Below are 115,343 nucleotides of genomic sequence, written 5' to 3'. Positions count from 1 at the left end.
TATAGATTTTTATTTTGTTCATTGGCCAGATGTAAATACGCCTATAGATGAAACTATGGCTGCGTTGGGGGAAATGAAGCGTAAAGGCTATATACGTTATGTTGGTGTATCTAATTTTACGGCAGAGCAGATAAAAGAAGCAGAACAATATATTCAGATTGATGTACAGCAGCCATTATATTCTATGGTCGATAGAGGGTTTGAAGATTTGATGTCTTGGGGATATGATAGAGGAATTGATTCTATGACATATGGTTCTATGGGAGCGGGCATTCTTTCTGGAAAAATAAGAAGTATGCCTTCTTTTGAAAAAAATGATTTACGTTTAAACTTTTATGATGTTTATAAAGAACCCAAATTTTCAAAAATTATGGAATTGCTAAAAGTAATGGATAGTATTGCAGATGGTCATAATGTACCAGTGGGACAGGTTGCATTAAATTGGAGTACCCAGAAAGAATATGTAGGTACAGCTTTAGTAGGCGTTAGAAGTATTGAGCATGCTGATGAAAACTGTAAGACATTCGACTGGAAATTAACAGAAGAGGAAATGAAAATTTTAGATAGTAAAATTGAAGAGTGTGCATTGTAGGAGGGAAGAATATGCCTAAAGCAAAAGTAAAAGATATTTTAACATATGCAACAGAAAATAGGTTTGGTGTTGCTGCAATTAATACTTTAAATATTGAAACCGTTAAATATGTTATAGAAGCAGCAGAAAGAGAAAGAGTTCCCATAATTGTTCAGTTTTATCCCGGATTTTCAGACTACACAGATTTAAAGCATTTGGCTTTTGCAGCCTGCGATATGGCAGAAAAAGCATCTGTTCCTGTTGGAGTACATCTGGATCATTCTGTAACATATGAAATTGCAGTAGGAGGGATTCGGGATGGATTTCCTTCAGTTATGATAGATGGTTCAACGAAACCTTTCCAAGAAAATGTAGAACTAACTAAAAATGTGGTGCGTGTGGCTAAGGTGTTTGGAATTGACGTTGAAGCAGAGCTAGGACATGTTGGAAATGGAGATAGCATTGACGCAATTGATAATACGAACTATTATACTAAAGTAGAAGATGCAGTAAGATTTGTGGAACAGACGGGTTGTGATTCACTTGCTATTGCTGTTGGAAATGCTCATGGTCCGTATGTGAAAACACCGAATTTAGATTTAGAAAGAATTTATGCTATACGAAAAAAGGTAAATATTCCTTTGGTACTACATGGATGTTCTGATATTCCAGAAGAACAGTTAAAAGAAGCTGTAAATTTAGGAATGAGCAAATTTAATATTGCGACAGAGTATTTTCGTACCATGTATCAAAGTATAGAAAAGCGGATTAATAACCAGGAATTTGAGGGGAATGGAGTCAAATTAATGTATGACATTAAAGAAGAGATGATTGATTTTGTGATTCAGAAAATAAGGTTATTAAATCCAAATAAGTATTCTATGTAAACATAGAACCTAACTTAGTATTTGGAAAAGGGATGGAAATAGAGATGACAAAACAATTTAATTATGATGATTTGCCAGTTATTCAAACTAAACAAGGCAAGATTCGAGGATATCAGAGTGGGGGAACCTATATTTTTAAAGGGATTGTATATGCTCGAGCTAAGAGATTTCAAAAACCGGAAGAACCTGAATGTTGGGATGGTATTAAGGAAGCCGCTTCTTATGGTTATGTAAGTCCTATGTTGCAAGAAGATGTTCCAAATGGTGAGTTGATGGTTCCACACAGATATTGGATTCAAAATGAAAATTGTCAGAATTTAAATATATGGACGCAATCCCTTGATAAAATGGCAATGAGGCCAGTGCTTGTATGGTTCCATGGAGGTGGATTTTCCATGGGAAGTTCTATTGAGCAAAAAGCATACAATGGAGAGAATATGAGTAAGTATGGAGATGTAGTTGTCGTTACGGTGAATCATAGGCTTAATATTCTTGGGTATTTAGATTTGTCTCAATATGGTGAAAAATACGCAGATTCTGCAAATGCAGGGCAGGAAGATCTAATTGCTGCTTTAAAGTGGATAAAAGAAAATATAAAGGAATTTGGTGGAAATCCTCAGAATGTAACAATTTTTGGACAATCTGGTGGAGGTATGAAAGTGAGCGGTCTAATGCAGATGAAAGAAGCAGATGGACTGTTTCAAAAAGGAATTATTATGAGTGGTGTTCCAGATAAATCATATAAATATAGTGATAAAGATTCTACACCTTTGATTACAGCATTACTGGAAGAATTAAATTTTACAGAAGATGAGGTGGAGAAACTAGAAGACATTCCTTATGCTCAGTTGGCTCAAGCTTATAATAAAGTGAGTCCTAAATTAGAAGCAGAAGGTGAATATGTTGGATGTACACCGAAGCCTAATGATTTTTATAAAGGAGAAGGACCAGATGTAGGGTTTCGTAAAGAGGCTACAAAGATACCACTTATGATAGGAAGCGTCTTTGGAGAGTTTTATATGAAACCACAGACTTTTTTTAAGGATGAGATATCAAAAGAAGAACTAATGAAAAGAATTGGTGATAGATTTGGAGACTGGGGAGAAGAATTATCCGATGTTTTTCAGGAGGTTTATCCAGAGAAAAATTTAGCTGATTTACTTACATTGGATACAGTATTTCGTTGTCCTACTAAAAAGTTTATAAAAGAGTTTGCAAAATCAGGAGGTAAAATCTATTCGTATCTTTTTACGTTGGAATTTCCTTATCAGCATGGAAAGACAGCATGGCATTGTTCGGATATACCATTTGTATTTCATAATACAGAGCTAGTTCCTGTAACGAATATACCAGAGATTTCAGACAAACTGGAAAAGCAGATGTTTGATGCGGTTATTCATTTTGCAGAGACAGGAGATCCTAATCATCTAGGAATTCCGCAATGGCCCGTTTCTACAGAAGATAGAGAGGCAACTATGATTTTTGATAGAGTTTGTACAGTGCGTTTTAATTTTGATGATTCTTTACTAGAATTATATAAGAAAGCTCTTCCAAATTTAACACTGGCGAATATAACTCAAGAAGATAATCAAATACAGCATTGATTGTGAACTTCCATAATAAAGTGCAACTCAAGTGAATCATACGGATTGAGAATGCCCTGAAAATACTGAAAAAATAAGAAAAGGGGCTGTCGGTTAATAGCAAATTCCGGCATCCCCAGTAGTAATTGAAAGGATCCCAGCAAGGACAAGGCTTGTTAGTCTTCTACCTTGCGAGGGATCCTTTTTTCTATGGAAGATAAAAGTAAACGTCAAACCATGCGCCTGACATTAAATGAAACGCCGCTTTTTTATGAGCGGCGTGGTTTCCTGCATTCGTCTGGAAGTTCTGATGACCAAGGCATCAGATCATCTAATTCCGCAGGATCTATATTTCCTTGTTTATCGCAGCGTTTCGGCAGCTCTGTGAGGATATACTTAAAGTAGTAATACGGCCGCAGGTTGTTCAGCTTCGCAGTTTCTGAAATGCTGTACACCAGTGCACTGGCATTCGCCCCGTTTGCGGTGTTGTGGAACATCCAGTTTTTCTTTCCGATGCAGAAGGTCCGGATCGCCCGTTCCGAAGCCGAGTTGTCAATGGGAACATCGCCGTCTTCCAGGAAAACTTTAAGATATTTTTCCTGGTTGATCAGGAAGTTCAGTCCCTGGGCCGTTTTTGATTTCGGCGGTACAGCACATTCCGCAGCCTGTTGTTTTACCCACGCAAAGAATTCCTCAACCATCGGCCGGATCACCTCCTGCCGCTTTTGAAGACGTTCTTCCGACGAGAGCCCTTTTAGCTCCGTATCGATATTATAGAATCCTGCGATCTTTTGCAGTGCCTGATATGCAACCGACTGTTTGACCGCCTGTGGGTCTTTTTTATCGGCTGCTTTTACTGCATCTGCAAAATCGCGCCTTGCATGTGCCCAGCAGTTCGCGTTTGTTACCTCTGGGAGTTTCCTTTCAAGTACGTGGTACTGCTGGAGGCTGTCCGTTACAAGGATCCCTTTATAGTCCCGGTAAAAATCCAGAGGTTTGTGGTGGTCGCGCCCTTTCTGGTATTCATAGATCACGATGGGGCGCTCCTTATACAGTTCACCGGAACGGTGCACCCACATGTAACACTTGCTGTTGGGATGATCGCTGTCTGCGATCACCTGCGTCGGCGTTTCATCAGACTGTGTGACATGCAGCGACAGCAGTTCTGATTTCATCCGCTCAACAAAAGGTGCAAAGTATCTGTCAGCACATTTGATGATCCAGTTGGACATGGTCTGCCGGGATATCTTTACACCATTGCGCTCGAATTCCTGCTCGATCCGGTGAAGTGCGGATGAGTTTACATACTTTACGTTCAGGATAGCTGCCAGCAGGGACGGGGTCACAATGCTGTTCCGGAGCAGATCCTTTGGCCTTTCTCCGCGGATGAATTCGTCCTGATGGTCACCGTCAGTCCCAACATATACTTCGACCGTATGAACCTCAACGGTCCATGATGCCGGCTCGTAGCGAAGCCTCTTATAGATCTCACTTGGAATCTGACGCCAGTTGCCATCGCCATAGAAGGCATCCAGTTCTTCTTTGGAAACATGATACGGCGGAAGGATCTCTACAGGGAAATCTTTCAGATCCAGATCCCGTTTTCCTTTTTTCTTCTGACTCCGCTTGGTGGGCAGGATCTCATCTGCAGAAGGTTCTGGAACTGATGCATCATATGCAGCTTCTGCTTCATCAAAAAAGGAGAGCTGTCCGTCGATCGATTTTAAAGTTTCCGTATGTTTGCCAAAACGATAGCTGTTGGCGAGGCGTACCTGTTCGATCAGTTTTTCTATGTTCTGGTTCAGCATATCCAGCTGTCCCTGCATGGAAAGAACCATGGTAATCAGTTCCTCGCGGCTGCAGTTATTCAGTTCAGTAAGTGTATGTTTATGATCCATTGTCCCGCTCCTTTTCACTGTATCCATTATAACAGAAACAACGGAAAATGGCGAATTTCCAAGAATGACGTCTTCGTCATTATGCCTATGTGCCAAAAAGCCGTATAACGTCCATAAACATAAGAAAATATAGTATTTTCAAGGTTCAAAAAATTTATTTTCAATCATTCTCAGATGCACTGAGTGCGTCTGGAAAGAGTGAAAACCTATGTTACAACGACTGATTTTTGACCTGATGAAAACGCTGAAAAAATCTCTGTTTTGCACAAAAGTCAGAGTGCTCTTTTCGGATGGACCTCTTTGATCTTTGGATCCAGTGGGTTCAGTCCGAGCATCAGATACTGGAACTGTTCCTCTGTAAGTTCTGCAGCTTCCTGTTCTGTCCTGGGCCAGGTCAGGGATCCGTCTTCTAAGCGTTTGTACAGAAGCAGGAATCCATCTCCCATCCAAAGCAGACCTTTGATCCGGTCGGATCTTCTTCCGCAGAAAAGAAAAAGAGTTCCTTTTTCAAAAGGATTCTGATGGTATCTGTCACCGATGATCATGGACAGTCCGTCAATGCCTTTCCGCAGATCAACATATCCGCAGGCGAGTACAACCCTGCGGATTCCTGCTGCATCGTTAAGCATGACGGATCACCTGGAAGATCCTGTCAAGCAGGGCTTCCGAAATATCGTTAGATATCGCAATGGATAAAGCACCATTTTTGATGATGGCAGCCGGAGGTTGTTCCTGAAAGGAGTGTATCGGTTCTTCCTGCCTGCTTAACGGAACAGAGATCTCAGCAAACGTGATTTCCGGAGATGAAGTGGCTGGTGGCATCTGCATTTGCTCATACGCTTCTTTGCGGAATTTTCGGAGCCAGTAATAATAAGATTTTTCTTTGATACCATTATCGGCAAGCCATTGCTTCACGGTCATATTTTCCGGCCTTTGCTGACATTGTTCTATAATGTTCAGCCAGTTGGTGCGTCTTACATCATGAGTTGATTGGTCCATACTTTAGTCCTCCTCTAAAAAACTAGTTAGTTTTTTCGTACTTTTTAGAGTATCTCATAAATGCGCTGATCCGGCTAGGCGAGTGGTTTGACGTTTACCAAAAATCGGAGAACGATTGATTTAGTTGTAAAATTTCTGGAAGTTCACATTATTATAAAACAAGCGGGTATCCATTTGATACCCGCTAAGGTTTCATTTTGTTGTACCCAAAGTTCAGAAAGAACCGATAAATCGTTACTGCAACACATCCTTATTTTGCACATTAGTCTACATTATAATTCAAACCCTTCCAAATCCTCCGGAACAAACAGATTCCCATCGAAATAAGGCTTCCCTTCCGCCATATATAACTCTTTCCGATGCTCAATCGTCTTATCTTCCGTATGATAAAGAATCAGGTTCTCAACACCGAGTGTCTGTGCCAGTTTGCAGGCGTCTTTGACGGTAGAATGGTGTTTCTCATACGGCTTAAAATGGTCGGCGTCGCGATACAGGCAGAAGGCTTCGTGGAGCATCCATTTGCTGCCTTTGGCGTATGGTTCTTCGCATGGGTTGTATGGCTCATCGCCGCAGCAGGTGAGTTTTTTGCCGTTGCCGAGATCCATGGAGAAGCCGAACTGTTTGGCTTTGGTGGAGCCGATATCGAAAAAGGTCACGTCGTGCCCGATGATTTCTCTGGTTTCACCGTTTTCTACTGTGATAAGGTGCAGGCGGTCACCCATGTAGGCGGCTTCTTTTGGCTGCAGGACCATACAGGCGATATCGTGTGCCATCTGGAGGACTTCGGCGTGACCGTAGAGGTTGGCTTCGCCCTCGTAGGTTCCGCGTTTCATGTTCTGGCAGATCATGCGGATCATCCAGATGATACCGGTCAGATGGTCGAGGTGTTTGTGTGTGATGAAGATGTCGCGGATCTCTTTCCAAGGGATGTTGGCATCTTCTAACTGGCGCAGAATGCCGTTACCGCCGCCTCCATCGACTAGGAAGTATTTTCCGTTATCGTCAAAGATAAAGCAGGTATTGTAACAGCGGGTGACAACAGCGTTTCCGGTTCCGAGAATCGTAAGTTTCATAGCAGGTTCCTTTCTTTCTAAAATATATCGTGGCTTGTATGTCTCGGGAGTCTGGCATACTATTTGTTGAGTAATTACCGATATTCAATGTTCCGATAAATAAACATTGTTTAGATTTGTCTTGCGATATTCAGCGACCCAGGAATTACTTCGTGGGGAATTCCTGGGTCGTGTTTTAAACATATAATGGTATCCCTGTGTGTTAGGATAGTTGTCAGTGAAAGATAATTACTTTTGTGGTAGTATAGAGCCATCACAGGAAGGAGCTTTCACTATGAACTATAGTCCAGAATTAAAGGATGCACTCCTTAGAAGGATGCTTCCACCAAACAATGAATCCATTACCAAGATTTCCAGGGAAGAAGGTATCTCTGAACAGACACTTCGTAACTGGCGGGATAAAGCCAGAAAGGAAGGTTATGCCGCTCCTGGTACAGATGCTGTCCCTGACGACTGGAGCACACAGGACAAATTTTTAGTTGTCGTTGAAACAGCAAGCATGAATGAGACGGAACTTGCTGAGTATGCCCGTAAAAAAGGACTTTATATTGAACAGATCAAAGCCTGGAAAGATGCCTGCATGAATGCAAATGGCGGTATCGCGAAGGAAGCTTCCCGGCTTAACCGTGAACTCAAGGATTCTGAAAAAGAACGCAGAAAACTTGAAAAAGAATTACAGCGCAAGGAAAAAGCTCTTGCGGAAGCGGCAGCTTTACTTGTACTGTCAAAAAAAGCAAATGCGATCTGGGGGGATCCAGAGGACGAATGATCAGCGCCCCAGACCGCGAAACTGCTGTACTGCTGATCGATGAGGCCATTGCATCGGGGGCTACCTGCAAAAAGGCATGTGACCGTCTCGGGATCACGGAACGGACTTTCTACCGTTGGAAAAAACGAAAGACAGATACGGATTCCTATGGGGATGGACGTCCTTCAGCAGATCACTCGGATCCTGCAAATAAGATATCGGCAGAGATACGCCGGGAGATCATAAGTATCTGTAACAGGCCAGAATACGCAAGCATGGCACCATGTGAGATCGTTCCTGCATTAGCCGATGAGGGGATTTATGTTGCCTCTGAATCAACCTTTTACCGTGTATTGCGGGAAGAAAAAATGTTAAATCATCGTGGACGCAGCGAAGCACCAAAACACAACCGTCCATCTACATACAGCGCAACAGCTCCGAATCAGGTGTATATGTGGGATATCACTTATCTGAATGGACCACATAAAGGGATGTTTTATTACCTGTACCTTTTTTCAGACCTTTATGACCGTAGTATCGTTGGCTGGGAAGTCTACGAAGAAGAAAGTGCAGACTGTGCCAGCAGCTTGATCAAAAGGATCTGTCTGAAACAAGGCCGGCTCACTACAGAACCGTTAGTGTTACATTCTGATAACGGCTCACCCATGAAAGGGGCAACAATGCTGGCGACACTGTATCAGCTTGGAATCACCCCTTCAAACAGCAGACCGCGTGTGAGCAATGATAATCCATACGCCGAAAGCCTATTCAAAACGCTGAAGTATCGTCCGAATTATCAGCCCAAAGGATTTGGAACACTGGAAGAGGCACGGGAATGGGTCAGCCTGTTTGTAAAGTGGTATAACCACGATCACCATCACAGTGGGTTGAAGTTTCTTACTCCATACCAGCGCCGCAGCGGCTTGTCTGATAAGATACTGGCCAAACGCAAAGAGGTCTACGAAGCTGCCAAAGCAGAGCATCCAGAACGTTGGAATGGACGTGCAACCCGTGACTGGAGTCTTCCAGATACAGTGTATCTGAATCCGGATAAGATGCCGGAGCAGCTTGAAACAGAAGCTGAAAAGACTGCTGTATCATAAAAATCAATTCATTCAAAATGCTAGCGCTCAAGCAGGGTTCTGTGCCTGACGTGATTGCCAATAAATTAGATCATTTATTGATACTCACGTCAGGTACAGAACAATATCTGATAACCTGCACGAACAAAAAATATAAATTTTTACTGACAACTACCTTGACAATCAGCGGTATAAACAGAATCGATACCTGTAAGACAAATTTTTACTGCAGATCCAGAGCCTTCATGCTCATCTCTTCGAGCAGCTGAGATTTTACTTTATACAGCTTGTCGGACAGATCCACATACACTTTCTGCGGATTTACCAGACGGCGTGTCTCCGGCCACAGGGTTTCCTGTTCTTTTTTGCAGATTGCCTGCATTTCCATAACGGAAGGAGAGGTGTAAACACACAGGCCTTTCTGGAAGACAGGAACCAGAAGTTCCCGGAGTGTGTAGGAGCCGCCTTTGATCTTGGTTTTTTTCCAGGTTTCGATCGGATCGAAGATGATCATGTCTTTGGATTCATCAAAGGTTTCGTCCACCATACAGATCAGATCGGCACGGATCTTGCCGGTTGCTTTGTCGTAGATACGGTAAATGGTTTTATTTCCCGGGTTTGTGATTTTCTCTGTATTTTCAGAAAGTTTGATCTTCGGTACGAAATCCTCATCGTCTTTGTCTTTGATGGCTGCCAGTTTGTAGACGCCGCCGAATGCCGGGCAGTCTTTGGAGGTGATCAGGTTCGTGCCGACACCCCAGGAGTTGATCGTGGCGCCCTGTGCTTTCAGGCTGTCGATCAGGTATTCGTCCAGATCGCTGGAAGCGGAGATGATCGCATCGCCGAATCCGGCAGCTTCGAGCATTTCAGAAGCTTTCTTTGACAGATAAGCCAGGTCACCGCTGTCGATACGGATGCCGTAGCCGTGGAAGTTCGGATCTTTTTCTTTCATTTCTTTAAAGACGCGGATCGCGTTCGGTACACCGGAGTCGAGTACATCATACGTATCTACCAGCAGCAGGCAGGCGTTCGGATACAGGTTTGCATAGGTTTTAAATGCGGTATATTCATCCGGGAAGCTCATGATCCAGCTGTGTGCATGTGTACCTTTGACCGGAACATTGAACATCTTGCCGGTCAGCACGTTGGAAGTTCCGACGCAGCCGCCGATCACAGCGGCTCTTGCACCGTAGATACCGGCATCCGGTCCCTGTGCACGGCGAAGACCGAATTCCATGATACCGTCACCTTTTGCCGCATAAACCACGCGGGAGGCTTTGGTGGCGATCAGACTCTGATGGTTGATGATGTTTAAGATTGCGGTTTCCACCAGCTGCGCCTCCATGACAGGAGCAACTACTTTTAAGAGAGGTTCTCTCGGGAACACAACGGTTCCTTCCGGAATCGCATAAATATCACCGGTAAAGTGGAAGCCTCTCAGATATTCCAGAAAATCATCGTCGAACAGGTTCAGTCCCCGCAGATATTCCACATCGTCCGGAGAAAAATGCAGGTCACGGATGTATTCGATGACCTGTTCCAGTCCGGCTGCGATCGCATAACCGCCGTCACACGGGTTCTGTCTGTAGAAGGCATCAAATACAACAACCTGATCAGTAGGGTTTTTAAAATAACCCTGCATCATGGTTAATTCGTATAAATCAGTTAATAAGGTTAAATCCAGCGCTCTCATGGCGTACCTCCATATATTTATTGTTGTCCTTATAAATTCAGTGATCAATTTTTGTATAGTATACCATTTTGAAAAAACAAAGTAAACCGATGCGGAATAAATGGACAGGAAATTGTCAGTTAAGAAAGGAAGAATCTGGAAAAAACGAGGGAGAGAAAACGGCGAAAAAACAGCAAAAAAACGGGCTAAAAAAATTTTTGAAAAAATTTCAAAAAAACACTTGCATTTTTCTGAAGGGTGCTATATAATACATCTTGTCGCTGAGCGGTACAGAAATAAAAAGCACAGCACAATAAGTTAATGGGCTATCGCCAAATGGTAAGGCAACGGACTCTGACTCCGTCATTTCAAGGTTCGAATCCTTGTAGCCCAGCTTCAAGCCTTGGATATAGATCCAAGGCTTTTTTCTTACGCTGTATATCAATAATTGGTCCAGTGGACCAATTTTGATTGCATTGCATATTGATAACAACAGGAGGAAAACGGCATGTATTCGTTTGAAAGTAAAGTACGTTACAGTGAAGTCGGTGAAGATACGAGGATGACTCTTTACAGTGTGCTGAATTATTTTCAGGATTGCAGTGTATTTCATTCGGAATCTGTAGGGCGCGGCACGGCGGTTCAGGGAGAACTGGGCAGAGCGTGGGTGCTGACCGGATGGCAGATCGAATTCAGGAGAGCAGCTGACCTTGGGGAGAGCATACGGATTTCCACCTGGCCGCACGGGTTCCGGGGATTTATCGGGGAGCGTAATTTTCTGATGGAGACACTGGATGGGGAAATACTGGCATGTGCGGATTCAAGCTGGGCGTATATCGATACAAAAACCGGACATCCGGTAAAGGCATCGGAGGAAGAACGGGCAGTATATCCGATAGAGGAGAAACTGGATATGAAACCGCTCGGAAGAAAGATTCGGATTCCGGAGGAACGGCAGGAGATGGGATGCTTTACCGTCCGTCAGTATCATCTGGACTCCAATCATCATGTAAACAATGCACAGTATATCCGCCTGTCGCAGGAATACATTCCGGCTGATTTTCAAGTGCAGAGACTGCGGGCGGAATACAAGAGACAGGCAGTGCTTGGAGATAAGATTTTCCCGCTGGTTTCGAAAACGGAAGACAGCTATGTAGTTGCTTTGTGTAATGAAGAGAAAGAACCGTATGCGGTGGTAGAATTCGCCTGAGAAACTTTTTAAATGAAAGAAATTATAATAGAAAGAAAAACAAGAAAATGCTGGGAACGGTGTGTGAAATATATTATAATGAAAAAACAAAAAATACACACGCAGGAGGCTGCGTGAACACAGTTACGGAGGAACGATCATGATTGAATTAGGAAGAAGACAGAAGTTACAGGTAGTAAAAAAAGTGGAATTCGGTGTCTATCTTGGAGAGAAGGCAGACGCGAAGGAGCAGGAGAGAGTGCTTCTGCCGGCAAAACAGGTACCGGCTGATACAAAAGTAGGCGATGAACTGGAAGTATTTATCTACCGGGATTCCGCAGACCGCCTGATTGCAACAACCAGAGTACCGGCGCTGGAGCTTCACCAGACCGCAGTGGTAAAAGTTGCGGAAGTTGGAAAAATCGGAGCATTTCTGGACTGGGGACTGGAAAAAGATCTGTTGCTTCCATATAAAGAGCAGACTGTGAAGGTGAAAAAGGATCAGGAAGTTCTGGTAGCCCTGTATATCGACAAGAGCGACCGTCTGTGTGCGACCATGAAAGTATATCCGTACCTGAAAACGCAGTCTCCGTATGTGGTAGAAGATCAGGTAGAGGGAAGAATCTATGAGATCAGCGACAATTTCGGCGTATTTGTGGCAGTTGACGATCAGTATTCCGGTCTGATCCCGAAGACGGAAGCGCAGGGCCAGTATCGTCCGGGCGAGAAGGTAAGCTGCCGTGTGACAAATGTAAGAGAGGATGGAAAACTGAACCTTTCTCCGAGAAAAAAAGCCTACCAGCAGATGGATGAGGATTCCGAACTGGTATTAAAGGTGATCGGTGAGTATGCGGGTGTGCTGCCGTTTGATGATAAAGTGTCACCGGAAGTGATCAAACGGGAATTCGGACTGAGCAAAGCGGCATTTAAACGTGCGGTCGGTCATTTATTAAAAGAGAAGAAAATCAAGATCCAGGATAAACGTATTTACTTGATTTTTTAGGCAGCAGTTGCTATACTATACAGTATATTTTGGTAACACTTTGCAGACTGAGTCCCGTGAAGAAAACGGAAGAACGTGAAGGATGGTTGCCGATAGAAAAAAGATAGTATGCAGTTGGAAAAGAAAACGACTGTCTGAGTAATAAAAGGAGGATTATCGTTGGACTCGATAGACTATTATAACCGGTATGCGGTGCCCTATTATGAAGAAACAGTAGATGCGAGCATGGAAGAGGTTATGAAGCCGTTTGTGGAACTTCTGTCCGAGGAGTCGGAGAATGCAGAAGTGCTGGACCTGGGATGTGGTTCCGGAAGGGACACCCTGTTATTGGAAGAATATGGATTTTATGTAACACCGATGGATGGCTCGGAGGAGATGTGTAAGCTCGCAGTGGTAAACACGGACAAAGAAGTACTGCAGATGACCTATGATGAGATGGAATTTGATGATGTCTTTGATGGGATCTGGGCGTGTGCTTCCCTGATTCATCTGACCGAAGATGAGATGCGTAAGGTTATGAAAAAACTGGTGAAGGCGCTGAAGGAAAATGGTGTGCTTTATTTTTCCGTACATAAGGGAGACCGGGATGGAATTTATCATGGGCGTTATTTCCATGATTACACCAGAAGGGAATTGCAGAGTCTGATGGAAGAATATCCGGAACTGGAAGTGGTTGATATCTGGACCACACAGGATGTACGGTCAGAAAAGTCAGATAAACTCTGGCTGAATGTACTGGCACGAAAAACAGGAAAAGAGTAGAGGCAGGAAAGTCTGGACGGGGATAGTACCGACCAGACTTTTTTACCTTACAGGAAATTGCTTTCCTGTAAAGTAAAGAACGCTCCGCGAGGATGCGCACTGCGGCGTATAAGGTAGATGTCGCAAGTGACCGCCGCAGGCGCGAGAATGTGCCGAGGCACATTCTTTATTACGCAGGCAACGAGCCAAAGTCCGTATTTGCACGGAACCTTGGCGACTGCCGCGATAGCAAAATAGGAGGAAAACCGATGGGATTTACACATTTGCATGTGCATACGGAATACAGCTTGCTGGATGGTTCCAATAAAATCAAAGAGTATGTAGCCCGGGTGAAAGAGCTGGGCATGGACAGTGCGGCGATCACAGATCACGGTGTGATGTATGGCTGTATCGATTTTTACCGCGCGGCAAAGGAAGCCGGAATCAACCCGATCCTCGGGTGCGAGGTCTACGTGGCGCCCGGTTCCCGATTTGACAAAGAGATGCAGCACGGGGAAGACCGGTATTATCATCTGGTACTGCTGGCGGAGAATAATCAGGGCTACAGCAACCTGATGAAGATCGTCTCGGCAGGATTTGTGGAAGGATATTACTACAAACCGCGTGTGGATCTGGAAGTTCTGGAAAAATACCACGAGGGTATTATCGCGCTGAGCGCCTGCCTTGCCGGTGAGATCCCGAGATTTCTGACCAGAGGACTGTATGAGGAAGGAAAAAAGGCGGCACTGCGTTATCAGGAGATTTTCGGAAAAAATAATTTCTTCCTGGAATTACAGAATCATGGAATCCCGGAGCAGGAGATGGTCAATCAGCAGCTGGTGCGTATGAGCAGTGAGACGGGGATTGAACTGGTATGTACCAACGATGTACATTATACCTATGCGGAAGATGCAGGCTCCCACGATATCCTGTTGTGTATCCAGACCGGAAAAAAAGTGCAGGACGAAGACCGTATGCGCTATGAGGGCGGGCAGTATTATGTCAAATCCGAAGCAGAGATGGCGGCACTGTTCCCGTATGCACCGCAGGCTCTGGAAAATACAAAGAAAATCGGTGACCGGTGTCACGTAGAGATCGAATTTGGCGTGACCAAACTGCCGAAATACGACGTTCCGGACGGATATACCTCCTGGGAGTACCTGAATAAACTCTGCTGGGAAGGCCTGGAAGAAAAATACCATCCGGTAACGGAAGAACTGAAAGAGCGTCTGACCTATGAGTTAAATACAATCAAGACCATGGGGTATGTGGATTATTTCCTGATTGTATGGGATTTTATCAAATATGCGAGAGACAACGATATTATGGTAGGTCCGGGACGAGGTTCCGCGGCGGGAAGTATCGTTTCGTATTCGCTGGGGATCACACAGCTGGATCCGATCCGGTATCAGCTGCTGTTCGAGCGTTTCCTGAACCCGGAACGAGTATCCATGCCAGATATCGATATTGACTTCTGTTTCGAACGGAGACAGGAAGTCATTGATTATGTCGTGAGAAAATACGGAAAAGACCGGGTGGTGCAGATCGTTACGTTCGGTACGATGGCGGCGCGCGGTGTTATCCGGGATGTCGGAAGGGTACTGGATTTTCCGTATGCACAGGTGGATACGATCGCGAAGATGATCCCGAATGAGTTAAATATCACGATCGATAAAGCCCTGAAAATGAACCCGGAGCTGAGAAATCAGTACGAGGGTGACGAGCAGATCCGCTATCTGATCGATATGTCGAAACGTCTGGAAGGTCTGCCGCGGCATACTTCGATGCATGCCGCCGGTGTCGTGATCAGCCAGAAAGCGGTGGATGAGTATGTGCCGCTCTCCCGGGCTTCGGACGGTTCGATCACGACGCAGTTTACGATGACGACGCTGGAAGAACTGGGACTTCTGAAGATGGATTTCCTGGGACTGCGTACGCTGACCGTGATCCAGAACGCGGTAAAACTGGCGCAGAAGAGCGAAGGAATCGAGCTGGATCTGTCAAAAATCGATTACAACGATCAGGCGGTACTCGGCATGATCGGAAGCGGAAAATGCGAGGGTGTGTTCCAGCTGGAAAGTAGCGGTATGAAAAACTTCATGAAGGAGCTGAAACCGAAGAGTCTGGAAGATATCATCGCTGGAATCTCCCTGTACCGTCCGGGTCCGATGGATTTTATCCCGCAGTATATCAAAGGAAAAAATGCACCGGATCAGATCACCTATGACTGCCCGCAGCTGGAGCCGATTCTGGAACCGACCTACGGCTGTATCGTTTATCAGGAACAGGTTATGCAGATCGTGCGTGATCTGGCAGGCTATACACTGGGACGAAGCGACCTGGTACGCCGTGCCATGGCGAAGAAGAAAGCGGCGGTTATGGCAAAAGAGAGGGAAAACTTCGTTTATGGAAATAAGGAAGAAGGGGTTCCCGGCTGTATCGCAAACGGAATCAGCGAGCAGGTGGCAAATAAGATCTACGATGAGATGACGGATTTTGCCAAGTATGCATTTAACAAGTCACACGCTGCAGCTTATGCGGTGGTATCGTATCAGACTGCGTGGTTAAAATACTATTATCCGGTGGAATTTATGGCGGCATTGATGACTTCGTGTATTGATAATCCGTCGAAGGTATCCGAATATATCCTGAACTGCCGGCAGATGGGCATTCAGATCCTGCCACCGGACATCAACCGCAGTACCGGAAGTTTCTCCGTAGAAGATGGCAGTATCCGGTATGGCATGGCTGCAGTAAAGGGGATCGGAAAACCGGTGATGGAAGCGATCGTGGAAGAAAGAGAACGCGGCGGCGCATTTTCCTCGCTCAAAGACTTTTGCCAGCGGTTAAGCGGAAAAGAAGTCAATAAGCGAACAATCGAAAACTTTATCAAAGCGGGAGCCTTTGACAGCCTCGGCGGAACGAGAAAGCAGTTTATGATGATCTATGTGCAGGTGATGGATACGGTCAACCAGGAGAAAAAATCTTCGATGACCGGTCAGATGAGTCTGTTTGATATCATGGGCGAGGAGGATAAAAAGAGTTTCGAGATCCGGATGCCGGACGTAGGAGAATATGAGAAAGAAAACAAGCTGGCATTTGAAAAAGAAGTGCTTGGCGTGTATATCAGCGGTCATCCGCTGGAGGAATACGCAGATGTCTGGAAAAAGAATATCACGGCGACGACCTCGGATTTTCAACCGATGGAAGAGAGCGAAATGCCGAAGGTCAAAGATGAATCGAAAGTGGTCATTGGCGGTATGATCACGGAAAAGACGATCAAATACACCAAAAACAATAAAGTGATGGCATTTATCACATTGGAAGATCTTGTCGGAACGGTGGAAGTGGTTGTATTTCCAAGGGATTATGAGAGAAATGCTGCGCTGATCGAGACGGATTCCAAAGTATTTATCATGGGAAAAGTATCAGCGGAGGATGATAAGGCGAGCAAACTGATCTGTGAAAAGATTGTCTCGTTCGATCAGGTGCCGCGGGAGCTGTGGATCCAGTTTGCCGACCGCAGACAGTACGAGCAGGAGGTGGCAGGACTCTATGATACGCTGCGCCAGTCCGACGGCAGCGATCATGTGGTCGTGTATCTGCGGGCAGAAAAGCAGATGAAACATCTTCCGGCATCGAGAAGCATCGAAATCGAGGACAATCTGCTTGGTATTTTACGCGGAAAATACGGCGCGGAAAATGTCAAAGTTGTGGAAAAGAGTATTGAAAAACAGCTTCATATGCATTAAAATATAAAACGATAAGGCGATAGAGCCGGATAATCCAGTTATCCGGTATTAGATTAGATATATTAGTGGAGGGAACATTATGGCAAAAGAACTCAAGACCATTGGCGTATTGACAAGTGGAGGAGATGCTCCGGGAATGAATGCTGCGATCCGTGCGGTTGTTCGTCGTGGACTGAGCAAAGGACTGAACATGAAAGGTATCCTGAAAGGGTATGACGGACTGCTGAACGAAGAGATCATCGATATGTCTGCAAAAGATGTATCTGATATCATCGGTCGCGGTGGTACGATCCTGTATACAGCACGTTGTGCAGAGATGAGAACAGAAGAAGGACAGAAAAAAGCAGCAGATATCTGCAGAAAACACGGCATTGACGGTCTGGTAGTTATCGGTGGTGACGGTTCTTTTGCAGGTGCTCAGAAGCTGGCAAATCTGGGAATCAACGCAGTTGGTATTCCGGGAACCATCGACCTGGACATCGCATGTACAGAATATACCATCGGTTTTGATACCGCTGTGAATACTGCTATGGAAGCAATCGACAAAGTACGTGATACTTCTACTTCTCATGAGCGTTGCAGCGTTATCGAAGTTATGGGAAGAAATGCAGGTTACCTGGCTCTGTGGTGTGGTATCGCCAACGGTGCAGAAGATATCCTGCTTCCAGAAAAATACGATTATGATGAGCAGAAACTGATCAACAACATCATCGAAGGAAGAAAACGTGGTAAAAAACACCACATCATCATCAACGCAGAGGGTATCGGACATTCCAGCAGCATGGCAAAACGTATCGAGGCAGCTACCGGTATTGAAACCCGTGCAACCATTCTGGGTCATATGCAGCGTGGTGGAAGCCCGACATGTATCGACCGTGTACATGCTTCCATGATGGGATCTTATGCAGTAGATCTGCTGGCAGCAGGAAAAACAAAACGTGTCGTTGGATACAAAAACGGCGAATATGTGGACTTTGATATCAACGAAGCACTGGCTATGGAGAAAGGTATTTCCGAATATCAGTACGAAGTTGCAAAATCTCTGTCTGCAAACTATTCCAAATAAAAAAGACGAGAGTGACGGCGGCATACCTTCTGAGTCGGTATGCCGCCGTTTTTGACTCGCGGGCAACAAGCCAAAGTCCATGTTTATATGGAACTTCTATAGAAAATAAAGGAATGGGTATACTATGATAACAAGCAGCAGCAATGCGCAGGTAAAACAGATGATCCAGCTGAATAAGAAAGCCCGGGAGCGCAGAAAGCAGGATGTTTTTCTGGTGGAAGGGTTACGGATGTTCCGGGAGGTTCCGAGGGAACGGCTGGTAAAGACATATGTGTCGGAAAGTTTTCTGGAAGATCCGGAGCATCAGGTACTTTTGCAGGGGATTCCTTATGAAATGGTAAAAGATTCAGTGTTTGCCCAGATGAGTGATACGCTGACGCCGCAGGGAGTGCTTACCGTTGTGCGTCAGTATCATTATACAATGGAAGAACTGATGGGGGAGAAAGAGCACCCGCTGTTTCTCGTCCTCGAAGATCTGCAGGATCCGGGAAATATGGGAACGATTTTCCGAACGGCGGAGGGCGCCGGAGTGGATGGGATCTTTATGAGCGCAAACTGCGTGGATATTTACAATCCAAAGACGATCCGTTCTACGATGGGATCTATTTACCGGGTTCCTTTTGTGATCGCACCGGATCTTCAGGAGGTGTTCGCATGGTTCAAAAAGCAGAGGGTTCGTTCTTATGCGGCACATCTGAAGGGAAAGGGCTGGTATGATGAGGAATCGTATACCGGTGGAACTGCATTTTTGATTGGAAATGAGGGAAATGGTCTGACAGACGCAACCGCCGGTCAGGCAGACTGTCTGATCAAGATTCCAATGAAGGGACAGCTGGAGTCTCTGAATGCCGGGGTGGCAGCAGCTATTCTGATGTATGAGGCATCCAGACAAAGAAGAAAGGAGTATAAATGAAAATGAGTGAGAAGATGGATAAGAAAGCTTTGAAGAAAAAGAAGAAGAAAAAATCTGTGGTGATGAAATCAGTGGTTTTGATCCTTTTACTGGTTGTTCTGGCAGTATGTATTTTCTTTCTGGTGAAGACTCTGAAAAAGGATCAGGCGCAGGGAAGTACACAGAAACCGGATACGGAGCAGAGTCAGGATGGCGCAGATGCTGCGGATGATACGGAAACAGGAGAGGATGCTTCTTCTGACGCACAGGATACGGCAGCACCTGCAGCAGATGCAAAAACGACGGCGATGGAGCAGGCCGAGTATCTGGCAGCTACGTATGATTATGATGGTGCGATCGAGACGTTAAATGGCGTGGAGGGTGCAGCTGATGATCCGGAGATCACGGCAAAGATCGCTGAGTATCAGGCAACGAAGGACAGCTGTGTGCCGGTGAATATGGATGAGGTGACTCATATTTTCTATCATTCTCTGATCGTGGATCCGGATCGTGGTTTTGCGGGAGATGACAGTATCGCAGCCGGTTTCAAGCAGTGGATGACTACGGTGGATGAGTTTAATAAGATCACGCAGGCAATGTATGATAACGGATATGTGCTGGTCCGCCTGAGAGATCTGGTGGTCGAGACAACGGACGAGGATGGCACAGTTCATTTCACTCCGAACACGGAACTGAAGCTTCCGGCAGGGAAGAAGGCGTTTGTATTGTCTCTGGATGATTTGAGTTATTATCACAGTTATGATGGAAGAGGCATTGCTTCGAAGATCGTGCTGGATGAAAATGGAAAACCTACCTGTGAGTATGTACAGGCAGACGGAACGATGGTAACGGGTGCGTATGACTGTGTACCACTTCTGGATCAGTTTATTGAAGAGCATCCGGATGCTTCTTATCACGGTGCAAAGGGTATGATCGCGCTGACGGGTTATGATGGAATCCTGGGTTATCGTACGGACATTGCATACAAGACGCATGAGAATCTGACAGATGACCAGCAGGCATGGCTGGATGCGCATCCGGATTTTAACTGGGATGACGAGCGTGCGGAGGCAACGAAGGTAGCAGATGCGATCAAGGCTGACGGCTGGGAGTTCGCAAGTCATACCTGGGGTCACATCCGGATCGGAGATGCCAGCATGGAGCGGATCCAGACGGATACGCAGAAATGGCTGGAGTATGTAGCACCGCTGGTTGGCGGAACGGATACGATTATTTTCGCACACGGACAGGATCTGGCGGACTGGCATGATTATACGACGGATAATGAGAAGTTTAATTATCTGAGCAGCCAGGGATTCCACTTCTATTGTAATGTGGATTCGAGTCAGTATTTCTTACAGATCCGGGATAATTATGTGCGCCAGGGCAGACGTAATCTGGATGGGTATCGTCTGTGGAATGATGTTCACGGGGATGTGAACCGGACGAGCGATCTGTTCGACGCGAGTCAGATTCTGGACCCGCGGAGGACGGATGTGCCGGCACTGTAAAATATAGAAGTGTTAAATGGCCCTGTCGGGGGGAGAAATCCTTCCGGCGGGGTGTTTTTTATTGGGGAGTGTCGGCAAAACGGACGAAAGTCCGCGCTTGCTCAATAAGACCAGACAACCGCTGGCAACGCTGATCTGAGCTAAGTCCTAAGAAGAACTAAAGTGCCAGTTCGCGGAGAGCCGCTCACTGTCAAGTTCTTCTAAGGACTGGATCTCATCTCGGCTAAAAGCGCCAGCAAAAGGCTGTCTGTTCTTATTGAGCAAGCGCGAACTTTCCGAGTGTTGGCGACGGTAGCGGAAAGGGTTGTGTGGGGAATGTATTCGTAGTGGAGATGTCAATACACAGCAGAAGGAGGCGGGCACCAGGGGTGGGCAACACTGTGTGGGCGGCTAGTTCAAAGTTGCCCTGCCCACGTTGCCCACCCCTGGTGCCCGTCTCCTTCTGCGTCCGTCTTGAACAACCTCCATATATATTGCACACACATGTACACTTTAATCACATTTCGTCATTTACACAATTTTACATCCTGTCCCAAATATCGCCCTCAAAACCTACAATCCACCAAAAATTTTCGGAAAATTCCGCGAAATCCCCCGAAATGTTCCTGTTGACAAGAAAAGTTAAATTTGTTACAATCACACCGTAACAAATCGTAACAAATTTGTAACAAATCGTAAAAAGAACGAAATCAGTAGGAGGTAATTCAAGTGAATAAATTATGGAAAGCAGCAGGGATCCTGGGAGGTGTGCTGGTTGTTACAGCGGGGTCAGGAACACTGGTACTTGCCGATGAGACATCCACAGAAGTTACAGAAGACAATTCCGGGAGTTCGGTTCTCGATACGGATGAATGGGCGCAGAAAGCAGCTGCGAATGTAAACGACTATGCCAATATTCGCCAGGAAGGTTCACAGGAGAGTGAACGCGTAGGCGTACTGCCGAAGGGGGCAACGGCACAGGTAGTAGAACAGGAGGGAGACTGGACAAAGATCACGTCGGGATCTGTAGAAGGGTATGTAAGATCCGATCTCCTCGTATTTGGTGAAGAAGCGAAAAATCTTTACGAAGAATCATATGGCAGTCAGGGAACGGTTACAGCAAGTTCTCTTCGGGTACGGAAAGAGCCGTCCATGGATGCCGGTCAGATAGGAAACATGAAACAGGGAAGCCGGGTAGAGATCCTGGGCCAGGAGGGAGACTGGTATCAGGTAAGTTATGGGGAAGATTCGGCTTACATGTTTGCGGAGTATATTCAGATAGAAGAAACCACAGCACTCAGTGTTGCGGAGTATGAAGCACAGCAGAAAGAAAAAGAGCAGGTCAGCCAGACAGGAACAGCCATGTCTGCATCTGACAGCGAACTGGCACTTCTGGCAGCGATCATTCAGTGTGAGGCAGGGGGAGAAAGCAACACAGGAAAAGTTGCCGTAGGGGCGGTTATTATGAATCGGGTAAGAAGCAGTCAGTTCCCGAACAGTATCACAGAAGTTGTCTACCAGAGCGGACAGTTCTCTCCGGTAGCCAGCGGAATCCTTTCATCTGTATTGAGCCAGGGAGCAAGAAGCGACTGTTATCAGGCAGCGCAGGAAGCACTGGCGGGATCCAATCCGATCGGAAGTGCCCTGTATTTTAACAGCGGAAGCGGCCGTGGACAACAGATTGGAAACCAGCATTTTTATTAAAATATGATACCAGGGTAAAAAGAGTACGAAGTACAGAACAATCCGGTATCGAAAATAACAGGAAAATACCCTGTGAATCTGAAAAAGTAAGAGCTAATTTTAAAAGAATTCTTACAATTTCAGAAGACACGGGGTATTTTGTTGCGTTTTCAGAAAAAATATTGTATGATGGAAGAACCATAGAGAAAAGCAGGCAGCGGAAAGAAAGCGGAAGGCATATTTTCCGAGTGCAGGGAATACACAAAGGTATGGAGCGTGTTCAGAAACAGAACATACATGGCGGGAACAGGCGGAACATACCGGAGGAAGGAAAGGGGGAGGAAACATGGATGCGATTCTATGGCTGGCAGCAGTGGTTGTATTGCTGGTGATTGAGATTGCCACGCTGGGACTTACAACGATCTGGTTTGCCGGAGGTGCACTGATCGCCGGGATAGCGGCGGTGGCAGGTGCAGGAAGTATCGTGCAGTTTGTGATATTTCTGATTGTTTCACTGATATTACTGATTTTTACAAGACCGGTGGCGGTGAAGTATCTGAATGTCAATCGAACCCGTACCAATGCGGAAAGCCTGATTGGGAAAGAGGCTGTGGTGACACAGACGATTGAAAATCTGAAAAATCAGGGTCAGGTGATCGTCGGCGGCATCGAATGGACGGCGCGGACCGACGACAATGAAACGGTGATTGAAAAAGATACGGTCGTGGAGATTGAGCGTATTGAAGGTGTAAAACTGATTGTGAAAAAGAAAGGGTAAAAGGTAAGAAAAATGGGTGGACTTATATTTCTGATATTGGTTTTAGTGCTGATTGTTATTATTGTAACATCCTGTATCAAAGTAGTTCCGCAGGCAAGAGCTTATGTCATTGAACGTCTGGGACTGTATCAGGGAACCTGGGAACCGGGACTGCATTTTAAGATTCCGGTGATTGACCGTGTGGCAAAGAGGGTAAACTTAAAAGAACAGGTAGTGGATTTCCCGCCGCAGCCGGTAATCACAAAAGATAATGTAACGATGCGAATCGATACGGTCGTATTTTACCAGATCACAGATTCCAAATCTTATACTTATAATGTAGAAAATCCGATCATGGCGATTGAAAATCTGACAGCTACCACACTGAGAAATATCATTGGTGATATGGAACTGGATGAGACACTGACTTCCCGTGAAGTGATCAACACCAAGATGCGTGCGGCTCTGGATATTGCGACAGACCCGTGGGGAATCAAAGTAAACCGTGTAGAACTGAAAAACATCATGCCTCCGGCAGCCATCCAGGAAGCTATGGAGAAACAGATGAAGGCAGAGCGTGAACGAAGAGAAGCGATCCTGATCGCAGAAGGTGAGAAAAAATCTACCGTCCTGGTAGCAGAAGGTAAGAAAGAATCTGCGATCCTGGAAGCAGAGGCAGAAAAACAGGCAGCGATTCTTCGCGCAGAAGCGGAAAAAGAAAAGATGATCCGTGAGGCAGAAGGTGAGGCGGAAGCGATCCTGAAAGTACAGCAGGCAAATGCAGATGGTATCCGTTTTCTGAAAGAAGCCGGAGCAGACGAATCGGTTCTGACACTGAAGAGTCTGGAAGCACTGAAAGATATGGCAGACGGAAAAGCAACCAAGATTATTGTACCGTCTGATCTGCAGGGACTGGCAGGACTGGCAACTTCACTGAAAGAGATTATGACAGATAAAAATATTGAGAAAAAATAAGAGGTTTATAAAAAGAGGGGTAATGTTTCCGGGAAAGTCCTGGGGCATTGCCCCTGCTTTCTATTATGCGGGAATAGGCAGAAAATGTTGTTATGCGATATAAAACGGAGACAGTGGCAGATTGCAAAAGGAGAACAGGAGGTGCGGTTAGATGTTGACACCGGTAATTGACACCAGCAAAGAGTACGGGCTGGTTCTGGAAGGCGGAGGCGCGAAGGGCGCGTATCAGATCGGTGCCTGGAAAGCGTTAAAAGAAGCGGGAGTAAAAATCAACGCCGTGGCAGGAACGAGTGTGGGTGCCTTAAACGGTGCGCTGATCTGCATGGATGAACTTGAGCTGGCGCAGCAGATGTGGAGCAATCTGACGTATTCACAGGTAATGGATGTGGACGATACCAAGATGGAGCTGATGCTCGAACGGGAGATGCCGTTTCGGGAAGCTGTCAAAGAAGCCTTTCGCCATATGAGTGAGGGCGGCGTGGATGTGACACCGTTAAAAGATATGCTTGATAAAGTAGTGGATGAAGAGAAAATCAGGAATTCCCCGGTGGATATTTTTATCAAAACGTTCAGCGTGGATGAGATGAAAGAACTCGATATTGATCTCAAAGAAGTGGAACCCGGGCAGATGAAGGATTTTCTGCTGGCGAGCGCCTACATTTTCCCGCTGTTTAAGAATGAAAAACTGCATGGCAAAATGTATATAGACGGGGGTGCGATCAATAATGTACCGCTGGATTCTCTGGTGGATCGCGGTTATGAGAATATCATTATGATCCGGATCTTCGGTATCGGCAGGGAAAAACGGGTAAAAATCCCGGAAGAGACAGATCTTCTGACGGTTGAGCCGAGAGTGAATCTGGGAAATATTATCGACTTTAATCCGAAAAAAAGCGTCCGAAACATGAAAATCGGGTATTACGATGCAAAAAGAATGGTCTACGGACTGAAAGGGAAGATTTATTATATTGAAGAAAATCAGGAAGAATGTTATTATTTAAAGCAGTTGGTGCAGATTCCGGAGAGCAGTCTGGAGAGGCTGTGCCAGTGGCATCATATCAAAGGAAGTGCCGAGTCCCGCTACAGAAGCCTGACCGAACTGATCCTGCCGGGAACGGCTCTGGAATTAAAACTTTCCAGAGAGTGGAATTATAAGGAACTGTATCTGGCGGCACTGGAAGCCACGGCGAAACTGTGCCGGGTACCGAAGTACCAGATCTATACCGTAGAAGAACTTGTGGGAAAAATACAGGAAAAACTGAACCGTATGTTGCAGGAAGAACGGGAGGACCTTCCGGCATTTACCGTATTTTTCGATTCACAACCAGAGGAGGAATTATCATGAATTTGAAAGGACGTCATTTTCTGACATTAAAAGATTATACACCGGAAGAGATCGCTTATCTGCTGGAACTGTCCGCAGATCTGAAAAAGAAAAAGAAAGAGGGAGTTCTGGTAGATACCCTGCGTGGAAAAAATGTAGCACTGATCTTTGAAAAAACCAGCACCAGAACCCGCTGTTCCTTTGAAGTGGCAGCTCATGATCTTGGCATGGGAACCACCTATCTGGATCCGAAGGGATCTCAGATCGGCAAAAAAGAGAGCATCGCAGATACCGCAAAAGTTCTGGGAAGCATGTACGAAGGTATCGAGTACCGTGGATTTGGTCAGGAGATCGTGGAAGAACTGGCAAAATACGCAGGTGTTCCGGTATGGAACGGTCTGACAAACGAATATCATCCGACACAGATGCTGGCAGATATGCTGACCATCCAGGAAAACTTCGGAAGACTCAAAGGCATCAAACTGGTTTATATGGGTGATGCAAGATATAATATGGGAAATTCTTACATGATTGCCTGTGCGAAGATGGGTATGGATTTTGTTGCTTGCGCACCGAAAAAATATTTTCCGAATGAAGAACTGGTAGCACAGTGCCAGGAATATGCAAAAGCATCCGGTGCAACCATCACACTGACCGAAGATGTAATGGAGGGAACCAAAGACGCAGATGTTATCTGCACCGATGTATGGGTATCCATGGGCGAACCGGATGAAGTATGGGCAGAGAGAATCAAGGATCTGTCTCCGTATAAAGTAACGAAGGAAGTTATGACAAATGGCAAGAAAGAAACAATCTTCCTGCACTGTCTGCCGTCTTTCCATGATCTGAATACCGGTATCGGCAAAGAGATGGGCGAGCGTTTTGGTCTGAAAGATATGGAAGTTACCGATGAAGTTTTCCAATCTGAACAGTCCAAAGTATTCCAGGAGGCTGAAAACCGTATGCACACCATCAAAGCTGTGATGGCTGCAACTCTGGGGGCATAATGCATGGAGTCAACAAAGACCAGAATTTTAAAAAAACTGCTGGAGACAGACGGCTATCTGTCCGGGCAGGATTTATGTGAACAGCTGGGGGTGTCCAGAACCGCGGTATGGAAATACATGAAACAGCTGAAAGAAGAAGGCTATGAGATCGAGGCAGTACAAAACAAAGGATATTGCCTGAAAGATGTTCCGGATGTGCTGGGAGAGAGCGAGATCAAGAGCCGTCTGCATACCCGCTGGGCGGGACAGACACTGTATTATTATGATGAGATCGATTCTACCAACACCCAGATCAAGCGGCTGGCGGAAGAAGACGCGCCGCACGGAACGCTGGCAGTGGCGGATTATCAGAGCAAGGGAAAAGGGCGCCGCGGGCATGCATGGGATTCCCCACATGGAAGCGCGATCTATATGTCGATCCTGTTTCGACCGGATATCCGGCCGGATCGGGCTTCGATGCTTACGCTGGTGATCGGACTTTCCGTGGCGCAGGCGATCCGAAGCAATCTGGGGGTGCAGGCACAGATCAAATGGCCGAATGATATCGTGTTAAACGGGAAAAAATTAGTAGGAATTCTGACCGAGATGAGCGCGCAGATGAATTATATCGAATATCTGGTGACGGGAATCGGAATCAATGCCAACCTGCGGGAATTTCCGGAAGAACTGGCGGACAAAGCCACTTCTCTGCAAAAAGAGATCGGGCATAAAGTCAACCGTTCTGCGCTGATCGCAGAATGTATGAAAAAAATAGAAGAAAATTATGAGACATTTGTAAAGACACAGGATCTCAGCGGCATGATGGAAGCGTATCAGGAAGTGCTGGTTAACCAGGATCAGCAGGTGCGCGTGCTGGAACCGGGACATGAATATACCGGTATTGCGAGAGGAATCAATGCGATGGGTGAACTTCTGGTGGAACGGGAAGACGGAACCATCACCGAGGTCTATGCGGGAGAGGTATCTGTCCGCGGTCTTTACGGGTATGTATAGGAGGAAAGATGTACGCAGATCGAATCGTTTTATGTGGCGCCAGTGCCTACGAACAGAAATATTATTTTAATCCGGACTTTGACGCCCTGCCACAGCAGGTAAAGGAAGAGCTGCAGATTCTCTGTGTGATGTATACAGAGGAGATTGGCGGAATCCTGACGCTTGAATTTGACGAAGACGGCAACCTGGAGTTCAAGACGGAAGCCCTTGATGCGGATGCGATGTATGATGAGATCGGCAGTGTGCTGCGTATCAAACAGATCCGGAAAGAAAAACAGGATCTTCTGGCGTCCCTGGAGATGTATTACCGCGTATTCTTCCTCGGTGAAGAGATCGAAGACGGGGAGGAAGGATGAAACTTCAGATAGGAAATGTAACATTGCCGAACCCTGTGGTTCTGGCTCCGATGGCAGGTGTAACAGACCTGCCATTTCGTCTGCTGTGCAAAGAACAGGGCGTGGGACTTTTATGTATGGAGATGGTCAGTGCCAAGGCAATCTATTATAAGAATAAAAATACACAGGATCTGATGCGGATCCTGCCGGAGGAACGACCGGTATCGTTGCAGCTGTTTGGCTCAGATCCGAAGATCATGAGCGAGATGGCAAAACAGATCGAAGAAAAACCGTTTGATATCCTGGATGTCAATATGGGATGCCCGGTGCCGAAGGTGGTAAATAACGGCGAGGGATCCGCACTGATGAAGGATCCGAAACTGGTCCGCGAGATCGTGACGGCGATGGCAAAGGCGATCGACAAGCCAGTGACGGTAAAGATACGAAAAGGATTTGACGAGGATCATGTCAATGCGGTGGAGATTGCAAAGATCATCGAGGACAGTGGAGCGGCAGCGATCGCGGTTCATGGACGGACGCGGCAGCAGTTTTATTCCGGGAAGGCAGACTGGGAGATCATCCGGAAAGTGAAAGAGGCTGTGTCGATCCCGGTGATCGGAAACGGAGATGTGGATTCGCCGCAGAAAGCGAAAGCACTTCTTGAAGAGACCGGCTGTGACGGCGTGATGATCGGCCGCGCCGCACAGGGCAATCCCTGGATCTTCGGGCAGACCGTAGAATATCTGGAACACGGCACGATCCCGAAGAAACCGGAACTTTCTGAAGTGAAGGAGATGATCCGGCGCCATGCCGGTCTGCAGATGAAATATAAGAGTGAGCTTACCGCGATGCGTGAGATGCGAAAACATGTGGCGTGGTATACGGCAGGGTATCCGCATTCGGCACAGCTTCGGGCAGCAGTGAATGAAGTACAGAGCATGGAAGAACTGGAACAGTTGCTGGAAGGGTGGAACTGATCAGGATCATAAGTTTGTGTATTGCGAAACATGTTAGTGAGAACGGAGTGATCAGTAATACAAGGGGAGAATCAGCAGACGAAAACTTCCGGAATGGTTGACATTTTCACGCGTTTCCTTTATAATACTGTGATTGCACAAGGGAGAAAAACAAGTTCTTCAAGTACCGGAAAGCACAGAATCCATAGTGAAGTGAAGGTGAATGGAAGTTTCTGGTATGCAATGTAAAAACGTGTAATATCTATAAATAAGGGACATAATCTAACGCAGAAAATAAAATAGAAATAAAGAGTGATCATACCGTGTCAGATGATCACGGAAAGAAAGGAAACGTAGAAACATGGAAGCAAAGAAAAACTTACTCACATATGCCGGACTGAAAAAACTGGAAGATGAATTACATGACCTGAAGGTTGTAAAAAGAAAAGAAGTAGCAGAAAAGATCAAGGAAGCCAGAGAACAGGGAGACCTTTCCGAGAATGCAGAGTACGATGCAGCAAAAGATGAACAGAGAGATATCGAACTTCGTATTGAAGAGATTGAGAAGATCCTGAAAAATGCAGAAGTTGTTGTGGAAGATGAAGTTGACGAAGGCAAGATCAACGTTGGTTGCAAAGTAAAAGTTCTGGATATGGAATATGATGAAGAGATGGATTTTCAGCTGGTTGGTTCCACAGAAGCAAACAGCCTGCAGGGAAAAATCTCCAATGAATCTCCTGTTGGAAAAGCTCTGATCGGAGCAAAACAGGGTGATGTGGTAGATGTAGAACTGGCTGACGGCGAAGTTATGCAGTATAAAGTATTGAAAATCGAGAGAAATATCTAAGTAACAGGCAATATAAGTAACTATCAGCAAAAGACCAGAAGCGCTGTTTTCAGAATAGGAGACAGACGCATCGCAGCGAAAAAGAAGGAGTGAAAAAGGTGGCAGAGCAGAAGAAGCAGGAGCAGGATACGAATCAGTTATTAAAGGTGCGCCGTGAGAAACTGGCAGAACTGCAGGCAAACGGCAAAGACCCGTTCCAGATTACCAAATTTAACCAGACACATCATTCCCTTGAGGTAAAAGAGATTTATGAAGCGCATGAAGCGGAACTTCTCAAAGACCATAAGGAACCGGAAGTAGAAGGTCTGGATGAAGAACAGAAAAAAGAAGTTCTGAAGAAAGACTATGAAGAAAGAAGAAGCATCATGGATGCAAACCCGATTCATGTAGCCGTAGCAGGCCGTATGATGTTCAAGAGAGTGATGGGAAAAGCTTCTTTCTGTAATATCCAGGATCTGCAGGGAAATATTCAGGTATACGTGGCAAGAGATGCCATCGGCACCGATTCCTACGCAGACTTTAAAAAATCTGATATTGGCGATATTTTCGGTCTGGAAGGATTTGCTTTCAGAACAAGAACCGGTGAGATTTCTATCCATGCAGAGAAAATGACGCTGTTATCCAAGAGTTTACAGATTCTTCCGGAAAAATTCCATGGTCTGACCGATACGGATACCCGTTATCGTCAGAGATATGTAGATCTGATCATGAACCAGGAAAGCAAGAAAGTCTTTATCAAACGTTCTCAGATCCTCAAAGAGATCCGTAACTTCCTTTCCGGACGTGACTTTATGGAAGTAGAAACACCGATGCTGGTTGCAAATGCAGGTGGTGCTGCGGCAAGACCGTTCGAAACACATTACAATGCACTGAACGAAGATGTAAAACTGCGTATTTCTCTGGAACTGTACCTGAAGAGACTGATCGTTGGTGGTCTGGAGAGAGTCTTCGAGATTGGACGAGTATTCCGTAACGAAGGTGTGGACACCCGTCATAACCCGGAATTCACCCTGATGGAGCTGTACCAGGCATATACTGATTATGAAGGCATGATGGAACTGACCGAGTCCATGTTCCGTTATCTGGCAGAAAAAGTCTGCGGTTCCACAAAGATCTCCTACAATGGCATCGAGATCGATCTTGGAAAACCGTTTGAGCGTCTGACCATGAACGATGCCATCAAAAAATATGCAGGTATCGATTTCGACCAGGTTGCAGATGATGAAGCTGCAAAAAAACTGGCAGAAGAACATCATATCGCATACGAAGAGCGCCACAAAAAAGGCGATATCATCAACCTGTTCTTCGAAGAGTTCTGCGAGAAAGAACTGATCCAGCCGACCTTTATCATGGATCATCCGATCGAGATCTCACCGCTGACCAAGAAGAAACCTTCCGATCCTACCAAGGTAGAACGTTTCGAGCTGTTTATCAACACATGGGAAATGTGTAATGCATACTCCGAGCTGAACGATCCGATCGATCAGCGCGAACGTTTTGCAGCACAGGAAGAAGCATTTGCAGCAGGTGATGATGAAGCCAACCATACAGATGAAGACTTCCTGAACGCCCTGGAGATCGGTATGCCTCCGACAGGTGGTATCGGATACGGTATCGACCGTCTGGTAATGCTGCTGACAGACAGCCAGGCAATCAGGGATGTACTGCTCTTCCCGACAATGAAGTCCTTAGATGGTGTAAATAAGAAAAATGATGTAAATAATACAGCTTCTGAAGCACCTGAAAAAAATGTAAAAACTGAGTCTGAAAAGATTGATTTTTCTAAGGTAAAGGTAGAGCCTTTATTTGAGGAATTTGTTGATTTTGATACATTCAGCAAGTCAGATTTCCGTGCAGTAAAGGTTAAAGAGTGTGTTGCAGTACCGAAGTCAAAGAAACTGTTACAGTTTACTCTTGATGACGGAACAGGCACAGACAGAACCATTTTAAGCGGTATTCATAGCTTTTATGAGCCGGAAGAACTGGTTGGAAAGACTCTTATTGCTATCACAAATCTTCCACCGAGAGCTATGATGGGCATTGACTCTTGCGGTATGCTCCTCAGTGCTATCCACGAAGAAGAAGGCGAAGAAAAGCTCCATCTTCTGATGGTTGATGACCATATTCCGGCAGGTGCAAAGCTCTATTAAGATGATGTAAAGATGTACCGTTTTACCAAATAGACGGGACGTACTTCATTTGATAAAAAACTGAAAAAACAGCGATTTACATCAAACTTACATCATTTGATGCAGAAATCGGTGCAAGCAAGAAAAAATCGCATAATTAGTGCAATGAGTGGGCAATTCCAATCGGGATTGCCCATTTTTCAAAATAAATGAAAATGATAATAAAGATTTTATGCAGGATAAAGATATGAATAAAAATGTAGGTGCAGATAAAGATAAATTTACGATTTCTTGTTATGGGATTGAGTTGCCATTTGAATGGTATTCTATGGAATATATTTTAAAAGAGTTAAGAAACAGCAAGTTAAAAAATGTTGTTAAGATGGAAAAAGCTACAAAAGCAAAAATAAAGAAATATTATAAAGAAAACAAGGAAAATCTAGGAGAAAACAATCGTTTCTTTACCTACATTAAGTTTTTTAATGTTAATGGTAAGAACTATGGTATTGTTGCTGGGAAAACTAATTACACTAATCCGGATTTACTATTTGATAGTAGAAACGGAGAAAAAGATAACAGATATGCTAGAATATTTTTAAATAATCCAAGTGGTGCGGAGTGGAGCGAAACGATAGTAATTGTTAATCATGAATCATCCGCTTCTGAATATGCGGACAATCAAGCAGCTTTATTTATAGAATGTTATTTGCAGCGTAAATTCAATTTATTAGATAGCTGATTATATATAAATTATCCAGTTGTTTGCCAGTCTTTTGAGAGAGGAGAAATCCTTTTCTCAAAGGGCTTTTTCTATTTATACGGATATTCGCAAACTACAAGATAAAGCTAAAACTTCATATACTCTAAGCACAAGGAGGTTGAGGTTTGGCTATGAATAACAGTTTAGCAGAAGTACACCCAGAACTCATTTCGGAGTGGTCGGAGAAGAACTTACCACTTACGCCTGAAGATATTACCTTTGGTTCAAATAAAAAAGTATGGTGGAAAGGTGCTTGCGGTCACGAATGGCAGACAAGCGTTAAGGCTCGTTCTAATGGAGAAAAATGCCCGATATGTTCCGGTGCGAGAGTGATTGCAGGTATTAACGATTTGGCGACATTAGAGCCATTACTGGTAAAGCAGTGGTCGAAAAAGAATAAGATAAAACCGACAGAGGTTTCTATTGGTTCTCATAAGAAAGTGATTTGGAGATGTGAGAAAGGACACGAGTGGGAAGCTGCCGTTAAGAGCAGGACAATAAATAAAACAGGTTGTCCGTATTGCTCCCATAATAAAGTGTTGGCAGGATTTAATGACCTTGCAACACTTCTGCCGGATATAGCAGCCGAGTGGTCGGACAGAAATTATCCGTTACTTCCAACTCAGGTTACGGTCTTTGCTAATCGAAAGGCTTGGTGGAAGTGTAAGGATTGCGGCAGAGAGTGGAACAGCCTTATCTCTACCCGTTCCGGTGGGAGTAAATGCCCGTATTGCAGTGGGTACATATTCCTGAAAGGGTTTAACGATTTGCAGACAACACACCCTGAAATTGCTTCGGAGTGGTCGGAGAAGAACTTGCCATTAAAACCTGATGAAGTAAATGCAAAGTCGAGGAAAAATGTCTGGTGGAGGTGCAGTAAATGCGGTAACGAGTGGAAATCAGTTATCAATGCCCGTGTGAAAGGTACGGTATGCCCCGTTTGTGCGGAGAGAGAAGTCCTTGCCGGATATAATGATTTGGCGACAACAGATAATCAGCTTCTTATCGAATGGGATTATGAAAAGAATAAATTTCAACCGACAGAAGTATCACGAAATTCAGCAAAGAGAGTGTGGTGGAAATGCAGGCACGGTCATTCGTGGAGTATGAAGATAAATGAAAGAACGATATTGAATAAAGGCTGTCGAATTTGTGAGCAGGAGTATTTATTTCTATTTCCTGCTTTGGCTGTCAGCTATTATTCTAATAGGAAAGGCTTGAAAGCAGAACTTGGTTCAGACCGATTGCTTGGAGTTCCGCTTGAAACATACATACCTTCAGAAAAGTTGGCTATTGAGTCAGAAAGTGCCGACGAGAATATAGAAATAATGAAAGAGTATATGTGTAAGCAACGAGGAATAAGGCTGATTAAACTGCCGATGAAAGGCACAGAACTGGATTATGCCGACAGCTTAAAAAGAACTTTTCAGAGCGTACATATATTTATTTCTTCCGATACCGAGGAAGATGTGGAGATAATCAGAAATACATTTGAAAGATGGAGGAACAGCCAATGAGAGAGAAAACCTATCATATATACTTAAAAGAAGAAGAACGAAGCCGAGTGATACAATCGCTCATCGAACTGAAGAACAATTTAGCAGCTCAAGGACGATACACCGACGCAGTAGATGATGTTCTCTGTAAAGTGCTTGGTGCAAAGAAAAAGAAATTAAAAATTGAATATATTTAGAACGTGGTTTGCCGTCTGTTTCCTAACTGGAGCAGGCGGCTTTTTTTATTTCAAAAAAATTTTTTGAAAAATTTTCGGAAAAGCGGCGATTTTGGGTGTGCATTTCATACCCCGTTGTCCAAATGAGTGAAGGGGTTGATTCCGGATAGCAAAAAACGGAAACCTTTTCGCTTGAAAATTGAATAAGTCATTCACTAAGACTTTATTTCTGATGATAGCCACTTTAGCAGGTACGCCGTGATTTCTGTATTTCAGAATAGCGAGAACTCCGGCTATGAGTATCAGGCTGCCCCTGATATGGCGATGACAGTCAGAATGATAATGATACTTCTCTACGGAGCTGGCGGAGTACCCGGCAGAGGTTAGAATCCTATGATACAGATAAGCAGTCTGTTCCTTAGTGACTTCCCATAAGCATTTTGCTTGGCAAGGGGTGTTGAGAACAAATATTGCTATGACCGATTAGGAAATGAGTCGGTCAGGTACATAGCCATAATGCGGTGGCTATGAATTTTCAGAAAGGAGGGCAAAAAGAAGTGTCGAACTGCAAAACGATTGCCGTATGCAATCAGAAAGGCGGAGTCGGTAAAACCACTACAACGGTTAATCTTGGAGTCGGACTTGCAATGCAGGGCAAGAAAGTATTGCTCATAGACGCAGACCCGCAGGGCGATTTAACGACTTGTCTTGGTTGGCAGGATACAGACGGTTTGGGTATCACGCTTGCAACGAAACTCACAGATGTAATCAATGAAACGATGACAGACCCTATGGTTGGTATCCTGCACCACGAAGAAGGTGTTGACCTTGTTCCGGCAAACCTTGAGCTTTCAGCAATGGAATTTAACCTTGTAAACGCAATGAGCAGAGAAACTACCCTCAAGAATTATTTGAGTCAAGTGAAAAACAGATATGATTATGTAATTATAGACTGTATGCCTTCACTTGGTATGGTTACTCTCAATGCTTTATCGGCGGCAGACAGTGTTATCATTCCGGTTCAGGCTCAGTATTTGCCTGCAAAGGGTATGACACAGCTTGTGCAGACCATTTCAAAAGTAAAGAAGTATATCAATCCGGATATTAAGATAGACGGTATGCTTCTTACTTTGGTGGATAGCCGAACAAACCTTGCAAAGAGTACAGTGGAAGCACTCAGGGCGAATTTTGGTAATCAGATAAGAATGTATCGAACACAAATCCCGATTGCCGTAAAAGCCGCTGAAACTTCTTCCAAAGGCAAGAGCATTTATGCTTATGAGCCAAACAGTACAGTGTCTAAGGCATACACTGAATTTACAAAGGAGGTGTTAGCCGATGGCAGGAAGAAAGAGCGACTTCACTCTCACGAAGCTCGATGATTTATTTACCACGCAGGCACAAAGAGATGAAGAACAGCTTTCAAAAATCCGAGATATTCCGTTAGAGCTGATTGATGATTTTCCCGACCACCCGTTTAAGGTCAGGGACGATGAAGATATGATGCAGCTTGTGGAGAGTGTCAAGGAAAGAGGGGTTATTACTCCGGCAACGGTAAGGCAGAAAGAGGACGGCAGATATGAACTTGTTTCAGGGCACAGACGAAAGCGAGCGTGTGAACTGGCAGGATTTGAAACACTGCGAAGTGAGATTGTAGACCTGAACAGAGATGAAGCGACCATTTTAATGGTTGAGAGTAATTTTCAGAGGTCAGAGATATTGCCGAGTGAAAAAGCCTTTGCTTATAAAATGCGTTTGGAAGCAATGAAAAGGCAAGCAGGCAGACCGAGCAAAGAAAATGGAGTCCCAGTGGGACACAATTCTATTGTGGGTAAATCAAGAGAGATTTTAGCTTCTGAGAGTCAGGATAGTAACACACAAATACAGCGTTATGTTCGTCTGACAAACCTTGTTCCCGAACTGCTTGAATTTGTTGATGAGGGGCGTATTAAAATGCGTCCTGCCGTAGAACTTTCCTATCTTGATGAAGATTGCCAGCGTGATGTGGTTGATGAAATTGACCTGAATGACGCAACCCCGTCACACGACCAGACAATCCGTATGCGAAAGTTATTCAACGAGGGCAATCTTACAACAGAAGCAATCCACGCTGTTATGTCTGAGGAAAAGCCGAACCAAAGGGAAAAAATCGTGTTGAGGGGCGACAGAGTAAGACAGCTTATCCCGAAAAACATTCCCGTCAGTCAGACGGAGGATTTTGTCTGCAAGGCATTGGAGCATTATAACAAGTTTTTGCGTAACCGTGCAGAGCGTGACAGCAGATAGCTTGTTTTACAGTTCCCCTTTCTCACACTCTAACCCCTTAGTTATACTTTTACCTACCGAAAATGATATATATTATCTCACTTGAATATAGCTATCTCAAAGTATATGTCTATCTCTAAGGAGTAGTCGCACAATAGGAACGGACTGGAGGTGTATGGTAAAATGAAAAATTAACGAAAAAACCGCATTTGTTTTTCGGCAGGTAAATTCTGCCGTAAGAGAAAATCCACAAAGGCACATCGTAGCGATACGGTGTGTTTTTCAATTTTTACAGGAGGAAACGCAATGATAAAGTCAAAATTCAAAAGAGTCACGTCGCTTTTCTTGGCGACCCTTATGTGTGTGACCACTTTTGCAGGCATTGGCTCGACCACGGCATTTGCAGCTTCGGGAGAAAAAGCCGATGTTTATATGGTCGATTTCCCTCGTGATGGCGATGCTAATTACGATGGGGTATGGGGACATAGCAATTTGACCTTGAAAAATGGTTGGCATACCGGACGTTCCAATTTTACCAATCTAAAGGCTATCGGCTCATACTCAGGCAATGTTGCTTATTGTATTGAGCCGGGAGTTTCGCTCAAGGTCGGTCAGACAATGAATAAGTATGACGAAAATTATTTTAATAACCTTGCAGCCAACGGGGTTATTTCCGGAGATGAAATCCGTCTTTTCGTTGGTCGTATTTTACAGTATGGCTACCGTGGGACAATCTCGACATCTTGGAGGTCACAGAATGAAGCAGCAGCAAACAGCATTGCACAGGCTTATGCCACACAGCTTCTTATCTGGGAAACTGTTATCGGAGAGCGTGATGCGAACTTCAATCATGTAGCAGCCAGTGGTTGCAGCAATGTGAAAGATGTCATCAATGCAAAGCATCCGCTCCGCAATAAGATTTTTAGTTATTACAACAGTATGGTGCAGAGTGTACAGAACCATGCGACCATACCGAGCTTTTGTAATAAATCATCCGGTTCGGCAAAGACAATAGAACTTGAGTGGAACGGAAGTAAGTACACAACTACTCTGACAGACTCCAATAATGTGCTTTCCAAATATGATTTTAAGGCAAGTATCAGTGGAGTGAGTTTTTCGGTAGACGGCAACAAACTTACGGTTTCTATGGATACTGCACCGAGTAAGGAATTTACCATTACCGCAACCAAGAAAAATGCAGTCCGCAGAGGTGTGGTTGTATGGTCAGAGGGTAAACACAACCAAAATTCCAGTGTGCAAGATGTTGTCAGCTATGCTCAGGAAGTAAGCGACAGTATCAACGGTTATGTGAAGATGAAAGTCAGCTATGGTTCTTGTCAGATTGTAAAGACAAGTGAGGACGGCAAGGTTGATGGTATCAACTTCACGATTAACGGAAACGGTATCAATCAGACGGTTACAACAGCCAATGGCGGTAAGTTCCAGATTGATAACCTTATGCCGGGTATCTATACCGTAACCGAGCAGGCATACGACAAGTATGAGCCGCAGGAAACACATAGAGTTACCGTTGTAGCAGGGCAGGTTGCAAAGGTCACTTTCAATAACAAATTGAAGCGTGGCGACCTTCAGGTGGTTAAATCCTCAGAAGATAACCTCGTAGAAGGTGTGAAGTTCCATCTTTTCGGTACTTCTCTTTCCGGTGCTGCCGTTGACCAGTATGCAGTTACGGATAAAAACGGTGTGGCAACTTTCAAAGATGTGCTTATCAGTGGTTCTGAACCATATACCCTTGAAGAAGTAGACACAGCTATCCGTTATGTTGTGCCGAAAAATCAGACTGCACCAGTGAAGTGGAAAGAAGTAACCACAAGAAACTTCAACAATATTTTGAAGAAATTTACTGTAACAGTAACAAAGAGCGACGCAGAGAAAGGCGAAGCACAGGGCAATGCCAAACTTTCAGGAGCAGTTTACGGTATCTATAAGGGAGAAACGCTTGTTGATAAGTATGTTACTGATGAAAACGGTCAGTTCACTACCAAAGAATATGTTTGTGATACCGACTGGACAATCCGTGAAATTACACCGAGTGAAGGCTATCTCCTTGATAAGACCATTCACAAGGTAGGTGCAGACCCGAAACTTTATGAGGTGGAACACAACCTTACTTCCAATGATGTAACCGAGCAGGTAATCAAAGGTAACGTGGCTATCATTAAACACACTGATGATGGAGAAACAAAGATTGAAACTCCTGAAAAGGGTGCTTCCTTTGAGATTTATTTGAAATCTGCCGGAAGCTATGACGCAGCCAATAAAGACGAGAGAGATACTATCGTTTGCGATGAAAATGGCTTCGGTCAGACAAAAGATATGCCGTATGGTATTTATACCGTACACCAGACTTCCGGTTGGGAAGGCAGAGAGATGATGGATGATTTTGATGTGTTCATTTCACAGAACGCACAGACCTACCGTTATCTTATCAATAACCGTAACTTCGAGAGCTTTGTCAATGTAGTCAAGGTGGACGCAGAAAGCGGAAAGAGTATTCCGTATGCAGGAGCAGGATTTAAGATTTACGACCCGCAGGGCAATCAGGTCAAAATGACCTTTACTTATCCGACACCAACCACGATTGATGTGTTCTATACCGACGCAAATGGTTCTCTTGTCACACCTGAGAAACTGGATTACGGCAAGGGATATTCTATCGTAGAGGTACAAGCTCCATATGGATATGTACTTGATGATACTCCGGTATATTTTGATATTACCGAAGAAAATTCCACAGAGGAAGGCGGCGTAACTGTTGTGAAAGTCAATAAGCCGAATATGGCACAGAAAGGTACTATCATGGTTGAAAAGACCGGAGAAGTATTTAGCGGTGTCAATGTAAGTGGTTCTGAGGACAGTGATGTTATCTATCAGCCTGTTTATGAAGTGGCAGGACTTGAGGGTGCAGTTTATGAAGTCCGTGCTGCGGAAGATATTAGTACACCGGACGGTACACTCCGCTATTCAAAGGGCGAAGTGGTAGATACTATCACAACAAGCTCCAATGGGTTTGTTAAGAGCAAAGAACTTTATCTCGGAAAATACGAGGTCAAGGAAATTACCGCACCTTACGGAATGGTAGTCAGTGGCGAAACACATACGGTTGAGTTTACTTATGCAGGTCAGAATATATCTGTTACCGAAACTTCCACATCATTCTATAACGAAAGACAGAAAGTGCAGGTAAGCCTTGCAAAAGCCATTGAAAAGGATAAGACATTTGGTATTGGCGACAACGGAGAAATCAAAAATATCAGCTTTGGTCTTTATGCCGCAGAAGATATTGTATCTGCAAGCGGTACAGTTATTCCGGCTGATGGACTGATTGAGATTGTCAGTGTAAATGAAAATGGAACTGCTGATATGAAGTCAGACCTTCCGTTTGGCAAATACTATGTCAAAGAGATTGCAACCGATGAGCATTATGTTCTCTCAGATACGAAATATCCGGTTGCATTTGAATACGCAGGTCAGGATACCGCAACGGTTGAAATAAAAGTGAATGACGGAAAAGAAATCAAGAATGAACTTATCTATGGTTCTGTATCAGGTAAGAAGATTGATGAGAATGGAGAAGCACTTGAGGGTGCTGTTATCGGTATCTTCAAAGCCGAAGAAACAGAATTTACAAAGGATACTGCACTTATGACGACTACCTCTGCAAAAGACGGTAGTTTTTCTTTTGCAAAAGTTCCTTATGGCAAATGGATTGTAAGAGAAATCGAGCAGCCAAAGGGATTTGTTCTTGATGAAAAAGCGTATGAGGTCAATATCAGTGAAGCCGAGCAGGTAGTTGAAATCGAGATTGTCAATGAGTATGTTCACGGCAATATCAGACTCACAAAAGTGGACGCTGAATATCCAGATAACAAGCTTACGGGTGCAACCTTTGAGGTATATAAGGACACCAATGAGAACGGAAAGATTGATGATGGCGATGAACTTATCGGAAATCTTGAAGAAACTGAAACCGGAATTTATGAGATGAAAGAGTTGCTTTACGGAAAATATATTGTCCGTGAAACAAAAGCACCGGAGGGCTTCCTGCTTGATAAGGGAGAATACTCTGTTTTCATTGAAAAGGACGAAACAACTTATTCCGTTGAGAATAAGGCAGGCGTTGGATTCATCAATGAAGCTATGCGTGGAACACTGAAAATCGTCAAGACATCTTCGGACGGTAAGGTCAAAGGTTTTGCGTTCAGAGTAACCGGAGCAAATGGTTATGATATGACATTTGAAACAGATAAGAACGGTGAAATCGTGATTGAGGGACTTCGTATTGGCGAATATACCGTATCAGAGGTGGCTAACAATGCGTCTGCCGCATATATCACACCTGCCGACCAGAATGTTACTATCAAACTTGATGAAACAGCCGTCGTAAAAATGCACAATGAATTAAGGGATACTCCGAAAACAGGAGATGATACCAATATGAAATTTTGGTATGTCCTTGCCGGACTTTCTGCTGTCGGTATCGCCGTAACTTCTGTTGTTGCACACAAAAAGAAGAAAAAGGAGGGTAACGAGTAATGGAAGCAAAGACAATTATCGCTATCGCATTAGTCGCCGTTATTGTCGGCGGCTTTATCTTTCTTCAGGTTAAAAACCGTAAGAAGTAAGAAATAACCGAATATTAACCAGTCGGGGCAGAGCATAAAAAACTCTGTCCCTTTTTTTTTGGAGGAACACTATGAAACAACAGAAAACGGTTGAGAGCCGAGTGCTTGAAATCTTAAAGGAATGCCCGATGTCGAGGTATGATGATATGCTTCTCATTCTGCATTATTACAACCGATACGGATATATTCCTGCCGGAAAACTTCCGCTTGAAGATATTGTATTTAATTACAGAGCATACGGACTTCCTTGCTTTGAAACCATACGCAGGGCAAGGCAGAGAGTACAGTCCCTTTTTCCTGAGTATTCACGCAATCCGCAGAAAGAAGAACAAAGTGGCGGTATTTCTATTGTAATCAACATTGGTTAAGGAGGTATTTTCGTGAAAGACAAAGCAACTTTTCAGAATAAGGTCAAGGTGCTGAATAAACTCTTTGACTCCGGTTGTGATACGGAGAAAAAGTTGCAGCAGCTTGATATGGAAGCAATCCTGAAAATTCCAAATATCACTATTCCCGATATGGGTGTGATTATGGAACTTCAGAAGAATACAAAGTCCGGTAAACTCTTTTCGTATTTGGGCGGAGGTTCTGATGAAGCAGTAAAAAATAACAGAGGTAACAATGAAAAGAAAGAGCCTGCTATGCAGGAGCAGAGATAAGAAACGATAAGGAGGTGCAAGGGTAATGGCACGAAAATATGACCTTATTTCTGAGCTTTACAACCGCACCTGCAAAACGGTTGTATCAAATCCTCAGAACTGGCAGGCATTCTTGGCTTCGGCTTGCCGAAATTATAAGTTACGCTATGACGAGCAGCTTCTTGTATATGCACAGCGACCTGATGCAACAGCGGTTCTTGAGATAGAGCAGTGGAACAGAATTTTTGGCAGATGGGTCAACCGAGGTGCAAGAGGTATTGCTGTTTTTGCTGATGAGAACCGTACAAGGCAAAGACTGACGCATTACTTTGATATTTCAGACACCCACGAAAGCAAATATTCGAGAACAGTCCCGATTTGGGATATGCGTCAGGAATACGAAGCAGATGTGATTGAAACATTGGAAAGCACTTTCGGAGAGATTGAGAATAAGAGCAGTCTTGCCGAAGCAATTATGGGAGCTGCAAGAAATGCGGCAGAGGATAATATTCCTGATTATCTGCAAGACCTTTACTATGCAACCGAAGGCAGTTTCCTTGAGGAAGTAGACAATGATATTGTGGCTTCCATTTATAAAAATGTCGTAGCAAACAGTGTGGCATATATGATGATGTCAAGGCTTGGTGTTGATACGGACGGCTATTTTGAACTTGATGATTTCAGAGATGTTACCAACTTCAATACGCAGGAAACACTCAATGCACTTGGCTTTGCTACCAGTGATATTGCAGAAATGGGATTGACGGAAGTGTCTAAAACAATTACCGCACTTAACCGTCAAAATCGCATAATTGTCGGTCAGGACAGAAATGAATACAATAAGGTTGAAAATAACGACGAAAGGAGTTTGGACAATGAACGAACTGACCTACACAATGGTGGGCGATTACAGCCTTCCGAACCTGAAACTTCCACAGCAGCCGGAAGTGACTTTGGGCAGATACGCTCAGATGAGGAGAAAGTTTCTGAAGGAACATCACAGAGTCCTTTACTACAATCTCCTGACGAGGGGCGAACTGACACAGCACTTGGCGGAAGTGGAACAGAGAGCCAGCAAGATGGAGGAAACAATCCTGAACCAGATGGCACAGAAAGAGGGAGTGACCGAACAGATGAAAGCAGAGGATATGATGAAATGGGTTTGTCTGATGAACTCCCTTCGCAGCTCGGCACAGGAAATCGTGAAAGCGGAAGTGATATTCGCTTAGAAGATATAAAACCGTTGCCGGATATGGGCGGGCAATTATCCTTTATACAAGAACGAGCAGAGGAACAAACAACCTCTGCTTTTTCTATTCCAAAAGAAATTATAGATAATTATCTTGCGAGTGGAAGCGGCTTTGCGAATGGAAAGTACCGTATTTATGAGCAGTATCAAAAGAGTTTATCGCTTAAAGAAAATGCCGATTTTCTAAAAAAAGAGTATGGCACTGGCGGAGGAACATACGCAGGTGGTGTTTCGGACTATAATTATGATTGCGATGCAAAGGGTGTCCGTATCCGAAAAGGTTATGAGGAAAATGCACCAGAGATTCGTATGAATTGGACGGAGGTTGCAAAGGAAATTGGTCGCCTTATCAGCGATGACAGATACCTGAATAAAAAAGAATGGTGGAACTATCCTGAATGGCTCGCTGAGCAGGAAGTGAAGCGTGCAAGAGTAGCAGAACAGGTTGAAAATCGTGAAGTGATGTCCACCGTACCAGCCCAAAAAGAGCCTGAAGAACAGGAAATGCCGCAAGATGTGGAGTATGAATATCATCTTGGCGATAAGGTGTATATCGGTGCTTCTGAGTATGAAATTTTATCTATTGATGACGAGAGAGTAATGCTCTATGACTATGATATGCCGTTGTTTAACAAGGAATTTTCACACATAGAGTTTGATGAAAAAGTGCGTGAAAATCCAATGAATGAGCATTTGATTGTAAAAGAAGTACCAACCGAAGAAAGAAATGTAACTGTCGATTATAACGATGCTTTTTTTATCAATCAGGATAATGCAACTGTTACTTGGATTTATTATAATCCGGATAGTGCAGCCGGAGGACAGTATGTCACAAATATACTGAATTTTGATGAAATCACAGAGATAGCAAAAGACAGTCAGACATCTAATGAGTTTTTTGATAGGCTTGGAAGTATCGCCAATCAGACACTTGCTGATGTCGGAACGGAATGGTTTTCGGAAGCAGAAAGCCGTTTTTTAGAAAAACCAGATTTTACAGACTGCACGCAGGATACAATGCAGAGCCTTGTTTCGGAAGCAGAAAAATCTTCAGTCACAGAAGTTCAGACCAATATGGGCAGTGTGCCGATAGAGGATTATCGAGAGATAGTAGCTTCGCAGTCAGGTTTTGACAGCTATGATGAGATGTATAAGCAGGGGTATCGCATAGGAAACGGTTATGATAAAGAGCCTGAGCCGGTAGTTCCCGCTTGGGAGCAGAAGAAAAAGGTCAAAGGCTTTGACCTGCACCCTGATGTGCCTATGGCAGACCGTCATACCTTTAATCTCAGAGAAAATGAGGTTGAAACGGTTGGTAAAAAGGAACGCTTCCGCAGAAATATTATGGCAATACAGCTTCTCAAAAAATGTCAGGAAGAAAACAGATTTGCCACGCCTGAAGAACAGATTGTTTTATCAAAGTATGTCGGTTGGGGTGGACTTTCAGAAGCCTTTGATGAAAATAATTCAGCGTGGGCAACGGAATATCTGGAACTTTCTTCGGTATTAACACCGGAGGAATATGCTTCAGCAAGAGAAAGCACATTGACTGCGTTCTACACGCCGCCCGAAGTAATCACAGCTATTTATAAGGCAATGGAGCAGATGGGATTTAAGGAGGGCAACTTGTTAGAACCGTCCTGCGGTATCGGTAATTTCATCGGTATGCTGCCGGACACAATGCAGGACAGTAAGATTTACGGTGTGGAACTTGATAGGATTTCCGCAGGGATTGCACAGCAGCTTTATCAGAAAACAACCATTGCGGCACAAGGATTTGAAGAAACCAATTTGCCGGACAGCTTTTTTGATGGAGTGGTTGGTAATGTGCCTTTTGGAGATTTTAAGGTATCGGATAAAAGATATGACAAGTATAAGTTCCTGATACACGATTACTTTTTTGCAAAGTCCCTTGATAAGTTAAGACCCGGCGGTGTGATGGCTCTTGTAACGAGCAAAGGCACAATGGATAAGGAAACTTTAGCAGTACGAAAGTATATTGCACAGAGAGCAGAGCTTCTTGGAGCAATTCGATTGCCGAATAATACCTTTAAGGGTAATGCAGGAACGGAAGTCGTTTCGGATATTCTTATCCTGCAAAAGCGTGACAGACTGATAGATATTGAGCCGGATTGGGTTCATCTTGATACCGATGAGAACGGAATTAAGATGAACTCTTATTTTGTGCAGCACCCCGAAATGATACTTGGAGAAATGAAAATGGTATCGGGGCGTTTCGGTATGGAAGCAACTTGTGTACCGTATGAAAATGCAGACCTTGCAGCACAGCTTGATGAAGCAGTCGCAAATATTCACGGGGAAATCACGGAATATGAAGCCGAGGAAGAACTGGAGGAGGAAGATAATTCTATTCCGGCAGACCCGACAGTGAGAAACTTTTCCTATACGGTGGTGGACGATAAAATCTACTATCGTGAAAATTCCCGTATGACTCCGGTGGAGGTATCGGCAACCGCAGAGAACCGAATTAAGGGTATGATTGCTATTAGAAATTCCGTCAGAACGCTGATTGAATTGCAGACAGAAGATTACCCTGACAGCGAAATCAAAGCGGAGCAGGAGAGATTAAACAGACTTTATGATACCTTTTCAGGTAAGTACGGACTCATTAACAGCCGTGCAAATACTTCTGCTTTTTCGCAGGACAGTTCATTCTCTCTGCTTTCCGCATTGGAGATAATCGGAGAGGACGGAGAACTGGAACGTAAGGCTGATATGTTTTCTAAAAGGACAATTAAGCCGCATACTCCGGTTACTTCTGTTGATACGGCAAGCGAAGCGTTGGCGGTATCGCTTGGAGAAAAAGCCACGATTGATATGGACTATATGATGGAGCTTTCCGGTAAATCGGAGAATGAAATCTTTGAGGATTTGAAGGGTGTTATCTTCCTAAATCCGCTTTATGAGTATGGAAACTCTTACGAACCGAAGTATCTGATGGCTGATGAATATCTTTCGGGTAATGTCAGGGAGAAGCTGAGGATTGCAAAGAACTCGGCAGAACTCTATCCGGAAGATTATAAGGTCAATGTGGAAGCACTTCAAAAGGTGCAGCCGAAAGACCTGACTGCAAGTGAGATTTCCGTACGACTTGGTGCAACTTGGCTGCCGCCGGACGATGTGCAGGAGTTTATCTTTCATTTGCTTGAAACACCACGATATGCACAGTGGAATATCAAAGTTCACTTCTCTCCTTTTACGAGTGAGTGGAACATTGAGGGTAAATCTTACGACAAAGGAAATGTAAGGGCATATAACACTTACGGAACTTCCCGCATCAATGCCTATAAGATTATCGAGGAAACGCTGAACTTAAAAGATGTGCGTATCTTTGATTATATCGAAGATGATGAGGGTAGGAAAAAGGCTGTCCTGAATAAAAAGGAAACTGCGATTGCTCAGTCGAAGCAGGAAATGATTAAGCAGGAATTTCAGGACTGGATATGGTCTGACCCTGAACGAAGGGAAAGGCTTTGCAAGTTCTATAATGAGAAGTTCAACAGCGTCAGACCCCGTGAGTATGATGGAAGCCATATTATTTTCAATGGTATGAACCCTGAAATCGAACTCAGGGAACATCAGAAAAATGCAGTTGCCCACATCCTTTACGGAGGAAATACGCTTCTTGCACACGCAGTCGGAGCAGGAAAAACTTTTGAAATGGTAGCGGCAGCACAGGAGTCGAAAAGGCTTGGGCTTTGTAACAAGTCACTGTTTGTTGTACCAAATCACTTGACCGAACAATGGGCGGCAGAGTATTTGCAGCTCTATCCGGCGGCGAATATCCTTGTTGCTACGAAGAAAGATTTTGAAACCAAGAACCGTAAAAAGTTCTGCGGCAGGATTGCAACCGGAGATTATGACGCAGTTATCATCGGGCATTCACAGTTTGAAAAAATCCCGATGTCCATTGAAAGACAGAGGGCAATTCTTGAACAACAGCTTGAGGAGATAACCGGAGGAATTGCAGAACTCAAGCGAAACCGAGGGGAAAACTTCTCCATAAAACAGCTTGAAAAGTCAAAAAAATCCATCAAGCAGAAACTTGATAAACTCAATGACCAGACGAAAAAAGATGATGTTGTAACCTTTGAGGAACTTGGTGTAGACAGGCTTTTTGTTGATGAAAGCCATTATTACAAGAACCTTTATCTTTATACAAAAATGCGTAATGTGGGAGGTATCGCACAGACGGAAGCACAGAAATCTTCCGACCTCTTTATGAAGTGTCGTTACCTTGACGAGATTACCGGAGGACGAGGAACCGTATTTGCAACGGGTACACCTATCTCAAACAGTATGGTGGTGCGCCCGTAAGGGGCTGTAATAATCTTACCTTGAGCAAGTAATAGGGCAAGGTATTAAAGCGGAATAATCCGCACCCTATCGTCACCCGACTTATCCGAAAGGGGAAACCCGACGGGGAGTGTAGCATGTCGGAGGGCACGAAACACGGAAACTTCCAAAGTGTTTGCGTGGTAGTGACGAAAAGTTATGAATAAGGATGAAAGCTAAACTGCCTGAATGACAGTCGGAGATTGGGCAAAATGTTGCTCCATGCGTAAGGAAGTTATACTCGCATGTATTCTGGTGGATATGAGTCGGCCATGCGTACCCACAAGATACCCAGAGTAAATCAGCCATAGGATAATGGAAAACGGCGAACGTCACATCCGAAATCGTAGCATGCTTATGTTATTACAGTTCTAAACGGGGATTGCCTACGGTAAAACGCCGAAATATCGGCTATGAGTGTTATGAGAAAAAGCGACTCTGAATATTTACTATGGCAACAGAGTCTCCGTAGTAGTCCGAGGGCGGGAAAGCCGTCCACATGGCGAAGGGAGACAGTCTTTCTTCAATACAAATAACAAGGAAAGGTGCGTGAGGCATTATGAGAAGTCCCGAAAATGTATTGAAAAGTTTAAGTGAAAAAGCAAAAAACAAAGAATACAGGTACGAGAGATTATACCGTAACCTGTACAATCCAGAGTTCTATCTGCTCGCATACCAAAATATTGCGACCTCTCAGGGGAGCATGACGGCAGGGGCAGACGGACTCACTCTTGACGGTATGAGCATGGAGCGCATTGAAAAACTCATTGCAAAATTAAGAGACCATTCATACCAGCCGAACCCAGCAAGGCGTGTCTATATTGCGAAGAAAAATAGCAATAAAAAGCGCCCATTGGGGATTCCGTCAACGGACGATAAACTGTTGCAGGAAGTCGTCCGTATGATATTAGAAGCAATTTATGAGCCGACATTCTCCGATAATTCACATGGTTTTAGACCGAAAAGAAGCTGCCATACAGCATTAAAAGAAATTGTAACGCTGTTTACTGGCGCAAAGTGGATAATCGAGGGAGATATTAAGGCTTGCTTTGACAGCTTCGACCACCATATCACAATACAGCTTCTGAGAAAACGCATAAAAGATGAAGCATTCATATCGCTGATGTGGAAATTTTTAAGGGCAGGATATATGGAACAGTGGACATACCATGAAACGTACTCCGGCAGTCCGCAGGGCTCCGGTGTCAGTCCGATACTTGCAAACATCTACCTAAATGAACTCGATGAGTTTATGGGGAAGATGAAAAAAAGTTTTGACAAAGGCGATACAAGAAACCGTAAAGTCCACAAAGACCATGATAAGGTACGCTGGGCTTATCGGAAAGCGCAGAAAAATCTGGAAACAGAGCGCACAGAAGCAAACCTGACCACATTTAAAGAAGCAAGAAAAGTGATGCTGTCCACGCCGCATTTAGATGAAATGGATAAGAGTTACAAAAGGCTTCAATACAACCGTTACGCTGATGACTTTCTGATTTCGATAACAGGCTCAAAGCAGGATGCCGAAAATATCAAGGAACAGGTGAGGATATTTCTGAAAGACAAGTTAAATCTTACGATGTCAGAGGAGAAAACTCACGTTACCCATTCCTCTGAAAAGGTGCGTTATCTTGGATACGACATAAGAATATCAAGAAGTCAGGATACGAAGCGGACGAAAAAAGGCTTACAACGGGTGTGGTATGGAAAAGTGCAGTTATATATGCCGAAAGAAAAATGGATTGCAAAACTGCATGAATACGGAGCATTTAAAATCAAAAAGGACGAGAACGGCAAAGAGAATTGGAAACCGCTCCACAGAGGGGCACTTATGCCATTGGATGATGTGGCAATCATCAGCAAGTATAATTCAGAAATCAGAGGTTTGTACAACTATTACAGATTGGCAATCAATGTATGCAATCTGGGAAAATTCCATTCTATCATGCGTGGCAGTTGCCTAAAAACGCTGGCGGCAAAATATAATTCTTCTGTTATGAAGACGTATAAGAAGTACCGCAGTGAAAAGGGCGACTTCGGCGCAGATTATAAAACCAAGAGTGGAACAAAGCGATATGAATTTTACAATGAGGGATTCAGGCGTAACAAGAATATCGCTCCCGAATTTGTAGACATTATGCCGAAGTACAGAGGGCGGATAAGACCGAATAGTCTGGCAGGACGTTTAAAAAGCGGACAATGCGAGATGTGCGGAGCAAGCCCCGTGAAAGTGTATATGCACCATGTAAAACGCTTAAAAGATTTAAACGCTGATAACGAATTTGATGAACTGATGTTACAGAAAAGGCGGAAGTCATTGGCTCTCTGCCCGAAATGCTATGAAGAAGCAAAGCTAAAATCACTTGAATTATGAAAGATGGCGAGCCGTGTACATCGAGAGGTGTAAGCACGGTTCTGGAGGGGGTTACGCCAAGACCGCTGACGAAAGGAAGTATGGCGTGGCGTTTCCTACCTTATGAACTCTATACGATACAGCGATATTTGCAGTACAACACGCTTGTGAAAAATGGGTTGCAGCACTTTGATGCCTGGGCTTCCACTTTCGGAGAAACCATTACGGCAGTGGAACTTACACCGGAAGGAACGGGATACAGAGCAAAGACAAGGTTCGCAAAATTCTATAACCTGCCTGAACTAATGGCGATGTTCAAGGAGATAGCGGACATTAAAACAGCAGATATGTTGAACCTGCCAGTACCGGAAGCAAAGTACCATAACATTGCAGTAAAGCCGTCGGAAATGCAGAAGGAGATGGTTGCTTCCCTTGCAGAGAGAGCCGAGCAGGTGCGTGGCGGCGGTGTGGATTCAAGCGTAGATAATATGCTGAAAATCACGAATGATGGAAGAAAACTGGCTCTTGACCAGCGTATGCTAAATGATATGCTGCCTGATTTTGAGGGCAGTAAAATCAATGCCTGCGTCGATAACATCTATCGGATATGGAAAGAAAATGCCGACAAGAAATCGGCACAGCTTGTGTTTTGTGACCTTTCCACGCCGAAGAATGACGGAACATTTTCCGTCTATAACGACATTAGGAAAAAGCTGATTGAGAGAGGTATTCCTGAAAGTGAAGTAAAATTTATACACGAAGCCGACACGGATATGAAGAAAAAAGAACTGTTCCAAAAGACCCGCAAAGGAGAAGTCAGGGTGCTTCTTGGCTCTACTCAGAAGATGGGAGCAGGAACGAATGTGCAAGACAAACTTATCGCACTTCACGATGTGGATTGTCCGTGGCGACCTTCAGATTTGGAGCAGCGTTCCGGTAGAATTGTCCGTCAGGGCAATGAAAATCCGCAGGTAGATATTTACCGCTATGTAACAGAGCAGACCTTTGATGCATACCTCTATCAGCTTGTGGAAGGTAAGCAGAAGTTCGCAAGTCAGATTATGACGAGCAAATCTCCGGTCAGGTCGGCAGAGGATATTGATGAAACCGCACTGTCCTATGCAGAGATAAAAATGCTTGCAACAGGTAATCCATATATCAAAGAAAAGATGGACTTAGACATTCAGGTGCAGAAGCTAAAGATGTTAAAATCCAATTTCTTATCGGAGAAATACGGACTGGAGGATAAGGTCATCAAGTTCTACCCACAACAGATTGCTTACTTGAAATCCCGTGTAGAGGGACTTACAAAAGATGTTGAAACAGCAAAATTACACCCGAAACCGATAGACGAGCAGCCGCTTGGAATGATGGTATCGGGTGTTTCTTATTCCGAAAAAGCCGAAGCAGGTCAGGCAATCATCAATGCCTGCAAGTCAATGAACAGTCCCGATGCGATACCACTTGGCGAGTACCGTGGCTTTCAAATGGAACTGTATTTTGATACGGTGCAGCGTAATTATGTTGTGAAACTGAAAGGCGAAACGAGCAGAGATATACCGCTTGGCGACGATGCTCACGGTAATATCGTGAGAATAGATAACGGCATTGAACGCTTCGAAGAAACACTTGCTGATACGAAAAACAGTCTTGAAAATACGGAAAAGCAGTTTGAAACAGCGAAGCAGGAAATCGAAAAGCCGTTTGCAAAGGAGGAAGAATTGAGGGCAAAAACTGCCCGACTTGATGAGCTGAATATCCTGCTCAATATGGATAAAAAAGAAAATGAGATTGTCGGCGGAGAGCCTGATGAGGGCGAAGCAGTCGGCGGCAGAAAGGAGAAATCGTATGAGAGATAAACAGGAAGGCGGTGGTCGATATGCCATTTATCGCACCTGAGTTAATCATTCAGGCGAAGCAGATGGACTTATTAACCTACCTGAGAAATTATGAACCGTATGAGCTGGTTAAGTTTTCAGGTAACACCTATTGCACCAGAACCCACGATAGTTTGAAGATTTCAAACGGGAAATGGATATGGTGGTCAAGAGGTATCGGTGGCAGGAGTGCTTTGGATTATCTGATTAAGGTTAAAGGTTACAGCTTCCTTGAAGCGGTGGAAACCATTATCGGACACACAGCGATTCAGGCTCCGGTCTATGAAAAGCCACAGCCAAAAGAGGAAAATAAACCACTTCTTCTCCCTGAAAAATGTGCTTCCAACAGAGTGATTACAGAGTATCTTTTCGGGAGAGGAATAGATTTTGAAATCATCAATTACTGTATCTCTAATGACCTTATCTTTGAGAGCCTGCCGTATCACAATGTTGTGTTTGTAGGCTATGACGAGAAGAAAGAACCGAAATATGCAGCCTACCGTTCCACGAATAAGCGTAGGATTATGGGCGATTGCAGTGGCAGTAAAAAAGATTATTCTTTTCGGCTTGGTAAGGAAAACTTGGAGGAAGTACACCTCTTTGAGTGTGCCATAGACCTGTTATCCTATGCCACGCTTGCGAAGCTGAACGGGCAGGATTGGAAAGAAATGAGCTTTGTTTCGCTGTCCGGGGTGTATTCTCCGGCAAAGAAAATTGAGGACAGTAAAGTGCCGATTGCACTGGAAAAGTATCTTGGCAGTAACCCATCTGTCAGGAAAATCCGTATCCATTTTGACAATGATATAGCGGGCAGAAAGGCAGCACAGACCTTAAAAACCATTCTGCCGGATAAGTATGAAATCGTTGATGAGCCACCAAAAGCAGGTAAGGACTTCAACGATTTTCTTTGTATGCGGATGGGCATTTACAATAAAAAAACACACGAAAGGAATGAAGAACGATGAATGATTCTAAGATTAAAGTTCTCTTGGTAGAACCGGAAAAGTACCCGAAGGAAATTGTAATCGACGACAGTCTGGAAGCAATGCAGGAGGTTGTCGGCGGGGATATTGAGGAATATATGCCCTATGACGATGACGTTGCAATCATCTGTAATGAGGAAGGAAAGATGAGAGGACTTCCGCTTAACCGTGCAGTTTATGTGCAGGACAATGATAAGAAAGAGATGGTAGATATTATCTGCGGCAAATTCTTTATCTGTTATGCACCGCCTGAGAGTGAGAGTTTTCAGAGCTTGCCGGACGATATGATGAAGAAATACAAGGAACAGTTCAAGTATCCCGAACGCTTTTCTAAGGAAGTGGGCGGCAATATCGTGGCTGAACCTTTTAAGCCGAAATCAAAGGATTATGAGAGATAGTAGACCGAGAACGGGGCAACCCGGAGGAGATGTTTATTCTTAGCGAGCAGACCATTTGGATAAACACAGTTTCCCAAACGGTAAAAGGCTCGTTAGGGGTTGCCCCTAATACCCCGTGAGAAAGGAGAACTTGATTTGAGAGAGTTATTACTTATTGCCGCCGGAACACTGCTCGACAGTTGTCTTGGCGTTACGATGATGTGCTTATTCCAGATTAACAAAGATTGCAGAGTAAAGAGAAAGGAAGATACCGATTATGAGAAAGAGAAACATTCAGAAGATTGTACGCTTTAACCGCAAGGAAGCACAGGATTTGGCAGCAAAGGCAAAGAAGGCTTGTCTTTCCGAAGCAGGACTTATCCGTTTACTTATCAGAGGTTACGAACCGAAAGAGAAACCCGATGACCGTTTCTATGATGTGATGAGGGAACTTTCCTCTATCGGTAATAACATCAATCAGCTTGCTGCCAAAGCGAATACACTTGGTTTCATTGACGCACCTATGCTGAAGAATGAAGCTGCAAAGTGGAATAAGTTCCAGTCAGAGATTGAGAGGACATATCTTCGTCCAAATCAGAGCGAAATGAAATGGCAGTAACAAAGTTGTGGTCGGTAACAGAAAGGCTCGGTCAGGTCATTGACTATGCAACCAATCCCGAAAAGACTTCTGCAAATATCAAAAGGGAGTTTTCACCGGAACAGTATCAGGCTCTTGCTGATGTTATTGCTTATGCAAAGGATGAAGAAAAAACAGAGCGAGAATTTTATGTTGAGGGTATCAACTGTAATGTGGCGATTGCCCGTGAACAGTTCATAACGGTTAAGGAACAGTACCAAAAGACAGACGGTATCCAAGCCTATCACGGATATTTGAGTTTCAAGGAAACAGATATATCTCCTGAGATGGCACAGAGAATCGGAATGGAATTTGCAAATGAAGTGTGGGGTAAAAGATTTCAGGTTGTTGTGACAACCCATCTGAATACAAAGCATCTGCACTGCCATTTTGTCATCAACTCTATTTCGTTTGTCGATGGCAAACATTTGTGGGGCGAGGAAAAAGCATGGTTCAAATTCCGAAAAGTTGCAGACCGGATTTGTGAGAAGTACGGACTTTACTATGACCCGAATCCGAACCGCAGTAAGCAGTCGGATTATCTGACGATGAAAGAAAAGGCAGGTATGCCGACACGCTACTCGGTTGCAAAAGAAGCCATTGATTATGCTATCGACCACAGCAAGACCCTGAAAGAATTTCAGTTTGCTCTCAAGGAAATGGGATATGCCTATAACCTAAGTCCAAGCCGAAAATACTGGACAGTCATTCCAAAGGGATACGATAAGCCGATACGACTGAAAAATCTCGGAGCAGATTATACCAATGACCGGATTGTAGAGCGTATCAAAGAAAATCGTGACAGATGGGCAGAGATTGAGCCGTTCCAGAGGGCGATTTATAAGCCAAGACAGTATCGTATGCAGACCAGAGGGCAGAAGCTGAAAAAGAAAGGCGGACTTTATGGGCTGTATCTGTATTACTGTTACAGACTCGGTTATCTGCCAAAGTATAAGAAACAGAATAACGCAAGGCTTCATTATCTTTTGAAAGATGATTTGATGAAGCTCGATAAGATTACTGATGAAGTAAGGCTGCTCGGACGAGAAAATATTTCCACGGACGAACAGCTTTTTTCATATAAGACTTCTTTAGAGGAGCAGATGAAAAATCTGATTGCCGGAAGAACACATCTCCGAAAAAAGATAAGAACAAATATTGATGATGGTCAGCTTCAGGCGGCAAAAGATGAAATCGCTTCTATCAATGGAGAATTGAAAAAACTCCGACGGGAAGTAAAACTCTGCGAGGATATTGCGGAGAGGTCAAAGGTTATGGAAGAAAATCTTGAGCATATCGAAACAGAGGAACAAAAACAGCAGAGAAAGGAGAAATCACGCTATGAACAACGGTGGTGACGCAGCAGAGCAGGTCGTTAGGCTTTCGCTTGAAGGATTTGAAGTTGCTGCAAGATTAAGCGGTTCGGCGGCGAAGAATATTGCATTGCTTTTGGTATCGGTTCTGAAGCAGGAACAAAAGACGAAGGGCAAAGCAAGGCTTACCAATATGATTAAGTCAGGCAAGGAGCTGAAAGTCTTTTCCATTCCGCAAAAGGATTTGAAGAAGTTTACCGAACAGGCAAAACGCTATGGCGTTCTTTATTGTGTCCTCAGAGATAAGAACACAAAGGGAGAGAACGCTCCGGTAGATATTATTGCAAGAGCAGAGGACGCTTCTAAAATTCAGCGTATCGTTGAAAGATTTGAACTTGGCAAGGTGGATAAGGCTTCGATTGTCAGTGAAGCAGAGAAGGCTATTGCAGACCGTGAAGCGGTTGAGAAAGAAAAGCCGACCAAATCCAAGAGTGAAATCATTATGGAAGAAGCAGTCAGAAATCCAATGCAGAAAGAGGAGCGAGCAAACGCAAACCCCTCAGTCGCCAAAACAGACAAAAGCCCTCTGTCAAGGCAAAACTCAGAGCCGGTAGAAACGCAATCTGATAAGGGTGTTGCAAAGCCAGTGGAAAAGCCATCGGTCAAAGAGAAACTTGACCGTTACAAGGCACAGGCAAAACAGCAAAAAGAAGCAGAGCGTAAAGAGCCGGAGGTTAAGAAAGACGGCAAGAAGCCGCAGCAGAAAAACGGTCAGACGGTACACCGTCAGCCGAAGAAGAAACCCAAAACAAAAGAGAGGTAATTCACTATGACAAATGATTTCAAACCCGCAAAGGCTGGCGGTAATCAGCCAAGATTATCCAAAGAGGAGTATGCAGAAAAGAAGCGAGCAGAAAAAGAAAAAGTCTATCAGATGATTGATGATGCTGCCCGTGAGATTGTGAGTGACCCTGAGAAGTTCAAGAACTTTCTTGATACGCAGAGTCGAATGGACAGATATTCCGCAGCAAATGCTCTCCTTATTTACAGTCAGTATCCGCAGGCGACACAGCTTAAAGATTTTGATGATTGGGGTAAGGACAATGTGAAGATTACCAAAGGGGCAAAGAGTATTTCTATCCTTGAACCAGTGGAATACACAAGAGCAGATGGTTCTCCGGGTATTTCCTACAATGTCAAAAAGGTATTTGATGTTACGCAGACAAATGGAAGAAAAGCTCCGGCAGTATCAGCAAACCGTGACCCGAAAGCACTTATCACGACAATGCTTGATGTATCTCCGGTGGAGGTTGCGGCAACCGATGAACTTCCGTATCCGAATATGGCAGCTTTCTATAATAATGAAAAGCAGACCTTGTATGTGAAGCGTAATGTGGGCGACAGCGTAGCAGTTGCTCAGTGTGTCGCTCAGGAACTTGGACACGCACAGCTTTCCATCAACAGCGAAAGTTACAGCCGCAGGGATATGGGCTTTCAGGCAGTGTGTATCGGATATATGATTTGCAAGAAGTATGGCGTAGATACACAGAATTTTGCAATTAACCGTATTCCGGAGGGACTGGCTTCCAAAGAGCCGAAAGAAATCCGTGCGGAGCTTTCCAAGACACGAAATGCAATGGCAGAAATTCACAGTCATATCTCTGATGAAATGTTCCGCAAGAAGCAGGAGCGTTCAAAGGACTATGAGAGATAACGGAGGGCAGATATGGAAAAAGAAAAACTCTACCACATTGCTTTGGACGATTATGAACACGGTGTTGTCATTCGCTCCTTAAACGATGAGAAAACAAAGTTGATGGAGGAAGGCAAGTCCGCAGACGCAGTAGACGACCTGCTTGTAAAAGTCGGAAATGCCCCATTGAAAAAGTTCAAAGTGATTGAAAGGAAACGCTCAGATGAAGCGAGATAATGACAGGCAGACTGCCATTATTTTATCCATTGTCGGTATCGTTCCGGTCATATGGCTGGCACTTCTGATTGCACCTTCCATAAGCGGAGGATTGCCGGAGATAGCAGCCAATCTTGCGACACTCTTTGATAATCCATTTTCCATAAAATTATGTGGGGACAGCCTGAAAACTGTCCTCATTTTACTTTTATGCTATGGAATGGGTATCGGGATTTATTTCTCAACAAGAAAGAATTACCGCAGACGAGAGGAACACGGTTCTGCCAAATGGGGCAATGTCAGAGCCATTGATAAAAAGTACCGACAAAAGCCGCTGTCAGAAAATAAGCTGATGACTCAGAATGTGTGCATTGGACTTAATGCCAAGAAGCACAGACGAAATCTGAATACGCTTGTGTGCGGTGGCTCCGGTGCAGGTAAGACAAGATTTTATGCAAAGCCTAATATTATGAACGCTGCAAGAAACAGCTATGTGATATTAGACCCGAAAGGGGAAATCCTGCGAGATACGGGACATCTTCTTGAGAAGAAAGGTTACGAAGTGCGTGTGCTTGATTTGATTTCAATGGAGAAAAGCCATTGTTACAATCCTTTTGTTTATTTGCAGAATGACAATGATGTGCAGAAGCTCGTAACCAATCTTTTTAAGAGTACCACTCCGAAAGGTTCACAGAGCAATGACCCATTTTGGGATACGGCAGCGTCAATGCTTCTGCTTGCACTTGTATTTTATCTGCATTATGAAGCACCGCCGGAAGAACAGAATTTTGCGATGGTAATGGAAATGCTCAGAGCCGGGGCGATTGAGGACGAGGACGACCCAAGTCCTTCTCCGCTTGATAATCTGTTTTCGGATTTGATGATAGATAATCCTGACCACATTGCTTTGAAGTATTACCACTCTTATCATTCCGGTTCTTCCAAAACATTAAAATCCATACAGATAACCCTTGCAGCAAGGCTTGAAAAGTTTAACTTGGAAAGTCTTGCTGCTCTTACCTCTGCCGATGAACTGGATTTACAGTCACTCGGAGAGAAAAAGGTGGCACTGTTTGCACTGATACCGGATAACGACTCTAGTTTCAACTTCTTGGTATCCATTCTTTACACACAGCTCTTTCAGCAGTTGTTTTATGCAGCCGACCATATCCACGGCGGTTGTCTGCCGATGCCTGTTCATTTTATGATGGACGAATTTGCCAATGTTTCACTGCCGGACGACTTCGACAAGATACTGTCGGTTATGCGTTCCCGTGGGGTATCGGTAAGTATCATCTTACAGAACTTGGCACAGCTTAAAGCCTTGTTTGAAAAACAGTGGGAGAGCATTGTGGGTAACTGCGACGAATTTCTTTACCTTGGTGGAAATGAGCAGTCAACCCATAAATATGTGTCGGAGCTGTTGGGCAAGGAAACCATTGATACCAACACGTTCGGAAAGAGTACCGGAAGAAGCGGTAATTATTCCACCAACTATCAGATTAGCGGCAGAGAGTTACTTACCCCTGATGAGGTGCGTATGCTCGATAATCAGTACGCTATTTTATTTATCCGTGGGGAAAGACCCATTATGGATTTCAAATATGACATTATGAAACACCCAAATGTGGCACTTACCACAGACGGAAAGGCAAGTCCTTATAAGCACGGAGAAGTCACAAAAGATATTGCTTCGATTGCCATTTGGGACATTGACCCTGCAACACTTCCTGAAAAGGAAATGGAAGAAACGAACTGGGAACTTCTTTCCGATGAGGAGATGGAAGCTCTGTTCATAAACAATCAAACAAATTAAATTTTGGAGGTATTCAACTATGACTATTTTTAAGAAAAAAGCAACTGACATTCAGGAAACGAAGAAACTGCCTATGACCGGAAAGGTTAAGAAAGGCTTCCGTGCTTACTGCACAATGGTCATTGTCGGTGCGTTGGCACTTGGAATGACAACGACTGCATTTGCAGCGAATGACCCGCTTACCGTAGTAAATAATCTGTCCGATTTTATCTTCGGACTTATCCGTGCCATCGGTATGATTTTGCTTGGCTTTGGTATCGTGCAGGTCGGTCTTTCACTCAAATCTCACGACCCTTCTCAGAGAGCCAATGGCTTCCTGACTCTTGCGGGTGGTGTCATTATCACTTTTGCGAAAGAAATCCTTACTCTTATCACAGGCTAAGATAAGAGTTACACAGTTATCGAGGGGTGTGCCAAGTTAAGGTACACCTCTTAATTGTAAGGAGGTGCTTTGAATGAGTGATAACTGGGTAGTTCAAAATCTTGAAAATGCCCTTGAAACTTGGAATGAAAAACTGTCGGAAATATGGACGCTCATCACAACTACACCGCAGAACTTTAAGGGCGGGAATATCTGGAAGGTTATCGTTGACATCAATGGTGCGGTTCAGGCTATCGGGCTTGCCTTACTTGTATTGTTTTTTGTGATAGGTATGGTAAAGACCTGCGGAAGTTTTACAGATGTGAAGAAACCGGAACACGCTTTAAAACTCTTTGTTCGTTTTGCATTGGCGAAAGGAGTTATCACATACGGAATGGAGCTTATGCTTGCACTATTTAATATCGTGCAAGGGACAATTTCAACCATTATGAATGCTGCCGGATTTGGAACTCCGGAACAGACGACCTTGCCCGCAGAGATGGTAACGACCATAGAAGATTGCGGATTTTTCGAGAGTATTCCCTTGTGGGCGGTAACGCTTATCGGAGGATTATTTATCACAGTGCTTTCGTTCATTCTGATAATGACAGTGTATGGACGATTTTTCAAACTTTATATGTACACAGCACTTGCACCGATACCACTTTCCACATTTGCAGGAGAACCGACACAGAATGTAGGCAAGAGTTTTATCAAGAGCTATTGTGCCGTTCTGCTTGAAGGAGCAGTCATTGTACTTGCTTGTATTATTTTCTCCGTATTTGCTTCATCGCCACCAGTAGTGAATCCTGATGCAACAGCAGTTACGCAGGTGTGGGCATATATCGGGGAATTGGTATTTAATATGCTTGTTCTTGTCGGTGCAGTAAAAATGTCTGACCGTATTATCCGAGAGATGATGGGACTTTAAGGAGAGATTTTGAGATGAACCAAAGAGATTGTAAGAAATGCGTTTACTATGGCGGTAAACGAAAAGGCAAAGTCTTTTGCCTGAATGATAAATGCGTGAGGGAGAAAGACCGAAACCGCAGGAAAGGAAACAGATATGGAAGTAAAAATTAACCGAGAAATCAGAAATTATACAGAGTCAATGTTTTTTGGACTGTCGCTCAGACAGTTCATTTTTTCTGTTCTCGCTTGTGGCGTTGCAGTAGGACTGTATTTCTTGCTCAGACCGTATGTTGGCACGGAAACCGTATCGTGGGTGTGCATTTTGGGTGCTGCTCCGTTTGCGGCACTTGGTTTTGTGAAGTACAACGGTATGACCGCAGAAAAAGCAATCTATGCGTGGATAAAGGCGGAGCTTTTAATGCCGAAGAAGCTGGTGTTCCACTCCACCAATGTGTATTACGAACTGATGAAGCCAAGCATTGAACAGAAACAGAAGGAGGTATTGAAGTCAAATGATTAAGACTCTTACGAACCTGTTTAAGCAGGATAAAGAAAAATTTGTTGTACCGAAAGGGGTGCAGGACGTGATTCCCGTAGCAGCTATCTTTGATGATGGCATTTTCAAAGTGGGAAAGGATAAATATTCAAAGACCTACCGCTTTACAGATATTAACTATGCAGTGGCGAGCCGTGAGGATAAGGAAGCGATGTTCCTTGAATATTCCGAACTTCTGAACTCTCTTGACAGTGGTGCAACGACAAAAATCACAATCAATAATCGTCGGCTCAACAGACTGGATTTTGAGCAGACAATCCTTATTCCGACAACCGGAGATAATCTGGACGAGTATCGAGAAGAATACAACAAAATGCTTCTTGATAAGGCAACGGGTGCAAACTCCATTGTTCAGGATAAGTATATTACCATTTCCATCAACAAAAAGAGTGTGGAGGACGCAAGAACTTATTTTGCCCGTGTCGGTGCAGATTTGATTGCTCACTTCGGCAGGCTTGGAAGTAAGTGTGTGGAACTGGAAACAGACGAAAGACTTCGTATTTTCCACGACTTCTATCGTGTGGGAGAAGAAAGTTCTTTTCACTTTGATATTAAGGAAACAAGAAAAAAGGGACACGATTTTAAGGATTATATCTGCCCCGACACAATGGAATTTGAAAAGGACTATTTCAAGATGGGAAACCGTTATGGAAGAGTCCTTTTTCTTCGTGAATATGCGTCCTATATCAAGGACAGTATGGTAGCGGAACTTACGGATATGAACAGAAATCTGATGATGTCTATTGATATTGTTCCTGTTCCGACTGATGAAGCAGTAAAGGAAGCAGAAAACCGTCTGCTTGGTGTGGAAACCAATATCACAAACTGGCAGCGTAGGCAGAATGCCAATAACAACTTCTCTGCAACTGTTCCGTATGATATGGAGCAGCAGAAGAAAGAAATGAAAGAGTTCCTCGATGACCTTACGACCCGTGACCAGAGAATGATGTTCGCTGTTATCACAATGGTTATTACAGCAGACAGTAAGGAACAGCTTGAGAATGATACGGAAGCGTTGCTTACCACAGCAAGAAAACATCTTTGCCAGTTTGCAACACTGAGATTTCAGCAGGTAGATGGACTCAACACGGTAATGCCGTTTGGAACAAGAAAGATTGATGCCTTCAGAACACTTACAACAGAGAGCCTTTCGGTATTTATCCCATTCAGGGTGCAGGATATTTTCCACGAGAACGGTATCTATTACGGTCAGAATGTTATCAGCAAAAATATGATTATCGCAGACCGTAAGCAACTTTTGAATGGTAACTCCTTTATTCTCGGTGTATCTGGTGGCGGTAAGTCATTTGCGGCAAAGGGAGAAATCATCAATCAGGTGCTTTCTTCAGACGCAGATATTATCATCATCGACCCTGAGCGAGAGTATTCACAGCTTGTCAATGCAATGGGCGGAGAGGTAATCAATATTTCTGCTACTTCCGACAATCACATCAATGCAATGGATATGAATAAGGATTACGGCGACGGTGCAAACCCTGTCATTTTGAAATCCGAGTTTATTATGTCCCTTTGTGAACAGCTTATCGGAGGAACAAATCTCGGAGCGAAGCAGAAGTCTATCATTGACCGTTGCACGGCAAGCGTGTATCGCAGTTATCAGCAGAATGACTATCAGGGACATATACCGACCTTGCAGGATTTCAGGGCAGAACTTTTGCAGCAGGACGAACCGGAAGCAAAGGAACTGGCACTTGCCATTGAACTTTTCACACACGGTTCTCTGAATACCTTTGCAAAGCAGACGAATGTGGATACCAATAATCGCCTTATCTGCTATGACATTCTTGATTTGGGTAAACAGCTTATGCCGATTGGTATGCTTGTTGTCCTTGACTCTATCCTGAACCGTATCACACAGAACCGTGCAAAGGGTAAGAACACCTTTATCTTCATTGATGAGATTTATCTTCTGTTCCAGCACGAATACTCTGCAAACTTCCTCTTTACCTTGTGGAAGCGTGTGAGAAAATACGGTGCATACGCAAGTGGAATCACTCAGAATGTCGATGACCTTTTGCAGAGCCACACAGCGAGAACAATGCTTGCAAACTCAGAGTTCATCATTATGCTGAATCAGGCTTCCACAGACAGGCTTGAGCTTGCAAAACTTCTGAATATTTCTGACCTCCAGATGTCCTATATCACGAATGTGGAAGCAGGACACGGACTTATCAAGGTGGGAAGTTCGCTTGTACCGTTTGCAAACAAATTCCCTAAGAACACGAAACTTTATAAACTGATGACAACCAAACCAGGCGAAGCATAAGGAGGGATTTACAATGTCTAAGATTCAATTTCGCAATGCTGCACACAGAGATTTTGTATTGGAAAATCTGGATAAGTGCAAAGTCAACGACTGCTATCACAGAGCATTTTTCTATGTGATGGGTATTTCAGAAGAAACAAGAATGAACATCGGAAAGATGTTTGATTTTAAGAGGGATTGCATCATACCGGAAGGTATGCACGGCGGTTGGCAGACAAGTGGCACAGTCAAGGTCTGCCACCTTGCCTTTAATCTCTGGAATGGATTTACGGAAGAAGGCAGGGAAAATCTCTATACACCGGAGGAACTGTTCTGTTGCGGATATGCTCCGTATTTTATGGAGGGTATCAAGTTGAGGTATCCGGAGTATTGCAGAGATTTGACTCCACCTAAGAGAAACGATATGGAAAGGTAAGAGAAAATGAGCAGAAAAATCTATATTATTATTGCGATGGTGTTTACGGTAGTGTTGTCTGTAAGCAGCTTCTTTATTATCCGTAATCACATTGACTCTGCCAAGCAGAATGAAGTCTATGATAACCTTGCGGAGATTGTGCAGGACGAGCCGCCAAAGGAAAATGAGGGCGTGACGTTTTCGGAAGATAAGGACTATCTTGCAGAATATCTTGAACTCTATCGGCAGAATGAGGATATGGTGGGTTGGATAAAGGTTGAGGATACCAATATCAACTATCCGGTCGTGCAGTCTGTAAATGAGCCGAATTTCTACCTGAAGCACAAGTTTGATAAGACCTATTCCGCTTATGGCTGCCCGTATGTGCAGGAAAATTGCGATGTGCAGAAACCTTCAGACAACATCATTATTTACGGACACCACATGAATGACGGTTCGATGTTTACGGGACTGATGAAGTACAGAAACAAGAGCTTTTGGGAAGGTCATAAGACTATTACCTTTGATACACTGACGGACAGACACCAGTATGAAGTGATTGCAGTCTTTAAGACAGTCGTTTATACAGACAGCTCCGATAGCTTTAAGTATTATGAGTTTACGGACGCAGAAAATGCGGCAGAGTTTGATGCGTATGTTGCTAAGTGCAAGGAACTTTCTTTGTATGATACCGGAGTATCGGCAGAGTATGGCGACAAGCTGATTTCTCTTTCTACTTGTGAATATTCAAGAAACAATGGCAGGCTTGTTGTTGTCGCTAAGAGAGTGGATTAAACCCCACTCTCTATTATTTTTCGAGAAAGGAGGAAACCGATGGCTGATATAAAAACAAGAGATACAAGCAAAGGTACAATCAAGACCATAAATAAGGCGGCAGTTGCCACGGAGCGAATGAAGAAAGCCTATGTGATGACGAAAGATAAGGCAGAGCATTCCACGAATGCTTCGGAAAATTCCGCAGAGGAATATGCTTCTGATAAAATCGAAGTGGCAACGGATAGGACTGTTCATGAAACAGCATACCGTGCAGATAAGGTCGGCAGATGGGGTGTGCGTGAAACAAGACAGAATTATCAGAAAGCCAAAACGGGAATTGAGAATTTCAAGACCAAGCGTGCAGAGAAACAGCTTCAGAAACAATCGGTCAATCCTGTCGGAAAACAGAGCATCCGAACTCTGGAGCGTACGGAGAAAACAATTAAACAGTCTGCAAGGTCGGCAGGAAATACGACAGTCAAGACCGTATCGAAAGGTGCAACCAATACTGTTCAGAGGTCGGTAAAGACTGCGGAACAAACGGCAAAGACTTCTATTAAGACCACAAAGGAAGCTGCCGTTATAGCACAGAAAACAGCAAAAACAACAGCCAAAGCAACACAGAAAGCGGCTCAGGCGGCAAAGAAAGCAGCAAAAGCCACAGCAGATACCGTCAAAGCCACAGCGAAAGCTACTGTTGCGACAGTCAAAGCGATTATTGCAGGGACAAAAGCACTTGTAGCAGCAATCGCAGCAGGCGGTTGGATAGCGGTGCTGATTATTATGATTGTCGTGTTGTTTGGTGCTGCCGTAGCAATGTTTGGAGGAGGAAGTGACAGTAATTCCTATACTCCGGTAAGTGCAGAGGTAGAAGCCTATGAACCCATCATACAGAAATATGCCAAAGAGTACGGCATTCCTGAGTATGTAGAACTTATCAAGGCGGTTATGATGCAGGAAAGCGGCGGCAGAGGACTTGACCCTATGCAGGCAGCAGAAGGAAGTTTCAATACGAAGTATCCGCACGAACCCAATGGAATTAAAGACCCTGAATATTCTATCCAGTGTGGAGTTCAGGAATTGAAAGCGGCTCTTACTTCGGCAGAAGTGGAAAGTCCGATAGATATGGAGCATATCAAACTTGCCTTGCAAGGCTACAACTTCGGTAATGGGTATATTTCTTGGGCAAAAACAAAGTATGGCGGTTATTCTTATGCCAATGCAGTGGAGTTTTCCACTCAGCAGGCACAAAGGCTTGGTTGGGACAGTTATGGAGATACCCAATATCCGGCTCACGTTTTGAGATACTATCCGTATGGGCGAGCCTTTACTGCCGGAGGTAATCAGGCGATTGTTGAGGTTGCCTTGACACAGCTAGGCAATCAGGGCGGACAACCTTACTGGAGCTGGTACGGCTTTAATAGTCGAGTGGAATGGTGTGCCTGCTTCGTATCTTGGTGTGCTGACCAATGCGGGTATATTGAAAGCGGACTTGTTCCGAAATTTGCAGGTTGCGTGGATGGTGCAAACTGGTTTAAGTCAAATGGAAAATGGCAAGACCGCACTTATGAACCAAAGGTAGGAGATATTATCTTCTTTGATTGGGAAGGCGACGGTACAACAGACCACGTTGGTATCGTAGAGAAGTGTGAGAATGGCACAGTTTATACCGTAGAGGGCAACTCAGGCGACGCCTGCAAGCAAAGACAGTACGCAGTCGGAAGCAGCAATATCTATGGATACGGTATTCCGGCATATTAAAAATTCCAGACGGTGTCTGGAAAATTGAAAAGATGGCTGCTCAGTTGAGTAGCCATCGGGTACATTATGAGAAATCAGTTGTTTCTCTGTTATTCAGGAAAATATGGTGTGTGTGATAAGTGAAGCTAAAAAGCATATCGGCATTTTCTTTACTGCCGTCTAAAAAGGAAATATCATCGGCAAGGATAAAAAGAATTGCTAACAGCTTCTTGATATATCCAGTGTAGCAGGCATAATCTACATAGATGTTGGCGATATATCCCTCGGCAAATTCTATCAGGTCAGCGTCAATTTCAAAGCTATTGGATAGTTCGTAAACGGTTTTGATAAATTTATCCTTGTCAGCAATTCGCTCTTTACTTGGAACACTTCTGCGGTTCTTCTGTATAAATTTAAAAAAATCATCAGCTTCCGTAAAGTCAGGAGTGATTGTGTTGCCAGTTCCCAAATCTGTTTTGTAATCCTCAAATTTCTCTTTTTCAAACCGATTACTGAATATTATCTTTTGTTCGTCCATTCCTTTTACCCCTAAGTTTATTCTATGGAGATTGTTTAACTTGGCTCTTGGGTTGTGATTTGTCTTTCGCCATTAACAATCGTGAATTACTACTTTTATAGTATAACATAAAAATAGTTGGGAATCATCACTAATAGTTGGTTTGACTTCCTTTGGGTGCGTGTGATTTGAAATCGACTTAACCTATACTATTAGTTATGGAAACACACTAAGGGAGGTGATGTGATGAAGCTCGATACAATCGGCAAGAATATAAGAAAGTTCCGACTTGCGAGGAAATTACGCCAAGAAGATTTGGCTGAGAAAACAGATTTGACAACAAATTATATTGGTATGGTTGAGCGTGGAGAGAAAATTCCGTCACTCGAAACTTTCATAAAGATAGTAAATGCTTTAGGTGTATCATCGGATATGGTTCTTACAGATGTTCTGGAAACGGGATATACAGTCAAGAACTCAATGCTGAATGAGAAGCTTGAAAAACTTGTTCCTGAAGATAGAAACAGAATTTATGAAGTCATAGATACACTTGTGAAGCAGTCAAAGCAAATACTTCCATAAAACACAGAAGTTCGTCCTAATCGACGAGCTTTCTTTTTTTCAGTATAAAAAATTTCAGCTATCGACAAATTTTTCGGGACTTCGACAGAGCAAATATGCTATAACAACAACTGTCAGTGATAGACACATACTAATAGACATAGGAGGAAGTAGAAGTGAACGACATTTTCAGACAAATAGCAAAAGAAAATGGAACAACCGAAAAAGCAGTAAAAGAGGAAATGCAGTTTGCCATTCGGGAAGCAATGAAAAGTGCTGAACCGGAAGCAATAGCTTTTTGGAAAGCAGTTGCACCGGACGGAAAAGAGCCGCCGATAGAAAAGGTCATAGCAATGATTGCATTGAATGTTAATAATAGAATGTATAATTGAGGTGCTTCGGCATCTCATTTTTATTATTCTTTAGAAGAGTTGCATTAGGTGTTTGCAAAAAGTGACACCTTAGTGTCTGAAAGGTTACATTTCTGTCTGAAATCTTGAAATGCCTGAAAATTTAATATATAATGTTAAATGGTTAACTGTAACGAAGAAGAATTATAAGATGAAGAGGTGTTACTGATGAAGATATGCTATAACAAACTTCAAAAACTTATGATTGACAATCAAATGAAAAGACAGGATTTAATGCGTGCAGCCGAAATCACATCATACGCTGCAACGAAGATAAATAAGAATGAGCCAGTATCTCTTGAAGTATTGATGAGGATATGTCAGGTGTTTCATTGTGACATCGGAGATATATGCGAAGTTATTTTAGATGAAGATTAAAACACGGAGGTAATTATAGATGGCAAGGGCTGCTAAACCAAAGAAAGAAATATCAATGGAAGAAGCACTTTGGAAAAGTGCTGATAAACTGAGAGGTTCTGTTGAGCCTGCGGAGTATAAGCACGTTGTTCTGAGTTTATTCTTCCTTAAATTTGCTAGTGACAAGTTTGAGGAATGCCGTAATAAAATTATTGCTGCACACGGCGAAAAGTATGCGGATATGAAGCCGTTTTATACTCAGGAAAATGTATTCTATCTTCCTGAAGAAAGCCGTTGGAAGTACATTATTGAAAATGCAAAGCAGGACGATATTGCCCTGAAGATAGATACAGCACTTTATACGATTGAAAAGAACAACCCGGCACTGAAAGGTGCTTTGCCGGATAACTATTACTCCCGCTTACATATTGATACTGCAAAGTTAGCTTCTTTGCTTGATGAAATCAATCGTATCAATACAGATGATAAAGAGAACGACATTATAGGTCGTGTATATGAGTATTTCCTTAGTAAGTTCGCTCTTGCAGAAGGAAAAGGTAAAGGAGAGTTCTACACACCAAAGTGTATTGTAAACCTGATTGCCGAAATGCTTGAGCCTTACGATGGAATACTTTATGACCCTTGTTGCGGTTCGGGCGGTATGTTTGTGCAGTCCATCAAGTTCGTAGAAGCACACAGCGGTAATAAAAAGAAAGTGTCTATTTACGGTCAGGAATACACAAATACCACTTTCAAACTGGCAAAAATGAACTTAGCTATCCGTGGTATTTCTGCAAATCTTGGAGAAATGGCAGCCAATACATTTACCAATGACCAGCACAAAGACCTTAAAGCAGATTTCATTATGGCAAACCCGCCTTTCAATCAGAAGCAGTGGAGAGCCGAAAATGAGCTTGTAGATGACCCTCGTTGGAACGGCTATGAAGTTCCGCCGACAAGTAATGCAAACTATGGTTGGATACTGAATATTGTTTCCAAACTCTCTCAAAACGGTGTAGCAGGTTTCCTGCTTGCCAATGGTGCATTATCTGATGATGGTACAGAGCTAAAAATCAGACAGCAGCTTATAGAAAATCATTTGGTAGAAGCAATCATTATTCTTCCGAGAAACCTTTTCTATACCACAGACATCAGCGTTACCCTTTGGGTACTCAATAAGAATAAAAAGGCTCGTGTTGTGGAACAGAATGGAAAGCTAAAACGCTATCGTAATCGAGAAGATGAAATACTTTTTATGGATTTACGACAGATGGGCAGTCCTTATGAGAAGAAGTACATTGAATTGACAGAGGAAGATAGAGCCAAAGTTACAAGTGTATATCATAACTGGCAGCAGGAAGGCTATGAGGAAACTTATGAGAATGTACCAGAGTTTTGTTATTCTGCTTCTTTTGATGAAGTAAAGGAAAAAGGATTTACTCTTGTGCCGAGCAGATATATTGAGTTTGTCAATCGTGATGAAAACATCGACTTTGATACAAAAATGAAGTCATTGCAGGGAGAACTTAAAGAACTTCTTGTTCAAGAGGAAAAATCCAAATCAGATTTACTTGCTGTATTTAAGGAGTTGGGATATGAAATCGAATTATAGAGCCTTGAGCGAACTAATTGAAAAAGTAGATGAAAGAAATGATGATGGTGCGATTACTGAGCTTATAGGTGTCAGTATAGATAAATGTTTTATTAAATCAGTTGCTAATACCAATGGAACTGATTTGAGTAAATACAAAATTATAAGAAAAAATGAGTTTGCTGTAAGTTTAATGCAGGTTAGTCGTGATTCAAAAATTCCAGTTGCAAGGTTAGAGGACTATGAAGTAGCAATAATGTCACCAGCTTATCCTATTTTTCGTGTGAAAGATACAAGAAAAATATTACCAGAATATCTTGATATGTGGTTCAAACGTCCTGAGTTTGACCGAGAAGCTGCTTTTATTGCGGTTGGTGGTGTTCGAGGGAGTATGCCTTGGGAGGAGTTTGTGAAAATGAAACTGCCTGTTCCAACTATCGAAAAACAGCTTGAAATAGTGAATAGCTACAAGGCAATTACGGAGAGAATTGCTTTAAAGCAGAAGATAAATGATAATTTAGTCGCGTGATAGTTCCCCAAGAACAATCATTTGCAATTCGCGTAAATGCTCGATTTCACGTTGATTTTGAAATATGGTTTCAAATATTTTATTTGTTATATTGATAAATGAAGTGGCAATATCTTCTGGAGCAATTACTACTGGTATAGGAGTCAATATTTTCATTGTAAGAAACTTTGTTGTAGTGCCAGAGGATATGCCTTTAAACTCATTTAACTGTTGTTTTAAGACAAAATATAATTGCTTGTTTGAAACAAAACGGTTGTTTGAGGATATTACGTATGTTCGTTGATATACATCAAATTTTCCACAATATATTTTCAATGGATAGATTGCACTTGCATTATTCCCAGCTAATAAAACAGCTTCTTGGTCAAATGAAAAAGTATTTGTCCGATATGTTTCTTGCGAACAGGTAAAAAAGGGATATATTCCGTTTATTGCAGCTGCTTCTGAGTTTAACTTGCCGGTTTTTATTGTGCTTATTTCTCCTAGAGTAGACATAGTACCATTAGTAGAGTTATTTGCTATCATCTCATTATAAATAGCCTCAGCTTGTGCTTCTAAATTATCATTTACGATAGAACTCCCATCAGTGGCGGGAGTTAAAACAAGGGACTGCCACTGGTAGTCGTTCTCTTAAAAAACAAAAGGAGAATTGACTATGAAACAGAACCTAATTACAGATGTTATTCAAGGAATGTTACCTTACTTGAATAATGCACAGACAGAAAGATTGCAAGAGGTGTTGCAACATACACTTTTTGATTATGAGGTAACAAAGACAGAAAAAGAGAAGAAACTTTCAGAACAGAATTTAGTAGAGTCTTTCCTATCGGCAAAGCGTATTGAGGGCTGTTCTGAGAAAACCTTGAAATACTATAATGCAACGATACAGTCAATGCTTGATGGCATTGGAAAGAGTATCAAATATGTTGTGACCGATGATATTCGTTGCTATTTGACCGAGTATCAGGCTAAGAAAAAATCCAGTAAAGTTACGATAGATAATATAAGACGAATACTTTCCAGTTTTTTCTCTTGGCTTGAGGACGAGGATTATATTTTGAAAAGTCCGGTCAGGCGAATACATAAGGTTAAGACCGGAACGAACATTAAAGAAACTTATTCAGATGAAGCACTTGAATTGATGAGGGATAATTGCACGGAACTCAGGGACTTGGCAATGATTGATATGCTTGCTTCAACGGGTATGCGTGTCGGAGAAATGGTGTTACTAAATCGTGAGGATATAGATTTTAACGAAAGAGAATGTGTTGTTTTCGGCAAAGGCGATAAGGAACGAATTGTATATTTTGATGCAAGAACAAAAATACATTTGCAGAATTATCTAAACAGTCGCAAGGACGATAACCCGGCACTTTTTGTATCATTACAATCTCCGTATAATCGAATGAATATCGGAGGTATTGAAGTGAGGTTACGACAGCTTGGAAAACGATTGGGACTAAATAAGGTACACCCTCATAAATTCAGGCGAACGCTTGCGACAATGGCGATAGATAAAGGAATGCCGATAGAGCAGCTTCAGCAACTCTTGGGGCATAGAAGAATAGATACGACATTGCAGTATGCAATGGTTAAGCAGAGTAATGTTAAAATTGCTCATAGAAAATACATTGGTTAAGGTGGTAGGAATGGAAAAAGAATATAAGATATTAGGCAATTACATTCGACTTGTGGACGAGCGTAATAGGGATTTAGCCGTAACAAAGTTGCTTGGTGTAAGTATAAGTAAAAAATTTATTCCGTCAATCGCAAATATTGTAGGAACTGATTTATCGAATTATAAGATAGTTAGAACGGGACAGTTTGCATACGGACCCGTTACTTCACGAAATGGAGAGAAAATCTCTATTGCTTATTTAGATGAAGAAGATTGTATCATTTCAAGCTCTTATACAGTTTTTGAAGTTGAAAATAAAGAGGAATTAGACCCTGAATATCTTATGCTTTGGTTCAGCCGACCAGAATTTGACCGCTATGCAAGATATAAGTCACACGGAAGTGTGAGAGAGATTTTTGATTGGAATGAACTTTGTATGGTTGAGCTTCCAGTACCAGATATTGAAAAGCAGAGAAATATTGTGAAAGCCTACAAGACAATAACCGACAGAATAGCTTTGAAACAGAAGATAAATGATAATTTACTCGACTCAGTTCAAGCTATCTTTAGGTCTTGGTTCGTTGATTATGACCCATTTGACGGTGTTTGCCCATCTAATTGGGAAACAGGGTGCGTTGAAGATATTGCGGAGTTCTTCGACTCAATGCGTAAGCCGCTTTCTTCATTAGAACGAACTGATATGGAACGAATATATCCGTATTACGGTGCAGTTTCCATTGTTGATTATGTCGATGACTATATCTTTGATGGAGAATATCTTCTTGTTAGTGAAGATGGTATTTATGTTGTCGATGAAAATGGACACCCATTGATACAACATATCTCAGGAAAGTTTTGGGCAAACAATCACGCACACATACTAAAAGGAAAATCTGGCTTTAATGAGGATAGCTTGTATCTATTCTTGGCGAATACCAATATGGCACCGATTGTTACTGGTGCTGCACAACCTAAGATTAACCAAGCTAATTTAAAGAGTTTCCCTATTACAATACCTGATAGTGAAACAATGTTAAAATTCAACAATATAATACAGCCATTTTTTGACCAAAGGCTTACCAATGAGTCCGAAATCAAAAAGCTGGAAGCACTTCAGTCATTGCTTTTAACTCGTTTGGTTGATTAAGCCGCTAAATTATCATTTAACCGAAAGGAGATGGAACAGTTATGGATACATATAAATTTTATTACGATGAGTCAGAACACAGTAGAAAAATCAACTATAATACCGTAACTGCTCCAAATTATTACGATAATTTTGTTACGGTTGTAGTTGGTTGGGCGAAAGAAAAGGAAAAAGAAGTTTTCAAAAAATATGAAGATTTTGAAAATAAATATGCTGACCGTAAAGATGGAAATGGCGAATTAAAAAGTACAACTTTGAAGCAAAAGAAGTTTGAATGTGGATTTGCTTCGCTTGATAAAACCAACACACAGTTTATAATGGACTTCTTATCCATTTTTGATGAAAGTACCAAGTTGTATTTTTCTGTTGCAAGTAAGATAGAATATTTAGTCTTGCAACTTTTTATAGGTTATCAGAATAATTTCATTATAGATGCAGATGCAGTTAAGTATTCTATAACAAAGGCTCTTGTTGCGTATCGTCCACAGAATGTTATCCAAAGTATTTATGATGATAATTCAAAAGAATTTGTAGAGGAATTGAAAAGATTTTTTAGAGAACGAATTGAATGTAACCGTTCAAATATGAGTCTGAAAGAGCAGGAGAATGAAGCCTTTGAAAATATACTGCATATTTTAGACAATAATTCAGCTATTCCGGAATTTCAATGGGATTATCGTATGCCGTTTAGTGGTTTTGCGAAATACTTGCAGGAAGAACAGATTAAGAATTATGCCTTAGTTTTAGATAAAGAGGGAGAGAAGAACGAAGCCAGTAGAACAATGCAGGCTGCGTGTGAAATAGGGCTGTCTAATGTAACAGAGGGAAATTCAAAAGATAATTGCGGCTTGCGTATGGCGGATATGATGGCGGGTATCATTTCAAAGCTGTTAAAAGCCTTGTGTAATGAATTGCACTATCATTCCATTGCAGAGGGAGTAGAGAAAAAACTGTTAAATGCAAAATGGTTTCAGCTTAATGAAACTCAACTGGACTTATATAAAAGGTTATATAAGATAATTTGCGAATGGGATAATGTTTGGTATAAGTCGTATGCAGGAATTTATTCCGATGACTTGGTATGCTTTATAGGACTACTTGGTTATATGACTCATTTTGAGAACAAAGAACAGATTATCAATGAGAAACTTGAAATGCAGGGCGAATATTTTAATGGATATGTTTGTCAGCAGTTATCTGATTATTTTAACCGCAGGCGAAGCAAATTACCGATAGACTTTATTGATAAAAATGATGAGGAGTATTTCCTAAACCGTCGTGGAGCGAAAGTTTATTTTGATATTACGAAGCAACCTGTTCTTGAAATTGCTGAAGGCAGTCAAACGGAAATGGTTTTATCTGTTGGAATGGATAAATTGGGTATTCCGTTGATTACAATTTCAAATGATGGCAATCCGATTTGCTATCGCTTGCCGGAAGAATTGAGTGATTGGACATATACGGCTATTGGAATGGCGAATATGGGAGAAAATTTATTCCCGTCACAAGTTGTATTTACTAAAGAGAAGAACAGATATTTTGCTGATATTTTATAAAACACAGAGCGTATAAAAGGAGTGAACGCAATGGCAAATTTTAATGAACACGCATTGGAAATGTCAATAATGGAGTTGTTCAAAGACGAGGGGTACACCTATGTCAGTGGCGACCAGATACACAGAGAAAGGACAGAGGTTCTGCTTACGGACGACCTGAAGCAATACCTCTATAATCGGTATGCGAAAGACGGTATTACACCGAGTGAGGTGGATAGTGTCATTCTAATGCTGCGTAATATTTCCGGTACGATTTATGAAGCAAACAAAGCTGTATTTAAGTTGCTCTGCGATGGATTTATTCTTAATCGTGAGGATAGAACGCAGAAAGACCTCTATATTGAACTTATTGATTTCGACACTCCCGAAAACAATATTTTCAAAGTGGTTAATCAGTTTGAAATTGAAGGCGTAAATAATCAGTTGCGTATTCCGGATGGCATTGTGTTCGTAAATGGTATTCCTGTTGTTGTTCTTGAATTTAAGAGTGCGGTACAAGAGAATACGACCATAATGGACGCATATAAGCAGCTTACAATTCGTTACCGTAGAGATATTCCGGAGATTTTTAAATATAATGCGTTTGTTGTTATCAGTGACGGAGCAAATAATAAATATGGTTCTTTCTTCAGCCCGTATGATTTCTTCTATGCGTGGAGAAAGATAAACTCAGACGATAAAGAACTGGACGGTATCAATTCCCTTGTGACAATGGTAAAAGGACTTTTCCGAAAAGACCGTTTACTTGAAGTTATCAAAGATTTTATTTATTTTCCGGATAACTCAGATAAGGATTTGAAGATAGTGTGCCGTTATCCACAGTTCTTTGCGGCAAATAAATTGTATGAGAATATCAAGGCTCATCTTCGCCCTGAAGGAGATGGTAAAGGTGGTACATACTTCGGAGCGACAGGCTGCGGCAAGAGTTATACAATGCTTTTCCTTACCCGTATGCTGATGAAAAGCAAATACTTTTCTTCTCCGACTATTCTTATTATTACGGACAGAACAGACCTTGATGACCAGCTTTCCAAACAGTTTGTAGGTTCAAAGAAATATATCGGAGATGAAACTGTTGTAAGTATTGAGTCCCGTGAGAAACTTCGTGAGGAGCTTCAGGGACGAGAGAGTGGCGGTGTTTATCTGACTACCATTCAGAAATTTACAGAGGATTTGCAGCTTCTTACAGACAGAACGAACGTTATTTGTATTTCTGATGAAGCACACAGAAGCCAAATCAATCTCGACCAAAAGGTTAAGATTACAGAGTCAGGTGTTCAGAAAACCTATGGCTTTGCCAAGTATCTGCACGACTCTTTACCAAATGCAACTTATGTTGGATTTACCGGAACTCCGGTTGATGGAACAATCGAAGTCTTTGGTGGTGTTGTAGACGCATATACAATGACGGAAGCTGTTAAGGACGGTATTACAGTTAATCTTGTTTACGATGGTCGTGCAGCTAAGGTTATGCTTAATCAGGACAAGGTAAGACAGATTGAAGAATATTATGCACAGTGTGAGCTTGAGGGAGCAAATGAACATCAAGTAGAAGAAAGCCAGAAGGCAGTTGCCAAAATGGAGGTTATTATTGGCGACCCTGACAGACTTCGTGCTGTTGCGGAGGACTTTATCAAACATTATGAAACCCGTGTGGCAGAAGGTGCAACTGTAGCAGGCAAAGCAATGTTTGTATGTTCCAACCGAAATATAGCATACGATTTCTATAAAATAGTAAAGGAACTCAGACCGGAATGGACAGAAAAGAAGATTTGTGATGACGGGGTTGTTCTGAGTGAAAAAGATAAAAAAGAGTTGAAGCCAATGGAAAAAATTAAGTTGGTTATGACTCGTAATAAAGATGATGAAAAAGACCTCTTTGATATGCTTGGCACAAAAGAGGATAGGAAAGAATTTGACCGTCAGTTCAAAAATCCGAAGTCAAACTTTAAGATTGCCATTGTTGTAGATATGTGGCTGACTGGTTTTGATGTGCCGGAGCTTGATACGATTTACATTGATAAGCCTATTCAGCAGCATACCCTTATTCAGACGATTTCCCGTGTAAATCGTGTATGCGAGGGCAAGGATAAAGGCTTGATTGTTGACTACATAGGTATCAAAAAAAACATGAACACTGCCCTCAAGAAATATACAAATTTTGAGAGCGAAGAATTTGAAGGTGTGGAGCAGTCTATCACGATTGTAAAAGACCAGTTAGAAGTTCTTGGTCAGATGTTCCATAACTTTAACAGCAGTGATTTCTTCAATGGTTCGCCTACCGAACAGCTTGCCTGCCTGAACCGTGCGGTTGAGTATGTGCAGTTGTCTGAAGAACTGGAAAGAAGATTTATGGCAGCAGTCAAGAGAATGAAACAGGCATTTAACCTTTGTAGTTCAAGTGAGAAATTCTCTGATGAAGATAAAGATTATATCCATTTTTATTGTGCTGTCCGTTCTATCCTTTTCAAGTTGACAAAAGGCGATGCACCGGATATTGAGCAGATGAACGCTCGTGTCCGCAAAATGCTTGAGGGTGCAATTCAGTCTGATGGCATTGAGGAATTATTTGAAACCGGAAAGCATATATCGGTGGATATTTTCAGCGATGAGTATATGGATAAGATAAATGCTATTCAGTTGCCGAATACGAAAATCAAGATACTTCAAAGACTTCTTTCTCAGGCGATTGACGAGTTTAAGAAAGTTAATAAAATTATGGGTGTGGAATTTGCAGACAGACTCAAGAAAGTTGTTGATGAGTATAATAACCGACGTCGTGATGAAGCGTATGCCAACGAAGTCCTTGATGATGTTGCGGAGCAGCTTGCACAGTTGTTGTCTGAACTGAAAACAGAAAAGAACTCCTTCAAGAATATGGGAATAGATTATGAGGAAAAAGCTTTCTATGATATTTTGAAAGCAGTTTCCAAGAAGTTTGAGTTTGAATATCCGGACGATAAAATGATTGAACTTTCCAAAAGGATAAAGCTGATTGTTGATGATAAGTCACGCTATACCGATTGGTCTGCCCGTGATGATATTAAGGCAAACTTGCAAGTGGATTTGATATTGCTGCTTGATGAGTTCGGCTATCCGCCAGTAACCATTGATGATGTTTACAAGGAAGTTCTTGAGCAGGCAGAGAATTTCAAGAAATATGCGAATTAAAAACTGATTGTATCAGGAGTAATTTTCAGAAGATAGAACTTAGAAGAGAAAGGAATTGGATTATGTCAAAATTAAATGTTGACCAAAAAACAATAAAAGATTTATTTCAGAGTAAAAAATCGGACTTTTTAATACCAGATTATCAAAGACCTTATGCTTGGGGCGAAGCTGAATGCAGAACGCTTTGGGACGATATATTTTCATTTGCTATTCCCGATGAAGGAAAGACAGAATTTGATAGTAATAGCGAGTATTTCCTCGGTCCGATTGTAACTTTTAGAAATGAGGATAAATTAGAGGTTATTGATGGACAGCAGAGATTGACAACTCTTATGTTGCTTTTAAGAGCGTTCTATTCTAAGTTCGGTCATATGCAGGACAAGGCTTCTATATCAACAAAGCAGAACATTGAAAAGTGTTTATGGAAAACTGATGAATTTGGCGAGCCTGATATGTCACAGCTCAAGATAGACTCTGAGGTTGCTACTGATAATGATAAGGAAGAATTTCTTGAAATATTAAGAACAGGAATTGTCAATAAAGAAATGAAAAGCAAATACGCTTGCAACTTCAGATTCTTCCAGAATAATATTGATGAATTTTTGTCCAAATACCCTACTTACTTTGCTTATTTACCTACCCGTATTATGAATAACTGTATTCTCCTTCCGATTGAAGCTGAGTCGCAGGATACAGCGTTGCGTATTTTTTCAACGCTTAATGATAGAGGAAAGCCGCTGTCTGATGCGGATATTTTTAAGGCACAGTTTTATAAGCATTTTTCTAAATTGGGTAAAAAAGAAGAATTTATTGCTCAATGGAAAAAGCTCGAAGAACTTTGTGAGAGAATATTCCATCCGATTTCAGGTACACCGATGGACGAATTGTTTACACGATATATGTATTTTGTCCGTGCAAAAATGGGGATTGTATCATCTACAACAGAAGCTTTAAGAAAATTTTATGAGAAAAATTCTTATGCCCTTTTGAAAGATACTAATACATTAACGGAATTGATTGTATTGGCTGAATTTTGGGAAGATGTTTCCAATCAAGATACCGAAAGATTTTCAAATAGAGTTTTGAAGCAATTTTTTGTATTGAACTATGCTCCGAACGGAATGTGGACATATTTTGTATCCGTATATTTTATGCAAAATAAAGATGATGAAGGTTTGCTTGATGATGAGAAGTTCTATACATTCTTGCAAAAGATAACTGGATTTATATGGACGTATGCTATTACAAATCCAGGTGTAAATGCACTTAGAACACCAGTGTATGCTGAGATGGTAAATATCGTAAATGATAAGCCTGTTGAATTTTCAAAATATAAGTTCGATGCAGATACTATAAGAAGTATGTTTGATAATTTCAGCTTCAATAATGCACGTCCAATTACAAAAGCAATGATAGCTTGGTGGGCATATCAGAATGATAAACAGCCACTACTTTCACTTGAAACTACTTTTGAGATTGAACATATTTATGCTCGGAATAGAAACGAGAAAGAAAATTCATTAACAGATGCTCGAAATGTAGAGTCATTGGGCAATAAAGCATTACTTGAGAAAAGAATCAACATTCGTGCTTCTGATTATCGTTTTACAGATAAGAAGAAGTATTATGAGGGATTTACAAACAGTAAAGGTCAGATAAAAGAGGGAACAGGTGTTGTTGAACTTCTTGACCTGACGGCTACATCGGCTGACTTTACCGAGAATGATATTATTGACAGATATAAAAAGATGATTGATTGCTTTATCAATTACTTGCAGAAAAACAGTTTGATTAAATAGTATTTTAGAAAGGTCGGGCTATGGAAACAAAGCCAAGGATTTTATATCTACAAAAGATTTTACTGGAAAGAACCGATGAAGAGAATCCTCTTTCCACAACACAGTTAATCAATATATTGAATGATGAATACGGAATATCTGCACATAGAACGACGGTCACAAAAGACATTGCAGCACTTCAGGAGTTTGGAATGGATATTGTTACTATCCATTCTACTCAGAGCAAATACTTTGTAGCCAGTCGTAAGTTTGAATTGCCGGAACTGAAACTGCTGATAGATGCAGTGGAGTCATCGAAGTTTATTACAAAGAAGAAAAGCAAAACGCTGATTGAGAAGATACATACGATGACCAGTCCGGGGCAGGTGGCAAAGTTGAAGCGTAATAACTATGTGGTCAATCGAATTAAGCCGGATAATGAGCAGATATATTATATCATTGACGCTATAAACGATGCCATCAATACAGGTAAACAGATTTCTTTTCAGTATTATGATTATACCGGATTAAAGAAAAAGGTTCTGAAGAACAAGGGCGAAGTGTATAAGCTCAGCCCGTATAAACTTCTCTGGTGTGGGGACTATTATTATGTTCTCGGATATTCAGAGAAGAAAAGCAAGGTTATCAATTTCAGGGTAGACCGTATTGCTTCCAAGCCGGAGATATTGGATAAAGACATTATTCCTATGCCGGATGATTTTGATATTGAGAATTACACAAAGGAAGTATTCTTTATGTTCTCAGGCGAGAAAGTCCTTGTAGATTTACGGTGTGATAACAGTCTGATGAAAACAATGGTTGACCGTTTCGGAGAAGATGTGACAACCCTTGCGTATGATATGACTTCTTTCAGGGTACAGACCGAAGTATCAGCCAGTCCGACTTTTTTCGGTTGGGTGTTTGGCTTTAATGGCAAGGTACAGATACTTGCACCGGAAAGCTTGAAAGAGCAATACAGACAAATGCTTACAAAAGCTACTAAAGATATGAAAGAGAATGAATAGTGCAGATTTGCATTTATGTAGATGGTCTGCATAAAGCGTAAAGTCAATATTAAAGAATGGAGAGGTGTTAGCAAATTGCGACACCTCTTTTCTTTTGCGAAAAACCTACTTGAAAAATTTTCGTATCAGGTATAATAAAACTATCGAAAGCAGAGTGCTTCCGATAGAAAAGAAAGTGAGGTGCAGGTATGAGAAGCAAGAGTCCTGAACTTATGAGTGAGATAAAAAAGTATATCGAGGATTATTACCTGCAAAACAGACAATCCCCATCGACTACAAAGATTGCTGAAGCGGTTGGTATTGCCAGAGGTACAGCATATAAATACTTGGTAGAGATGGCTGAGAAGAATATGATTGAATATGACGGGCAGGAGATTCGTACCAATGTGACCTGTAAGTACAGTGGCGAACAGACACAGACGCCGATTGTAGGTTCAATTCCTTGTGGCAGTCCTCAGTATGAGGAAGAAAATATTGAAGAATATGTATCACTTCCTACTGCTATTTTCGGCAAAGGAGATTTCTTTATATTAAGAGCAAGCGGTCAGTCTATGGTTGAAGCAGGGATTGATGACGGCGACCTTGTGGTTGTCAAAAAGCAGGTAGAAGCCAAAGAGGGCGATATAGTAGTTGCCCTTGTGGATAATCAGAATACATTGAAACGCTACTTCCGAGATGATGAGAATAAGAAAATCATTCTCCACCCGGAAAATAAGAAGATGAAAGACATCATTGTAGATGAGTGCTGTATTCAGGGTGTGGCTTGTCACATCATCAAAGAACTATAGCAGAGGACAGACGAATGAGAACACTTGAAGGAATTCGCTATCTAATCAATTTGGATAGTGCGGAAATACAACAGAACTTTGCCGGAGGAGTTGCACCGCCGGACAAGGTGGAGTCGGAGGTGGACACAACTTGAGTATTTATATGTCAAGAGCCGAGTTGGAAGAAATCAGCGAAGGCTTGATAACAGCGTATGCTAATAAGTTTAGCAATCGAGTGATTCAATCCATCGACATAGAACATTTCATTACAGAATTTCTTATGTTACGAATTGAATACGCTTCTTTCGCAGAAGATGATGCAGGCAGGATTGGTTTTCTGGCAGATGGAGCAACACCACTGCTGATACATCAGGACGGAAAAATTATTCCCTTTGTTTTCCCGAAAGATACCATCGTACTTGATAAATTTCTTCTTGCTGAAAAGGAGCAGGGACGTCGCAGATTTACAATGGCACACGAAGCGTCACATCATATCTTGAGTAAGATGTATGCAATGCCGAGTGAAGGACGCTTTCATGCAGAGTATGACAGTGAGCGTAGTTATTCCAAAGAGGAACTGGCTCAGATGTTTGCGTCTGTTGAGTGGCAGGCAGATACAATGGGAGCTTCGCTTCTTATGCCGAGAAGAATTATTGAAAATGCCTTGGCGAAATATAATCAGTCAAATCCGATAAGAGTTTATGGCGATAATACCATTACTTCAAAGGATAAAGCAGTTATCCGCAGAATGGCAGCTTATATCGGAGTATCTTATACAGCCTTGGTTATCAGATTGAGAGATATGGGGCTATTTGAGTATCACAATATCCTTGAGTACATTTCCAATGAGTTAAATCTGGGAGGTGTTTCACAATGAGGTTACAGACTCAGGTAGCACCTGAAATACAAAAGAGATTGCTTCTGTCAAGAGTAGAAGCAGAAAGTCTGAAAGAGCGTGATATTCTCTGCCCGACTTGTGGGTTCAGGATACAAAGAGTTTTTTCAGACGCAACCGGACATTTGAGTGTGAAGTGTCAGAAATGCAAGAATGTCCATATCTTAAATCTCGCTTACTTCCGCAGAATCCGTAGGAACGGATATGGCAGGAATTGCAGGCGATGAAGATTACAAGTAAATATCGAAACGATTTCTAATCGAGTAAGCGGAGATAAGCAATTTATTTGCTAAACTACCAAGCACCGTACGAAGCCGGATAAGTGAAGAATAGAAGTATTCTTTGCTGTCCAGATTCGACGGTGCTTTTTTTGTTGCTGTTTTATTCGATTATGCTTCGTGCAGTATTAGGTCTTTTCCCTTACTTGGGAAAGGACTTTTATGTTTTATAACGCATGGCAATGCCAGATAGCTGAGTACCCGTAATCTCCGAATTTTCTATATAAAAAAGCAATTTTAGAAAATTCAAAGGAGATTACGAAAATGACAAACAAACTTACATTAACAGAACAAGAAGAATTATTTGCAAAGGATTGTAAACTGATAAACCTTAAATACGAATATAACGGCTATACCGGAGATGAAAGATGGGCGATTATTACGGAATTATCTGTAAAAGAGCTTTGGGAGAAGTATCCCCTTGTTATAGAAAGATATTCTCCGTTTGTACATCTTTCCATTGCACAGGGAGAGGTAATTGACGATGCAAACCGAAATGAGGACAAGTATGCAAAGAGAAGCAGTCGTACACTTGACTGCTATGGATACGACGATGAAATGTCCTCACAGTTCCATAAAGAACTTGCCATTATGTTTGACGACCCATTTGAAAGAGCAGAGGAAGAAAGGCTTGAACTGGAAAGAGAAGAATTGCGTCAGTGTGAAATCAGGAAAGCAAGGATAGCACTTTCAATGTTGCAGCCACTTCAAAGGGAACGACTTATGAAGAATGTGTGCTGCGGTCTGAGTTCCAGAGCGATTGCAAAGCAGGAGGGTGTATATTACAGCTCCGTAGATAAATCTATTGCAGCGGCAAAGAAAAACTTTATCAAATTTTATGAAAATCTCTGATTTCGGGTGTGCATTTCAGCACCCTTTGTCCAAATGAGTGAAGGGGTTATTTCATTCCGGATACGAATGACACTTTAAAAATTTGATTCTTGTGAGGTTATGTATATGAAAGAAAAAATGATTTGTCGTGGGGATTTATTCTACTATGACTTTGGAGATAACAGTGGTTCAGTACAAAGCGGAGAGCGTCCGGTGCTTGTCGTTCAGGCAGACGATTATAACCAGAATGCTCCGACGATTATTGTTGCAGCGGTTACAAGTGTAATCAAGAAAAGATATTTGCCATCGCACATTATTCTCGGCGAGGAGTTTGGACTGAAGAAACCGTCAATGGTTCTTCTGGAGCAGATACGGACAGTCAATAGAGAGGATTTGCGTGAATACATAGGTACGGTAGATGACGATAAACTTTTCAGACAGATAAATGCAACTTTGAAAAAGACTTTTGGACTTTGGGTTTACAAGCCGGAGGGGAAAGAAAATATTCGCTGTCTATGCCCGAAGTGTCTGAATGATTACATCCACAATCCAGACTATATTGTAAGGCGACTCGACCCATTTGCAAAGCGAAAAGACAGATGTGATAAGTGCGATGGGGATGGTTGGGATTATGTTGTTACCGACAGATATTCATCAAAGAAAGAAAAGAGGGGAAGCAATGACAGAAAATAAAATCATTATTCCTATCTGGAAGAAGTCCAATCTTACAGTAGAAGAAGCCGCAGCTTATTGTGGTATTGGCTCAAGAAAATTAAGAGAAATGTCCGACTCGGAGTTTTGCCCTTTTGTTCTTTGGAATGGAAGTAAGCGACTGATTAAAAGAAGAAAACTGGACGAATATCTTGATAATGCGTATTCGATATAGCTGATTTGTAAAATGTGCGATGGGTCGGTTCGCATAATAGGCTCATCGCCATTTTTTAATTATCATAAGGGTAGAAAAAAACAAGGAGGTGCTTCCGTAATGGCAGATACAGAAAAGATTATCCGAAAAAAATATGATGTGCCGATATGGCATAAGTCTAATTTGACGATTGATGAAGCAGTTGAATATTCTGGCATAGGCAGAGAAAGACTGAGAAAACTAACAAGCCAAGAAGAATGCCCATTTGTTCTTCATATAGGAAATCGTCGAATGATTAAGAGGAGGATTTTTGATGAATACATTGAAAAACTTACTTTCCTTGAATGATGATGAACGCTTACTTGCCGAAGTAAGAACATATCAGGAAAAACTCATAAGCAATGCTGAAGAACCGATATGGGAAAGAAAGTGGCTGACAATCGAAGAAGCCGCAGCATATTCCGGTATAGGAAGAACGAAGTTGCGTGAGTTGTCTAATCAAGCAGGTTGTCCCTTTGCAATATGGATAGGCAATAAAATCCATATTGTGAGGGAACGACTGGACAAATATATAGATAAGCAGTTTAGAATTTAGGAGGACACAATGGCGACAAAAAGAAAAGATAAATCAAGGGTTGTTCTGAAAACCGGAGAGGTTCAGAGAAAAGACGGTACTTATCAATTTAGCTGGCAGGACAGCCAGATGAAAAGAAGATTTGTTTACGCAAGAACTTTAGATGACCTGAGAGAAAAAGAAAAGCGTATTCAGAAAGATAAATGTGATGGTATTAAGACCGAAGCACGATACACAACCATTGATAAATTATTTGACCTTTGGGCAAATATGAAAAGAGGGCTGAAGAATAATACCTTTGAAAATTACAAATATATGTACAATACCTTTGTGCGACCAGTGATTGGAAGTAAAAGAATATCAACGCTGAAGAAATCAGATATTAAGAAATACTACAATTATCTTGTTGATGAAAGAAATTTGAAGCCTTCAACGATTGATAATATACATACGGTTCTTCATCAGGTTTTACAGATTGCTGTCGATGATGACTTTATCAGAAATAACCCGTCAGATAATGTGTTGAGAGAATTGAAAAAAGCACATTGTTTTCAGTCGGAAAAGCGTAGAGCGTTGACGAAACCGGAGCAGGAGCTATTTCTGAATTTCCTGAAAACCCACCCTGTATATGAACACTGGTATCCGGTCTTTGCAGTAATGATAGGAACTGGACTTCGTGTGGGGGAAGTAACTGGATTGAGATGGTGTGATATTGATATGGAAAGTGGAATGATTGATGTTAATCATACTCTTGTATATTATGACCACAGAACCGAGGGAAGTAAAAGTGGCTGTTATTTCAATGTAAATACAACGAAGACTCCGGCGAGTATGAGGCAGGTTCCAATGCTCGGTTTTGTGAAAGAAGCATTTGAACATGAGAAACAGAAGCAGGAAGATTTAGGACTTCATTGCGAGGTCACGATTGACGGATATACAGATTTTATTTTCATCAATCGTTTTGGTCAGGCACAGCACCAAGCCACACTCAACAAAGCAATACGAAGAATTATCCGTGATTGCAATGATGAGCAGTTTTTGCACAGTGATGAACCTGATGTGTTACTTCCTCATTTTAGCTGCCACTCGCTTAGACATACATTTACAACAAGAATGTGTGAAGCTGGAGTAAATATAAAGGTCATTCAAGACGCACTCGGACATTCAGATATTTCAACTACACTGAACATCTATGCTGATGTTACAAAAGAAATGAAAGCGGAAGAGTTCAAAGGATTGGATAGCTACTTCAAAGTATAATATTGGACTTCACATACAGAAAGAGAACATACAGAGTGTTGTGTGTTCTTTTTTCTTGTTCTGAAGCAGGAAAAGATAAGGCAGCGTTACTTTGATGTGGATTGACATTGTAAATAAGAGAAGTTATAATTTCTTGTATATGAATATGCTCTTGCATATACTACTATCGCCCTACATCATTTACATCATATTTTACATCATTTGCCCGCAAAGTGACTCAAAGTAGAGCAAAAATATGAAGTATGGGGGATAATTGGAATATGGAGAATTTAATAGTATTAACACCAGCTTGGTCGAGTATGAAAGAACCACAAAAAGGGTCCCGACAATGAAGACCCTGAATGATGTAAATAAGAAAAATGATGTAAAATCTAAGGCTACTGAAGAAGTGAAAGCAGAGCCTGAAAAGATTGATTTTTCTAAGGTAAAGATTGAGCCTTTGTTTGAGGAAATGGTAGACTTTGATACATTCAGCAAGTCAGATTTCCGTGCAGTAAAGGTTAAAGAGTGTGTTGCAGTACCGAAGTCAAAGAAACTGTTACAGTTCACTCTTGATGACGGAACAGGCACAGACAGAACCATTTTAAGCGGTATTCACGCTTATTACGAGCCGGAAGAACTGGTTGGAAAGACTCTTATCGCTATCACAAATCTTCCACCGAGAGCTATGATGGGCATTGACTCTTGCGGTATGCTCCTCAGTGCTATTCACGAAGAAGAAGGCGAAGAAAAGCTTCATCTTCTGATGGTTGATGACCACATTCCGGCAGGTGCAAAGCTCTATTAAGATGATGTAAAGATGTACCGTTTTACCAAATAAACGGAACGTACTTCATTTGATAAAAAACTGAAAAAACAGCGATTTACATCAAACTTACATCATTTGATGCAGAAATCGGTGCAAGCAAGAAAAAATCGCATAATAAGCAGAATGAATGGGCAGTCCTTAATGGGATTGCCCATTTTTAGAAGAGAGAGAAATGTAAATCACCGATTAGGTTTTCATTGCAGTGGTTATGGAGAACAGTTATAATGGGGATAAAAGAAAACGACAAATTTGAAGTTATGGAGGAATGATAGTGAGTTATATTACAATGGAAATATGGACTGGAATATGGATATTAGTGAGATTATTTCCAATGGCACTTATTATTTTTGCAGGTGTTATGATTATCGAAGTGGGTATTGAATTTATCCAGAAGAAGAAAATTGAAGTTAAGATTTTAAATTGGTTATGTCAATTCTTATGGATTCTAATAGTTGTATCAATATTAAAAATTACAGGAATTATTGGTGGTAGTTTTGGAATATCCTCACCACTTGATAGTTATATTAGTTTTAAATTATTTGAGGATGGATTTAATGCGGCAACTATTTTGAATATATGTCTATTCATTCCATATGGATTTTTGCCAGTATTTATTTTTAAGAATATCCACAAGCATTGGTGGAATGGCGTTATACTTGGAGCAGTATTTTCGATTGGTATAGAATTTTTGCAAACATTTATTGGAAGGTTTGCACAGTTAGATGATGTGATTATGAATACTTGTGGGACTCTCGTTGGATTTTTGATAGGATGCTTGTTACTTCGTATAACCACAAGGAAAAAATAAATTTCAGTCTGTAGGGATGAAAATTTGAATTCGTAGGAGGTATCGAAAAATGAATAGGAAAACTTTATTCTGTTTTCTGACAGCTTTGATAATGATTTTTGTTCTTGCCGGCTGTAGTGGAAAGAATAGTGGTGGGAATATTGACAATGTTCAAATTCCTGATTGGAAACCATCGGAAATATATTCAGACAGTGATATTGAGGCGGCTTTCCAAACAGTAAAAGACTATTTCGGCAACGAATTTGACGGCTGCACACTGACAAAACTGTCCTATCCCGGAGATACATACGCCGATGAATTTGATGAATGGGCTGAACAATATGACGCGGATGAAGCAATCGTAATATTATCATCTTTCGATGTAGACTCATCAGGCGGGGATGGTTCGCTTAATCCGGATTCAACATATGATGATTGGAAATGGATTCTAATTAGGAATGACAGTGGGAATTGGGAACATGTTGACCACGGGTATTAAAGCGACAAATTAGAATTTGAAGGAGCGGTAATATATGGATAAAAACGAACAATGGCTAAAATGGGCAGTAGAATTACAGGCTATTGCTCAAGGTGGTTTGTTTTATGGAAAAGACAAATTTGATATCGAACGGTATGAAAGAATCCGAGAAATTTCTGCTGAAATGATAAGCTATAAAACTGAAATATCGGCAGACAAAGTTCAAAATTTATTTTGCAGTGATGTAGGATATCAGACACCTAAAATAGATACACGAGCTGCGATTTTTAAAGATGGGAAAATATTATTGGTTCAGGAAGCAAATGGTACTTGGTCATTGCCGGGAGGCTGGTGTGATGTTGATATTTCCGTAGAGGAGAATACAATAAAGGAAGTCAAAGAAGAAGCAGGACTTGATGTTATTGTAAAACGTGTTATTGCTGTTCAAGACAGGGAGAAACATAATCTTCCGATATATGCGTATAAAGTATGTAAGATTTTTATGCAATGTGAAGTGACGGGCGGTCAATTTACAACTAATATTGAAACAACGGGTTTTGATTATTTTGAAATTGATGAGCTTCCAGAACTTGCAGAAGAAAAGAATAATAAAGAACAAATTGAGATGTGTTTCAATGCAATGCAATCAAAAAAATGGGAAGCTTTATTTGATTAAATCCCAGTTTGTCGAACACATGAAAATTTGAAGTTTCGTAAGGATTTTTAAAACTGTCTCATTGTATGGTTTCGTTTATTAAGATATGATTGGTTTGAAGGTGATACATTATGGCAAATGAAGATAAAAAAGATTTTAATGCTATGCTTATGGATAGCAAGGATATGCCAAAAGTTCAAATCATAACAGATGAAAAGAGCATCGAAAAATATGGTGGAGATAAAATGTATTTTGCCCCACCTATTGACTACGACAAAGTAATGCGACTTGTGCCTTGTGGAAAATTACTTACAGTAGGTACAATAAGGGAATTCTTTGCTAAACAAAATGGTGCTGATTTTACAGAGCCAATTACAGCTGGAATTTTTGTTTCGATAGTTGCATGGGCGAGTTATCAGCGTGCAGAAGATAAAACCCCTTATTGGAGAACATTAAAAGCAAAAGGGGAATTAAATGCAAAGTATCCAGGAGGCGTTGAGGCACAAAAGGAGATGCTTGAAAAAGAGGGACATATCGTAATCCAAAAAGGTAAAACCAATATTAAGTATTATGTTAAGGACTACGAAAAAGCATTATTTACATTGTAATAGATAATGTGAAAATTCCGGTTTTTCAATTTACCCTTTGAGAAAGGAGAATCCTTTTTCTCAAAGGGCTTTTTCTATTTATGCAGATATTCGCAAACTACAAGATAAAGCCAAAACTTCATATACTCTAAGCACAAGGAGGTTGAGGTTTGGCTATGAACAACAGTTTAGCAGAAGTACATCCGGAACTTGTTTCGGAGTGGTCGGAGAAGAATTTACCGCTTATCTTAATGGAATTACAGGAGAATATGCACCTCCGGCAGGGTATCTGGTAAATGAAAAGGAAGCAGAGGCATTTGATAGAGAGTTCCCGTATATGGAGAAGAAAAAACTTCCGGGACAGATTTTTGAAGGAGATATTCGGTAAATTAGGACTTCGTATTTGTAACAGCTTTGCTGACTTCAGTGGAAAGCCGAGTTCTGATAATGATATTCAATTGATGGTTTATTCCATACGAGAATAAAAATAGAGTAGACGAATTATTTAGCAATCTTCATCAAATCTTTATTTTTTTCTGTTAGGTTATATTTCAGTAAGAAATGAAATATGGAAGGAAGGATAGTAAAGATGGAAATGATGTTGCAGACACAAAATTTGTGTAAATATTTTAGAAAGCAGAAAGCGGTAAATAATGTTTCACTTAATATAGAAAAGAAACAGATTTATGGACTGCTTGGACCGAATGGTGCGGGAAAATCTACCACATTGAAAATGTTGACCGGTATGATGAAACCCACTGCAGGAAAGATTTACTTTGATGGAAAACTTTGGGATAGGAAAGATTTATCAAAAATAGGAGCGTTAATTGAAAATCCGCCTATTTATGAAAATCTTTCCGCCAGAGAGAATTTGAAGGTAAGACAATTATTGCTTGGTACAGATGAAAACAGAATTGATGAGGTCTTGCAGATTGTATCACTTACAAACACCGGAAAGAAGAAAGCAGGGCAGTTTTCTTTGGGGATGAAGCAAAGACTAGGCATTGCAATGGCATTGCTTGGAGAACCGGAACTTTTGATATTGGATGAACCTACGAATGGATTAGATCCAATAGGCATCGAGGAATTACGAGAGCTGATCCGGTCTTTTCCGGAACAGGGAATCACTGTAATTCTCTCCAGTCATATTCTCTCAGAGGTACAGTTACTTGCAGATAAAGTCGGGATTATTTCAGGTGGAATCTTAGGATACGAAGGAGCATTAAAGCAGGGAGATAATCTTGAAGATTTGTTTATGAATGTGGTAAGAAAAAACCAGAAAGCAGGTGAAATCCATGGTTAATATTATAAAAGCAGAACATCAAAAAGCCAAAAGAACCATGCGAAAAAAGTTTATCTGGGGATTTCCTCTTCTTACATTTGTTATGGCATTTATATTTACTCTTGGGATGACAAATGCTTATGCAGAAAGTGTTTGGAACTGGTGGTATACACTTTTGCTGCCGGGGATGATTGCTCTATTTTGTTATCTTTCTGTGGCGCAGGAGAAAAAGATAAAATACTATCATTTAACGACTATTCCCACAGACAGAAGAAAATTGGTGCTGGGGAAAATTATTTATATTGGGTACATGATTTTGTTTTCTAATGTGATTGTGTTTGCAGGAGCAACGCTTGGAGGATTTCTTCTAACGACACATGTTCCAGTTGGAGGAGCGTTGATTGCAGTATTGTTTCTGACGGTTTCTGAGTTATGGGAGATTCCGGTAGCTTTATTTTTAAGTGAACGATTTGGAATGATTGTAAACCTGTTCGTCTGCCTGTTTATTACCGTCAGCGGTGTGGTAATATCACAAACCAGAATCTGGTATGTACTTGTTTCTGCAATCCCTATGCGAATGATGTGTCCGTTGCTTCATGTTTTACCAAATGGACTTGCCGCAGAAGCAGGGAATCCTCTTTTGGATACGGGAGTCATTGTTCCGGGAATGTGTCTCTCAATCATCTGGTTTGTTTTTGTAACGGTTCTGTTTTTGAAATGGTTTGAGAGAAGAGAGGTGAAATAAGATGATTGGAAGATCTCTTAATGCAGACTTGCGAAAGATGAAAGGAACATCTGTGATTCTGGCACACTTACTGATTCCAATTATAACCAGCGTTATATTTTTAATATATTACTTTTTTTCACCATGGAATGAAAATATGAAAGTGATTGCATTTTATCAGGCAATAGGAGCAGGACTTCCGGTACTTATTGGAATTTTTACAGCAAGTGTGATGGAACAGGAACAAAATGCAGGTGATTTTCAAAATCTGTTGTCTTTACCGGATAAACCTGCAGCATTTTTATCGAAACTGTTGATGCTACTGGTTTTGTGTCTGTGCTCTATCCTATTGACAGCAATCATATTCGGAATTGGATTTGGAAGAATCGCATCAAGCGATATCGAAATCATGAAAGGATGTATATTTGCAGCATTGCTGCTGTGGGGAAGCAGTGTTCCACTTTATCTGTGGCAGCTGATTCTGGCTTTTCAGTTTGGAAAAGGGGTATCCATTGGAGCAGGGATTATATCAGGACTAATTAGTGCATTGATGCTTACCGGACTTGGAGATTATGTGTGGAAATATGTATTTGTCTGCTGGACGGGTAGAGTACCATATACTTATCTGCAATCTGTATTGGGAGAAACTAGTGTAGGTGAATGGTTGTCATTCATACCAGGTTGCTTAATATTTACAGGGATTAGTATGGTATACTATTTTTGGTGGGTAAACCACTGGGAAGGAAACAGAATATCGGAATAGAATCGAGGGAAACTATGGCAAAAATACTGGCAGTTGATGATGAACCGGCAATTTTGGAAATGATAGAAAGCATTTTGAATAAGGATGGACATCTGGTCACCAAAGTAAGTAATCCACTAAAAATTAATATGGAAGAATTACATCGTTATGACCTGATTTTACTGGACATTATGATGCCTGGAATTGATGGCTTCGAATTATGCAAAAGAATCAGGGCACTTGTGGATTGTCCGATTTTGTTTCTTACGGCAAAAACGGAGGAAAACAGTCTGGTAAACGGACTTTCTTTAGGAGCAGATGATTATATTTCAAAGCCATTTGGAGTGATGGAACTTCGGGCAAGGATCAATGCACATCTTAGAAGAGAGCACAGGGAACATTCTGTCCGGATGGTTTTGGGGAGGGTCTGTATTCAAATATCTCAAAAGAAACTATTGGTTGATGATAAGGAACTTCCTCTTACGAAAGCGGAGTACGAAATCTGTGAATTCCTGGCTAAAAACAGGGGACAGGTTTTCTCGAAAGAACAGATTTTAGAAGAGGTCTTTGGTTTTGACAGTGAGAGTAATGACAGTACCATTATCACGCATATCAAAAATATAAGAGCAAAATTTGCGGATTATGATTATACACCGATAAAAACAGTCTGGGGGATTGGATATAAATGGGAAGAGTAAAGAGAAGCAATGCACTCAGCTGGATTTTTATGAGATATGTACTGGTCATGCTTGGATCATTAGTAGGTTTGGTGATTGTTGCTTGGCTGCTGCTGTACCTTTTGATTAGTGTGGGCTGTATCTATCCGGCGAATTATGCAGAGCAAAAGATTAATGAAGCATATGATACGATTTTACGTGCGGATAAAGTAACTGCTGAGATGATTCCCGCACTTTGTGATTATGTAATCTTTTCAGAGAATGGAGAGAAAATAGGTGGAGATCTGTCAGAACAATACGAACAGATAGCATGGAATGTTGCAAAGTACGGAAACGCATCCGGGAAATATTTTTATAAAGTAATTGTAAGGGAAAATGAATATGTTGTATTGCAATATCGCCTGACACCTCAATATCATTCAGCTTTTTTGAGGGAGCATTTTATAGGACCACAGAATGTGATGAGTATTATGTCAGTGATTGGAGCGGTAGCGATTATCATCATTCCGTCCATACGTTTTGGAAAAAGAATCAAAAAGCAGATGCAGCCTGTATTAGACGCAATCAGACAAATAAAGGATCAAAATCTGGAATATGAGACATCCTGTTCCGGTATCAAAGAGTTTGATGACTGTTTATCGGCAATCGATGATATGCGAGATGCATTGCGAGAATCTTTAGAAAAGCAGTGGAAAACAGAGCAGGAAAAGAAACAACAGATGTCTGCTTTGGCGCATGATATTAAAACACCTCTTACGATTGTACGGGGAAATGCAGAACTACTTTCAGAGACTGAACTGACCACAGAACAGAAGAATAATATCACTTATGTTTTGAACGGCACAACACAGATACAAAGTTATGTAAAACAGTTGATAGATGTCACAAAATCATGGAATTGCAGTGATGTTACCTATACAACGGTGAGATTAGAAGATTTTTTCGCAGATATAAAGGAACAGGCACTCGGACTGGTAGAAATCTATCACCAGAAAATAGATTGGAAGGCGGGACAAAGTGATAAAAAGGTAACGATTGCTTATGATCCAATGTTCCGGGCCGTAATGAATATGATTCAGAATGCAGTGGAGCATACAAAAGAAAATGGAATCATTTATATTGACGCAAAGGAGCAGGATGGCCGGCTGACATTCATTGTGGAGGATAGCGGATCAGGATTTACAAAAGAAGCATTATTGCATGGCACAGAGCAGTTTTTTATGGATGACACAAGTAGAAATGGCGAAGCCCATTATGGGATGGGACTATTTTTTGCAAAAACTGTGGCTGAAAAATATGGTGGAGGTATTAAACTTTCAAATTCTGAAAATACAGGTGGGGCGAGGGTAGAAATATTTTTCCTGAGTAGTCAGGAAACAAGCTAAATAGACCGCAATTAAGCTATGTAAAAGAAATTTTACATGCTTTTATCTAATATGTAAAAGCCTTTTGATAGACATTACTACTACGTTTGCTGTAATCTCATGGAAGAAGGAGGCATACAGAATTATGATAGCTGATAAAATTAAAAATGCTCGTACTATTCTTTATTACATAACTATCATTATAGTTGGGATTATATGCACATGCTTCTTGTCGTTGGCTACATCATATTAAAACGCTTTTTACGTTAAAAAAGTGCTGTGGTATAGCAGACATGAAGAACAACATCGAAGACCTGAATGGATGGCTGTATAGAAGGATACGGATGTGTATCTGGAAACAGTGGAAACTGCCGAAGATCCGAAAACGGAAGCTGATAGGACTGGGAATGCCGGAATGGGTAGCCTGTGAAGGAGACTACAGCCGAAAAGCTTATTGGAGAATGTCAAACGTAGGTGTGGTCAAAAGAGCCCTAACAAAAGAAAGACTGATAAACTGGGGCTTTTATGATTTAGCCACAGCCTATCAGTCAATGCACGTCAACTATTGAAACCGACGTGTACCGAACGGCACGCACGGTGGTGTGAGAGGACGGCGGTTAGTCACCGCCTCCTACTCGATTAGACATCTATTTATTTGTGCTGTCTGCATCAACCACAGACTGAATCTGCTTCATAAGGGTATCATAGTTGTCCTGGTTATCAATTCCGCCGAGCATTGGTTCGCCTACAATATTGCCATTTCTGTCAACAAGTATAGTTGTTGGAAATGCCATGATCTCTGAGGCATATTTACCGGCTGCACTGGAGGAGTCAATTGACAGATTACGATATTTGACACCCTGGCTTTCAAGAACAGAGGCAGCCTCTTTGATAGCTGTCTTATTTCCGTCGAAGGTCTCAGTGTTGATGCCAACCACTTCACCGCCCATTGATTTGATAGCATCATTTAATTCGTTAAGCTTAGATAACTCAGCGACACATGGTTTGCAGCCGGTAAACCAGAAATTGACGACTGTTACTGCATTACCGGAAAACAGGCTGTCATCCACCTTATTGCCATCAAAATCCTCACCGGAAAAATCACTGAATACAGATGAGGATTTTGAGCTGTTCTTCTGGTTGTCGTCTGATGATGTGCTTTTGCTTTCAAGCTCTGCTATCTGTTCCTCGATTTTTCGTATGGTTTCAATATCCTCATTAAGAGTTTTAAGCTCATCGTCTGTAAATGAATCCTTGTTTGATTCTATGGTACCGGCGAGATAATCGGCATAATTTCCGTTTGAATCGGCGTCACTTTTACTCATCATGCCAAATACCTTGTTCCACGCATCAGAGTGATCTGCAAAAAGCTGATTTTCCTGCTGATATAAATCATCAAGCGTGGAATCTGATTTGTCGGATGCTTCTGAGCCGGCTTCAGTCTGAGTGCTCTTAGAAGCTGTGTTGGAAGCTGTGTTGGAAGCTTGCTTTCCGCCGCATGCTGTAAGTGATAATGCCATGCAGAGTGTAAAAATAGAAATAAATGATAATTTGTTTTTCATGAGTAATTTCTCCTTTTAAAATAATAGTAAAATGTTTAATAGTTATCTGTTGTCATTTTTTTGACATGATTTTCCCATAAACCGGTAGCAGATGGCATCCTTCGGACAGGCCTTTATGCAGGCACCGCAGCGTATGCACTCGGGGTGATCTGGTGTCTTACACACATCTACATCCATCTTACATGCCTTTGAGCATTGACCGCATCCGACACATTTGCTGTTATCAACAGTGATTTTGAGAAGGCTGACCTTATTAAATAATGAGTAGATTGCTCCAAGAGGACAAATCCATTTACAGAAAGGTCTGTAAAATAAAATACTTAGCACAGTCACTGTAATTAAAATGATGCATTTGAAAGAAAAAAGCTTTCCTAACGCCGAACGGATAGCAGCATTTCCAATAGATAACGGTATAGCACCCTCTAAAACACCCTGAGGACAGATGTATTTGCAGAAGAACGGGTCTCCCATTCCTATAGAGTTCGTTACAAGCATCGGAAGAAGTATAACGAAAACAATAAGAATGACATATTTTAGGTACCTAAGAGGCTTTAGTTTGGCTGTGGATAATTTCTTCCCGGGTATTTTGTGAAGTAAATCCTGAAACCATCCAAATGGGCACAAAAAACCACATATAAATCTGCCGAGAGTTACACCGAGTAAAATAAGAAATCCGGTTATGTAGTATGAAAACTTAAATTTTGATGATCCGACGACTGCCTGAAATGCCCCTATTGGACAGGCTCCTGTCGCGGCAGGGCAGGAGTAGCAGTTTAATCCGGGGACGCATACTGTTTTTGCATTGCCCTGATATATTTTACCCTTAAATAAATTCGGAATATGAATATTGGTCAGCAGCGTTGCTGCGGCCTGTATCCATCCACGTATTTTTGCCAGCTTTCTTGATAGTAATTTCTTTTCCTTATCCAATTCCGACACACTCCAGACATAGTTTTATTGCTTTACCAAGCACGGCAGCCGCCTCACCTCTGACTGCACCATAGCTTACCATGGATACACCAAGGATAAGCAAAATGATTTGACATGTTTTTTGGTATTTCAACATAATATTGCTCCTTTTTGTTGTATTGTTGACCAGCTGACTTTGATATTATACAATATAGGTTGTAAAATTATTGTTAAGAAGCAGGAGAAAATTTTGAGAATATTAATTGTTGAGGATGAGAAACAAATATGTGATATGGTTGCAAAGAGTCTGTATGCTGCCGGTTATGAGGTGGATACCAGTTATGATGGGAACGAGGCTCTCGAAAGTATACTGTCGGAGAATTATGATCTGATAGTGTTGGATTTGAATCTGCCGGGGATGGATGGGATGGAGCTTCTTAAGGAGCTTAGAAAATACAATGATGAAACTAAGGTTTTGATATTATCCGCAAGAGGTCAGATTGCTGATAAGGTAGAAGGATTGGATGCAGGAGCAAATGATTATATGGAAAAGCCATTCCATCTGCAGGAGCTTGAAGCACGTATCAGAAGCCTGACAAGAAGGAAATTTGTACAGAATGATATATGTCTTACATGCGGAGAAATAAAGTTTGATACGATTAAACGCGAGGCATATGCAAAGGGAGAGCCGGTTCCGTTGACAAGAAAAGAGAATGGTATTTTGGAATATTTACTTATTAATATAGGCAGACCGGTAAGCCAGGAGGAGCTGATAGAGCATGTGTGGGATGCTGCGGCAGACAGTTTTAGCGGAGCGGTCAGGGTACATATGTCTTCACTTAGAAAAAAGCTTAAGGCGAAGCTGGGCTATGATCCCATTCTGAACAAGGTAGGCGAAGGCTATAAAATACGGGAGGAGTCTGGCAAATGAAAAAAATGTCGTTGCAGTGGAGACTTACGTGTATAACTACATTGTGCATTGCCATTATATGTGGCTGCCTGACTATGTTTGTCTATAAAAATGGTGTGTATTACATTGATTCGCTTCAGGATGCGGTAGAGTCACAGGGGAATGAAAAAGGAAACACATCAGATGAAATAGTTATCAGTATTCCGGATGACAAGTGGGATGAGTTTGCAGATAATTTTTCGGTTCAGGTGTACAATAATAAGGCCGACTATAAAAGAAACAGTCTGATAATCACTGTTTTGCTGGCACTTTTAGGAGGCGTCGTCACTTATTTTATAAGCGGGCATGCACTTAGACCGATCAGGGAGTTTTCAGATAAAATTGAAGAGGTACAGGCTCAGAATCTGTCTGATTCAAGAATAGAGGAAAACAATGTTAAGGAACTGAACCAGCTTGGCATTTCTTATAATAAGATGCTTGAGCGTCTGTCGGATGCATTTGAGATACAGAGACAGTTTACTGCAAATGCAGCACATGAGCTGCGAACTCCATTAGCGTTAATGCAGGTGCAGCTTGATTTATATAATTCTGCCTCTCACCCGGGAAATGATGCAGACACTTTGCAGACCATAAAAATGGTTACGGAACAAAATGATAAATTAAACAGGATGGTAAAGACTCTTCTTGATATGAGTGAGCTTCAGACGGTGGGAAGGGATGATAAAATTATATTGGATGCTATTGTTGAAGAGGTTTTGGCAGACCTTGAGCCTCTTGCACAGGAAAAAAATATAAAGCTGATTGGAAAATGTGAGGATGCCACTATGATAGGCAGTGATATACTTATTTACAGGCTTGTATACAATCTGGTTGAAAATGCCATCAAATATAATCATCCGCTCGGACAGGTTACCGTAACCGCATATCAGAGAAAAAAGCATGTTTATCTGTCTGTAGAGGATACGGGAAACGGAATACCAAAGGAGCTTAGGGAGAGAGTGTTCGAACCGTTCTTCCGTGTGGATAAATCCAGAAGCCGGGAGCTGGGCGGCGTAGGGCTAGGACTTGCTCTTGTCCGTGAAATCGTTAGAGTACATGATGGCAGTATTTGTATTAAATCAGGCAAGACTGGAGGAACGATTTTCGAGGTGACTTTTGCACAGTGTTCAATGTAGCGTTTGAAACTGAAGTAAAAGAACAGGCAGAACAGGTGCTTGATCAACTTGGTATTCCAATGTCCAATGCAGTAGGAATGTTTCTGAGACAGATTTATCCTTATCGATCTGAAAACAGAGAAGATAACACATCAAGATTGTAAAAGCTGGCAATACCAATTGGGCAACGGCAATGTTAATTCCAAACCCTGTTTATCGAAACGCTGTCAGAATGTTGAATAGGGATAAAATTTCACTGGAAGATCGAGTAAAACTTATAGGAGACGTAGAAAGCCTTCATACATTTGCCCATATAATCAATCGTACGCGCAGACGCGATATCGGCAATTTTACGTTGCGTAAACCAGAAACGGTAAAAGTATCTTTTACACCCGAGCAGCAAGAACGTTTCGATAGGAAAGACGGCGATTTATACAACGAACTGTACTTTGACGATAGTCCGTATTGACGAAAAAACGCAAATTTAATATCAAATATTTTAAAAAGAATATTGACAACGGAAAGAGTTGCCTTACAATAGTAGTGTGGGGGATAACTACTATGAATAGTTTTGAATTTTTGGAAAAACTCGGTTTTTCATCTAACGAGGCAAAAGTATACGGTACGTTGATAAAACACAAAGTGCTAAACGGCTACGAAATCGCCAAATTGTCCGGCGTTGCGCGTTCGTTGGTTTATGAGGTCATCAATCGTTTGATTGCAAAGGGCGCGGTCATCCGTATAGACGGAGAACCTAATTTTTATAAGCCTATCGAGTATCAAGACCTTATCCGCAGCATTAAGGAAGAAAACGAAAAGAATATTGCCTGCGCCGAACGCGAACTTCAACAACTCGCAACGGAAAATGCCGACGTCGATTACGTAATGAATATAGTGGGCGAAGAAAAATACGTTGCCAAGGCAAAGGAACTTATCGACAGCGCGCAAGCGGAAATTTCGCTGTCCATTTGGCAGGAGTCGTTCGAAGTGCTGCGTAGTAATATCGAAAACGCAATATCCCGCGGAGTAAAGGTGTATATTTTTACCTTCGAAAGTATTTCGGTCGCCGGCGCAACGGTGTATTCGTACAATATCAACGACGTTTCAACTCTGTTTCCCTACCGCAGAACAACAATCATAATCGACGGCAGAGAGTGCTTAGTCGGCGAAGAGGGCGATCGCAACGTTTACGTGCATACGCGCAATCATTCGGTTGTTTCTCTTGCCACCGACGAAATTGTTTTGAATGTTTTTTGGAATAAACTTATCGAAAAAGAAAACTTGTTGTCCAAGGGTTGCTTCGGTGCGGATTTTTTGCAAGCCATACACAATTTGGCGGAGCGCTACGGCATTACCGACGAGATGACCAAGAATTTTCTTGTTTACAATTTTCAAAAGGAGAAAACTCAAAATGGCAAAAAACGTTGAACGATTACAGGCGCGCGAAGCCAAAGAACTTATCCGCCGCGAAAAGCAGTTGGGCGCAAGAAGCAACAAGTTTTATTTGATTTACTTGTTTATGATTTTGTCGCTCATCTACATAACGGACGAAATGGCGTCTACGATATCCATTCAGTTTCAGGCGAATATAGTTACGGAATTCTTCGTAAAAAATACGGGTATGGAATACGGCGCGGGATTATCGCTTTTTTCCGCCATAGGTTTTATTTCCTATCCGGTAACATTGCTTATTATTTTCTACCGTCCCCTTGCGGACAAATTCGGGCGTAAGCCGTTTTTGGTTATTAACACGTTATGTATGGGGTTAGGGCTGTTCCTTGTGTATTTATCTAAGGATATCTACGTTTACATGATAGGCAGCACGTTGATGGGTTTTATGGTGTCGCACGATATGCAATGTGTGTACATACTGGAATGCTCCGACGAAAAGTCCCGCGCCCGTAACTACGCAATCGTAAAAGCGGTGGCGATACTGGGTACGTTGCTTGTTCCGTTGCTTAGGGCTACGCTTATGCAAAATGTAAGCGAGCGTTGGCACGTTGTATATTTAGTTCCGGCAATTATCGGTTTTGTAATGGCGTTATTCGCGTTGCTTTTTGCAAAGGAAACAAACGCGTTTTTAATAAAAAGAATAGAGTACTTAAAAACTCCCATCGAAGAACGCGAACAACGCAGTAAGGAAGAGCGCGAGCAAAACGCTCAAGGCGGAATTCTGACCGCTGTAAAATTCGCATTCAAACACAGGCAATTACGCTTTTTGATCATCGCCTGCTGTTGTTTCTATCTTGCTTCGTTAGGTACGGCAACGTACAGTACGGTTATGGCAAAGTCTGCTTTGATGACGGAAGAAGAAATAACTCTTGCTCTATTCTTGTATCCCGTAGGCAACGCGCTGTTTACGTTGATATCGGGTTTTGTGTCGGACAAATTCGGGCGCAAAATAACTATAATTGCGATGTCTTGTTCGGCGTTGGCGTGCTATTTGCTGTTTATTTTAAGCGGTATGTTCAAGTGGACTCCGTATTTGACAGGCTTTGCAATCGGCGGATTTATGGGCAGTTACTGGGGCGCGGGCGATACTATCGGCGGAATAATGTTCTCCGAGTCTTCTCCTACAAACTTGCGTTCGTCCGTAACTGTAATCAACACGTTGCTTAACGGAGTTATGGGCGGACTTGCAACGGTTATCACTATGATACTGCTTCCTATCATTCCCGAAAAGATGTTCGGCTATATGTACTTGGGTTTGACTGTGCCGGGGCTTGTGGGCGCAATCGTAATAATGTGGCTGTTTGTCGGCGAAACTCGCGGACTGGATCTTAAAACAGTAACGGGTACGGAATGGGATAAGCCTAAAAAAATTAAAGAAGAAACACAGGACGGTGAATAAAAATGGATATCAAACGTTTTGAACTCGGCGCAAACGAACAGCCGTTGGATATTATCAAGGAAACGTGCGGTTTTGCAGGCGTATTCAAACAAATAGGAGTGATAGGGGATTCTTTGGCGTCGGGTGAGTTTGAAAGCCACGACGAAAACGGCAACATAGTTTATACCGATATGTACGGGTATTCGTGGCCCGCTGTTTTGGAGCGCATTACGGGGACGAAGTACAACAATTATTCTCGCGGCGGAATGACCGCGCGCGAGTATATGCAAAGTTGGGCGGATGCAAACGGATTTTGGCAATGGAATCAAGCGTATATCATTGCGCTGGGCAACAACGATTCGTTTGTCTTCGGACATCCGTTGGGAAGCGTCAAGGACGTTAACGCAGAATGTCCGCAGGATAACGCCGATACGTTCTTCGGCAATATGGGCAAAATCGTTTGCAAACTTAAAACGATCGAGCCAAATGCGCGTATTTTTGTTGTTACTCCGCAACTTCGCGGTGATGCCTGCGATAAAGATATTCGTTATATCGCAAGCGAACTTGCCAAATTGTGCGATATGTTTGACTTTACGTACTTGCTGGATATGACTGCGCATGCGCCCGTATACGATGCCGAAATGCGTAAGTCGTTCGGGCTGGGCTTCCATCCGAACCCGATGGGGTACTATGCTTACGCATTGATGGTGGCTAATTATATCGATTACGTTATACGTAGTAACCCTCGGGAATTTGCAACGATACCGTTTGTCGGTACGTCGCTCAAAAACAAAGATTACAAATAGTATGTATTTGCTGAAATGCACAATTAACTAAACTTGTAGATGTTTTCATTGCAAGTTTACAACAATTTATACTAAATATATAACCGTTTTGGGGACGAAGGCATTTGAGCATTCGTCCTTTCTGTTATGATTGGCAAAGAAAATGCGATTTGTATGCTAGAGCGTGTTTGAAAAATCATTCCTGCAATCTGCACGCCCCACTTTGCGGCATATTTTACCTTCATTCGGTTGACGTAGCCCGCTACGCCGCCCTCATTCGGATAAAATCTCCCACAAACTGAGACTCGCAGCTCACGAAAAGCCTTTTTCAGACACGCTCTAATTTAGCTGAAATGAAAAGTTAAAGTCCACATAGGTAGGGAAAACGTCCACGAGCGGAAGTTAGTTGTGCAAACAGGTTGGAAGTGAGATAATGTTAAATGTCCAGTAGAAGCCAAAGAGGAAAAATGATGGCAAAATACAAACATTTAACAATGTTGGAGAATAGAAATATATTCTCTGTTGAAAGAAGACAAAAGCATTCGCAAGATAGAGAAAGCGTTAAACCGCGATCCCACCACCATCGCCAAAGAGATAAAAAAGCATTTTTATAGATATTCAAAATGTAATCGCTCATAGCCATGCGAACAAAATTAAAATTTCCCTATCGAAGAAGGAAAACAGCATGGAGCTGTTGCTGGCGGATAATGGAGTGGGAATTGAAAAAGAAGATTTGAAACACATATTTGAACGGCTTTATAAGTGTGATAAAGGACGCTCTGAGAAAGGTAGCAGTTCTTGTGAATATGTGATTGTTTTGTGTGGTAACTTAACAATACAACATATATACAAAAACTGCTATTTTTTTATGAAAAAAGTAGTGGTTTCACGTACTTAGGGCTAGCCGTCGCGCTAGCGACTTGGTACAATGAAAGAGTAAAGGTATGGCAGGTAAAGTAAGGAGAATAAGGTATGAGCGAGATTGAAATTACGGGAGTATTTGAGAACGTACTTGGAATGATTTATTCGGCAAAACAGAAAGCTGAGTATCAGGTTAATTTTACAATTATTGATTTATATTGGTCTATTGGTGAGTATGTTTCAAAACAAATTAATGTAAATGGTTGGGGCAAGTCTACTGTGAAGGCTTTGTCTGAATATATATTGAGTAAAGAACCTGGAATTAGAGGATATTCATCACAAAATATTTGGAGAATGAAACAGTTTTATGAAACTTACAAGGATAAACCAGAACTCTCAAAGCTGTTGAGAGAAAATACATGGTCTAATAATCTGCATATTATCTCTAAAACAAAAAGCTATGAAGAAAAAGAATTTTATCTAAAACTTGCGTCAAAGGAAAAATATAAGGCAAAAGAATTAGCGAGACAGATTGATAGTGGATATTATGAGAGGTTGCTTTTATCTAATGGAAAAGCCCCATCTGCAATCGAAAGTAAAGATATGACAGGTGTTCTTAGGGATATGTATATGTTAGAGTTTCTTGATTTGCCAGAACCATATAAAGAATATGACTTAAAGAAAGCAATTTTGAAAAATATGAAAAAATTTCTTCTTGAATTTGGAAGAGATTTTATTTTCATTGATGAAGAATATCATGTACAAGTGGGAAATAATGATTACTATGTAGATCTTCTTTTTTATCACAGAGAGTTACAGTGTTTAGTTGCAATCGATCTAAAAATTGATGATTTCAAACCTGAATATATGGGAAAAATGGATTTTTATTTAGAGGCATTGGATAGAGATATAAAGAAGCCTCATGAAAATCCGAGTGTAGGAATGATTCTTTGTAAAAATGCTGATACGGATGTCGTTGAATATTCTTTGAGTAGAAGTTTATCGCAGACAATGATTGCTGAATATAAAACTAAGTTGATTGATAAGAGTATTCTGCAGAGAAAACTAGCTGAGTTATATGATATTGCAGAGGAAGAGATGAAAAACTCTCAACAGGATTGAGAGTTTTGAAAATGTGAGAAATAGGAGTGTGATGTGATTGGAGAGCTTGTTCAATCATCAGACAATAGATGAATTTTTATTAGACATTACAGAAACTGCTGAGTATAAAAACATTGAATATCTTATTTTTTCAATACGGATGAATTATTTACATTATATGGCAATTTCTCGCATTGTAAAATTTGAGATTCCTAGGTATTTAGAAAATTTAATAGATATAGTTATAGATAAATTTAATGAATCAGGGATTAGCCCAGTCGATATGCTTCAATACATGCTGGATAATGACATTAATAATTGGATACATTATTATGCTTATACATTCATAATACCAGTAGCAAAAGGAGAAGAAAATGGAGCCGTAAATGATTTAAATGAATTATATGCTATTGTTTTGACGGGTTACATTTTAGACGCATTCCGTGAGAAGAGAATAGATATAAAGAATCTTGTTGAAGGGCAAGTTTTGGCACACAAAACAAATCAGTATGATTTGACGGTGGTTGATGGGGTTGAATTTAAGCGAGATTATTTTGTGTTTGAAGGAAAAGCCTATCTGTACAGTATATTAACCAATACAAATACAATGCAGTTTGGGGATACAATGCCAGGGTTTGCAAGAATAATCACTGAGCAGATAAAAGATGGGAATATTTTATTAAGGTTAGATGAAAGATTGGCTTTGCCCGTGGATCAAGCAATATCATATTCAACTTTGAATTTTGAAAAGTATAGAGGACCACAGTTCCATTTTAAAGATTCTATATTAAAAAATCCCAAAACTATAACCATTCATATAAATGAAACCACGTCAGATAAACTTTTATTAGTGGTAAAGAAGAAAGTCGATAATAACAGCAAGAAGGACTTTTGGCATATTGAATTGGAGACACTTCCATACAGAGATGAAGCGTCAAAGGGAAAGTATTGCATAACTACTTTTTTACATGGTATGTATTATCCAGAGGATGATTGCTTTACACATATTGATTGTACAAATAATCAATATGAGATGTCGGAATATATAAAGAAATATTCAGAATGTGAACCAGATACACCTGTCGATTTACATACTAAGAGTAGCGAACTTCATTATAAGATATGGTGTATAGAAAACGGAAGATACACAAGAGAAGTATGGTACAATTTAATGACCGTAACTTTGAATGAAAAATATAGAACTTTGTTGGATGAGATATTGGCATAAAGTATGAAAATAGTTGTGAGCGGATGTGTGAGACATAGAGGAAGATGTGTGAGGAGAACAGATTATGTCAGAAAAACGTATAGTATACAAGGTTCCTGCGGAGATAAAAAACGTAAGCGCTTAGATTTCCGGTATGATAGAAAAAATCCCCGACTACTTTTCAGCAGCCGTATAAGGTTGAGAAAATATCTATGATTTTCAGTGAGAACTTGAAAACCTGATAAAAAACATATACAATCCCATCTTCGGCAGTTGAAGAGTAAAAAAACGGTTGCAAAGCCGGTGCGGGATTTTGATATCGAGTACCGGCTTTATTGAGGCAGCGGAAAATCCGTTGCCTCCTTTTGATATAACGATAATTAATTAATCCAGTTCAGCCCCCAACTCATACATCCAATACTCCGCTGCCTCATACTCCCTGGGTTCTGAGAGTACCGGTACGGTAAAGAGTTCAATCAGAACACCGAGTGTTGATGCGAAGAGTTTCATAAGATCCTGAGGTTCAAATACAACATAAAATTCTTCTTGTGTCATGTAATAGTTCCTCCTTTGTTTTGTGATAGTTATCGCTCAAAATCTTATGTAATTATTCAGTAACACGCTTCGCGCGGTATGTCTCGGTTTTTCTGTGACCTTCGCTCACCAAAAACACTTTGTGGGAGATATCAGTGAATAGTAGCCTTTATACAACAGTTGACAACAGTACTATACTGTTATATACTGTTTACAACAGGAGGGAATATATGAAGATTATAATCAATAACACATCGATGGTACCAATTTATGAACAGATCATGGAGCAGATCAAGGCGCAGATTATCTCCGGACAATTAAAAGAAAATGATATATTGCCATCTGTGAGAACGATGGCAAAGGAGCTGAAGATCAGTGCACTTACTGTGAAGAAAGCATATGACAATCTGGAAGCAGAGGGTATGACTGTCACAGTTCATGGAAAAGGGACGTATGTAGCGGCTTCGAACACACAGCTGATGGAAGAAGAGCGCAGGAAAGAAGTTGAGGCGGATCTGGAAGCGGCGATTCAGAAGGGAAGGCGCTGCGGAATGAAAGGGGAAGAGATCCGTTCATTGTTTGAACTCATCATGGAGGATGAATAAGTATGTTAGAAATCAAAGGAGTAAAGAAAAGCTACGGAGAATTTCAGTTAGACTGTTCGTTAAATGTAGAAAAAGGAAGAATTACCGGTCTGGTTGGAGAGAACGGGGCCGGCAAAAGTACTCTGTTTAAGGCGGTGCTCGGACTCATTTCATATGATGCCGGCGAGATAAAGATTCTGGGAAAAACACAGGAAGAGTTAAGTGAAAAAGAGAAAGAGGAGCTGGGTGTCGTCCTGGCAGAAGCCGGATTCACCGGATATTTGAAAGGAAAAGATGTTGAAGCAGTCCTTGCCAGATTGTATCCAAAGTTTGAAGCAGAAAAATTCCATCAGATGTGTGAAGAATATCAGATTCCGTTGAATAAATTCATAAAAGAGTACTCAACAGGAATGAAGGCAAAGCTGAATCTGATCATTGCATTGACACATCAGGCAGAATTCCTGATGCTGGACGAGCCGACAGCAGGGCTTGATGTCGGAGCGAGGGAAGGGATGCTGGATATTTTAAGAGAGTATATGGAAGAGAAGCCGGAGAGAAGTATCCTGATCAGCTCACATATTTCTTCGGATCTGGAACATTTCTGTGATGATATTTATGTGATCCACAAAGGAAAGATGGTGCTCCACGAAGAGATGGATACGATTCTGGAAAAATATGCAGTGTTGAAAGTCAGTGAGGAACAGTATCAGGCAATGGATAAAAGGTATCTTTTAAAAGAGAGAAAAGAGTTTTTTGGAATCACCTGTCTTACGAACGAGAAGCAGTATTATATAGAAAATTATCCGGAAATCGTAGTGGAGAGCGGATCACTCGATCAGGTGATTCTTATGTTAACAGGAGGCGAGAGATGATGAAAGGAATCAGAGGGCTTTTGGAAAAGGATTTTCGGTTGTTTCTTCGGCAAGGTAGCAATCTTTTTCTGGTATTAGCAGTTGTAGCAATATTTTTTATACTCACGGGAAAAATGGGAGCTGACTTCATTGCAGTGTATATTCCATCTGTTATGGCAGTATATTCAGGTAATACGATCAGTTACGATGAAAATGGTCATGGATACACATATTTGTTTTCTTTACCCGTAAATAAAAAAATATATGTCAGAGAAAAATATATTTTATCTTTTATTATGACAGTATGTGGATGGTGTATGGGGGCAATCTGTGCAGGAATAGCCACGCTTATAAATCCTGAAGAAGTGTTAAATTTGGAAATGCTGGCAATGGAGCTGATCACATTCTTTGTGGTTCAGGCAGTTGCGGGAATTATGATTGCGATCCGACTAAGGTTTGAAGGAGAGAAGGGACGAATCGTGCTGCCGATCGCAATTTTAATTATTTTGGCAATTTGTTATACAATTGGTTCTTTTCTGAAAACTAACCTGGGATTAAAAGAAAGCATTCTGAATGTGATAAGAGAAGCAGGGGATCTTGAAATTGCGATTGCACTTATTGTGTTAAGTCTGCTTGTGTGGTATGCTTCGTATAGGTATAGTATGAGAGTGATGAGAAAGAAAGAGTTTTGAGATAGGAATTGGCAAAAACGAAAAAAACATTGACCATAAATACCAATGGAAGGTGTCCTTTTATGAAGGAAAAAGATACTTTTGTAACAGATGGAATCTTTGAAAATGAGTATCCGGAGCAGTTTTGCCAAATGACATGGCAAGTTATATGAAATCGTGTTACAATGGCTTTTGTCAAGCTACCTGAGACTATGGAAAATAATGAGAAAATGAGAGAAAAACAGGTAGCATAGAATCTGCGGACATTAAATAAAAAACAAAGGAAAGTGGGGGGATTTTTTGAATGCAGAGAGCAAAACACGAATGACGGAAGGAAGCATCTCCAGGAAAATCATATTTTTTGCGATTCCGCTGTTTATCGGAAATCTGTTTCAACAGTTGTATAATACGGCAGACTCTCTGATCGTTGGCAATTTTCTCGGCAGTAATGCCCTGGCGGCGGTCAGTTCCTCGGGAAACCTGATCTTTCTGATGGTCGGGTTCATCAACGGAATCGCGCTTGGTGCAGGCGTTGTTATCGCGAGGTATTATGGGGCGAAAAATAAGGAATATTTACAGAAAGCGATCCACACGACAGTAGCGTTTGGGCTGGCGGCAGGTCTTGCTTTGACGGCGATCGGGATGTTTCTGGCGCCGAAGATTCTGGTGCTGATGGGAACACCGTCGGAGGTGCTTCCACAGTCGATTGAGTATTTCCGTATTTATTTTGCGGGTTCCCTTGGATTTGTCATGTACAATATTTTTGTCGGCATCTTACAGTCGGTCGGTGACAGCCGGCATCCGCTGATTTATCTGATCGTGTCCTCGTGTATCAATGTGGTGTTGGATATTTTCTTTATTGCAGGCCTCGGCATGGGAGTCGGGGCAGCGGCGCTGGCAACGGCGATTTCCCAGTTTGCCAGTGCGATTTTCTGTATGATTCACCTGATGCGGACAAAAGAAGAATATCGGTTACAGATCAGTAAGATTGGTTTTGACGGGCTCATGATGAAACAGATCATTCAGAATGGTGTGCCGTCCGGTTTTCAGAACTCCGTGATTTCTATCGCCAATGTTTTCGTACAGACCAATATCAATGCTTTTGGAAAAATGGCGATGGCAGGCTGCGGTTCTTATTCAAAGATTGAGGGCTTTGCATTTTTGCCGGTTACATGCTTTACGATGGCGCTGACAACCTTTGTCAGTCAGAATCTTGGTGCGAAGCAGTACGACCGTGCGAAAAAAGGTGCGCGGTTTGGCATCCTGTGTTCCATAGTGATCGCGGAACTGATCGGTGTTCTGATCTATGTGGCGGCTCCGACGCTGATCGCGGCATTTAACGGAGATCCGGAGGTGGTACATTATGGTGTGATGCAGGCGCGGACGATTGCGCTGTTCTATTTTTTGCTGGCGTTTTCTCACTGTATCGCAGCAGTCCTTCGCGGCTCCGGTCATGCAGCAGTTCCTATGATCGTCATGCTCTGTGTCTGGTGTCTGTTCCGTGTCAGCTATATTACCGTTGCTGTGCATTACATTCCGGATATCCGTGTGATCTTCTGGGCATACCCGCTGACCTGGAGCATCAGCTCAGTGATTTTCCTGTATCTGTTTTTACGTGGAAGATGGGTATATGGATTCGAGAAAAAAAGATAAAACAGATAGTTTTACCACAGGTACTATAATTTTCAGAATTGAGGAAGAATGTTCGTATGCTAAATAAAAAAGAATTCTTAAAATACGCATCAAGATTAGCCTTTCCGATTATGATCCAGAATCTGATCGGAACACTGGTAAATATGGCAGATACAGTGATGCTTGGATATGTGAGTCAGACGGCTATGTCGGCATCCTCCCTTGCCAATCAGTTTACATTTATTCTTTTCTGTTTATATTACGGTATGGCAGCGGGAACATCGGTTTTATGTGCCCAGTACTGGGGAAAAGGTGATAAAAAGACAGTAGAAAAGATACTTGGTCTGGCGGAACGAATCTCGCTGATTGTTTCTGCTGTATTCTTTGCGGTCTCCTTTGCCATGCCAACTACTATTATGAAGATTTTTACCAATAGTCCGGAGACGATTGCTTCCGGTGGTGAATATCTGAGAGTGATTTCCTTCTCGTTTGTATTTATGGGATTCTCTCAGGTTTTTATGAGTGCCCTTCGAAGTATCGGGAAGATCATGCTGCCTTCTGTTACGTATGTAGTTTCTCTTTGCGTCAATGTAATCTGTAATGCCACTTTTATCTTTGGTTTGTTTGGACTTCCGAAGCTTGGTGTTACCGGAGTTGCTCTTGGTACGGTGATTGCCAGAATCGTAGAGGTAGTGATCTGTCTCGTTTACTCGTTACATAGTTCCGATGTCAGATTCCGGATAAAATACTTCTTTGCCAAAGCAGGTGTTCTGTTCCAGGATTTTATGAAGATCGCAACGCCGGCTGTGATCAATGATGTTGTCTGGAGCCTGGCCACTTCAGCATTTGCAGCGATCCTTGGTCATATCGGCGATGATATGGTTGCGGCAAATGCAGTTGCTGTCATGGTGGTAAATATTGGTGCCATCGCCTGTCGTGGCTTCTCCAATGCAACTACGATCATTGTCAGTCAGGAGCTGGGCAAAAACGGTGTTGACACAGCCAGAGAATACGGAAAACGCATGCTCAGGATCACAATTGTTGTCAGCCTGATCGGATGTGGTGTTATTCTGGCGATTCGACCAGTGATACTGAATTTCTATCGTGACAAACTGACAGAGACCGCCATCTATTATCTTGGTGTCTTTATCATTATGACAACCTGGCGCCTTATGGGGGAAAGCATCAATACCTGCCTGATATGCGGCTGCTTCAGAGGTGGCGGTGATACCAGATTTGGAATGATCACGGATACGATATTTATGTGGCTTGTTGCAGTTCCCCTTACCTACCTGGCAGCATATGTATTCAAGCTGCCGCCGATCTGGGTATACTTTGTAATGACCCTGGATGAATTCGAGAAAATGCCGGTGGTATTCGTTCATTATATCAGAGGAAAATGGCTTACGAATATTACCAGAGATTTCGAGTAATCAGGGAACGGAATCATTATATAAAAGGAACAGTACAATGAAAACGGGCTGAATGGCATCTTCTGCTATTCAGCCCGTTGCTTATGTATTGTTTTAAAAAATTTTGTGGAACCAGGGGCATGTTTCAGGAAAGGATGTTATCCATGAGCTGCGATTTATTCGATTCTTTCCTCGTCTGCCCCTGTTGGCTTCTTAAAGTGGCCGACAATTATTTGTACAAGAACCCTGCCTCCGATAAATGTAAGAAGAAGGCCTGCCGGAATTCCTATACAGGCCAGAAGGAACGTTAAAGGGTCGTCGTCACCTTTCATTTTGTATTTGCCTGTTGGTGTCAGATAAACTTCGACATTTTTTTCTTCGCCTATGCTGACTTCCCGGTAGTAGGTACGTTTCCCTGTATATTTTATTCCATCCACTTCATACGAAAGCTTCGTCACATACTCGTCGTAATCGTCATATTCGTCGTCCGAACTCTTTATGTCATAATCGATAACACGGGCTGTGACCGTTCGAACATCCGCTGATTTCTTATATTCTATGCTGGATACAATTCTGTTAACACTCCATAAAAACAACCCTACAACTGCAAACAGGAATAAAAGACCTATTAGTACCTCACCTATAAAGTGTCCTGTTTTCCTCGATTTGTTTTTCATACACAATCCCCCTCTCAGCTTACATAATCCTGTAGTACACCGTTATCTATGATTATATTACCGGAAAAACAGAAAAGCTGCACTATCACTTGTGTCAGGATAATTTTTCCGCGCCATCTGAAAATTTATAGAGTCCTATTTATGAAATAACTAAAAATTTCAATAACTTATCAAAAAAAATTCTATTTTTTTTCAAGACTCTTGTGATTATAATGAATTCATCAGCCGGGAACGAAGCAAATCCGGCAAAATCAACAAACAGGAAAACGGGAGGAACAAAAATGAAAAGAAAAGCATTAGCAGCAATTATGGCAGCAGCTATGGCATTATCTATGGTTGGCTGTGGCGGATCAACATCAGAGTCCGCAGACTCTACAAAAACAACAGAAAAAACAGAAGCAACAGAAGCAACAGATTCTGCTGCATCAGCAGACGGAACTGTAGAAAACAAAGATAAACCTCTGTGCTGGTTCAACCGTCAGCCATCCAGCAGTGCTACCGGCGAACTGGACAAAGAAGCTCTGAACTTCAACGAAAATACTTATTACGTAGGTTTCGATGCAAACCAGGGTGCTGAACTGCAGGGTCAGATGGTTCTGGATTACATCAAAGAAAATGCAGACACTATTGACAGAAACGGTGACGGCGTGATCGGATACGTTCTGGCAATCGGTGATATCGGACATAATGATTCTATCGCTCGTACACGTGGTGTTCGTTCCGCACTTGGAACAGGTGTAGATGCAGACGGTGGAGTAGATTCTACACCAGCTGGAACAAACGTAGACGGAAAAGCAAAAGTTGTGCAGGATGCGACTCTGGATGTAGACGGAAAGACATATACCATCCGTGAGCTGGCTTCTCAGGAAATGAAAAACTCAGCAGGTGCAACATGGGATGCTGCAACAGCCGGTAATGCGATCGGAACATGGACAGCTTCCTTCGGTGACCAGATCGATGTTGTAGTTTCCAACAACGATGGTATGGGAATGTCAATGTTCAATGCATGGGCGAAAGACAACAAAGTTCCTACCTTCGGTTACGATGCAAACAGCGATGCTGTAGCAGCAATCGGTGAAGGATACGGCGGAACAATTTCTCAGCATGCAGACGTTCAGGCTTATCTGACACTGAGAGTTCTGCGTAACGCACTGGACGGTGTAGACATCGATACAGGTATCGGTACAGCTGATGAAGCAGGTAACTGCCTGACAGAAGGTGAAGATTACAGATACAGCGAAGAAGATAGATCTTACTACGCATTAAATATTGCTGTAACAGCCGATAACTACAACGATTTCACAGATTCCACAAAGGTTTATGACAAAGTTGCTAACCAGCTGGATGAAAGCAAGAGCCCATCCAAAAAAGTATGGCTGGATATCTACAATGCATCTGATAACTTCCTGAGTTCTACATACCAGCCACTGCTGGAGAACTATGATGATCTGCTGAACCTGAACGTAGATTACATCGGTGGAGATGGACAGACAGAGTCCAATATCACCAACCGTCTTGGAAACCCAAGCGAGTATGATGCTTTCGCGATTAACATGGTTAAGACCGATAATGCAGCAGCATACACATCACTTCTCTCCAAATAATTCAGAGACAGAATAAAAGCGTAAATTGATGAAATTACAGAGGGGTGTCAGCGATGATACCCTTCTTTACTAAGAAAAGGAAGCGCAGCTATGAAAGAAGATAAGAACAAATATATCTTATCGATTAACGGCATGAGCAAATCATTCGGTAGAAATAAGGTTTTGAAACATATTAGTATGAATGTCAAACCTGGAACCATTATGGGACTGATGGGTGAAAACGGTGCCGGAAAATCGACAATGATGAAATGCCTCTTTGGAACCTATCAGAAAGATGAAGGAACCATCGTACTGGACGGAAAAGAAGTAAACTTCTCCGGACCAAAGGATGCACTGGAGAACGGGGTGGCAATGGTACACCAGGAGTTGAACCAGTGTCTTGAAAGAAGTGTTGTAGACAACATGTTCCTTGGAAGATACCCGAAGAATTCCGTTGGGGTTGTCGACGAAGGAAGAATGAAAAAAGAAACATCAGACCTGTTCAGAAAGCTGGGAATCACAGTTGATCTGACACAGCCAATGAAGAAAATGTCTGTATCTCAGAGACAGATGTGTGAGATTGCCAAAGCAATTTCCTATCATTCCAAAGTCATCGTACTGGATGAGCCTACCTCATCTCTGACTGCACCGGAGGTTGAAAAACTTTTTAAGATGATGCGTCAGCTGAAGGCTCAGGGAATTTCTCTGATTTACATTTCACATAAAATGGATGAAATATTTGAAATCTGTGATGAAATATCAGTACTGCGAGACGGAAGTCTGGTCATGACCAAGCCGAGTACAGAAACAGATATGAATGAACTGATCGCCGCCATGGTTGGACGTTCTCTGGATAACAGATTTCCACCTGTAGACAATACACCGGGAGAAACTATTCTCTCGGTACAGAATATATCAACAAAATATGCACCAAAACTGCAGAACATCTCTTTTGATATCAAAAAAGGAGAAATCTTCGGATTCTATGGTCTGGTTGGTGCCGGTCGTACCGAGCTTCTTGAGACGATCTTCGGAATTCGTACAAGAGCAGAAGGAAATATCGTATATGACGGAAAGATGCTGAACTTCTCATCTCCGAAGGATGCTATGGATCACGGATTTGCTCTGATTACAGAGGAAAGAAAAGCCAATGGCCTGTTCCTGAAAGGCGATATTACATTCAATACCACCATTGCGAATATGAATCATTATAAGAGCGGAATCGCATTATCACATGATAAGATGGTACGTGCAACAGCTGAAGAAATCAAGATCATGCATACAAAATGTATGGGACCGGATGATATGATCGCCAATCTTTCCGGTGGTAATCAGCAGAAAGTCATCTTCGGTAAATGGCTGGAGCGTTCACCAAGCGTATTCATGATGGATGATCCGACACGAGGAATTGACGTCGGAGCAAAATATGAAATCTATGAACTGATCATCAATATGGCGAAACAGGGAAAAACAATCATCGTTGTTTCTTCCGAGATGCCGGAAATTCTTGGTATTACCAACCGAATCGGTGTTATGTCTAACGGACGCCTTGCCGGAATCGTAAACACAAAAGAAACAAACCAGGAAGAATTATTGAGACTCAGTGCTAAATATCTGTAACAGGAGGGAAATTGGAAATGGCAGAAAACAGCGTTATTATTTCGGCTGAAGAAGAAGCAAAACTTTTGAAACCGATCGATGAATATGTGGAAAAGATCCAGAAAAAAATCGATGCATTACGCGTAGACGGATCTGATAAAGTGAACGATCTGAAAAACCAGATCGCTATCGCAAAAGAAAATAAGAACTTATCCAAAATCCAGAGAGATAAGATTATTGAAAACAGTAAAAAAGAGCTGGAAAGTGCAAAAAAAGTAGAAACAGCCAACAAAGAAGAAATCAAAAAGCTGGTTGCAGAAGCTGAGGACTATCTGGCGAAACACTACAAGAAAGATTACTACGATGTAGTAAACAACAGCTGCAAAGCTGCAAAAGCAGAAGAAAACAGCAGATATGAGAAAGTCAAAGCAGATCTGAAGAGCGAGCACCAGAAAAAGATTGCTTCTCTGAAAGATGCAGAAGATATCAAGGCTGAGAAATATGTGTTCAAAAACAAACTGTTTGACGCACAGATGGCTCACGAATCCAAAATTCAGGAGATCAAAGACAGAAGACATGATGCATTCATGCATAAATATCATCTGATCGATCTGCTGAGAACCTCCAAGTTCACATTCCTTCAGCAGAGAGAACAGAAACTGGAAAATTACAGATATTCCTTCAATTTATCCCAGTTCCTGTACAAAAATGGTCTGTATATCGTAATCATCCTGATCTTTATCGGACTGTGTATCATCACACCAATCGTCAAAAATACACAGCTGCTGACAGTTACCAACATCCTGAATATCTTACAGCAGGCATCGCCGCGTATGTTCCTTGCACTTGGTGTTGCCGGTCTGATCCTGTTAACAGGTACCGACCTTTCCGTAGGACGTATGGTTGGTATGGGTATGGTTACGGCAACCATTATCATGCATAACGGAATCAATACAGGTGCCGTATTCGGACAGGTATTTGATTTCTCTACCATGCCTTCCACAGCGAAAGCACTGTTCGCACTGTTGATGTGTGTAATCTTTACAACTGTATTTTCCATGATTGCCGGTTTCTTCATGGCAAGATTCAAGATGCATCCGTTTATCTCTACAATGGC

104 protein-coding genes, 1 tRNA gene and 8 pseudogenes (2 of these 113 running past the window's edge) are annotated in these 115,343 nt (G+C 42.0%); 100 read left to right on the top strand and 13 right to left on the bottom strand.

Annotated elements, in window-relative coordinates; genetic code table 11:
* The 3 genes in view from ETP43_RS14855 to ETP43_RS14845 are tightly spaced (at most 44 nt apart) and all read left to right on the top strand, a layout consistent with a single transcriptional unit that may run on beyond the window.
* On the top strand, positions 1-592 hold the 3' portion of the coding sequence (locus ETP43_RS14855) for an aldo/keto reductase (RefSeq protein ID WP_129258967.1). The gene continues 356 nt to the left of window position 1, outside the view; the window shows 592 of its 948 coding nt (coding positions 357-948); its start codon lies beyond the left edge, outside the window; the stop codon is at positions 590-592.
* An 11-nt stretch (positions 593-603) separates the two neighbouring features.
* Positions 604-1,458 (top strand): class II fructose-bisphosphate aldolase, encoded by an 855-nt coding sequence (locus ETP43_RS14850; RefSeq protein WP_129258965.1) that lies wholly within the window; start codon positions 604-606, stop codon positions 1,456-1,458.
* 44 nt (positions 1,459-1,502) lie between these two features.
* The gene (locus ETP43_RS14845; RefSeq protein ID WP_129259635.1) at positions 1,503-3,062 is read left to right on the top strand and encodes a carboxylesterase/lipase family protein; all 1,560 of its coding nucleotides are present in this window, start codon (positions 1,503-1,505) and stop codon (positions 3,060-3,062) included.
* Between the two features lie 248 nt (positions 3,063-3,310).
* Here the strand turns inward: ETP43_RS14845 and tnpC are convergent, their stop codons facing one another.
* The 4 genes from tnpC to ETP43_RS14825 all read right to left on the bottom strand — a co-directional run bounded on the left by tnpC (position 3,311) and on the right by ETP43_RS14825 (position 7,011).
* Positions 3,311-4,939, bottom strand: a complete 1,629-nt coding sequence (tnpC, locus tag ETP43_RS14840; RefSeq protein WP_129258963.1) for an IS66 family transposase — start codon at positions 4,937-4,939, stop codon at positions 3,311-3,313.
* A gap of 272 nt (positions 4,940-5,211) precedes the next feature.
* A complete protein-coding gene (gene tnpB / locus ETP43_RS14835) occupies positions 5,212-5,568 on the bottom strand; it encodes an IS66 family insertion sequence element accessory protein TnpB (RefSeq protein ID WP_117526118.1) in 357 nt (118 codons plus the stop codon).
* Positions 5,561-5,938, bottom strand: coding sequence for a hypothetical protein (locus ETP43_RS14830; RefSeq protein WP_118710427.1), 378 nt, complete (start codon positions 5,936-5,938; stop codon positions 5,561-5,563). Before ETP43_RS14830 ends, tnpB begins: the two co-directional genes overlap by 8 nt.
* 272 nt (positions 5,939-6,210) lie before the next feature.
* Positions 6,211-7,011, bottom strand: a complete 801-nt coding sequence (locus ETP43_RS14825; RefSeq protein WP_129258961.1) for an MBL fold metallo-hydrolase — start codon at positions 7,009-7,011, stop codon at positions 6,211-6,213.
* Positions 7,012-7,285: 274 nt separating this feature from the next.
* On the opposite strand from ETP43_RS14825, the gene ETP43_RS14820 reads away from it, so the two are divergent.
* A protein-coding gene (locus ETP43_RS14820; RefSeq protein WP_408608685.1) for an IS3 family transposase occupies positions 7,286-8,862 on the top strand; the annotation gives its coding sequence in 2 pieces (ribosomal slippage) (positions 7,286-7,748 and positions 7,748-8,862; 1,578 coding nt in all).
* A 202-nt stretch (positions 8,863-9,064) separates the two neighbouring features.
* On the opposite strand, the gene ETP43_RS14815 is transcribed toward ETP43_RS14820, so the two are convergent.
* Positions 9,065-10,534, bottom strand: a complete 1,470-nt coding sequence (locus tag ETP43_RS14815) for a nicotinate phosphoribosyltransferase (protein WP_129258959.1) — start codon at positions 10,532-10,534, stop codon at positions 9,065-9,067.
* A gap of 100 nt (positions 10,535-10,634) precedes the next feature.
* On the opposite strand from ETP43_RS14815, the gene ETP43_RS17170 reads away from it, so the two are divergent.
* From ETP43_RS17170 to ETP43_RS14590, 46 genes and pseudogenes are all read left to right on the top strand, one after another.
* Entirely contained in the window at positions 10,635-10,835 is a 201-nt protein-coding gene (locus tag ETP43_RS17170) for a hypothetical protein (protein ID WP_164979739.1), read from the top strand.
* Positions 10,836-10,907 (top strand) — tRNA-Gln (locus tag ETP43_RS14810).
* Positions 10,908-11,021: 114 nt separating this feature from the next.
* Positions 11,022-11,723: an acyl-[acyl-carrier-protein] thioesterase gene (locus ETP43_RS14805; RefSeq protein WP_129258957.1), complete on the top strand. Its 702-nt coding sequence runs from the start codon at positions 11,022-11,024 to the stop codon at positions 11,721-11,723.
* A gap of 139 nt (positions 11,724-11,862) precedes the next feature.
* Positions 11,863-12,705, top strand: a complete 843-nt coding sequence (locus ETP43_RS14800) for a CvfB family protein (RefSeq protein ID WP_022398850.1) — start codon at positions 11,863-11,865, stop codon at positions 12,703-12,705.
* Between the two features lie 159 nt (positions 12,706-12,864).
* A complete protein-coding gene (locus ETP43_RS14795) occupies positions 12,865-13,467 on the top strand; it encodes a class I SAM-dependent DNA methyltransferase (RefSeq protein ID WP_129258955.1) in 603 nt (200 codons plus the stop codon).
* 248 nt (positions 13,468-13,715) lie between these two features.
* A complete protein-coding gene (locus tag ETP43_RS14790) occupies positions 13,716-17,198 on the top strand; it encodes a DNA polymerase III subunit alpha (RefSeq protein WP_129258953.1) in 3,483 nt (1,160 codons plus the stop codon).
* 79 nt (positions 17,199-17,277) lie between these two features.
* Positions 17,278-18,264 carry a 6-phosphofructokinase gene (gene pfkA, locus ETP43_RS14785; RefSeq protein ID WP_022398853.1) on the top strand — a complete coding sequence of 329 codons (987 nt, stop codon included), beginning with the start codon at positions 17,278-17,280 and terminating at the stop codon, positions 18,262-18,264.
* A gap of 124 nt (positions 18,265-18,388) precedes the next feature.
* Positions 18,389-19,177, top strand: coding sequence for a TrmH family RNA methyltransferase (locus ETP43_RS14780; protein WP_129258951.1), 789 nt, complete (start codon positions 18,389-18,391; stop codon positions 19,175-19,177).
* Between the two features lie 2 nt (positions 19,178-19,179).
* Positions 19,180-20,667 (top strand): polysaccharide deacetylase, encoded by a 1,488-nt coding sequence (locus tag ETP43_RS14775; RefSeq protein ID WP_129258949.1) that lies wholly within the window; start codon positions 19,180-19,182, stop codon positions 20,665-20,667.
* A gap of 708 nt (positions 20,668-21,375) precedes the next feature.
* Positions 21,376-22,350 (top strand): cell wall hydrolase, encoded by a 975-nt coding sequence (locus ETP43_RS14770; protein ID WP_129258947.1) that lies wholly within the window; start codon positions 21,376-21,378, stop codon positions 22,348-22,350.
* A 325-nt stretch (positions 22,351-22,675) separates the two neighbouring features.
* A complete protein-coding gene (locus ETP43_RS14765) occupies positions 22,676-23,107 on the top strand; it encodes an NfeD family protein (protein WP_129258945.1) in 432 nt (143 codons plus the stop codon).
* Between the two features lie 12 nt (positions 23,108-23,119).
* Positions 23,120-24,061 carry an SPFH domain-containing protein gene (locus ETP43_RS14760; protein ID WP_022398858.1) on the top strand — a complete coding sequence of 314 codons (942 nt, stop codon included), beginning with the start codon at positions 23,120-23,122 and terminating at the stop codon, positions 24,059-24,061.
* Positions 24,062-24,212: 151 nt separating this feature from the next.
* Positions 24,213-25,406 (top strand): patatin-like phospholipase family protein, encoded by a 1,194-nt coding sequence (locus ETP43_RS14755; protein ID WP_243114308.1) that lies wholly within the window; start codon positions 24,213-24,215, stop codon positions 25,404-25,406.
* Positions 25,403-26,392 (top strand): ornithine carbamoyltransferase, encoded by a 990-nt coding sequence (argF, locus tag ETP43_RS14750; RefSeq protein WP_129258943.1) that lies wholly within the window; start codon positions 25,403-25,405, stop codon positions 26,390-26,392. The genes ETP43_RS14755 and argF overlap by 4 nt, the downstream gene beginning before the upstream one ends.
* Positions 26,393-26,395: 3 nt before the next feature.
* Positions 26,396-27,385 carry a biotin--[acetyl-CoA-carboxylase] ligase gene (locus tag ETP43_RS14745; RefSeq protein ID WP_129258941.1) on the top strand — a complete coding sequence of 330 codons (990 nt, stop codon included), beginning with the start codon at positions 26,396-26,398 and terminating at the stop codon, positions 27,383-27,385.
* An 8-nt stretch (positions 27,386-27,393) separates the two neighbouring features.
* Positions 27,394-27,741 carry a DUF6145 family protein gene (locus ETP43_RS14740; protein WP_022398862.1) on the top strand — a complete coding sequence of 116 codons (348 nt, stop codon included), beginning with the start codon at positions 27,394-27,396 and terminating at the stop codon, positions 27,739-27,741.
* Positions 27,738-28,697, top strand: coding sequence for a tRNA dihydrouridine synthase DusB (gene dusB, locus ETP43_RS14735; RefSeq protein WP_129258939.1), 960 nt, complete (start codon positions 27,738-27,740; stop codon positions 28,695-28,697). The genes ETP43_RS14740 and dusB overlap by 4 nt, the downstream gene beginning before the upstream one ends.
* A 340-nt stretch (positions 28,698-29,037) precedes the next feature.
* Positions 29,038-29,523 carry a transcription elongation factor GreA gene (gene greA, locus ETP43_RS14730; RefSeq protein WP_022172015.1) on the top strand — a complete coding sequence of 162 codons (486 nt, stop codon included), beginning with the start codon at positions 29,038-29,040 and terminating at the stop codon, positions 29,521-29,523.
* A 98-nt stretch (positions 29,524-29,621) separates the two neighbouring features.
* Positions 29,622-31,673, top strand: coding sequence for a lysine--tRNA ligase (gene lysS, locus ETP43_RS14725; protein ID WP_129258937.1), 2,052 nt, complete (start codon positions 29,622-29,624; stop codon positions 31,671-31,673).
* Positions 31,674-31,821: 148 nt separating this feature from the next.
* Complete coding sequence (locus ETP43_RS14720) at positions 31,822-32,391, top strand: hypothetical protein (RefSeq protein WP_164979737.1); 570 nt, start codon at positions 31,822-31,824, stop codon at positions 32,389-32,391.
* 152 nt (positions 32,392-32,543) lie between these two features.
* Positions 32,544-33,929: a zinc-ribbon domain-containing protein gene (locus ETP43_RS14715; RefSeq protein WP_129259633.1), complete on the top strand. Its 1,386-nt coding sequence runs from the start codon at positions 32,544-32,546 to the stop codon at positions 33,927-33,929.
* A complete protein-coding gene (locus ETP43_RS14710) occupies positions 33,926-34,105 on the top strand; it encodes a hypothetical protein (RefSeq protein WP_129258935.1) in 180 nt (59 codons plus the stop codon). Before ETP43_RS14715 ends, ETP43_RS14710 begins: the two co-directional genes overlap by 4 nt.
* Positions 34,106-34,641: 536 nt before the next feature.
* Positions 34,642-35,466: a ParA family protein gene (locus ETP43_RS14705; RefSeq protein WP_129259632.1), complete on the top strand. Its 825-nt coding sequence runs from the start codon at positions 34,642-34,644 to the stop codon at positions 35,464-35,466.
* Positions 35,423-36,370 carry a ParB/RepB/Spo0J family partition protein gene (locus tag ETP43_RS14700; protein ID WP_129258933.1) on the top strand — a complete coding sequence of 316 codons (948 nt, stop codon included), beginning with the start codon at positions 35,423-35,425 and terminating at the stop codon, positions 36,368-36,370. The genes ETP43_RS14705 and ETP43_RS14700 overlap by 44 nt, the downstream gene beginning before the upstream one ends.
* Before the next feature lie 285 nt (positions 36,371-36,655).
* Positions 36,656-40,906 carry a SpaA isopeptide-forming pilin-related protein gene (locus ETP43_RS14695; protein ID WP_129258931.1) on the top strand — a complete coding sequence of 1,417 codons (4,251 nt, stop codon included), beginning with the start codon at positions 36,656-36,658 and terminating at the stop codon, positions 40,904-40,906.
* A gap of 160 nt (positions 40,907-41,066) precedes the next feature.
* Complete coding sequence (locus tag ETP43_RS14690; protein WP_092071888.1) at positions 41,067-41,363, top strand: hypothetical protein; 297 nt, start codon at positions 41,067-41,069, stop codon at positions 41,361-41,363.
* A gap of 12 nt (positions 41,364-41,375) precedes the next feature.
* A complete protein-coding gene (locus ETP43_RS14685) occupies positions 41,376-41,654 on the top strand; it encodes a hypothetical protein (RefSeq protein ID WP_117805322.1) in 279 nt (92 codons plus the stop codon).
* A 25-nt stretch (positions 41,655-41,679) separates the two neighbouring features.
* Positions 41,680-47,208: pseudogene (locus ETP43_RS18640) on the top strand (N-6 DNA methylase); the annotation flags it as partial.
* A gap of 589 nt (positions 47,209-47,797) precedes the next feature.
* Positions 47,798-49,612: a reverse transcriptase domain-containing protein gene (locus ETP43_RS14675; protein WP_129258927.1), complete on the top strand. Its 1,815-nt coding sequence runs from the start codon at positions 47,798-47,800 to the stop codon at positions 49,610-49,612.
* 104 nt (positions 49,613-49,716) lie between these two features.
* A pseudogene (locus tag ETP43_RS14670) lies at positions 49,717-51,450 on the top strand (helicase-related protein); the annotation flags it as partial.
* A 20-nt stretch (positions 51,451-51,470) separates the two neighbouring features.
* Positions 51,471-52,433, top strand: coding sequence for a DUF3991 and toprim domain-containing protein (locus tag ETP43_RS14665; protein ID WP_055056983.1), 963 nt, complete (start codon positions 51,471-51,473; stop codon positions 52,431-52,433).
* The gene (locus tag ETP43_RS14660) at positions 52,430-52,849 is read left to right on the top strand and encodes a DUF3846 domain-containing protein (RefSeq protein WP_002594669.1); all 420 of its coding nucleotides are present in this window, start codon (positions 52,430-52,432) and stop codon (positions 52,847-52,849) included. Before ETP43_RS14665 ends, ETP43_RS14660 begins: the two co-directional genes overlap by 4 nt.
* 135 nt (positions 52,850-52,984) lie before the next feature.
* Positions 52,985-53,143 carry a DUF3789 domain-containing protein gene (locus ETP43_RS14655; protein ID WP_164979736.1) on the top strand — a complete coding sequence of 53 codons (159 nt, stop codon included), beginning with the start codon at positions 52,985-52,987 and terminating at the stop codon, positions 53,141-53,143.
* Entirely contained in the window at positions 53,106-53,447 is a 342-nt protein-coding gene (locus ETP43_RS14650; protein WP_002594670.1) for a plasmid mobilization protein, read from the top strand. Before ETP43_RS14655 ends, ETP43_RS14650 begins: the two co-directional genes overlap by 38 nt.
* Positions 53,438-54,823, top strand: coding sequence for a relaxase/mobilization nuclease domain-containing protein (locus tag ETP43_RS14645; protein WP_129258921.1), 1,386 nt, complete (start codon positions 53,438-53,440; stop codon positions 54,821-54,823). Before ETP43_RS14650 ends, ETP43_RS14645 begins: the two co-directional genes overlap by 10 nt.
* Entirely contained in the window at positions 54,807-55,601 is a 795-nt protein-coding gene (locus tag ETP43_RS14640) for a PcfB family protein (protein ID WP_015530022.1), read from the top strand. The genes ETP43_RS14645 and ETP43_RS14640 overlap by 17 nt, the downstream gene beginning before the upstream one ends.
* Before the next feature lie 6 nt (positions 55,602-55,607).
* On the top strand, positions 55,608-56,492 hold the full coding sequence (locus tag ETP43_RS14635; RefSeq protein WP_055215114.1) for a hypothetical protein: 885 nt from the start codon (positions 55,608-55,610) through the stop codon (positions 56,490-56,492).
* A gap of 12 nt (positions 56,493-56,504) precedes the next feature.
* A complete protein-coding gene (locus tag ETP43_RS14630) occupies positions 56,505-56,708 on the top strand; it encodes a hypothetical protein (protein ID WP_008789327.1) in 204 nt (67 codons plus the stop codon).
* Positions 56,695-58,503 carry a VirD4-like conjugal transfer protein, CD1115 family gene (locus ETP43_RS14625; protein WP_008789328.1) on the top strand — a complete coding sequence of 603 codons (1,809 nt, stop codon included), beginning with the start codon at positions 56,695-56,697 and terminating at the stop codon, positions 58,501-58,503. Before ETP43_RS14630 ends, ETP43_RS14625 begins: the two co-directional genes overlap by 14 nt.
* Positions 58,504-58,522: 19 nt before the next feature.
* Complete coding sequence (locus ETP43_RS14620; RefSeq protein ID WP_015512775.1) at positions 58,523-58,885, top strand: hypothetical protein; 363 nt, start codon at positions 58,523-58,525, stop codon at positions 58,883-58,885.
* A gap of 73 nt (positions 58,886-58,958) precedes the next feature.
* Complete coding sequence (locus tag ETP43_RS14615; RefSeq protein ID WP_066556926.1) at positions 58,959-59,795, top strand: hypothetical protein; 837 nt, start codon at positions 58,959-58,961, stop codon at positions 59,793-59,795.
* 135 nt (positions 59,796-59,930) lie between these two features.
* Positions 59,931-60,296 (top strand): PrgI family protein, encoded by a 366-nt coding sequence (locus tag ETP43_RS14610; protein WP_129258919.1) that lies wholly within the window; start codon positions 59,931-59,933, stop codon positions 60,294-60,296.
* Entirely contained in the window at positions 60,289-62,619 is a 2,331-nt protein-coding gene (locus ETP43_RS14605; protein ID WP_055062744.1) for a VirB4-like conjugal transfer ATPase, CD1110 family, read from the top strand. Before ETP43_RS14610 ends, ETP43_RS14605 begins: the two co-directional genes overlap by 8 nt.
* A 13-nt stretch (positions 62,620-62,632) precedes the next feature.
* The gene (locus ETP43_RS14600) at positions 62,633-63,034 is read left to right on the top strand and encodes a DUF6075 family protein (protein ID WP_002594682.1); all 402 of its coding nucleotides are present in this window, start codon (positions 62,633-62,635) and stop codon (positions 63,032-63,034) included.
* 6 nt (positions 63,035-63,040) lie between these two features.
* Complete coding sequence (gene srtB / locus ETP43_RS14595) at positions 63,041-63,808, top strand: class B sortase (protein ID WP_129258917.1); 768 nt, start codon at positions 63,041-63,043, stop codon at positions 63,806-63,808.
* 39 nt (positions 63,809-63,847) lie between these two features.
* Positions 63,848-65,551, top strand: a complete 1,704-nt coding sequence (locus ETP43_RS14590; protein ID WP_129258915.1) for a lysozyme family protein — start codon at positions 63,848-63,850, stop codon at positions 65,549-65,551.
* A gap of 64 nt (positions 65,552-65,615) precedes the next feature.
* On the opposite strand, the gene ETP43_RS14585 is transcribed toward ETP43_RS14590, so the two are convergent.
* Positions 65,616-66,068, bottom strand: a complete 453-nt coding sequence (locus ETP43_RS14585) for a hypothetical protein (RefSeq protein WP_129258913.1) — start codon at positions 66,066-66,068, stop codon at positions 65,616-65,618.
* A 225-nt stretch (positions 66,069-66,293) separates the two neighbouring features.
* Between ETP43_RS14585 and ETP43_RS14580 the strand changes: the two genes are divergently transcribed.
* From ETP43_RS14580 to ETP43_RS14560, 5 genes are all read left to right on the top strand, one after another.
* The gene (locus tag ETP43_RS14580; protein WP_055215124.1) at positions 66,294-66,629 is read left to right on the top strand and encodes a helix-turn-helix domain-containing protein; all 336 of its coding nucleotides are present in this window, start codon (positions 66,294-66,296) and stop codon (positions 66,627-66,629) included.
* 155 nt (positions 66,630-66,784) lie between these two features.
* A complete protein-coding gene (locus tag ETP43_RS14575) occupies positions 66,785-67,000 on the top strand; it encodes a hypothetical protein (protein ID WP_002594687.1) in 216 nt (71 codons plus the stop codon).
* Between the two features lie 186 nt (positions 67,001-67,186).
* Positions 67,187-67,396, top strand: a complete 210-nt coding sequence (locus ETP43_RS14570) for a helix-turn-helix domain-containing protein (RefSeq protein WP_002587820.1) — start codon at positions 67,187-67,189, stop codon at positions 67,394-67,396.
* Between the two features lie 19 nt (positions 67,397-67,415).
* Positions 67,416-68,987 (top strand): type I restriction-modification system subunit M, encoded by a 1,572-nt coding sequence (locus ETP43_RS14565; RefSeq protein ID WP_129258906.1) that lies wholly within the window; start codon positions 67,416-67,418, stop codon positions 68,985-68,987.
* On the top strand, positions 68,971-69,495 hold the full coding sequence (locus ETP43_RS14560; protein ID WP_129258904.1) for a restriction endonuclease subunit S domain-containing protein: 525 nt from the start codon (positions 68,971-68,973) through the stop codon (positions 69,493-69,495). Before ETP43_RS14565 ends, ETP43_RS14560 begins: the two co-directional genes overlap by 17 nt.
* Here ETP43_RS14560 and ETP43_RS14555 read toward each other — a convergent pair.
* Entirely contained in the window at positions 69,484-70,020 is a 537-nt protein-coding gene (locus tag ETP43_RS14555; RefSeq protein WP_207668927.1) for a restriction endonuclease subunit S, read from the bottom strand. The genes ETP43_RS14560 and ETP43_RS14555 overlap by 12 nt on opposite strands.
* Before the next feature lie 130 nt (positions 70,021-70,150).
* Here ETP43_RS14555 and xerA point away from each other — a divergent pair, with 130 nt between their 5' ends.
* The 26 genes and pseudogenes from xerA to ETP43_RS14420 all read left to right on the top strand — a co-directional run.
* The gene (gene xerA, locus ETP43_RS14550) at positions 70,151-71,134 is read left to right on the top strand and encodes a site-specific tyrosine recombinase/integron integrase (RefSeq protein ID WP_129258901.1); all 984 of its coding nucleotides are present in this window, start codon (positions 70,151-70,153) and stop codon (positions 71,132-71,134) included.
* Positions 71,135-71,144: 10 nt separating this feature from the next.
* A complete protein-coding gene (locus ETP43_RS14545) occupies positions 71,145-72,260 on the top strand; it encodes a restriction endonuclease subunit S (RefSeq protein WP_129258899.1) in 1,116 nt (371 codons plus the stop codon).
* 41 nt (positions 72,261-72,301) lie between these two features.
* Positions 72,302-73,816: a DUF3800 domain-containing protein gene (locus ETP43_RS14540; RefSeq protein WP_129258897.1), complete on the top strand. Its 1,515-nt coding sequence runs from the start codon at positions 72,302-72,304 to the stop codon at positions 73,814-73,816.
* A gap of 30 nt (positions 73,817-73,846) precedes the next feature.
* Complete coding sequence (locus ETP43_RS14535; RefSeq protein ID WP_129258894.1) at positions 73,847-76,987, top strand: type I restriction endonuclease subunit R; 3,141 nt, start codon at positions 73,847-73,849, stop codon at positions 76,985-76,987.
* Between the two features lie 62 nt (positions 76,988-77,049).
* Positions 77,050-78,786 carry a DUF262 domain-containing protein gene (locus tag ETP43_RS14530; RefSeq protein ID WP_118049514.1) on the top strand — a complete coding sequence of 579 codons (1,737 nt, stop codon included), beginning with the start codon at positions 77,050-77,052 and terminating at the stop codon, positions 78,784-78,786.
* A gap of 20 nt (positions 78,787-78,806) precedes the next feature.
* On the top strand, positions 78,807-79,790 hold the full coding sequence (locus ETP43_RS14525) for a helix-turn-helix transcriptional regulator (RefSeq protein ID WP_129258892.1): 984 nt from the start codon (positions 78,807-78,809) through the stop codon (positions 79,788-79,790).
* 212 nt (positions 79,791-80,002) lie between these two features.
* Positions 80,003-80,578, top strand: coding sequence for a transcriptional repressor LexA (gene lexA / locus ETP43_RS14520; protein WP_330546550.1), 576 nt, complete (start codon positions 80,003-80,005; stop codon positions 80,576-80,578).
* A gap of 130 nt (positions 80,579-80,708) precedes the next feature.
* Positions 80,709-81,434 (top strand): ImmA/IrrE family metallo-endopeptidase, encoded by a 726-nt coding sequence (locus ETP43_RS14515; RefSeq protein ID WP_055196061.1) that lies wholly within the window; start codon positions 80,709-80,711, stop codon positions 81,432-81,434.
* Between the two features lie 560 nt (positions 81,435-81,994).
* A complete protein-coding gene (locus ETP43_RS14505) occupies positions 81,995-82,582 on the top strand; it encodes a hypothetical protein (protein ID WP_024853351.1) in 588 nt (195 codons plus the stop codon).
* Between the two features lie 105 nt (positions 82,583-82,687).
* Complete coding sequence (locus ETP43_RS14500; RefSeq protein WP_015530049.1) at positions 82,688-83,254, top strand: type II toxin-antitoxin system PemK/MazF family toxin; 567 nt, start codon at positions 82,688-82,690, stop codon at positions 83,252-83,254.
* Positions 83,241-83,447, top strand: coding sequence for an excisionase (locus ETP43_RS14495; RefSeq protein ID WP_002594704.1), 207 nt, complete (start codon positions 83,241-83,243; stop codon positions 83,445-83,447). The genes ETP43_RS14500 and ETP43_RS14495 overlap by 14 nt, the downstream gene beginning before the upstream one ends.
* Before the next feature lie 99 nt (positions 83,448-83,546).
* Positions 83,547-83,774, top strand: a complete 228-nt coding sequence (locus ETP43_RS14490; protein ID WP_002594705.1) for an excisionase — start codon at positions 83,547-83,549, stop codon at positions 83,772-83,774.
* The gene (locus ETP43_RS14485) at positions 83,740-84,021 is read left to right on the top strand and encodes an excisionase (RefSeq protein WP_023920548.1); all 282 of its coding nucleotides are present in this window, start codon (positions 83,740-83,742) and stop codon (positions 84,019-84,021) included. The genes ETP43_RS14490 and ETP43_RS14485 overlap by 35 nt, the downstream gene beginning before the upstream one ends.
* A 9-nt stretch (positions 84,022-84,030) precedes the next feature.
* A complete protein-coding gene (locus tag ETP43_RS14480; protein ID WP_129258888.1) occupies positions 84,031-85,260 on the top strand; it encodes a tyrosine-type recombinase/integrase in 1,230 nt (409 codons plus the stop codon).
* Between the two features lie 322 nt (positions 85,261-85,582).
* A pseudogene (locus ETP43_RS14475) lies at positions 85,583-86,047 on the top strand (lysine--tRNA ligase); the annotation flags it as partial.
* A 292-nt stretch (positions 86,048-86,339) separates the two neighbouring features.
* Positions 86,340-86,876: a VanZ family protein gene (locus tag ETP43_RS14470; protein ID WP_049946793.1), complete on the top strand. Its 537-nt coding sequence runs from the start codon at positions 86,340-86,342 to the stop codon at positions 86,874-86,876.
* 49 nt (positions 86,877-86,925) lie between these two features.
* Complete coding sequence (locus tag ETP43_RS14465; protein WP_055291182.1) at positions 86,926-87,354, top strand: hypothetical protein; 429 nt, start codon at positions 86,926-86,928, stop codon at positions 87,352-87,354.
* A 34-nt stretch (positions 87,355-87,388) separates the two neighbouring features.
* Positions 87,389-88,009 carry an NUDIX hydrolase N-terminal domain-containing protein gene (locus tag ETP43_RS14460; RefSeq protein ID WP_117525550.1) on the top strand — a complete coding sequence of 207 codons (621 nt, stop codon included), beginning with the start codon at positions 87,389-87,391 and terminating at the stop codon, positions 88,007-88,009.
* Between the two features lie 110 nt (positions 88,010-88,119).
* Positions 88,120-88,596, top strand: coding sequence for an MGMT family protein (locus ETP43_RS14455; RefSeq protein ID WP_015512791.1), 477 nt, complete (start codon positions 88,120-88,122; stop codon positions 88,594-88,596).
* Between the two features lie 37 nt (positions 88,597-88,633).
* Entirely contained in the window at positions 88,634-88,963 is a 330-nt protein-coding gene (locus ETP43_RS17165; RefSeq protein WP_164979529.1) for a hypothetical protein, read from the top strand.
* Between the two features lie 201 nt (positions 88,964-89,164).
* Positions 89,165-89,878, top strand: coding sequence for a lantibiotic protection ABC transporter ATP-binding protein (locus ETP43_RS14445; RefSeq protein WP_055225704.1), 714 nt, complete (start codon positions 89,165-89,167; stop codon positions 89,876-89,878).
* Complete coding sequence (locus tag ETP43_RS14440) at positions 89,871-90,602, top strand: lantibiotic immunity ABC transporter MutE/EpiE family permease subunit (protein ID WP_072521437.1); 732 nt, start codon at positions 89,871-89,873, stop codon at positions 90,600-90,602. Before ETP43_RS14445 ends, ETP43_RS14440 begins: the two co-directional genes overlap by 8 nt.
* A gap of 1 nt (position 90,603) precedes the next feature.
* Entirely contained in the window at positions 90,604-91,344 is a 741-nt protein-coding gene (locus ETP43_RS14435; RefSeq protein ID WP_005330844.1) for a lantibiotic immunity ABC transporter MutG family permease subunit, read from the top strand.
* A gap of 14 nt (positions 91,345-91,358) precedes the next feature.
* Positions 91,359-92,021: a response regulator transcription factor gene (locus ETP43_RS14430; RefSeq protein ID WP_015559641.1), complete on the top strand. Its 663-nt coding sequence runs from the start codon at positions 91,359-91,361 to the stop codon at positions 92,019-92,021.
* A complete protein-coding gene (locus ETP43_RS14425) occupies positions 92,009-93,385 on the top strand; it encodes a sensor histidine kinase (RefSeq protein WP_005330846.1) in 1,377 nt (458 codons plus the stop codon). The genes ETP43_RS14430 and ETP43_RS14425 overlap by 13 nt, the downstream gene beginning before the upstream one ends.
* A gap of 260 nt (positions 93,386-93,645) precedes the next feature.
* Positions 93,646-93,933: pseudogene (locus tag ETP43_RS14420) on the top strand (group II intron maturase-specific domain-containing protein); the annotation flags it as partial.
* A 78-nt stretch (positions 93,934-94,011) separates the two neighbouring features.
* On the opposite strand, the gene ETP43_RS14415 reads toward ETP43_RS14420, so the two are convergent.
* From ETP43_RS14415 to ETP43_RS18635, 3 genes are read right to left on the bottom strand one after another with little or no spacing between them, the layout of a single operon-like run.
* Positions 94,012-94,926 (bottom strand): TlpA disulfide reductase family protein, encoded by a 915-nt coding sequence (locus tag ETP43_RS14415; protein ID WP_129258885.1) that lies wholly within the window; start codon positions 94,924-94,926, stop codon positions 94,012-94,014.
* 42 nt (positions 94,927-94,968) lie between these two features.
* Positions 94,969-95,856 carry a 4Fe-4S binding protein gene (locus ETP43_RS14410; RefSeq protein WP_129258883.1) on the bottom strand — a complete coding sequence of 296 codons (888 nt, stop codon included), beginning with the start codon at positions 95,854-95,856 and terminating at the stop codon, positions 94,969-94,971.
* Positions 95,849-95,992 carry a CD1871A family CXXC motif-containing protein gene (locus ETP43_RS18635; protein WP_129258881.1) on the bottom strand — a complete coding sequence of 48 codons (144 nt, stop codon included), beginning with the start codon at positions 95,990-95,992 and terminating at the stop codon, positions 95,849-95,851. The genes ETP43_RS14410 and ETP43_RS18635 overlap by 8 nt, the downstream gene beginning before the upstream one ends.
* A 93-nt stretch (positions 95,993-96,085) precedes the next feature.
* Here ETP43_RS18635 and ETP43_RS14400 point away from each other — a divergent pair, with 93 nt between their 5' ends.
* The 7 genes and pseudogenes from ETP43_RS14400 to ETP43_RS18825 all read left to right on the top strand — a co-directional run.
* On the top strand, positions 96,086-96,766 hold the full coding sequence (locus ETP43_RS14400) for a response regulator transcription factor (protein WP_181951952.1): 681 nt from the start codon (positions 96,086-96,088) through the stop codon (positions 96,764-96,766).
* Entirely contained in the window at positions 96,763-97,920 is a 1,158-nt protein-coding gene (locus ETP43_RS14395) for a sensor histidine kinase (RefSeq protein WP_129258877.1), read from the top strand. Before ETP43_RS14400 ends, ETP43_RS14395 begins: the two co-directional genes overlap by 4 nt.
* Positions 97,908-98,015: pseudogene (locus ETP43_RS18630) on the top strand (type II toxin-antitoxin system RelB/DinJ family antitoxin); the annotation flags it as partial. The gene ETP43_RS14395 and the pseudogene ETP43_RS18630, both read left to right, overlap by 13 nt.
* Positions 98,016-98,460: 445 nt before the next feature.
* The gene (locus tag ETP43_RS14385; RefSeq protein ID WP_129258875.1) at positions 98,461-99,327 is read left to right on the top strand and encodes a TrmB family transcriptional regulator; all 867 of its coding nucleotides are present in this window, start codon (positions 98,461-98,463) and stop codon (positions 99,325-99,327) included.
* Positions 99,311-100,750: an MFS transporter gene (locus ETP43_RS14380; protein WP_118635011.1), complete on the top strand. Its 1,440-nt coding sequence runs from the start codon at positions 99,311-99,313 to the stop codon at positions 100,748-100,750. The genes ETP43_RS14385 and ETP43_RS14380 overlap by 17 nt, the downstream gene beginning before the upstream one ends.
* A gap of 2 nt (positions 100,751-100,752) precedes the next feature.
* On the top strand, positions 100,753-101,535 hold the full coding sequence (locus tag ETP43_RS14375; RefSeq protein WP_129258873.1) for an SGNH/GDSL hydrolase family protein: 783 nt from the start codon (positions 100,753-100,755) through the stop codon (positions 101,533-101,535).
* Positions 101,536-101,639: 104 nt separating this feature from the next.
* Positions 101,640-101,762: pseudogene (locus ETP43_RS18825) on the top strand (DUF6783 domain-containing protein); the annotation flags it as partial.
* Here the strand turns inward: ETP43_RS18825 and ETP43_RS18820 are convergent.
* Positions 101,742-101,825: pseudogene (locus ETP43_RS18820) on the bottom strand (DUF6783 domain-containing protein); the annotation flags it as partial. The pseudogenes ETP43_RS18825 and ETP43_RS18820 overlap by 21 nt on opposite strands.
* A 211-nt stretch (positions 101,826-102,036) precedes the next feature.
* Between ETP43_RS18820 and ETP43_RS18815 the strand changes: the two are divergent.
* The 4 genes and pseudogenes from ETP43_RS18815 to ETP43_RS14355 all read left to right on the top strand — a co-directional run bounded on the left by ETP43_RS18815 (position 102,037) and on the right by ETP43_RS14355 (position 104,704).
* Positions 102,037-102,153 (top strand): helix-turn-helix domain-containing protein, encoded by a 117-nt coding sequence (locus tag ETP43_RS18815; protein WP_408608695.1) that lies wholly within the window; start codon positions 102,037-102,039, stop codon positions 102,151-102,153.
* Positions 102,131-102,412, top strand: a pseudogene (locus tag ETP43_RS14365) (ATP-binding protein); the annotation flags it as partial. The gene ETP43_RS18815 and the pseudogene ETP43_RS14365, both read left to right, overlap by 23 nt.
* 74 nt (positions 102,413-102,486) lie before the next feature.
* Entirely contained in the window at positions 102,487-103,497 is a 1,011-nt protein-coding gene (locus ETP43_RS14360; protein ID WP_129258871.1) for a PDDEXK nuclease domain-containing protein, read from the top strand.
* Between the two features lie 37 nt (positions 103,498-103,534).
* Positions 103,535-104,704, top strand: a complete 1,170-nt coding sequence (locus ETP43_RS14355; RefSeq protein ID WP_164979734.1) for a hypothetical protein — start codon at positions 103,535-103,537, stop codon at positions 104,702-104,704.
* 363 nt (positions 104,705-105,067) lie between these two features.
* Here ETP43_RS14355 and ETP43_RS17160 read toward each other — a convergent pair whose 3' ends face one another.
* Positions 105,068-105,238, bottom strand: a complete 171-nt coding sequence (locus tag ETP43_RS17160; RefSeq protein WP_164979527.1) for a hypothetical protein — start codon at positions 105,236-105,238, stop codon at positions 105,068-105,070.
* 209 nt (positions 105,239-105,447) lie between these two features.
* On the opposite strand from ETP43_RS17160, the gene ETP43_RS14350 reads away from it, so the two are divergent.
* The 5 genes from ETP43_RS14350 to ETP43_RS14330 all read left to right on the top strand — a co-directional run bounded on the left by ETP43_RS14350 (position 105,448) and on the right by ETP43_RS14330 (position 110,388).
* On the top strand, positions 105,448-105,822 hold the full coding sequence (locus tag ETP43_RS14350) for a GntR family transcriptional regulator (protein ID WP_129258867.1): 375 nt from the start codon (positions 105,448-105,450) through the stop codon (positions 105,820-105,822).
* A gap of 2 nt (positions 105,823-105,824) precedes the next feature.
* Positions 105,825-106,673, top strand: a complete 849-nt coding sequence (locus ETP43_RS14345; protein ID WP_129258865.1) for an ATP-binding cassette domain-containing protein — start codon at positions 105,825-105,827, stop codon at positions 106,671-106,673.
* Positions 106,670-107,344 (top strand): ABC-2 transporter permease, encoded by a 675-nt coding sequence (locus tag ETP43_RS14340; RefSeq protein ID WP_129258863.1) that lies wholly within the window; start codon positions 106,670-106,672, stop codon positions 107,342-107,344. The genes ETP43_RS14345 and ETP43_RS14340 overlap by 4 nt, the downstream gene beginning before the upstream one ends.
* Positions 107,345-107,647: 303 nt before the next feature.
* The gene (locus tag ETP43_RS14335; protein WP_129259629.1) at positions 107,648-108,976 is read left to right on the top strand and encodes an MATE family efflux transporter; all 1,329 of its coding nucleotides are present in this window, start codon (positions 107,648-107,650) and stop codon (positions 108,974-108,976) included.
* A 56-nt stretch (positions 108,977-109,032) separates the two neighbouring features.
* On the top strand, positions 109,033-110,388 hold the full coding sequence (locus ETP43_RS14330) for an MATE family efflux transporter (protein ID WP_022173004.1): 1,356 nt from the start codon (positions 109,033-109,035) through the stop codon (positions 110,386-110,388).
* Positions 110,389-110,543: 155 nt separating this feature from the next.
* Here the strand turns inward: ETP43_RS14330 and ETP43_RS14325 are convergent, their stop codons facing one another.
* Positions 110,544-111,044 carry a hypothetical protein gene (locus ETP43_RS14325; protein ID WP_129258861.1) on the bottom strand — a complete coding sequence of 167 codons (501 nt, stop codon included), beginning with the start codon at positions 111,042-111,044 and terminating at the stop codon, positions 110,544-110,546.
* A gap of 281 nt (positions 111,045-111,325) precedes the next feature.
* On the opposite strand from ETP43_RS14325, the gene ETP43_RS14320 reads away from it, so the two are divergent.
* From ETP43_RS14320 to ETP43_RS14310, 3 genes are all read left to right on the top strand, one after another.
* Positions 111,326-112,648, top strand: a complete 1,323-nt coding sequence (locus tag ETP43_RS14320) for a substrate-binding domain-containing protein (RefSeq protein WP_129258858.1) — start codon at positions 111,326-111,328, stop codon at positions 112,646-112,648.
* A 90-nt stretch (positions 112,649-112,738) separates the two neighbouring features.
* A complete protein-coding gene (locus ETP43_RS14315; RefSeq protein WP_129258856.1) occupies positions 112,739-114,247 on the top strand; it encodes a sugar ABC transporter ATP-binding protein in 1,509 nt (502 codons plus the stop codon).
* Positions 114,248-114,264: 17 nt separating this feature from the next.
* On the top strand, positions 114,265-115,343 hold the 5' portion of the coding sequence (locus tag ETP43_RS14310) for a galactose/methyl galactoside ABC transporter permease MglC (protein WP_118618764.1). Its footprint extends 574 nt past the window's final position; the window shows 1,079 of its 1,653 coding nt (coding positions 1-1,079); the start codon lies at positions 114,265-114,267; the stop codon falls past the right edge of the window.

This window comes from Blautia faecicola (genome assembly GCF_004123145.1).
In the GTDB taxonomy this organism is placed as follows: Bacteria; Bacillota; Clostridia; order Lachnospirales; family Lachnospiraceae; genus Oliverpabstia; species Oliverpabstia faecicola.
The sequence above is the reverse complement of the archived record's forward strand: the minus strand, read 5'-3'. Positions and strand labels throughout refer to the sequence as shown.

Bases quoted from the DNA above. Each gene is read 5' to 3' on its own strand.
- ETP43_RS14850 (WP_129258965.1), top strand. From the start codon at position 604: ATGCCTAAAGCAAAAGTAAAAGATATTTTAACATATGCAACAGAAAAT.
- ETP43_RS14845 (WP_129259635.1), top strand. From the start codon at position 1,503: ATGACAAAACAATTTAATTATGATGATTTGCCAGTTATTCAAACTAAA.
- tnpC (WP_129258963.1), bottom strand. From the start codon at position 4,939: ATGGATCATAAACATACACTTACTGAACTGAATAACTGCAGCCGCGAG.
- tnpB (WP_117526118.1), bottom strand. From the start codon at position 5,568: ATGCTTAACGATGCAGCAGGAATCCGCAGGGTTGTACTCGCCTGCGGA.
- ETP43_RS14830 (WP_118710427.1), bottom strand. From the start codon at position 5,938: ATGGACCAATCAACTCATGATGTAAGACGCACCAACTGGCTGAACATT.
- ETP43_RS14825 (WP_129258961.1), bottom strand. From the start codon at position 7,011: ATGAAACTTACGATTCTCGGAACCGGAAACGCTGTTGTCACCCGCTGT.
- ETP43_RS14815 (WP_129258959.1), bottom strand. From the start codon at position 10,534: ATGAGAGCGCTGGATTTAACCTTATTAACTGATTTATACGAATTAACC.
- ETP43_RS17170 (WP_164979739.1), top strand. From the start codon at position 10,635: ATGGACAGGAAATTGTCAGTTAAGAAAGGAAGAATCTGGAAAAAACGA.
- ETP43_RS14805 (WP_129258957.1), top strand. From the start codon at position 11,022: ATGTATTCGTTTGAAAGTAAAGTACGTTACAGTGAAGTCGGTGAAGAT.
- ETP43_RS14800 (WP_022398850.1), top strand. From the start codon at position 11,863: ATGATTGAATTAGGAAGAAGACAGAAGTTACAGGTAGTAAAAAAAGTG.
- ETP43_RS14790 (WP_129258953.1), top strand. From the start codon at position 13,716: ATGGGATTTACACATTTGCATGTGCATACGGAATACAGCTTGCTGGAT.
- pfkA (WP_022398853.1), top strand. From the start codon at position 17,278: ATGGCAAAAGAACTCAAGACCATTGGCGTATTGACAAGTGGAGGAGAT.
- ETP43_RS14780 (WP_129258951.1), top strand. From the start codon at position 18,389: ATGATAACAAGCAGCAGCAATGCGCAGGTAAAACAGATGATCCAGCTG.
- ETP43_RS14775 (WP_129258949.1), top strand. From the start codon at position 19,180: ATGAGTGAGAAGATGGATAAGAAAGCTTTGAAGAAAAAGAAGAAGAAA.
- ETP43_RS14765 (WP_129258945.1), top strand. From the start codon at position 22,676: ATGGATGCGATTCTATGGCTGGCAGCAGTGGTTGTATTGCTGGTGATT.
- ETP43_RS14760 (WP_022398858.1), top strand. From the start codon at position 23,120: ATGGGTGGACTTATATTTCTGATATTGGTTTTAGTGCTGATTGTTATT.
- ETP43_RS14755 (WP_243114308.1), top strand. From the start codon at position 24,213: ATGTTGACACCGGTAATTGACACCAGCAAAGAGTACGGGCTGGTTCTG.
- argF (WP_129258943.1), top strand. From the start codon at position 25,403: ATGAATTTGAAAGGACGTCATTTTCTGACATTAAAAGATTATACACCG.
- ETP43_RS14745 (WP_129258941.1), top strand. From the start codon at position 26,396: ATGGAGTCAACAAAGACCAGAATTTTAAAAAAACTGCTGGAGACAGAC.
- ETP43_RS14740 (WP_022398862.1), top strand. From the start codon at position 27,394: ATGTACGCAGATCGAATCGTTTTATGTGGCGCCAGTGCCTACGAACAG.
- dusB (WP_129258939.1), top strand. From the start codon at position 27,738: ATGAAACTTCAGATAGGAAATGTAACATTGCCGAACCCTGTGGTTCTG.
- greA (WP_022172015.1), top strand. From the start codon at position 29,038: ATGGAAGCAAAGAAAAACTTACTCACATATGCCGGACTGAAAAAACTG.
- ETP43_RS14715 (WP_129259633.1), top strand. From the start codon at position 32,544: ATGAATAACAGTTTAGCAGAAGTACACCCAGAACTCATTTCGGAGTGG.
- ETP43_RS14710 (WP_129258935.1), top strand. From the start codon at position 33,926: ATGAGAGAGAAAACCTATCATATATACTTAAAAGAAGAAGAACGAAGC.
- ETP43_RS14700 (WP_129258933.1), top strand. From the start codon at position 35,423: ATGGCAGGAAGAAAGAGCGACTTCACTCTCACGAAGCTCGATGATTTA.
- ETP43_RS14695 (WP_129258931.1), top strand. From the start codon at position 36,656: ATGATAAAGTCAAAATTCAAAAGAGTCACGTCGCTTTTCTTGGCGACC.
- ETP43_RS14690 (WP_092071888.1), top strand. From the start codon at position 41,067: ATGAAACAACAGAAAACGGTTGAGAGCCGAGTGCTTGAAATCTTAAAG.
- ETP43_RS14675 (WP_129258927.1), top strand. From the start codon at position 47,798: ATGAGAAGTCCCGAAAATGTATTGAAAAGTTTAAGTGAAAAAGCAAAA.
- ETP43_RS14665 (WP_055056983.1), top strand. From the start codon at position 51,471: ATGCCATTTATCGCACCTGAGTTAATCATTCAGGCGAAGCAGATGGAC.
- ETP43_RS14660 (WP_002594669.1), top strand. From the start codon at position 52,430: ATGAATGATTCTAAGATTAAAGTTCTCTTGGTAGAACCGGAAAAGTAC.
- ETP43_RS14650 (WP_002594670.1), top strand. From the start codon at position 53,106: ATGAGAAAGAGAAACATTCAGAAGATTGTACGCTTTAACCGCAAGGAA.
- ETP43_RS14645 (WP_129258921.1), top strand. From the start codon at position 53,438: ATGGCAGTAACAAAGTTGTGGTCGGTAACAGAAAGGCTCGGTCAGGTC.
- ETP43_RS14640 (WP_015530022.1), top strand. From the start codon at position 54,807: ATGAACAACGGTGGTGACGCAGCAGAGCAGGTCGTTAGGCTTTCGCTT.
- ETP43_RS14635 (WP_055215114.1), top strand. From the start codon at position 55,608: ATGACAAATGATTTCAAACCCGCAAAGGCTGGCGGTAATCAGCCAAGA.
- ETP43_RS14630 (WP_008789327.1), top strand. From the start codon at position 56,505: ATGGAAAAAGAAAAACTCTACCACATTGCTTTGGACGATTATGAACAC.
- ETP43_RS14625 (WP_008789328.1), top strand. From the start codon at position 56,695: ATGAAGCGAGATAATGACAGGCAGACTGCCATTATTTTATCCATTGTC.
- ETP43_RS14620 (WP_015512775.1), top strand. From the start codon at position 58,523: ATGACTATTTTTAAGAAAAAAGCAACTGACATTCAGGAAACGAAGAAA.
- ETP43_RS14615 (WP_066556926.1), top strand. From the start codon at position 58,959: ATGAGTGATAACTGGGTAGTTCAAAATCTTGAAAATGCCCTTGAAACT.
- ETP43_RS14610 (WP_129258919.1), top strand. From the start codon at position 59,931: ATGGAAGTAAAAATTAACCGAGAAATCAGAAATTATACAGAGTCAATG.
- ETP43_RS14605 (WP_055062744.1), top strand. From the start codon at position 60,289: ATGATTAAGACTCTTACGAACCTGTTTAAGCAGGATAAAGAAAAATTT.
- ETP43_RS14600 (WP_002594682.1), top strand. From the start codon at position 62,633: ATGTCTAAGATTCAATTTCGCAATGCTGCACACAGAGATTTTGTATTG.
- srtB (WP_129258917.1), top strand. From the start codon at position 63,041: ATGAGCAGAAAAATCTATATTATTATTGCGATGGTGTTTACGGTAGTG.
- ETP43_RS14590 (WP_129258915.1), top strand. From the start codon at position 63,848: ATGGCTGATATAAAAACAAGAGATACAAGCAAAGGTACAATCAAGACC.
- ETP43_RS14585 (WP_129258913.1), bottom strand. From the start codon at position 66,068: ATGGACGAACAAAAGATAATATTCAGTAATCGGTTTGAAAAAGAGAAA.
- ETP43_RS14580 (WP_055215124.1), top strand. From the start codon at position 66,294: ATGAAGCTCGATACAATCGGCAAGAATATAAGAAAGTTCCGACTTGCG.
- ETP43_RS14570 (WP_002587820.1), top strand. From the start codon at position 67,187: ATGAAGATATGCTATAACAAACTTCAAAAACTTATGATTGACAATCAA.
- ETP43_RS14565 (WP_129258906.1), top strand. From the start codon at position 67,416: ATGGCAAGGGCTGCTAAACCAAAGAAAGAAATATCAATGGAAGAAGCA.
- ETP43_RS14560 (WP_129258904.1), top strand. From the start codon at position 68,971: ATGAAATCGAATTATAGAGCCTTGAGCGAACTAATTGAAAAAGTAGAT.
- ETP43_RS14555 (WP_207668927.1), bottom strand. From the start codon at position 70,020: ATGATAGCAAATAACTCTACTAATGGTACTATGTCTACTCTAGGAGAA.
- xerA (WP_129258901.1), top strand. From the start codon at position 70,151: ATGAAACAGAACCTAATTACAGATGTTATTCAAGGAATGTTACCTTAC.
- ETP43_RS14545 (WP_129258899.1), top strand. From the start codon at position 71,145: ATGGAAAAAGAATATAAGATATTAGGCAATTACATTCGACTTGTGGAC.
- ETP43_RS14540 (WP_129258897.1), top strand. From the start codon at position 72,302: ATGGATACATATAAATTTTATTACGATGAGTCAGAACACAGTAGAAAA.
- ETP43_RS14535 (WP_129258894.1), top strand. From the start codon at position 73,847: ATGGCAAATTTTAATGAACACGCATTGGAAATGTCAATAATGGAGTTG.
- ETP43_RS14530 (WP_118049514.1), top strand. From the start codon at position 77,050: ATGTCAAAATTAAATGTTGACCAAAAAACAATAAAAGATTTATTTCAG.
- ETP43_RS14525 (WP_129258892.1), top strand. From the start codon at position 78,807: ATGGAAACAAAGCCAAGGATTTTATATCTACAAAAGATTTTACTGGAA.
- lexA (WP_330546550.1), top strand. From the start codon at position 80,003: ATGAGTGAGATAAAAAAGTATATCGAGGATTATTACCTGCAAAACAGA.
- ETP43_RS14505 (WP_024853351.1), top strand. From the start codon at position 81,995: ATGACAAACAAACTTACATTAACAGAACAAGAAGAATTATTTGCAAAG.
- ETP43_RS14500 (WP_015530049.1), top strand. From the start codon at position 82,688: ATGAAAGAAAAAATGATTTGTCGTGGGGATTTATTCTACTATGACTTT.
- ETP43_RS14495 (WP_002594704.1), top strand. From the start codon at position 83,241: ATGACAGAAAATAAAATCATTATTCCTATCTGGAAGAAGTCCAATCTT.
- ETP43_RS14490 (WP_002594705.1), top strand. From the start codon at position 83,547: ATGGCAGATACAGAAAAGATTATCCGAAAAAAATATGATGTGCCGATA.
- ETP43_RS14485 (WP_023920548.1), top strand. From the start codon at position 83,740: ATGAATACATTGAAAAACTTACTTTCCTTGAATGATGATGAACGCTTA.
- ETP43_RS14480 (WP_129258888.1), top strand. From the start codon at position 84,031: ATGGCGACAAAAAGAAAAGATAAATCAAGGGTTGTTCTGAAAACCGGA.
- ETP43_RS14465 (WP_055291182.1), top strand. From the start codon at position 86,926: ATGAATAGGAAAACTTTATTCTGTTTTCTGACAGCTTTGATAATGATT.
- ETP43_RS14460 (WP_117525550.1), top strand. From the start codon at position 87,389: ATGGATAAAAACGAACAATGGCTAAAATGGGCAGTAGAATTACAGGCT.
- ETP43_RS14455 (WP_015512791.1), top strand. From the start codon at position 88,120: ATGGCAAATGAAGATAAAAAAGATTTTAATGCTATGCTTATGGATAGC.
- ETP43_RS14445 (WP_055225704.1), top strand. From the start codon at position 89,165: ATGGAAATGATGTTGCAGACACAAAATTTGTGTAAATATTTTAGAAAG.
- ETP43_RS14440 (WP_072521437.1), top strand. From the start codon at position 89,871: ATGGTTAATATTATAAAAGCAGAACATCAAAAAGCCAAAAGAACCATG.
- ETP43_RS14435 (WP_005330844.1), top strand. From the start codon at position 90,604: ATGATTGGAAGATCTCTTAATGCAGACTTGCGAAAGATGAAAGGAACA.
- ETP43_RS14430 (WP_015559641.1), top strand. From the start codon at position 91,359: ATGGCAAAAATACTGGCAGTTGATGATGAACCGGCAATTTTGGAAATG.
- ETP43_RS14425 (WP_005330846.1), top strand. From the start codon at position 92,009: ATGGGAAGAGTAAAGAGAAGCAATGCACTCAGCTGGATTTTTATGAGA.
- ETP43_RS14415 (WP_129258885.1), bottom strand. From the start codon at position 94,926: ATGAAAAACAAATTATCATTTATTTCTATTTTTACACTCTGCATGGCA.
- ETP43_RS18635 (WP_129258881.1), bottom strand. From the start codon at position 95,992: ATGTTGAAATACCAAAAAACATGTCAAATCATTTTGCTTATCCTTGGT.
- ETP43_RS14395 (WP_129258877.1), top strand. From the start codon at position 96,763: ATGAAAAAAATGTCGTTGCAGTGGAGACTTACGTGTATAACTACATTG.
- ETP43_RS14385 (WP_129258875.1), top strand. From the start codon at position 98,461: ATGAATAGTTTTGAATTTTTGGAAAAACTCGGTTTTTCATCTAACGAG.
- ETP43_RS14380 (WP_118635011.1), top strand. From the start codon at position 99,311: ATGGCAAAAAACGTTGAACGATTACAGGCGCGCGAAGCCAAAGAACTT.
- ETP43_RS14375 (WP_129258873.1), top strand. From the start codon at position 100,753: ATGGATATCAAACGTTTTGAACTCGGCGCAAACGAACAGCCGTTGGAT.
- ETP43_RS14360 (WP_129258871.1), top strand. From the start codon at position 102,487: ATGAGCGAGATTGAAATTACGGGAGTATTTGAGAACGTACTTGGAATG.
- ETP43_RS17160 (WP_164979527.1), bottom strand. From the start codon at position 105,238: ATGACACAAGAAGAATTTTATGTTGTATTTGAACCTCAGGATCTTATG.
- ETP43_RS14350 (WP_129258867.1), top strand. From the start codon at position 105,448: ATGAAGATTATAATCAATAACACATCGATGGTACCAATTTATGAACAG.
- ETP43_RS14345 (WP_129258865.1), top strand. From the start codon at position 105,825: ATGTTAGAAATCAAAGGAGTAAAGAAAAGCTACGGAGAATTTCAGTTA.
- ETP43_RS14340 (WP_129258863.1), top strand. From the start codon at position 106,670: ATGATGAAAGGAATCAGAGGGCTTTTGGAAAAGGATTTTCGGTTGTTT.
- ETP43_RS14335 (WP_129259629.1), top strand. From the start codon at position 107,648: ATGACGGAAGGAAGCATCTCCAGGAAAATCATATTTTTTGCGATTCCG.
- ETP43_RS14330 (WP_022173004.1), top strand. From the start codon at position 109,033: ATGCTAAATAAAAAAGAATTCTTAAAATACGCATCAAGATTAGCCTTT.
- ETP43_RS14325 (WP_129258861.1), bottom strand. From the start codon at position 111,044: ATGAAAAACAAATCGAGGAAAACAGGACACTTTATAGGTGAGGTACTA.
- ETP43_RS14320 (WP_129258858.1), top strand. From the start codon at position 111,326: ATGAAAAGAAAAGCATTAGCAGCAATTATGGCAGCAGCTATGGCATTA.
- ETP43_RS14315 (WP_129258856.1), top strand. From the start codon at position 112,739: ATGAAAGAAGATAAGAACAAATATATCTTATCGATTAACGGCATGAGC.